72 protein-coding genes, 4 tRNA genes and 2 pseudogenes are annotated in these 80742 nt (G+C 60.7%); 19 read left to right on the top strand and 59 right to left on the bottom strand.

Features of this window, described 5'->3' with window-relative positions; genetic code table 11:
• Positions 1–136: 136 nt before the first annotated feature.
• The 12 genes from CFII68_RS08880 to CFII68_RS08935 all read right to left on the bottom strand — a co-directional run bounded on the left by CFII68_RS08880 (position 137) and on the right by CFII68_RS08935 (position 10407).
• A complete protein-coding gene (locus CFII68_RS08880; protein ID WP_018610192.1) occupies positions 137–1102 on the bottom strand; it encodes a type II secretion system F family protein in 966 nt (321 codons plus the stop codon).
• A 27-nt stretch (positions 1103–1129) separates the two neighbouring features.
• Positions 1130–2116, bottom strand: coding sequence for a type II secretion system F family protein (locus CFII68_RS08885; protein ID WP_018610190.1), 987 nt, complete (start codon positions 2114–2116; stop codon positions 1130–1132).
• Positions 2113–3555: a CpaF family protein gene (locus tag CFII68_RS08890; RefSeq protein ID WP_018610188.1), complete on the bottom strand. Its 1443-nt coding sequence runs from the start codon at positions 3553–3555 to the stop codon at positions 2113–2115. Before CFII68_RS08890 ends, CFII68_RS08885 begins: the two co-directional genes overlap by 4 nt.
• Before the next feature lie 3 nt (positions 3556–3558).
• A complete protein-coding gene (locus tag CFII68_RS08895) occupies positions 3559–4779 on the bottom strand; it encodes an AAA family ATPase (RefSeq protein WP_018610186.1) in 1221 nt (406 codons plus the stop codon).
• Positions 4773–5267, bottom strand: a complete 495-nt coding sequence (locus CFII68_RS08900; RefSeq protein WP_018610184.1) for a TadE/TadG family type IV pilus assembly protein — start codon at positions 5265–5267, stop codon at positions 4773–4775. Before CFII68_RS08900 ends, CFII68_RS08895 begins: the two co-directional genes overlap by 7 nt.
• Positions 5267–5746 carry a TadE/TadG family type IV pilus assembly protein gene (locus CFII68_RS08905; RefSeq protein ID WP_018610182.1) on the bottom strand — a complete coding sequence of 160 codons (480 nt, stop codon included), beginning with the start codon at positions 5744–5746 and terminating at the stop codon, positions 5267–5269. The genes CFII68_RS08900 and CFII68_RS08905 overlap by 1 nt, the downstream gene beginning before the upstream one ends.
• 8 nt (positions 5747–5754) lie before the next feature.
• Entirely contained in the window at positions 5755–7071 is a 1317-nt protein-coding gene (locus CFII68_RS08910; RefSeq protein WP_033062752.1) for a TadE/TadG family type IV pilus assembly protein, read from the bottom strand.
• A gap of 71 nt (positions 7072–7142) precedes the next feature.
• Positions 7143–7958, bottom strand: a complete 816-nt coding sequence (cpaB, locus tag CFII68_RS08915) for a Flp pilus assembly protein CpaB (RefSeq protein ID WP_033062751.1) — start codon at positions 7956–7958, stop codon at positions 7143–7145.
• Between the two features lie 15 nt (positions 7959–7973).
• Positions 7974–9302 (bottom strand): ATPase AAA, encoded by a 1329-nt coding sequence (locus tag CFII68_RS08920; protein WP_018610175.1) that lies wholly within the window; start codon positions 9300–9302, stop codon positions 7974–7976.
• A 2-nt stretch (positions 9303–9304) separates the two neighbouring features.
• On the bottom strand, positions 9305–9835 hold the full coding sequence (locus CFII68_RS08925; protein ID WP_014339542.1) for a prepilin peptidase: 531 nt from the start codon (positions 9833–9835) through the stop codon (positions 9305–9307).
• Positions 9836–9861: 26 nt separating this feature from the next.
• Positions 9862–10056 (bottom strand): Flp family type IVb pilin, encoded by a 195-nt coding sequence (locus tag CFII68_RS08930; protein ID WP_014339543.1) that lies wholly within the window; start codon positions 10054–10056, stop codon positions 9862–9864.
• A 156-nt stretch (positions 10057–10212) separates the two neighbouring features.
• A complete protein-coding gene (locus tag CFII68_RS08935) occupies positions 10213–10407 on the bottom strand; it encodes a Flp family type IVb pilin (RefSeq protein ID WP_008070254.1) in 195 nt (64 codons plus the stop codon).
• Positions 10408–10719: 312 nt separating this feature from the next.
• On the opposite strand from CFII68_RS08935, the gene CFII68_RS08940 reads away from it, so the two are divergent.
• Entirely contained in the window at positions 10720–11589 is an 870-nt protein-coding gene (locus CFII68_RS08940; protein ID WP_018610170.1) for a DNA-binding response regulator, read from the top strand.
• Between the two features lie 42 nt (positions 11590–11631).
• Here CFII68_RS08940 and CFII68_RS08945 read toward each other — a convergent pair whose 3' ends face one another.
• Positions 11632–12063 carry an Lrp/AsnC family transcriptional regulator gene (locus tag CFII68_RS08945; RefSeq protein WP_003204346.1) on the bottom strand — a complete coding sequence of 144 codons (432 nt, stop codon included), beginning with the start codon at positions 12061–12063 and terminating at the stop codon, positions 11632–11634.
• A 188-nt stretch (positions 12064–12251) separates the two neighbouring features.
• On the opposite strand from CFII68_RS08945, the gene CFII68_RS08950 reads away from it, so the two are divergent.
• The 4 genes from CFII68_RS08950 to CFII68_RS08965 all read left to right on the top strand — a co-directional run bounded on the left by CFII68_RS08950 (position 12252) and on the right by CFII68_RS08965 (position 17013).
• Positions 12252–12965, top strand: coding sequence for a YitT family protein (locus CFII68_RS08950; protein ID WP_018610167.1), 714 nt, complete (start codon positions 12252–12254; stop codon positions 12963–12965).
• Positions 12966–13067: 102 nt separating this feature from the next.
• Complete coding sequence (gene amrS, locus CFII68_RS08955; protein ID WP_033062749.1) at positions 13068–14552, top strand: AmmeMemoRadiSam system radical SAM enzyme; 1485 nt, start codon at positions 13068–13070, stop codon at positions 14550–14552.
• The gene (locus CFII68_RS08960) at positions 14549–15694 is read left to right on the top strand and encodes a PLP-dependent transferase (protein WP_033062748.1); all 1146 of its coding nucleotides are present in this window, start codon (positions 14549–14551) and stop codon (positions 15692–15694) included. The genes amrS and CFII68_RS08960 overlap by 4 nt, the downstream gene beginning before the upstream one ends.
• A 62-nt stretch (positions 15695–15756) precedes the next feature.
• Positions 15757–17013, top strand: a complete 1257-nt coding sequence (locus CFII68_RS08965) for a PLP-dependent aminotransferase family protein (protein ID WP_018610161.1) — start codon at positions 15757–15759, stop codon at positions 17011–17013.
• A 67-nt stretch (positions 17014–17080) separates the two neighbouring features.
• Here CFII68_RS08965 and CFII68_RS08970 read toward each other — a convergent pair whose 3' ends face one another.
• The 5 genes from CFII68_RS08970 to CFII68_RS08990 all read right to left on the bottom strand — a co-directional run bounded on the left by CFII68_RS08970 (position 17081) and on the right by CFII68_RS08990 (position 18399).
• Positions 17081–17713, bottom strand: a complete 633-nt coding sequence (locus CFII68_RS08970) for a LysE family translocator (RefSeq protein ID WP_018610160.1) — start codon at positions 17711–17713, stop codon at positions 17081–17083.
• Positions 17714–17985: 272 nt separating this feature from the next.
• Positions 17986–18061 (bottom strand) — tRNA-Gly (locus tag CFII68_RS08975).
• A gap of 3 nt (positions 18062–18064) precedes the next feature.
• A tRNA-Glu gene (locus CFII68_RS08980) sits at positions 18065–18140 on the bottom strand.
• A gap of 104 nt (positions 18141–18244) precedes the next feature.
• A tRNA-Gly gene (locus tag CFII68_RS08985) sits at positions 18245–18320 on the bottom strand.
• 3 nt (positions 18321–18323) lie between these two features.
• Positions 18324–18399 (bottom strand) — tRNA-Glu (locus CFII68_RS08990).
• A gap of 370 nt (positions 18400–18769) precedes the next feature.
• On the opposite strand from CFII68_RS08990, the gene CFII68_RS08995 reads away from it, so the two are divergent.
• Positions 18770–19528: a hypothetical protein gene (locus CFII68_RS08995; RefSeq protein ID WP_018610157.1), complete on the top strand. Its 759-nt coding sequence runs from the start codon at positions 18770–18772 to the stop codon at positions 19526–19528.
• A gap of 197 nt (positions 19529–19725) precedes the next feature.
• Here CFII68_RS08995 and CFII68_RS28280 read toward each other — a convergent pair whose 3' ends face one another.
• The 4 genes and pseudogenes from CFII68_RS28280 to CFII68_RS09010 all read right to left on the bottom strand — a co-directional run bounded on the left by CFII68_RS28280 (position 19726) and on the right by CFII68_RS09010 (position 24159).
• Positions 19726–20589 (bottom strand): methyl-accepting chemotaxis protein, encoded by an 864-nt coding sequence (locus tag CFII68_RS28280; RefSeq protein WP_371103551.1) that lies wholly within the window; start codon positions 20587–20589, stop codon positions 19726–19728.
• A pseudogene (locus CFII68_RS28275) lies at positions 20587–20811 on the bottom strand (HAMP domain-containing protein); the annotation flags it as partial. The pseudogene CFII68_RS28275 and the gene CFII68_RS28280, both read right to left, overlap by 3 nt.
• Before the next feature lie 992 nt (positions 20812–21803).
• Entirely contained in the window at positions 21804–23192 is a 1389-nt protein-coding gene (locus CFII68_RS09005) for a PLP-dependent aminotransferase family protein (RefSeq protein WP_018610153.1), read from the bottom strand.
• Between the two features lie 205 nt (positions 23193–23397).
• Positions 23398–24159: an SDR family oxidoreductase gene (locus CFII68_RS09010; RefSeq protein WP_018610151.1), complete on the bottom strand. Its 762-nt coding sequence runs from the start codon at positions 24157–24159 to the stop codon at positions 23398–23400.
• A gap of 226 nt (positions 24160–24385) precedes the next feature.
• On the opposite strand from CFII68_RS09010, the gene CFII68_RS09015 reads away from it, so the two are divergent.
• Positions 24386–25390 (top strand): NADP-dependent oxidoreductase, encoded by a 1005-nt coding sequence (locus CFII68_RS09015; RefSeq protein WP_018610149.1) that lies wholly within the window; start codon positions 24386–24388, stop codon positions 25388–25390.
• A gap of 157 nt (positions 25391–25547) precedes the next feature.
• On the opposite strand, the gene pyrF is transcribed toward CFII68_RS09015, so the two are convergent.
• Positions 25548–26246: an orotidine-5'-phosphate decarboxylase gene (pyrF, locus tag CFII68_RS09020; RefSeq protein ID WP_168188532.1), complete on the bottom strand. Its 699-nt coding sequence runs from the start codon at positions 26244–26246 to the stop codon at positions 25548–25550.
• A 289-nt stretch (positions 26247–26535) separates the two neighbouring features.
• Here pyrF and CFII68_RS09025 point away from each other — a divergent pair, with 289 nt between their 5' ends.
• The 3 genes from CFII68_RS09025 to xopAW all read left to right on the top strand — a co-directional run bounded on the left by CFII68_RS09025 (position 26536) and on the right by xopAW (position 29309).
• On the top strand, positions 26536–27294 hold the full coding sequence (locus CFII68_RS09025) for a response regulator (protein ID WP_018610143.1): 759 nt from the start codon (positions 26536–26538) through the stop codon (positions 27292–27294).
• On the top strand, positions 27294–28337 hold the full coding sequence (locus CFII68_RS09030; RefSeq protein ID WP_018610141.1) for a HAMP domain-containing sensor histidine kinase: 1044 nt from the start codon (positions 27294–27296) through the stop codon (positions 28335–28337). The genes CFII68_RS09025 and CFII68_RS09030 overlap by 1 nt, the downstream gene beginning before the upstream one ends.
• 234 nt (positions 28338–28571) lie before the next feature.
• Entirely contained in the window at positions 28572–29309 is a 738-nt protein-coding gene (xopAW, locus tag CFII68_RS09035) for an EF-hand domain-containing protein (protein WP_018610139.1), read from the top strand.
• A gap of 219 nt (positions 29310–29528) precedes the next feature.
• Here xopAW and CFII68_RS09040 read toward each other — a convergent pair whose 3' ends face one another.
• The 8 genes from CFII68_RS09040 to CFII68_RS09075 all read right to left on the bottom strand — a co-directional run bounded on the left by CFII68_RS09040 (position 29529) and on the right by CFII68_RS09075 (position 35845).
• The gene (locus CFII68_RS09040; RefSeq protein WP_018610138.1) at positions 29529–30566 is read right to left on the bottom strand and encodes an AI-2E family transporter; all 1038 of its coding nucleotides are present in this window, start codon (positions 30564–30566) and stop codon (positions 29529–29531) included.
• Between the two features lie 63 nt (positions 30567–30629).
• Positions 30630–31448, bottom strand: a complete 819-nt coding sequence (locus CFII68_RS09045) for a DUF4892 domain-containing protein (RefSeq protein WP_018610137.1) — start codon at positions 31446–31448, stop codon at positions 30630–30632.
• Between the two features lie 129 nt (positions 31449–31577).
• Complete coding sequence (locus CFII68_RS09050) at positions 31578–32429, bottom strand: alpha/beta hydrolase (protein WP_018610136.1); 852 nt, start codon at positions 32427–32429, stop codon at positions 31578–31580.
• Complete coding sequence (locus tag CFII68_RS09055) at positions 32426–33220, bottom strand: alpha/beta fold hydrolase (RefSeq protein WP_018610133.1); 795 nt, start codon at positions 33218–33220, stop codon at positions 32426–32428. Before CFII68_RS09055 ends, CFII68_RS09050 begins: the two co-directional genes overlap by 4 nt.
• A 276-nt stretch (positions 33221–33496) precedes the next feature.
• Positions 33497–33940 carry a hotdog fold thioesterase gene (locus tag CFII68_RS09060; RefSeq protein ID WP_018610131.1) on the bottom strand — a complete coding sequence of 148 codons (444 nt, stop codon included), beginning with the start codon at positions 33938–33940 and terminating at the stop codon, positions 33497–33499.
• 52 nt (positions 33941–33992) lie between these two features.
• On the bottom strand, positions 33993–34445 hold the full coding sequence (gene sixA, locus CFII68_RS09065; protein WP_018610129.1) for a phosphohistidine phosphatase SixA: 453 nt from the start codon (positions 34443–34445) through the stop codon (positions 33993–33995).
• A complete protein-coding gene (locus CFII68_RS09070; RefSeq protein ID WP_018610128.1) occupies positions 34442–34789 on the bottom strand; it encodes a DUF4389 domain-containing protein in 348 nt (115 codons plus the stop codon). Before CFII68_RS09070 ends, sixA begins: the two co-directional genes overlap by 4 nt.
• A gap of 30 nt (positions 34790–34819) precedes the next feature.
• Positions 34820–35845, bottom strand: coding sequence for an NAD(P)H-dependent glycerol-3-phosphate dehydrogenase (locus CFII68_RS09075; RefSeq protein WP_018610127.1), 1026 nt, complete (start codon positions 35843–35845; stop codon positions 34820–34822).
• 199 nt (positions 35846–36044) lie between these two features.
• On the opposite strand from CFII68_RS09075, the gene CFII68_RS09080 reads away from it, so the two are divergent.
• From CFII68_RS09080 to fabB, 5 genes are all read left to right on the top strand, one after another.
• Positions 36045–38168 carry a TonB-dependent siderophore receptor gene (locus tag CFII68_RS09080; RefSeq protein ID WP_033062746.1) on the top strand — a complete coding sequence of 708 codons (2124 nt, stop codon included), beginning with the start codon at positions 36045–36047 and terminating at the stop codon, positions 38166–38168.
• A complete protein-coding gene (locus tag CFII68_RS09085) occupies positions 38169–39101 on the top strand; it encodes an ABC transporter substrate-binding protein (protein WP_018610125.1) in 933 nt (310 codons plus the stop codon).
• Entirely contained in the window at positions 39098–41011 is a 1914-nt protein-coding gene (locus tag CFII68_RS09090; protein ID WP_018610124.1) for an ATP-binding protein, read from the top strand. Before CFII68_RS09085 ends, CFII68_RS09090 begins: the two co-directional genes overlap by 4 nt.
• 248 nt (positions 41012–41259) lie before the next feature.
• Positions 41260–41775: a 3-hydroxyacyl-[acyl-carrier-protein] dehydratase FabA gene (gene fabA / locus CFII68_RS09095; RefSeq protein ID WP_003204400.1), complete on the top strand. Its 516-nt coding sequence runs from the start codon at positions 41260–41262 to the stop codon at positions 41773–41775.
• Positions 41776–41786: 11 nt separating this feature from the next.
• Positions 41787–43007 carry a beta-ketoacyl-ACP synthase I gene (gene fabB, locus CFII68_RS09100; RefSeq protein ID WP_014339570.1) on the top strand — a complete coding sequence of 407 codons (1221 nt, stop codon included), beginning with the start codon at positions 41787–41789 and terminating at the stop codon, positions 43005–43007.
• Positions 43008–43199: 192 nt separating this feature from the next.
• On the opposite strand, the gene CFII68_RS09105 is transcribed toward fabB, so the two are convergent.
• Both CFII68_RS09105 and CFII68_RS09110 read right to left on the bottom strand, forming a co-directional pair.
• Positions 43200–43664, bottom strand: a complete 465-nt coding sequence (locus CFII68_RS09105; RefSeq protein WP_018610122.1) for a DUF3859 domain-containing protein — start codon at positions 43662–43664, stop codon at positions 43200–43202.
• A 136-nt stretch (positions 43665–43800) separates the two neighbouring features.
• Positions 43801–44817 (bottom strand): amidohydrolase family protein, encoded by a 1017-nt coding sequence (locus CFII68_RS09110; RefSeq protein ID WP_018610120.1) that lies wholly within the window; start codon positions 44815–44817, stop codon positions 43801–43803.
• Positions 44818–44943: 126 nt separating this feature from the next.
• Between CFII68_RS09110 and CFII68_RS09115 the strand changes: the two genes are divergently transcribed.
• Positions 44944–45804 carry a pirin family protein gene (locus CFII68_RS09115; protein WP_018610118.1) on the top strand — a complete coding sequence of 287 codons (861 nt, stop codon included), beginning with the start codon at positions 44944–44946 and terminating at the stop codon, positions 45802–45804.
• A gap of 162 nt (positions 45805–45966) precedes the next feature.
• Here CFII68_RS09115 and CFII68_RS09120 read toward each other — a convergent pair whose 3' ends face one another.
• A complete protein-coding gene (locus CFII68_RS09120) occupies positions 45967–46695 on the bottom strand; it encodes a dienelactone hydrolase family protein (protein ID WP_018610116.1) in 729 nt (242 codons plus the stop codon).
• A gap of 69 nt (positions 46696–46764) precedes the next feature.
• Entirely contained in the window at positions 46765–48669 is a 1905-nt protein-coding gene (gene htpG, locus CFII68_RS09125; protein WP_018610114.1) for a molecular chaperone HtpG, read from the bottom strand.
• 325 nt (positions 48670–48994) lie between these two features.
• Between htpG and CFII68_RS09130 the strand changes: the two genes are divergently transcribed.
• Positions 48995–49882 (top strand): DMT family transporter, encoded by an 888-nt coding sequence (locus CFII68_RS09130; protein WP_033062745.1) that lies wholly within the window; start codon positions 48995–48997, stop codon positions 49880–49882.
• Positions 49883–49887: 5 nt separating this feature from the next.
• On the opposite strand, the gene CFII68_RS09135 is transcribed toward CFII68_RS09130, so the two are convergent.
• On the bottom strand, positions 49888–50349 hold the full coding sequence (locus CFII68_RS09135) for a PaaI family thioesterase (protein ID WP_014339576.1): 462 nt from the start codon (positions 50347–50349) through the stop codon (positions 49888–49890).
• Positions 50346–50822 (bottom strand): PaaI family thioesterase, encoded by a 477-nt coding sequence (locus CFII68_RS09140; RefSeq protein WP_018610111.1) that lies wholly within the window; start codon positions 50820–50822, stop codon positions 50346–50348. Before CFII68_RS09140 ends, CFII68_RS09135 begins: the two co-directional genes overlap by 4 nt.
• Positions 50823–50979: 157 nt before the next feature.
• Here CFII68_RS09140 and CFII68_RS09145 point away from each other — a divergent pair, with 157 nt between their 5' ends.
• The gene (locus tag CFII68_RS09145) at positions 50980–51234 is read left to right on the top strand and encodes a hypothetical protein (protein ID WP_018610110.1); all 255 of its coding nucleotides are present in this window, start codon (positions 50980–50982) and stop codon (positions 51232–51234) included.
• Positions 51235–51307: 73 nt separating this feature from the next.
• On the opposite strand, the gene CFII68_RS09150 is transcribed toward CFII68_RS09145, so the two are convergent.
• The 11 genes from CFII68_RS09150 to sdhC form a co-directional block, all read right to left on the bottom strand.
• Complete coding sequence (locus CFII68_RS09150) at positions 51308–52045, bottom strand: DUF599 domain-containing protein (protein ID WP_018610109.1); 738 nt, start codon at positions 52043–52045, stop codon at positions 51308–51310.
• Between the two features lie 233 nt (positions 52046–52278).
• Complete coding sequence (gene brnQ, locus CFII68_RS09155; protein WP_018610108.1) at positions 52279–53592, bottom strand: branched-chain amino acid transport system II carrier protein; 1314 nt, start codon at positions 53590–53592, stop codon at positions 52279–52281.
• Between the two features lie 480 nt (positions 53593–54072).
• Complete coding sequence (sucD, locus tag CFII68_RS09160; RefSeq protein ID WP_003179236.1) at positions 54073–54957, bottom strand: succinate--CoA ligase subunit alpha; 885 nt, start codon at positions 54955–54957, stop codon at positions 54073–54075.
• Positions 54957–56123, bottom strand: a complete 1167-nt coding sequence (gene sucC, locus CFII68_RS09165; protein ID WP_007919879.1) for an ADP-forming succinate--CoA ligase subunit beta — start codon at positions 56121–56123, stop codon at positions 54957–54959. The genes sucD and sucC overlap by 1 nt, the downstream gene beginning before the upstream one ends.
• Before the next feature lie 196 nt (positions 56124–56319).
• Positions 56320–57756 carry a dihydrolipoyl dehydrogenase gene (lpdA, locus tag CFII68_RS09170; protein WP_018610102.1) on the bottom strand — a complete coding sequence of 479 codons (1437 nt, stop codon included), beginning with the start codon at positions 57754–57756 and terminating at the stop codon, positions 56320–56322.
• Positions 57757–57869: 113 nt separating this feature from the next.
• Positions 57870–59090, bottom strand: coding sequence for a 2-oxoglutarate dehydrogenase complex dihydrolipoyllysine-residue succinyltransferase (gene odhB / locus CFII68_RS09175; RefSeq protein ID WP_014339583.1), 1221 nt, complete (start codon positions 59088–59090; stop codon positions 57870–57872).
• A 44-nt stretch (positions 59091–59134) separates the two neighbouring features.
• A complete protein-coding gene (locus CFII68_RS09180) occupies positions 59135–61966 on the bottom strand; it encodes a 2-oxoglutarate dehydrogenase E1 component (protein ID WP_018610100.1) in 2832 nt (943 codons plus the stop codon).
• Positions 61967–62228: 262 nt separating this feature from the next.
• Complete coding sequence (locus CFII68_RS09185) at positions 62229–62933, bottom strand: succinate dehydrogenase iron-sulfur subunit (RefSeq protein WP_018610098.1); 705 nt, start codon at positions 62931–62933, stop codon at positions 62229–62231.
• A gap of 11 nt (positions 62934–62944) precedes the next feature.
• Complete coding sequence (gene sdhA / locus CFII68_RS09190; protein ID WP_014339586.1) at positions 62945–64717, bottom strand: succinate dehydrogenase flavoprotein subunit; 1773 nt, start codon at positions 64715–64717, stop codon at positions 62945–62947.
• Positions 64718–64720: 3 nt separating this feature from the next.
• On the bottom strand, positions 64721–65089 hold the full coding sequence (gene sdhD, locus CFII68_RS09195; protein ID WP_014339587.1) for a succinate dehydrogenase, hydrophobic membrane anchor protein: 369 nt from the start codon (positions 65087–65089) through the stop codon (positions 64721–64723).
• Positions 65083–65457: a succinate dehydrogenase, cytochrome b556 subunit gene (sdhC, locus tag CFII68_RS0126105; RefSeq protein WP_003179220.1), complete on the bottom strand. Its 375-nt coding sequence runs from the start codon at positions 65455–65457 to the stop codon at positions 65083–65085. Before sdhC ends, sdhD begins: the two co-directional genes overlap by 7 nt.
• A gap of 365 nt (positions 65458–65822) precedes the next feature.
• On the opposite strand from sdhC, the gene gltA reads away from it, so the two are divergent.
• Positions 65823–67112, top strand: a complete 1290-nt coding sequence (gltA, locus tag CFII68_RS09200) for a citrate synthase (RefSeq protein ID WP_014339589.1) — start codon at positions 65823–65825, stop codon at positions 67110–67112.
• Positions 67113–68174: 1062 nt separating this feature from the next.
• On the opposite strand, the gene CFII68_RS28270 is transcribed toward gltA, so the two are convergent.
• From CFII68_RS28270 to CFII68_RS09255, 11 genes and pseudogenes are all read right to left on the bottom strand, one after another.
• The gene (locus CFII68_RS28270) at positions 68175–68924 is read right to left on the bottom strand and encodes a methyl-accepting chemotaxis protein (RefSeq protein WP_371103550.1); all 750 of its coding nucleotides are present in this window, start codon (positions 68922–68924) and stop codon (positions 68175–68177) included.
• A gap of 108 nt (positions 68925–69032) precedes the next feature.
• A pseudogene (locus CFII68_RS28265) lies at positions 69033–69293 on the bottom strand (HAMP domain-containing protein); the annotation flags it as partial.
• A gap of 967 nt (positions 69294–70260) precedes the next feature.
• Complete coding sequence (locus tag CFII68_RS09215) at positions 70261–71553, bottom strand: adenylosuccinate synthase (RefSeq protein ID WP_003186407.1); 1293 nt, start codon at positions 71551–71553, stop codon at positions 70261–70263.
• 54 nt (positions 71554–71607) lie between these two features.
• Positions 71608–72795: an ATP phosphoribosyltransferase regulatory subunit gene (locus CFII68_RS09220; RefSeq protein WP_018610085.1), complete on the bottom strand. Its 1188-nt coding sequence runs from the start codon at positions 72793–72795 to the stop codon at positions 71608–71610.
• Between the two features lie 325 nt (positions 72796–73120).
• Positions 73121–73990 carry a protease modulator HflC gene (hflC, locus tag CFII68_RS09225; protein ID WP_018610083.1) on the bottom strand — a complete coding sequence of 290 codons (870 nt, stop codon included), beginning with the start codon at positions 73988–73990 and terminating at the stop codon, positions 73121–73123.
• Complete coding sequence (gene hflK, locus CFII68_RS09230; RefSeq protein ID WP_018610077.1) at positions 73990–75162, bottom strand: FtsH protease activity modulator HflK; 1173 nt, start codon at positions 75160–75162, stop codon at positions 73990–73992. The genes hflC and hflK overlap by 1 nt, the downstream gene beginning before the upstream one ends.
• Positions 75163–75247: 85 nt before the next feature.
• Entirely contained in the window at positions 75248–76549 is a 1302-nt protein-coding gene (gene hflX, locus CFII68_RS09235) for a ribosome rescue GTPase HflX (RefSeq protein WP_003197227.1), read from the bottom strand.
• A gap of 12 nt (positions 76550–76561) precedes the next feature.
• Positions 76562–76822, bottom strand: a complete 261-nt coding sequence (gene hfq, locus CFII68_RS09240) for an RNA chaperone Hfq (protein ID WP_003186419.1) — start codon at positions 76820–76822, stop codon at positions 76562–76564.
• Positions 76823–76913: 91 nt separating this feature from the next.
• On the bottom strand, positions 76914–77885 hold the full coding sequence (gene miaA, locus CFII68_RS09245) for a tRNA (adenosine(37)-N6)-dimethylallyltransferase MiaA (RefSeq protein ID WP_018610076.1): 972 nt from the start codon (positions 77883–77885) through the stop codon (positions 76914–76916).
• Positions 77885–79798: a DNA mismatch repair endonuclease MutL gene (gene mutL, locus CFII68_RS09250; RefSeq protein WP_018610075.1), complete on the bottom strand. Its 1914-nt coding sequence runs from the start codon at positions 79796–79798 to the stop codon at positions 77885–77887. The genes miaA and mutL overlap by 1 nt, the downstream gene beginning before the upstream one ends.
• The coding region (locus tag CFII68_RS09255; protein WP_018610074.1) for an N-acetylmuramoyl-L-alanine amidase at positions 79795–80742 on the bottom strand (948 nt) is incomplete at its 5' end. The genes mutL and CFII68_RS09255, both read right to left, overlap by 4 nt.

Genomic DNA, 80742 nt, shown 5'->3' with positions numbered 1-80742 from the left:
AGCAGCCGTTACCGCAGCAATGGATATGTACTCACTCAACAAAATCCAGGCCAACTGTCAGGCCGCCTTCGCGAGCAAGCTCGCTCCCACAATGGGACTGGGGGTGAACACAAGACTCATGAACACCCACACTGACCTACATATTCCCGAAAGCCCTGAACACACCGATCATGGCCGGACCAATGGCAACCAGGAAGAAGCTCGGCCACAGGCAGAAAATCAGCGGAAAGATCAGCTTGGTGCCAATCTTGGCGCCCATTTCTTCCGCAGCCTGGGTACGCCGGTCGCGAAACTCATCGGCGTAGATCCGCAGGGTATCGGCCACGCTGGTGCCGAATCGGATACTTTGCGCCAGCAGGCTGACCAGGCCCTGGATATCCTCCAGGCCAGTACGCACGGCCAGTTGCTTGAGGGCCTCGGTGCTGGTGATGCCCGCCCGGATCTGCGCATTGACCAGCGCCAGTTCCTCGGCCAGTTCGACCTGGCTGACCGACATCTCTTCAGCCACCCGTTCAATCGTCGTAGGCAGGGCCAGGCCCGACTCGACGCAAACCACCATCAGGTCCAGCGCATCCGGGAACGCGGCGCGCAGCCGGCCTTGGCGTGCCTGCTTGCGCTTGCCGACGTAGATCGCCGGCAGCAACCAACCGATGCCCGCCACGAGGGTCACCCCCAGCAAGCCGATAGCCACTGACACCTTGACCATCGGCAACAGCAACAACGCAACACCGACCAGCAACAGCGGCAGCATCAGGCGCACGGCCCAATACATCTGCACCGCCGAAGCAGAGCGGTAACCGGCGTGGGTGAGCAAGGTCTGGGTGGCCGACGCGTGGGCCTGGTCGGTCGAGGCAAAGCGCTGGCCGACCCGCTCCAGCAAGAGCTGCAGGTTACCGGGTGCCTCCTGCCCTGCGGTGTTGCCAGCGTAACCGCGCTTGATCAGCGCCAGGCGCCGCTGCACCGGATCCTGCAGGCCCAACATCAACAGCAGGAGCGCGACGGCCGCCAACACTGCACTGAGGCCAATCGCGGCGATGAACAACACGCGTGCCAGTTCTTCGTTGCCGGTAAACCGACTCAACAATCCGAGCAAAAAGTCCATGACTGATACCTCTCGGCGCGACAGCGCTTAAACCTGGATCCGGATGATCTTTCTTATCCAGAAAATCCCGATCAACATGGCGCAGAACGCGCCGATGATCAGCTTGTGCCCTATGGGGTCATTGATCAGCACCGGCATGTAGCTGGGGCTGGTGAGCACGATGGCGATCGCCAGCACGAACGGGATCGCCACCAGCACCCAGGCCGACATGCGCCCTTCGGCCGACAGCGTCCGAATCTTGCGCTGGAAACGAAAACGCCCACGAATCAAGCGGCTCAGGCGCTCCAGCACTTCGGTCAGGTTGCCGCCAGTCTCGCGGTGGATAAGGATCGAGGTCACCAGCATCATCACCGTCATGCTCGGCATGCGCTCCAGCAGGCCGAGCATGGCCCGGCGCACATCGTTGCCATAGTTGATGTCGGAAAACGTCATGCCGAATTCCTGGGCGACCGGCCCCTTGTGCTCTTCGGCGACCAGACGCAGGGTTTCGTTGAACGGATGGCCGGCGCGCAGGGCCCGGCACATGGCGTCCAGCGCATCCGGCAAACCCTCCTCGAACGCAGCGAAACGCTTGTTGCGGTCACGCAGGATTTTCAACACCGGCACCCAGGTCACCGCGAATGCCGCCAGCAGCGCCATCCACCAGACGGGCGAGACCATCAGCACCAAGGCACCCGCCGCCACCCCCAGGGCCAGACCGAGCAGCATGACCCGATAAGCCCGGTATTCATGCCCGGCCTGCTCGATCAGTTGGGTCAGGTTGGCCATGAATGGCAGCTGTTCCAGGCGCGCTTCCAGGGGGGACAGGCGCGTCAGGTATTTCTGCCGCAACACAGTCTGCATGTTGGGCAAGTGGTTGGCTTTCTCCAGTACATGCAGGCGCCCGCGAATGCGCTTGCGCATCCTGCCGGCCTCGCCGAACACCGGCACCACCACGCCCTGGGACAGCAGGAATACGGCGATGAACACCATGCCAAGGAACATCAGGATGAATTCACTGGGGATATTGCTCATGACGTCCGGCCCTCCATCCACTCAGGGCGAAACAGAGTCAGCGGCAGTTCGATGCCGCGCTTGGCCAGCACATCGCGGAAGGCCGGGATCATCCCGCTGGGCCGATAATCCCCAAGCACCTCGCCATGCTCGCCGATGCCCTGGCGCACGAAGGAGAAAATCTCGGTCATGGTGATGATGTCCCCTTCCATCCCGTTGATCTCTTGCATGCTCACCACGCGTCGCTTGCCGTCTTCTTGACGCTCCAGTTGGATCACCACATCGATGGCCGAGGCAATTTGTTGACGCATGGCCTTGATCGGAAAAGTCGCCCCGGTCATCGACACCATGTTCTCGACTCGCCCCAACGCATCCCGTGCGGTGTTGGCGTGAATGGTGGTCAGCGAACCGTCGTGGCCGGTGTTCATCGCCGTGAGCATGTCCATCGCCTCGGCGCCGCGCACCTCGCCAATGACAATGCGGTCCGGGCGCATCCGCAGGCTGTTGCGCACCAGTTCCCGCTGGCCCACCTCGCCGCGCCCCTCGATGTTCGAAGGCCGGGTTTCCAGGCGCACTACGTGGGGCTGTTGCAGTTGCAGCTCGGCAGAATCCTCGATGGTGACGATGCGTTCGTTGTGGGGAATGAAACTGGACAGCACATTGAGCATGGTGGTCTTGCCGCTGCCGGTGCCGCCGGAGATCAGCACGTTCAGGCGCCCGCGAACAATGGCCTTGAGCAACAAGGCAATGGCCGGGGTCATGGTGCCGACCTGGATCAGGCTGTCGGTGTTGAGCAGGTCCACGGCGAAGCGCCGGATCGACATGCTCGGACCGTCGATGGCCAGCGGTGGAATGATCGCGTTGACCCGCGAACCGTCCTTGAGCCGGGCGTCCACCAAGGGCGAGGACTCGTCGATACGCCGCCCCAGGCTGGACACGATGCGGTCGATGATGTTCAGCAAATGCTGGTCGTCGCGAAAACGCACGTCGGTGCGTTGCAACTTGCCGAAGCGTTCGACGTAGACCGAGGCAAAGCCGTTGACCAGGATGTCGGACACGCTATGGTCAGCCAACAACGGTTCCAGCGGCCCGAGACCGAGCACTTCATCGGTGATCTGCTTGATGATCAATTGCCGGCTGGCCGTACTCACCGGTGCCGAATGTTCCTCGAGCAGGCGCTGGCAGATATCGCGTATCTGCCGAGTGGCCTCGACGTGTTCGAGGGCATCGAGCAACGACAGGTCCATGACCTTGAGCAGTTGCTGGTAGATCTTCTCCCGCCATTCGGCCTCCACCGGCGTGACCTGGCTGCGGGTTTCGTAAAGCACGTCGGGGATGGCCTGCTCCCAGGCCATCAACGCGTCGGTCGGGTCCGGCAGGCCGTCCTCGGGCTGGGTGCCCGCTGAGGCGGCGGATTTGGCGGGCTGTTTGCGCAAGCGGTTACGAAAGTCGCTGATCATGGGTCATCCCCCGAAAAAACGGTTGAAGGCACGTTTAAGCAGGCCCTTGTCTGTGGCCATCTGGTGACCGACCAGGTCTTCGGTCAAATCGCGCAGGGCGGCGGTGATTGCCGCCTTCGGCGCATGCAGCCCCAACGGCACGCCAGTGTTCTGACTCTGGCTGACCAGGTTGAAGTCATTGGGCAATTTCAACAGGTTCGGGCAACGCAGGGCCTCGCCGATGTCCTTGAGGCTGACAGCGGCGTTTTTGTCATAGCGGTTGATCACGATCTGCAATTGATCCCCGCGCACGCCCAGGTCTTCGCGCAAGATCCGCACCAGGGCGCTGGCATCGCGCAGGTGGCTGACGCTCTGTTGCACCACCACGTACACCCGGTCCACCTGTTCCAGCACCGAGCCGGTGAGGTGATCGATCTGCCGCGGCAGGTCCACCACCACCCAGTCATAACTGGCGCGGGCCAGTTGCAACAGGGCGTCGAGCTGTTCGGGCTGGGCATCCTGGGGCAGGCACAACTCACCGGCCCGACCACCCAGCACATGCAGGGTCGGGCTGAAGTGGCTGCAAAAGCCCCGCAGCGCGACGCTGTCCATGTCGTCGACCTGTTGCAGTACTTCCAGATGACTGTGGGACTGCGCGACGTCCAGGTAATGGGTCACGCTGCCAAATTGCAGGTCCATGTCCAGCAGCAAGGTATTGCCTGCCCGGGCGCTGAGTTGCTGGGCCAGGTTGCACGCCACCAGGGTTCCGCCGGAGCCACCCTTGGCGCTGATCACCGCGATCAGCTTCCCTTCGTTGCCGCTGCCGAGGCGGACTTCCGTCACCAGGCGATTCAGGGCCGCCACCAATTCTGTATCGGCGATGGGCTCGGGCAGCACGTCCCGGGCGCCGGCCTGCATCGCCAGGCGCATGCCCTCCTGCTCACCCAAGGGACCACACACCAGCATTGGCGGACGTTCATGGGCCGGACGTTGCAGCAAGGCTGACAATTCTTCGCGCCACAGGTGGCTGACGCGTAGCAGCAACAGGTCGGGCATACGGTCCAGACCGTAGAGCGGGTCGACATGCCCGTTGCTGACCAGCCGCGTGCTGACCTCAAGGCCAGGCATGCGCTGGCAGACGCATTGCAGGTCGCGCAGGGACGTGGCATCGCGGCTGCTGATCAGTATCCGCAGCCCGGCTCTGCCAGTCGCGGTCGAAAGCGGAGTTTCCCTAGTGTTCAGCATGGTGTGATCTCCCCGGAATCGGAATGACGCCCAAGGCTTTCGCGTGGCAAGGTTGCCCTGAACGTGGGCAAGGTAATGGGCACGCCTAAGCCGGGAATGAACAGGTTGAAAACGAAGTTCTGCACGCTCAGCTGGACATAGCGGATGGCTCGAAAGCCGGTGGTGCCTGTGGTGTTGGCCGGGTTCGCCACCACGGCGCCATTGACGTCCAGGTAGGTCAGGGCCAGGTTAGACGTCGCCAGGTTGCTGATCAGTTGACTGGTGCCGGCGTCCGTCGCGGCGTTGAAGATGGCCCGGCGCAACACCACCGGGTCGCTGACATTGCACACCGCCGCCAGGCGCGCACCGCGCCGCGCGGCTTCATCCAGCGCGTTGACCGTGAAGTACAGCCGGCCCATTTCCACCACGCCGAACAGCAGGATGAACACCAGCAAGCCCACGAACGAGAACTCCACGATGTAGGTGCCGCGCATGTGTTTGTTATTCATCACAGCGCCCTCATGACGGTGGTTGCGACCAACTGGATGCCCAAGGGAATGGCATTGCCGAAAAATCCTGGAATCGAACCCGTGCAGTTGCCCGCACCAATCACCGGGCAGAAGGTGTAGGTAATCGTGACGCGCACATGATCGATGCCCTCGGCGGCGACCTGCACGTTAGCCGTGGTCAACCCTGACACCACGGCGGTGCCGGTAGCACTGGGCACGCCATACACGGCAACGTTTTTTGTCTGGGTCAGCAGCGTGTTGTTCAGCGTGATGCTGCCTAGGGTGGTGTTCCACGCCTGACTGGCGACGAAGCGGTCGGCATCGCGACTGGCCTGCAACAGCACGTTGTACTGGTAAAGCATGCGACCGAACTCGCCGAAGGCCAGCAGCAACAACAGCAGCAATGGCAACACCAGGGTGAATTCCACCAGCGCCACGCCTTGCTGGGCTTGCGCTGGTTTGAAATGAGAAAGTCCCATGACGCCTCCTACGAGTCAGTGCTCGGAGTGCCGCTGCCGTTGAGATAGGTTTTGTAGAGCTGGATGATCTGTGGGCCGGAGTCGGTGGACGGCGTCGGGCCAGGTACGTTGTCGCCCTCGCATTCCTGGACGAACTGGCCAAAGATGATCGACTCCGAACCACCGCCGTTCACCGGCTGCAGGACGAAATAGCAGCCGAACCCCAAGACCGGAATCGACGTCGAGCCGCTCAGCTTCCCGGCGCAATCGCCAATCACAATCTTCAGCATCCGGCGCTCGAAAACCCCGTTGCTTTCACAGCCGCTGGCGCCCCCCGCCACGCAGGCGGCGACCTGGGCCCGCCAGTCGTTATAGTCTTGTACCGCCTCGCCACCCGCCGAGAGATCGCCGTTGCTGGAGGTGATGAGCTGGCCTTTGTATTGCGCCTGGGAGAGCGAATCGTTGTAGGTGATCGCCGGGGTGCCTGAGGACGTGACCAGGTCCGGTGGATAGTCTGAAGAACTGACCGGGCCGTTGTAGATACCGAAGCGCGTATTCAAGCCTTGGGAAGTTGGACCCGCTTTATTACCTGGCGCGGTCTGGACGTTGTCGCCGACGCTGCGGCAGACCGAGCCACCTCCGGCCAGGTCCTCCCGGACCGTTTTGCCGCCTGAGCCGAAATCGAGCAATTGGAAGTTGCCCGGGCCGATGGGCGAGGTGTTCCCCGCCGCCGTCTTCAAGACTTCCAGGTCGCCAAATTGATACCCCCAGAAGTTGCCGGCGGCCGGGTTGTATTGAGTGGGATCGCCACAGACCATCAACGGCGCCAGGTCACAAGGAGAGGTGGGGCTGGGGCCGGCAGTGGCAATCGCCGCCACGCGCTTGTTGCCCAAGCCGACGCTGCCCATCGTTTGCACGAAGCTCCAGAAAAAACCGTTCAGTTGATAACTGGCCACCGACACCCGTACGTATTTGGCATCGGCAGGCCCGGGGTAGGAGAACGGACCGTAGACGCTGCTGGACAGCTCCACCACGGCCAACGCACCCGGGTTGCCGGCGACCGCAGTGGCCAGCTCGGTGTTGCCCAAGGCATTGGCATTTCTGTTGAGCGTGTCCAGGGCCGCCGCACGGGTGGTGCTGGCCATGTTGATGCCGCCACTCACCTGGCTCAGGGTCTTGGCACCGCCCAAGGCGGCGGCATCCACCGCATTTTGCAGGCGCGTCTTGTTCAGCAGCATGTGCCCGCCATCGAGGGCCAACGCCGCCATCATGGAGATCGCCACCAGGGCAATCACCATCAGTACACTCACCGCCCCTCCCTGGCGCCGGATATTGGCATTCATCATCGAGCCCTCATTTACAACGTTGAGGATCGGTATCGCCGCGGCCCGCAAGGGCCTGGCATGGAGGGTGTTACTCAGCGGACATTGATCACACTGCTTTCAACTCCGCGGATCAGCGTGATCGCCCCGCCTTGCGGCTTGGCACTGCGCTGCACCACAGGTTTTGGCACCGGGGCGGCCGCCATGGCGATGACTGGCGCCGGGGCTGGCGGTGCAACGGCCACGGCCTTTTTCTCCAGGTTCAACGGGTTGCGCAAGGCCAATTGCAGTTTGCCCTCGGTCTGCGCAGTGACCAGCGCTTCCGCTTCGGTGGCCGACATTTCCAGCGTCACCGCCCGCACCACCACCGGCTGGGTCTTGTCGGTGCCCGCCGTCTGGTCCACCGCCAGCACCCGCAGGTTTTCCAGGATGGTCCGGGAGGTCGCGCTGTTGCTGCCGGCGCTGGTGGTCTTGGTGGCCAAGACATCGACCCGGTTGCCCGGCAAGAGGAAGCCGCCCACGCCGACCACATCATCCACGCGTACCGATATGGCGCGTTTGTCCGGCGCAATCAGCGAAGCCAGGGTGCTGCCACCCAAGTGCTCGCTCAGCCGCGCACCCCGCACGATGTCGCCACGCAGGATGTCGAAGGTGGCGATCTTGCCCACGGCCTGTTCGCTGGCATCGAAGGCGTCGTCCGGGATCGTATCCATGGGCATGCGCACGGTCGTGACTTGCTGGGCCTCGACCATTTGCCCGAAGGGGATTTCCACCGTGGCGACCACCACGCTTCGCAAGTGGTCATCGGGGGTCGCGTTGAGTCGCGCGCTCAACCAGGAGTCGGCCATCCATGCGGCACCAAGGCCCATTACCAGGGAAACGCCTATCAGGGGAAGCGTACGAGAGCTCATGTCGGTATCTCCAGATCAAAGGAAGTCGAGCTGAACGAAGTAGTTGTGCCAGGCCCATTCCAGCTCTTGCGGCGACAGGGGCCCGGAACCGCCCAGGTAACGCTGGCGGTCAAGCGCCATGTTCAACAGGTCACGGGGATGGCAAGGCACCAGCGGCATGCCTTCGCCTGCATACAGCCGCTGCAACACATAACGCACCAGCAGCGGGTCATACGGGATGCCCAGGCGTTCGCACTCCTGCCGCCAGATTTGTTCGTATTCCTCAGGCTTGAGGTAGCCGAACTGCACTTTGTAGCCAATGCGCCGCAGGAAGGCCTCGTCGGCCAATTCGAGGGGATTGAGGTTGGTGGAAAACACCAGCACCAGGTCGAACGGCAGCTCGCAATGCCGGCCGCCGCCCAGGTTGATGAAGTCGCGCTTCTCCTCCATGGGCACGATCCAGCGATTGAGCAACTCGGCTGGAGCCATGCGCTGGCGCCCCATGTCATCAATGATGAACAGGCCGTTGCTGGCCTTGAGCTGCAACGCCGCCTGGTATTGCCGGGTGAAGGGGTCGTAGCGCACGTCCAGCTGTTCCATGCTCAGCTCACCGCCGGTGATGACGATCGGGCGTTTGCAGCACAGCAGCCGGCGGTCGATGCCTTCGTTGAGCATGAGGTTGTTCGATTGGCCGTTGTCATCCAGGCGCTGGTGCACCTGCGGGTCGTAGATCTCGATCACCGACTCGTTGATGACGATGGCATGGGGCACCCAGATCGCCTCGGCGAACAGCCGGATCAATCGGCTGCTGACGTAGGTTTTGCCCGTGCCCGCCGGGCCGTAGATCATGATTGCCCGCCCGGAATTCAGGGCGACGCCCAACTGGTCGAGCATGCCTTGGCTCAGTACCAGGCCGGCCAGGGCCTGGTGCATGTCCTTGGCGGTGATGCGACCATGGTGAATGGTCTGGATCTTGATCAGCGAGCGATAGGTGCTCACCGGGAATGGCGCTGCGCCGATGTAGCCGCTACGGGACAGGGCGTCACGCGCCGAACTGCGGCCGCGCTCGGTCAGGCCATAACGCAGCGTCTGTCCGCCCGATTGCCCCAACTGGCCCAGTACTTCGACGCGACCGTCCTTGCGCAGGAACGCCAGGACTTCTTCCAGCACCGCGCCGGTCAGGGCCAGGCGCTCTACCAGCCGCGTCATGTCCAGCACACCGGCGTCGTGCAGGTGCTTGCACACCAGCTCACCGAGAAAACTGTCGCTCAGGCCGGTGTCGCGAATGGTGCAGGGCTGTGGCGCCAGGCGTTGTACCGCTTCCCGTTCGCTGGGGTAGGCATCGCTATCGTTGATGACGTGCATGACTAGACTCCCCAGCCGCCGGCAACCAGTTGCCAGTAGACGCTGTTCAAAGTACCGATCAGGATCGCAATCGAATAAGGAAAGGGTTTGCCGGCCACTTCATCGGAAGTCGGCGCCAGATAGGACTGGGCTCGCACAATCAGCCAGTAGCGCCCCAGGGTCTGGAGCAGTTGGCCACGGGCCAGGACGATCAGGAAACCGCACACACCGCCGGCGATCAGGCTGAACAGCGCCGCCCACAGTGCGTAATGAAAAGGCAGGAAGCTGCCGACCATGGTCATCAGCTTGACATCACCGGCAGCCATGCCACCGACCGCATACATGGGCAGGAACAACCCGAAACAGATCAGCATGCCCAACAGGCTGTCGCCCAGGCCGCCGAGCCCACCGGTATAAACCTGGCCGGCCAACCCCAGGGCAAGGCCCAACAGGACCAGCGTGTTGGGGATGCGGTGGCGACGCAGATCGCTCACCACCGCCACACCCAGCAGTCCTACCAGCAGTACCGTCGACACCAGCAATTCCATGGACATGATGCGTCTCCCTAGTGTGGTTATTGTTAGCAGGCGACGTTGCCATTGGCGGCTTGGCACAGCGCCCGGATCTTGGTATCCACGACACCGCCCAGAAGGACGAATGCGGCGGCTACCAGCACCGTGATCAAGCCACCCGCCACCGCGTATTCCACAATGGTCAGGCCGTCTTCATCTTTGGCGAACTTGCTGATCGAAGTTCTTATTGTCTGGAAAGTCATTTCATGAACCTCACGCTGATAAGAAGTACTGCTAAAAACCTGGTGGGAGGGGACAGCGCAAAGTCCATTTGATTTATTCGTTGTACTCACTGCTAAAGAGTCGCAAGCGTTATTCCTTGAGAGTGACCGTGTCCCCTTCACTGCAAGTTACCGCTGTCAGCAGGCAACGTTGCCGTTGACCGCCTGGCACAGTGCACGGATCTTGGTATTCACGGCACCGCCCAGAAGAACGAAGGCTGCCGCCACCAATACGGTGATCAACCCACCGGCCACGGCGTATTCCACAATGGTCAGGCCGTCTTCATCTTTGGCGAACTTCAGTACCGAAGCTTTGATTGTTTGAAGAGTCATTTCGCACACCTCATCGGGATTGTTTTCTCAAGGGGCAGTGCATTGCGAACTGCCTGATGCAACCCTAGTCAGCAGGTGGTCATAGCCGTTAGGAGGATTTTGCACATCGCTAGGATTTTTTTGCGGGGATGGAAAAGGCGCCAGGGGGCGGGAAATCCATCCGTGCCGCAGCGCAAACGGGCGCTCGCCGGCGTTCCGTGACGGGGGTGGCGCTAAAAGATCGAATTTTTATAAGAAATTATTCGGCGAAGTGATGGCACAGTGACAATACTGCTAGCTAAAGGGCAGTAAGCACCTGTGAGTAGTCGTCCTATGACGTTCAATCCGACTGGAAAGCCAAAGCTGTTATGGTTCGATCTGACCCATGATCGGTCCACCAAGGAACTCGCCTCCCAGTTTCAGGACACGTGCGACTGCACGCTGGCAAAAAACGCCATGCTGCCCAGCGGGGAACAGGTCGACATGATCTGCATCCACTTCGATCGCCCGGACACACCAGGCTTGCGGCGCCTGCTGGAGATCAAGCGAACCGTTCCGACCATCCCCATCACCATGTTCACCGTGCAGCACTCCGAAGAACTGGCGGTGTGGGCCATGCGCTCCAGCGTCTGGGAATACATGGTGCTGCCCCTGACTACCGCCGAGAGAAAGCGCTACCTGACAGCCGTGGTGCAACTGTGCGAGCTGCGCCGCAATACCCATGGCCGGGGAAAGACCTCGCAGATCGACCACTCCCCGACCCTGCCGGACAGCATTCGCCTGACCTCCGGGCACCAGAAGCACCAGGCCCTCAGCCACATCATGCTGTACATCGACCAGCATTTTCGCGAAAGCATCGATCAGCGCGATCTGGCCAAGCGCTGCGGCATGACCACATTTCGCTTCAGCCGGGTGTTCAAGGAAGCCAATGGGCTCGGCTTCACCGACTACGTGCTGAACAAACGCATGAGCTTTGCCAAGGAACTGCTCGACAACAGCCAGATGCCCATCACCAGCATCGGTTATGAGGCTGGCTTCAAGGACCCGTCCTACTTCGCCCGCGCCTTCAAGCAATACGCCAGTTGCACCCCCAGTGAATACCGTCTCGCGTACCAGATGCGCAGCGCAAGTCCTGCACCGGCGCCTGCGGATGAGGCGGCTCTGGAAGCGATTGAAAACCTGGTGCACAGCCTTGAGGGGTGAGCGTGTTCAGCAAAGCACGTAGTCAGTGCGCAGCCCCCAGGCTCATGGGGCGAGTTTTCTTCTCTCGATAGGAATGGACAGGACAATGCTGGTACGCGTCTCTCCGTACGCGTTGATTTTCGCAATAATGTCTTCGATCTCAGCCATGGATCTGGCGTAGATCCGGATCAGGTAGGAGTCGTTTCCCGTGATGTGCAGGCACTCAACGACTTCGGGTATGTCGGTGAGCGTCGCGATCAGTTTGGATTTCGCCGGCTTGAGGGTGGTGATGCCGACGACAGCCGATATGCCGTACCCCAGTTTGGTGGGATCTAACTGAGCGCAATAGCCCTTGATGACCCCTGAGTCTTCAAGTTTGCGCAACCTGTCATTGGTGGCAGGAATAGAAAGACCCGCGTGCTTGGAAAGCTCTGTGATGGAAATGCGACCACAGTCCTGTACCTTACCCAGGATTTTGACGTCTATACGATCCATGTGCGTTTTCCCCGGTTAAAAGTATAAATTTTAATGAAAAGACCGCGTTTTTCATTAAAAAAAGCATGCACCAAAATAAAGCAGGACGCTAGTCTATTTCCAGCCTGAAAGCCTGAGGGCAATCAATAGCCCTGCTCTTTAGCGTGACGCACTCATAATAAAATATTCTCTCCAGGGATGGTATTCGCATGGAAGATGAAAAGATAAAGTGTGAAAAAAAGTCATACTCTTTCGCCCAGCACATTGGCACGCAAGTACTAAATCTTCGCCGTTTCAAGAAGGACCAGATCCTGATGTACTTGACGGGTGTCGGTTTCTTTTCGCTGGGTGCCAAGTGCTTCATCATCAGTCAACTGGGCACCGATCCATTAGACGTCTTGATCATTTCTATCGATAAAATACTTATGCTTGGCATGGGCATTTGTTCGGCTATCGTGTCCCTCTTCTTCCTGACATGGTGGATGCTCTGGAACAAAAAATACCCGCCGATAAGTCCCTTTATTACAACAACACTGACCGGTCTATTGATTGATCTCTGGTCATGGTTGGGGCTCGGAGAGTATTTGATCGCGAGAATGAATGAGTACACGTTATTGGCGACGGGGCTGATGTTATGTGCCTACTCCTCCGCGTTGATCATCATGAGCGGCATTGGAATCAGAATCATGGACCTCGTGGTCCTGACCATGGTCTCCAAGTGGGGCTGGTCATTCACCAAAGCCAAAATGATCATTGAAATCGGCATCTTTTCGAGCGGATGGCTTTTAGGCGGCCCGTTCGGCGTGGGAACGATTGCATTCCTGCTAGTGATCGGCCCGCTTATTCAACCCTTCATGAACATGAATGCCAAGCGCTTTTCTCTCAAGAACTATGGATTGATTCGCGCTTCATCCGCCTACTAATACCCATAAAAATAGCTGCCATCCATGGCAGCCGGATTGTTTCGCCTCGACTTTTTCAACCGTTGATATTGATAGCAACTTCCGTGATGAGGAGTGAGAAAGATGGACACTACAAAAAACAAAAACTGGACCTTGGAAAGCAGCCCGGCAAAACTGGAAGAAATACTTCCGGGGGGCGTCGTCAAGTGTCATCTCTCCCCGCGAAATTGTGTCATACAGGAGGGCAAGGTAGGTTTTTGCAAAGTGCGCGGAAACCGCGGCGGCAGACTCGTTACATTGAACTACGGCAAAGGCGTTCACAGCACGGAAGAAACGATAGAAACCGAAGCCGTTTTCCACTTTGCCCCTGGAGAGCGGATCCTGTCCCTGGGCAATATCGGCTGCATGCTCAACTGCGGTTATTGCCACAACTGGAAGACCTCGCAAGCCAAGTACGTCACCGACAAAGACGTTTACTACTACACCCCTGAACAAGTTGTGGAAACCGCACTCAAGCACGGAATACGCGTCATTTCCTGGACGTATAACGATCCGGTTGTCTGGCATGAATTCATTCTCGACACGGCAAAGCTGGCCAAGGAAGCGGGCCTGATCAACCTGTATAAATCGGCGTTCTTTATCAGTGAAGAAGCCATTGATGAATTATTGCCGGTCATCGATATTTTCTCGATTTCGCTGAAATCCATTTCCCCGGAATACTACCGCAAGGTCACGACAGGCTGGGTAGAGCCCGTCCTCGCCGGCATCAAGAAAGTCTATGACGCGGGCAAGTATGTTGAGGTCAGCACCTTGATGGTGACCGACATCAGCGACGACGAGGAAACGGCCCGGAAAATCAGCCAGTGGGTATTGGATGAGCTGGGCCCGAATGTGCCGCTGCACTTCGTCAGGTTCCACCCCGATTACAAAATGAGCAACAGCATCCGTACCCCTGTGGACCGCCTGCTGAAGGCTCGGGACGTTGCTCGGAGCATGGGCGTTGAGCATGTCTACCTGGGCAACGTGAATGACGTCGAGGGAACCAATACCAGCTGCAACAACTGTAACGCCCTGCTCGTCACCCGTTATGGCTTGAACGCTGAAATCATCGGACTGGACAGCAAAGGGTGCTGCTCTCAATGCGGGCACGACGCGCATTTCAAATTACTCGGCGAGCATCAGGCGAACATCGCTGTCGAGCTGCGCGAGGATGCGCTGACCGCTTACGAGAAACGCAAGTTCGAGTGGCACGGGGACATCGTGTCGCTGCACGCCCAAGTGCTCAATACCGAAGACTTCGAACAGACCGTCTACCTGCGACGCAATTATACGGACGGGCACAACAGCGATTGGAAATCACTGACGCTGCGGCCACATGAAAGCTATCGATTCATTATTGCCAAGGCACGCATCGATGAAACCGGTCCTGAGGTCTGGCTTCCCAACGGCGTGAACTCGAACCTTCATGAAGTATTCGACAGGGCTCACTTCCCGACAGAGTCGATTGAAGAGATTGGTATTTCGCAAAATGACATCACCCCGACCATTGGTTATGAGGGCAAGCAGAACATGTATGAACAGGTCATCAAACTGGTCAGCCAAGCATGAAAGTGTCTACGGAAATACTTCATATCAAGGTCGATGACCGGGACGCTCGCCCTTCGGTAACGCCCATTTATCAGTGCAGTGCTTTCAGTGCTGACTCTGCCTTCTTCTACTCAAGGAAGGCCAATCCCAATGTGACTGAACTGGAGCAGGTCGTCGCTTCCCTGGAGGGCTGCGAATATGCCCTGGCCTACAGCACCGGGATGAGCGCCATCTACATGGTGTTGGAACTGTTGAAACCGGGTGCTTCGCTGGTCATCAACAAATACATCTATGGCTGCTCTTATAAACTGTTCCAGCGGTATGCGGCACGCATTGGCGCAGACCTGACGATTCTGGATCTCACCACGGCAGACGGGTTGAAGGCATTGCCGGCGAACGTCGACATGGTCATTTTCGAAACACCGACCAATCCGTTCCTCAAAGACATTGATATTCATGCGGTCAGCCGGGCCGTCAAGCAAATCAACCCGCAGGCGCTGGTGGTCGTTGACAATACCTGGGCCACGCCGATATTCCAGAAGCCGTTGAATTTTGGCGCCGACATTTCCCTATACAGCGCAACCAAATACTTCTCTGGGCATAGCGATGTCATGGGCGGCCTGGTGCTGGTCAACAACGAGAAGATCTATAACCGCCTGCTTGAAGGCCGCTTTTATTCAGGCACGATATTAACCCCCAATAGCGCATGGCTGCTTCGCAGAAGCATGCAGACATTCAACCTGCGCATGGAGAAACACAGCCAGACGACATCCAGCATGCTCAACTATCTGCGCGAGCTGCCTTTTATTGAGCATGTCTATTACCCACGCGTGGATGGCAAACAACTGACCGGTTATGGCGGCATTGTGTTTGTTGATATTCGACCCGATCTGGTGCCCTTCTACAAAACGTTCACCAGCACGCTCAAATGGTTTGGCACGGGCACTGGAATGGCCTGCGTGACATCAATGGTTGCCCAGCCCTTCAGTGGCAGCCATGCCTCGATGACGGATCGGGAAAAAGCGGACATGGGCATCGAGAAAGGCCTGGTTCGATTGTGCTTTGGCCTGGAGGACCTGGAAGACCTCAAGGAGGACCTGCTGCAGGCATTCGAAGCCATGGAGAGCCAAGTCGATCAAGAACGCTCACTCGATCCTGCGTAGCGGGTGTTGATCATGAGCAACGGGCCTTCAATGGCTCGTTGCTTTTTTTATGGAGAAGCGAAGTGTCCAGCGCATTCAAAAACACGATATTCGACGACCCCATCCTGAACGTCATCCACCTACTAAACTCGATTGCCCAAGAAAACCCGGAGGCCATTTCACTGGCCTCCGGTCGACCCGATGATGAGCAGTGCGACCCTTTGCTCATCGACAGGGGCCTGGCCCGGTACAAGGATCACGTTGCCGGCACCGAACAGTCACTGGCGACGCTGCTTTGCCAATATGGAAAAACCTCTGGGATCATCAATGAAATAATCGCCAGCCATTTGCAGGTGGATGAAGCGATCAACGTATCCAACCCTGAAATCATTGTGGTGTGCATGGGTTTTCAAGAAGCCTGCACCTTGACGCTCCTGTCCATTTTTGACGGCGGTGGGGTTTTATTGGTACCTGACCCGGTGTTTTCCGGGATCACGGGTATCGCAAAATTGCTGGGGATAAAAATAGTCCCCGTCCCCATGACGGTCTTTCTTGATCCAATCGCCCTGCGCAGGCTCATCGAAGCACTGGAATCCAGAGGTGAAAGAATCAAGGCGCTTTATGCAATTGCGGACTTTAGCAATCCTACCGCCGACAGCCTTTCCCATGACGGCAGGAGAGCCATGCTCTCCCTGGCCGATGAAAAGAACTTTTTCATCCTCGAAGACACTGCCTACCGTTACTTCAGGTACGAAGGCGATGCCATTGCGTCCATGAAGTCCATCGACAGCCGTCGGGTGTTCTTGCTGGGCTCCTTTGCCAAATCGATTTTCCCAGGCTTGCGCATGGGCTATGTGGTCGCCCCAGAGGGCGCTGGGGTCATGTCCTTCAGCGGCCGATTGTGCAAGGCCAAAAGCCTGATCACGGTGAATACCCCAGCCCTGTGCCAAGCGGTTGTCGCAGGCTTGCTGATCAAGCACGACTACTCGTTGAAAGGGCTGAACCAACCCAGGGTGCTGTCTTACACAAAGAAAAGAAATCACATGCTTGAATGCCTTGAGCGCGAATTCCCATTCAAGGTCGGCGCCCAAAGAGCAGTCAGCTGGAATCACCCGGCAGGCGGCTTCTTCATCAATGTGCAGCTGCCTTTCGTCTTTGGATATTCTGAAATGCGCGAATGCGCCAGGCTGTTCAAGGTGATTGTATTTCCCACCAGCTTGTTTTCGCTGATGAATGAGGCCACCACCCAGGTCAGGCTGTCGTTCAGCAATGCAACCACCTCGCAAATCACCCAGGCGATAGGCCGTTTCAGGGCGTACGTCGAGTTCAGGCTGCAATAAAACGTCTGCATGCATTGCAGGGGGATACCACGGCTTATGCCTCGCTCAGCGAGGCGTAAGCTCCGGGTCAAGTTGCCGTGGCCAGCATGACGCCAGTGGCGACCTGGTAGGCCCCCAGGATGGTGATGGTTGCCCCTGAAAAGTAGTTGATCAGCCTTAGCTTTGATTCGGCAATCCGCGCCTTGAAAATGGAGGAGAACCCACTCAACCCCAGCCACCAGGCAGCCGAGCCCAGGAAGATACCGGTCACCATCGGCAGCAAGGCGTGCTGGCCGCCTTGGTCACTGGCCATACCATCACTCAACGCGGCAAATATCGCGATAAACGACAAGATGGTCATGGGGTTGGACAGGGTCAGGAACAGCGTCGTGGAGTAGGCTTTGAACATATTGGCCCGCTCGCCCGCCATGGCCGTCGAGCCGCCCTTCGATCGTATTGTCTGATAGCCAATGTAGGCGAGGAACAACCCACCAAAAATACACAACCAGGGTTTAAAGCTGATGAGCGTCGCAATGATGGCCGTGACACCCAGGGCACCGATGAATCCATAGATCGAATCGGCTGTGGCCGCGCCCAATCCCGTCGCGAAACCGGCTCTCCACCCAAGCATCAGACTTCGCTGTATGCACAACAGTCCAATGGGTCCTACAGGGGCTGCAATGCACAGTCCAATGACCATCGATTTAACGAAAATCAGCATAAATGCATCTCCAGAAGGGGTACTGGAAGGTTAGGAGAAGTGCATTTCTTTAGGAATGAACTATTAATCTTCCTAAGCGTTTTCCCTTAAGTTTTGCAGGAAGTATTCTCCACTCCCCTTCAATATTAAGGAAAATCGTCGCCAGCCCCCTCATACAAGGCAAATCGCTGGTTAAAGGCCCTTGAGCGCCGGATACATAACCTTGGGCATTGAGATGGCTTTTTTACGCGCATAAAAAAACGCCGCTCAAATGAGCGGCGTTTTTTTGAATTTGGAGCGGGAAACGAGACTCGAACTCGCGACCCCGACCTTGGCAAGGTCGTGCTCTACCAACTGAGCTATTCCCGCAAATGGCGTCCCCTAGGGGACTCGAACCCCTGTTACCGCCGTGAAAGGGCGGTGTCCTAGGCCACTAGACGAAGGGGACACACTGCCCGGAACACATGGTGTGTGTTCCAGTGCCCAGATCCGCCTCCGAAGAGTGGGTTCTGGTTTCACTCAGCCCTGCCCGAAAGCAACGCTGTTTAAAATTGGAGCGGGAAACGAGACTCGAACTCGCGACCCCGACCTTGGCAAGGTCGTGCTCTACCAACTGAGCTATTCCCGCAAATGGCGTCCCCTAGGGGACTCGAACCCCTGTTACCGCCGTGAAAGGGCGGTGTCCTAGGCCACTAGACGAAGGGGACACACGTACAACATTCACTGCTTATAGCGTTTGGCTGAGTGCTTTACGCTGTAAGTGGCGCGCATTCTATGGATGGATTGAAGGGTCGTCAACCCCCAGATATAAATTTATTTAAATCAATGACTTCGCCCGGTTTGGGAGCGATCCGGACATTTTGCCCGCTCGGTCTCTGACGCCTATATTCTGTCACCCGCCGAGACGCTATAGTCGCGCCCGGCAAATGATGGCAATGTGCACTCACCCGGTTATGCTCCTATAAACAGCACGACGCCCGTCTAATCGCGTCGCTCGGGCCTATGCGCTTAAAAGCCAAGCCACTACACTCATGACATGCGTACCACAATAAAGAGGTCTTACCGGTGACACCACTCATGATCACCCTGCTCGTCGTAGCCGGGATCGCCCTGTTGATCGCCATTGGCTACATGAACCACGTGGTGGAAAACAACAAGCTGGAAAAGGCCCGCACCAAGGTAGAACTCAACGACCGCATGCGTCGCTGTGGCGAGCTCACCGAAACCTTCCCCGGGCAGTTGATGACCCCTGCCCTGAAGTTGTTGATGACGCGCCTTGAGATGAACGTCTGTCAGCGCCTGCTGAACCTGGAGAAAACCAATCCTGCGGTCAAGGCACGCCTGGACGAATTGAGCGCACTGGCCGCCCAAGGTGAATCGATCCCGGTGAACAATCCACCGGCACCGATCCTGACCGAAGCCAAGGCCAAGGACGTACGTTTTCTGCTCGAGGCCTTGCACGGCCAGATCACCCGCGCTGCCCAGGACGGTTTCCTGCCGTCTAACGAAGCCAAGCGCTGGATTCGCGAAGTGCGGCACATCCTGGTACTGCTGCACATCGAGTTCTTCAACAACCTCGGCCAGCAAGCCCTGCAGCAAGAACAACCCGGGCAGGCCCGCCTGGCCTTCGAGCGCGGCGTGCAGTACCTGCGCAAGCAACAGGAACCCCAGGTCTACGCCGAACAACTGGCCTACCTGGAGAAACTCCTGGCCCGCGCCAATGCCCAGGTCCTGGCCAGCACCCAGCCGGTCGAAGGCGAGGTCAACCAGTTGACCGAAGGGCTGAAGGACGCCGAAGTCAACGACGAGTGGAAGAAGAAGAAGGTTTACGACTGAGGATTCTTTGTCGGATACACCGCCTCGCTGGGCTGTACCCTGTAGGAGCTGCCGAAGGCTGCGATCTTTTGATTTTCGACTCAAGCGCCAGCGCAAAGATCGCAGCCTCCTCGTTGCACTCGTCAGCGCCTACAGCCCAGCGGGGCGGTGCGACGTTTCGCTAAATCCCCTCGCCACAAGGGTTTGCGTCGTCTTCGTCACAACTTGAAATGCCCCACCATCCCTTTCAGCTCAACCCCCAACTGCGCCAGCTCAATGCTGGAAGCGGCATTGCCGCGCATCGCCAGGGACGATTGATCGGCGCTGGCGCGAATGCTGGTGACGCTGCGATTGATCTCCTCGGCCACTGAACTCTGCTGCTCGGCCGCCGCCGCGATCTGTTGGTTCATCTGCTGGATCAGCGATACCGCCGCCGCAATACTGCCCAAGGCGCTTTCGGTCTGCAGTGCATCGCTGACCGCCATCTTCACCAACTCGCCGCTGCTCTGGATTTGCTGCACGGAAGCCTGGGCCGCTGAACGCAAGGCGCTCACCAGTCGCTCGATCTCCTCGGTGGACTGTTGCGTGCGCCTGGCCAACGCCCGCACCTCATCGGCCACGACCGCAAAGCCCCTGCCCTGCTCACCGGCCCGGGCTGCCTCGATAGCGGCATTGAGCGCCAACAGGTTGGTTTGCTCGGCCACGCTCTTGATCACACTCAGCACCGTGCCGATGTTCTGGATCTCGGCGCTGAGGCTTTCGATGCTGGAACTGGCCGACGTGGCCGAATCGGCCAGTTGCTCGATGCGCACCATGCTCTGACGCACCACCTGTTGGCCGCTTTCGACCTTGTCGTCGGCAGTCTGGGCCGCTTGTGCGGCTTCTTCGGCGTTGCGTGCCACATCATGCACGGTGGCCGTCATCTGGTTCATCGCCGTGGCGACCTGCTCGGTTTCTTCTTTCTGGCTGCTGACTTCCAGGTTGGTCTGTTCAGTCACGGCCGACAGCGATTGGGCCGAATTGGCCAATTGCTCGATACCGGCCTGCAAGCCGCTGACGATACTGCTCAGCCCCGCGCCCATCTGTTGCATCGCCTGCATCAACTGACCAATTTCGTCCCGGCGCGTCACCTCGACCGTAGCGCTCAAGTCGCCCGCCGCAATCTGCTGGGCCACGCGAATGACACTGCGCAGCGGCGTCACGATCAGCCGGGTTATGACCCATGCCGCGATCAATCCCACCAACAACGCCAAGGCCGACGAACCGATGATCAGCAGCGAATTCTTCTTCAGTTCGGTCTGCATGGCATGGTCTTCGGCACTGAAGGCCTGGTCAACCCGCGCCACCACTTGATCGGCCCGCTCGTGCAGTTGCTGGTAGACGACTTTTTCCTTCGCCAGCAGGCCGGTGTATTCGGCCAATTGTTCATTGAACCCGGCAATATGCCCGGCCACCTCATTCAGCACGGTCTGGTAACCCGGGTCCTTGACGGTGGTCTTGAGCACGTCGGCCTGTTTCATCGCCTGCTCGGCCTGTTCGATGTTGCCTTCTCCGGCACCTTCAACATTGCCTTTGCGGCTCTGGTCCAGGCGGACCCGCGCTTCGTTCATCGCCTGCAACATCAACCGCGAGACTTCGCTGACCTGGTTGGCCTGCTCGATGAACTCGGCCCCCTCCTTGCCTTCGGTGTCTTTCAAGGTATAGGCGCCGTCATCCGCCAGCCCGGCCTGCAACACGTCCAGGTTATTGGCGACACTGGACACCGACCAACTGGCCATTTCCAGCGCCAGGTCCTTGCTCTGGCTCAACCCGACAAATTCGTCGAACGCCTTGCGATACGCGGCCAGCGCCTGCTCCACGTCGTTCATCACCGGCACGTTGGCAGCCGACTGCACCTTGAGTTCGTTCGCCTGGGCCACCAGCCCATCGACGCCCTGGCGCAAAGCATCGGCCGTTTTGGGATCGGAGCGCGAAGCGTACTCCTGCTCCAGCAGCCGGACCTTGAGCAATCCGCTGTTGAGGGCCGACATCTGTTTCAGGCCATCGAAGCGATAGCTGATGGTCTGCAGGGACCAGACACCGATGGCAGCGACCACGGCGGTCAGCAGCAGCACCAGGACAAATCCGATACCCAGTTTCTTTGCCATACCCAGGTTGGCAAAACGTCCTTGCACGGCCGAAATCATTGCGCTCAGTCCTCTGCCAGTGTGTGTTGATTGCAGATTCGCAACGAGACGCCCTGCAACACAAGATGCTGGCGTCGGAATAATGGCAAAAAGCTACAGTCGCGTCGTTTTCAGGACACTCGAGGTCGATCCAGAGCCGCGGCCCGGAAGAACGCCAGCGCCCTGGGGTCACGGGCATAGGCCACATTGATCCGTAGCCAGTCGCTGTCGGCGCCCGAAGGGCTGAACGCGGTACGCGAAGACAACAGCACGCCGAACCGCCTGGCCAGACGCTGTACTCCAGCGTAGTCACACAATGGCGGTCTTGCCCAGATGAACAGCCCCCCTGCCGGTTTGCCAAAGACCTCCCAATCGGCATCCTCCAGTACCTGCAACAACGCCGCCATATCGGCGCCCAGACGCTGCCGCTGGCGCTGTACCAGCTTGCGATAGGCGCCATTGGCCAGGAGGCAGGCAAGGACCGACTCACAGAACCGCGAGCCACCCATGCTGGTAATGCCCTTGACCTCACTCAGGCGCGCGATGATGGACGGCCCGGCCACCACGAAACCGACGCGCAACGAACTGCTCAGGGTTTTCGAGAAGCTGCCCACGTAGACCACCTCGGGATCCAGTGCCGCCAGCCGGGTCCGTGCCGAGCTCTGGAAATCGCCATAGGCATCGTCTTCGATCACCCGTACGCCGTGTTCCTTCGTCAATTGCAGCAGCCGTTGAGCAACGGCCGGAGCCAGGCTGCTGCCGGTCGGGTTATGGCAGGCGCTGTTGACGAACAGCGCAGTGGGCCGGTGCCTCGCCAGCAGGTCTTGCAGCGCGTCGACGTCCGGACCGCGCGGGGTCCTGGGCAGTTCGATCATGTCGATGTTGTGCAACCTGAGCAGGTCGAACAGGCTTGAATAACCGGGACTCTCCACCACCACGCAGGAACCCGGCGGCAACAGGGTCCGTACGATCAGGTCCAGCCCATGGGTCGCCCCGGTGGTGGTCAGGATCAGGTCTTTACCGGCCTCGATATTGAATTGCTTCAGGCGCCTGGACAGTTGCTCACGCAGGGCGGGCAACCCCAACGGCGTGCTGTAGTTGAACAATCCCGCCATGTCGGTGCGGGTGACCTGACGGATCGCATAGCCCAGGTCATCGCTTTCACGCCAGCTCTCGGGCAGCCCGCCACACCCCAGTTTCAACTCCCATTGCGGGCTGTCGCCCCCTTCAGCGAGCGTGTCCTGCTGTCGATTCTGATCGGTGGGCTCGGGCCCGGGCGGAGGGGGTGGGGCGACAAAAAAGCTGGAGCCATGGCGGGACGCCAACAGGCCTTGGGCGACCAGGCGTTCACACGCCTCATTGACGCTGGACTGGCTGAGCAGGTTCTCCCGCGCCAGTTGGCGGACGGACGGCAGCCGAGTCCCCGGTTGCACCGCATCCTGTCGGATCCAGCCGGTCAGCGCGTCGACGATTTGCTGCACGACAGGCACCAGGGCCTGTCGGTCGATTCTCAACTCCATGAGTAACCAAACTCCTAAGCGTTTGTTTTATTTCCGGAAACAGTTAAGCACAGGCCGCTAGGAGACGATGTACGCCAACGCCGCCAAAACCGCCGATTCTCACCCTTTGAAACACAATGAGGGGCCGTTCCGAGGCTTTTTCGGCCCCACACGAAAAAGCCCGCAACCAGTGCGGGCTTCGTCCTACAAGCTGAGGGGCATGTCCTCAGAACGCTGTGACGCCGCCGTCCACCGCCAGGGAATGGCCCGTGGTGAAGGCCGCGCCATCGCTGCACAAATACAGCACAGCGCTGGCGATTTCCTCGACTTTGCCGATACGCCCCACCGGGTGCATGGCATTGGCGAACTCGCCTTTTTTCGGGTCCGCCTCATAGGCACGACGGAACATGTCGGTGTCGATCACCGCTGGACAGACCGCGTTCACGCGGATTTTCTTCTTGGCGTATTCGATGGCGGCCGATTTGGTCAGGCCGATCACCGCATGCTTGGACGCCGCATAGATGCTCATCTTCGGCGCGGCGCCCAGGCCAGCCACCGAGGCCGTGTTGACGATCGCGCCGCCGCCCTGGGCCAGCAGCAATGGCAACTGGTACTTCATGCACAACCAGACGCCCTTCACATTGACGCCCATGATCGCGTCGAACTCGTCGAGGGTACCGTCGGCCAACTTGCCCTTCTCGATCTCGATCCCGGCGTTGTTGAAGGCGTAGTCAAGACGCCCGTAGGTCTTGATCACTTCGTCCATCAACTGCTGCACATCGCTTTCCAACGTCACGTTGCAACGCACGAACACCGCTTCGCCGCCCGAATCACGAATCGATTGCACCGTGCCCTCGCCGCCCGCCACGTCGAGGTCGGCCACCACCACTTTCAGGCCCTCTGCCGCGAACGCCAAGGCAGTGGCCCGGCCGATGCCAGCGGCAGCGCCGGTAACCACGGCGACCTGTCCGGAAAACGTCATGCTCATTGTCTGTTCCTCGAAGAATGCGGGAGATGACGCCAGTCTAGTCACAGGTCCCGGGGACGCGGCAGCACTATCCAATTGCCGTTTGAGCATTCATGGGCGCCAGTGATAAAGCCACTGGGCGAACTATCACTGTGTTGGATCGAACTGCATTCGCTATGTCAGCAAACCTTGCGACAAGCGCTTCGAAGGTCTATCAACAAGACTTCATTCATCTTGAGTGCCCGTCATGACTGCCCAGACCAATCGCCAGTTCCTGCTCGCCAAACGCCCGGTAGGCGCCGCGACCCGCGAGACTTTCACCTATCAGCAAGTACCGGTGGGCGAGCCAGCAGCCGGCCAGATCCTGGTGAAGAACGAATACCTGTCCCTGGACCCGGCCATGCGCGGCTGGATGAACGAGGGCAAGTCCTATATCCCACCCGTCGGCATCGGCGAAGTGATGCGGGCATTGGGTGTCGGCCAAGTGATTGCCTCGAACAACCCGGGGTTCACGGTCGGGGACTACGTAAACGGTGCGTTGGGGGTGCAGGATTATTTCCTCGGCGAGCCAAGAGGTTTCTACAAGGTCGACCCGAAACTGGCACCGTTGCCCCGCTACTTGTCCGCACTCGGCATGACGGGCATGACGGCCTATTTCGCCCTGCTGGACGTCGGCGCACCCAAGGCGGGCGAGACGGTGGTGCTGTCAGGTGCCGCCGGTGCAGTGGGCAGCATCGCCGGGCAGATCGCCAAGATCAAAGGCTGTCGCGTGGTGGGCATTGCCGGCGGGGCCGACAAATGCAAATTCCTGGTCGATGAACTGGGCTTCGACGGCGCCATCGACTACAAGAACGAAGACGTCCACGCCGGCCTCAAGCGCGAATGCCCCAAGGGCGTTGATGTGTATTTCGACAACGTCGGGGGCGACATCCTCGATGCTGTGCTCAGCCGCTTGAACCTCAAGGCCCGCGTGGTGATCTGCGGCGCCATCAGCCAGTACAACAATAAAGAAGCGGTAAAGGGTCCTGCCAACTACCTGTCGCTGCTGGTCAATCGGGCGCGCATGGAAGGCTTCGTGGTCATGGACTACGCCGCGCAGTTCGCCGCCGCTGGGCAGGAAATGGCCGGCTGGATGGCCAAGGGGCAGCTCAAGAGCAAGGAAGACATTGTCGAAGGACTGGAGACATTCCCCGAGACACTGACCAAATTGTTCAGTGGGGAGAACTTCGGGAAGCTAGTGCTCAAGGTCTGATACACATCAGCTGTGGGAGCTGACCCTCAAGGCCAGACACAAAACAACTGTGGGAGCGGGCTTGCTCGCGAAGGCGGAGTGTCAGGCACCATTTATGCCTGCAGACCCACCGCATTCGCGAGCAAGCCCGCTCCCACAAGGGGTTATCAATGTTTGCTCAGGCCAGTTCGGCCACGACCGCCGCCAGCGCCTTGGCCGGATCGGCGGCCTGGCTGATCGGGCGGCCGATCACCAGGTAATCGGAACCGGCATCCAGCGCCTGGCGCGGGGTCAGGATGCGACGCTGGTCGTCCTGGGCGCTGCCCGCCGGACGAATCCCCGGGGTCACCAATTGCAGCGACGGGTGGGCCGCTTTCAGGGCGCCGGCTTCCAGCGCCGAACAGACCAGACCGTCCAGGCCGGCCTTTTGCGCCAGCGCCGCCAACCGCAGCACCTGCACTTGGGGCTCGATGTCCAGGCCGATCCCGGCCAGGTCCTCGCGCTCCATGCTGGTCAACACGGTCACGCCGATCAGCAACGGTTTCGGGCCGTTACGCTGATCCAGCACTTCACGGCAGGCCGCCATCATGCGCAGGCCACCGGAGCAATGCACGTTGACCATCCACACGCCCATCTCCGCGGCAGCCTTGACGGCCATGGCGGTGGTGTTGGGGATATCGTGGAATTTCAGGTCCAGGAATACTTCAAAACCCTTGTCACGCAGGGTCCCGACAATTTCCGAAGCGCAACTGGTGAACAGTTCCTTGCCGACTTTGACCCGGCAAAGCGTGGGGTCCAACTGGTCGGCCAGCTTCAGGGCGGCGTCACGGGTGGGGAAATCCAGGGCGACGATAATGGGCGTCTGGCAGGCGGACATGAGCGGGCTCTCAGGCAAGTCGAAATCGGCGCGCATTGTAGCGGAACGAGCGCCCGTGCGGGACCCGATGATCGGTAAATCTCATCGTCCCTGTGCAGCATGGACGATACCGGTCTTTGTGTCGAAGCCGATACACTCATGACATGCGTACAACACGTCGACACGCTACCGTCCGCCACCGCACCCCGCCCTTTCAGCGCTTCACGCCCCGCGGCACGACGCCTATGCTGAAGCCTTACCCTCGCCGCCTTCTTTGCGGTTGGCAGCCTACCTGGCAGATGATGCATCCATGCAGAACACCCCTGTTGCAAATTCTGACGATCAAAAAGTCCCCGACGATGACAAGCGCTGGAGCACCCGCGCACTGATCGTCGATGACGACGTGCCGATCCGCGAGCTGCTGATTGATTACCTGGCCCGTTTCAGCATACGGGCCAGCGGCGTGACCGACGGCGCGGCCATGCGCCAGGCGATGCAGGCCGAGCACTTCGACGTGGTCGTGCTCGACCTGATGCTGCCGGGTGAAGATGGCTTGCAGTTGTGCCGCTGGCTGCGCGCCGAATCGGACATCCCGATCCTGATGCTCACCGCCCGCTGCGAGCCCACCGACCGCATCATCGGCCTGGAGCTGGGCGCCGATGACTACATGGCCAAGCCGTTCGAACCCAGGGAATTGGTGGCGCGTATCCAGACCATTCTGCGCCGGGTGCGCGACGACCGCAGCGAGCAGCGGGCCAATATCCGTTTCGACAACTGGCGGCTCAACAGCGTGCTGCGCCAACTGATCTCGGCCGACGGGCTGGTGGTGCCGCTGTCCAATGCCGAGTTCCGCCTGTTGTGGGTCTTCATCGAACGGCCACGCCGGGTGCTCAGCCGCGAACAACTGCTGGACGCGGCTCGCGGGCGCTCCATCGAGGCCTTCGACCGCAGCATCGACCTGCTTGTATCACGCCTGCGCCAGAAGCTGGGCGACGACCCCAAGGCCCCGCAACTGATCAAGACCGTGCGCGGTGAGGGCTATTTGTTCGACGCGCGAGACATCGGTTGATGCAACTGCGCCTCGACTCCCTATTCGGTCGCCTGTTTGGCGTGCTGCTGCTGGCGATTGTCCTGGCGCACCTGTTGGCGTTTGCCTGGTTTTCTCACTACGACAGGCCGCCTCCCGGGCCTGCGCCGGAATTTTCCCGACAAGCCGAAGGCCCCCCGCGCTTCGGTCCGCCCCCCAACCGCCCTCCGCGGCCCTGGTTCGGCGGCCCGGTGGTGCCACTGACCTTTCAGTTCGTGTTCCTGATTATCGCAGCCTGGTACGGCGCCAAGCTCCTGACCCGACCGATCCAGCGCTTGAGCGATGCGGCCGAGCGCCTGAGCGAAAACCTCGACAGCCCGCCGCTGGATGAAAACGGCCCCCGTGAAGCGCGGCAGGCGGCCCATACGTTCAACCTGATGCAGAAGCGGATCCGCGAGCAGGTGCAGCAGCGTTCGCGCATGCTAGGCGCAGTGTCCCATGACCTGCGCACGCCGCTTTCGCGGCTCAAGCTGCGCCTGGAGCAGATTGATGACATCAAGCTGCAAGGCCAGATGCGTCAGGATCTGGACGACATGATCGGCATGCTCGACGCCACCCTCACCTACTTGCACGAACAGCGCACCAGTGAAGCGCTGCAATGGATGGACGTGCAGGCCTTGGTGGAGTCGTTGAGCGAAAACGCCCAGGACCAGGGTGCCGATGTGCAGGTCAGCGGTACCTGCGCGCCGCTGCAGGTGCAACCGATGGCGCTGCGTTCGTGCCTCAACAACCTCATCGACAATGCCCTGCGCTACGCCGGCCATGCCTTGATTAGCCTGGAAGACCAACACAAGCAGGTGCTGATTCGAGTCATCGACCATGGTCCCGGTATTGCAGCGGACAAACGCGAGGCGGTGTTCGAGCCGTTCTTTCGCCTGGAAGGCTCGCGCAACCGCAACTCCGGCGGCGTCGGCCTGGGCATGACCATCGCCCGGGAAGCCAGCGAACGCCTGGGCGGGCAATTGACCCTGGAAGAGACACCGGGGGGTGGGTTGACGGCGGTGATCAGCCTGCCTCGCACCTGAACCCCACCGATTTCCCTTGTGGGAGCGGGCTTGCTCGCGAATGCGGTATGTCATCCAACCTTGTATCGACTGAACCACCGCATTCGCGAGCAAGCCCGCTCCCACACTCGAAACTGCGCCGGGACCAAGTTTGTACACCCGCCGGTACAAACTCCACACACCCACGACAACTGCCCCGCCGAGGCTGCATAAGCCGGTGCACCCACCGGCTATCCCAGCCCAAGGAGAGCGCCCATGATTGGTAGCGTCAGCAGTTACTCGACCTATACCAGCACCAGCAGTACCACCACCAGCAGTGCCCGCAGCCAGCAGTTTCAAAAGGAACTGCTGAGCAAGCTCGACAGCGACGGCGACGGCTCGGTCAACCAGGAAGAGTTGAGCAGCGCCCTGTCGCAAAAAAGCGACGATGGCATCCTGGTCAGCCTGAGCGACAACTTTAGCGACCTGGACAGTGACGACAGTGGTGACCTGAGCAGCGAGGAAATGGCCGCGATGGCACCGCCGCCTCCGCCGCCTCCGCCGCCACGGGACCAGGCGCCGAATACCGAACTGGCCGATGCGCTGCTCAGCGCCCTGGACGCCGACGGTGACGGCGTGGTCAACAGCGATGAGTTGAGCAACGGCCTGGCCAGCACTGGCAGCGATGCCGACAGCCAGCAAGTGTTCTCGGCGCTGGACAAGAATGAAGACGGCACCGTCAGCCTTGACGAACTCGCCGCCAGCCTCGCACCACCGCCACCGCCGCAACAGGCCTCCAGTGAAGAGCTGTTCAGCCAGCTCGATGCCGATGGCGACGCCACCGTCACCGCCAGCGAACTGAGCAGCGCCTTGCAGGCCAGCGACAGCAGCGCCACGAACACCGACCAGGCCAACGTCAGCGAAGCGTTGAACAGAATGATCGCCAACCTCAGCCGGCAATACTCGCTGGATAACGTCGCCACCGTGGGGAAACACCTGAACGTGGCGACCTGATTCACCGGTAAGCCTGGCCTTTCAGAGCCAGGCTTACCTGCCTGGATCGACGCTCACTTTGTGGCGAGGGGATTTATCCCCGCTGGGTTGCGCAGCAGCCCTAAAATCAGACGACCCGGAGTGTCAGGCTGACCGAGCCGGCAGTTTTTGGGGTCGCTTCGCAACCCAGCGGGGATAAATCCCCTCGCCACAAAGGTTTGTGCTTGCCTCAGGGGTGGGTTACCGCGCCTGGCTTTTGCTCCAGTCCGTCAACAGGCTGTACGCCACCGCCAACAGGGTCGGGCCGATGAACAGGCCGATGAAACCGAAAGCGATCAACCCGCCGAACACCCCCAGCAGCACGATGACCAAGGGCAGGTTTCCGCCACGGCTGATCAGATAGGGCTTGAGCACATTGTCCACGCCACTGATGATGAACGTGCCCCAGATGCCAAGAAACACCGCCATCCCGTACTCCCCCTTCCACGCCAGCCACGCCGTGGCGGGGATCCACACCAAGGGTGGCCCCATGGGGATCAGGCTGAGCAGGAATGTGACGATGCCCAGCACCAGCGCCCCCGGCACCCCGGCGATCAGGAAACCGATCAGCGCCAGCACGGCCTGGGCCGCCGCGGTGCCAATCACGCCGTTGACCACTCGTTGCACGGTACCGGCCACCAGTTCGATGTAGTAACCGGCACGGTCGCCGATCAGACGCTCCAGCAACCCGTGGACGAACACCGCCAGGCGCGGGCCGTCGCGATAGAAAAAGAACACGAACACGATGCTCAGGGTCAGCTCGAGTATGCCACCGCCAATCTGCGCACTGCGCGCCAACAGCCAGTTGCCGACTTGCCCCAGGTAGGGCCTGATGGACACCATCATTGCCGCACCCTGCTGGTCGATGCTGTTCCAGATGCCGACCAGCCGCCCGCCCACCAGCGGCACGCCGGCCAGCCAGTCGGGGGCTTGCGGCAAGCCGTCAACCTGCACATCCTTGATGAACGCCGTGGCATCGCGTACATGGTCGGCCAGGTTGAACCCCAGCCACACCAGCGGCACCGCCACCAGCAGCATCCAGCCCATCGTCAGCAATGCCGCCGCCAGGGATTCGCGGCCATTGACCCAACGGGTCAGCAGGCGCATCAGCGGCCAACTGGCGAAAGCCAGCACTGCCCCCCAGAACAGCGCCGACCAGAACGGCGCCATGACCCAGAGGCTTGCGCCGAACAACACCAGGAGCAGGATCTGCACCAACAGCCGATCGTTATTGAGCATGTAGGGTCTCGAAAAAATGAACAGGACCGGGGCAACGGTGTGAACCCGCTGCCCCGAGACAGCTTAGCGCAGCAGCTCCAGGTGCAATCCCGGCGCCTCGCCGCTGGCGGCCTCCATGCGCGCCGCCCGGACGCCCTGGCCCGCCAGCGCCTCAAGCCAGTCCTCGGCCCGGGGCCCGGCGATACTCACCCGCAGGCCCGTGTCCAGGTTCAGCGCCCGGGACAATAGACGCAACCAGCTGTCCTCTGGCTCGCCGGCAAGACGCGGCAAATCCAGGACCCCGGTGTCCTTGAGCTGGCGCAACAGCGTGGCCGATGTCGGCAGCAAGTCCCCCAGCGGTGCGTTCGCCTCGAACTGCTCGACATGCAGGTAGGCCTTGCGATTGCCGCGGGTGATGGCATACAGCGCAACCAGTGTGTTGTCCGCAGGTGGCGCCAGGCGCAGCAACAGGAAGGCCTGGCCGTTGTCGGCGCCATAGAGCTTGGCATTGCCGAAGACCTCGTTGGCCCACAGGCTGCTTTCGCCGCAATCGCGGGCCTGGCACCAGAACAACAGCTCGGCGCCCTGTTTCTGCAGCGCTTCGCGCGCCGCGGTGAAGGCCTGGGTGGCGGAATGTTCCGGCGGCAGTTCGTAGGTGACCGACGTGACATTCCCACGGGCATCGACCTGGCCGTCGAAGCGCAGTTGGCCGCTGATCTTGCGGATCGAGCCCATGGGGTAGACGCGTTCCAGGTCGCTGGTTTGCCGGTAATCGACAATCTGCGCGTCGGGCATGCGCGGCACACGCTCCAGATCGCGACTGCCCGCTACATCGACGGCGAACGACGCCAGGCTGAAGCAGGCCAGCACCAGCAGGACGAGTGAGTGAACGGATAATTTCATCGGATCGGCTTGGCCTTGGAAGCTTGGACGCAACGGGCGCCGTCGATGCACCGCGAGGCTGGCAAACAGAGGTCTGTCATGGTTGTCTCCCTTTCAACCCGCCCAGCCTCGACAGTTGCCCGACACAAGTCAAGGAGCGGTGAAGAACCGATTGAAACAGTCTGCTACAAGCGCGGCGCCGACCTCATCGTTCAGGTGTAGATGATGGCCGCCGGGCAACTGCTCATGACTGAAGGGTAGACGCTCCAGCAACTCCGGGTGCTGAGCCAGCATGCCGTCGGCTGCCACCACCAGATGCGCCGGACAAGCGACCCGCGCCACGAACGCCATGGCCTGTTCATCGGTCAGGCGCAAAGGCGATGGCAGGGTCAGGCGGTTATCGGTGCGCCAGGTATAGCCCCCGGGCACCGGCATCAGGCCGCGCTGGGCCAACAATTCGGCGGCCTCGCGGCTGACCGCCACCAGCCCTTTCATCCGCGCTTCGATGGCCCGCTCGAGGGTTTTGTAGACCGGCTTGCGTTTTTGCTGCAGATCCAACTGGGCTTGCAGGGCCATGCCCATGCGTTCGGCCGCGTTATCGCCTTTGGCTGTAGGAGGAATCACCCCGTCGATCAAACCCAGGTGCGTCACCCGCTCCGGCAGAGAGCCGGCCAGCACCAGCGACACAATGGCGCCCATGGAATGCCCCAACAAGGCAAAACGCTTCAAGCCCAGTTGTTCGGCGACTTGCAGCACATCGTGGGCGTAGTCCCAGAGGGCATAACCGGCACCGGGCGGCCGATGCCCGGAGTGACCGTGGCCAGCCATGTCCAGGGCAATCACCCGCAGGCCCTCGAGCCTGGGCGCCAGGCGGGCGAAGCTGTTGGCGTTGTCCAGCCAACCGTGCAGGGCAATCACCGGCAGTCCGTCTTCCGGCCCGAACAGGTGGGCCGCCAGTTCGATGTGCGGCAGGCTCAGGCGGACCTCCTCGACCCCACTCATGCGCTGCGCCCTTCCCAACGCTGGAACAGGTTCTTGAGCAGGTTGGCGGTGTCTTGTGGACGTTCGAGGGGGAACATGTGGCCACCGGGCATACTCAGGGATTCGCCATGGAGCATACGCCCCACTGATCGGGTGTGATGACGCATCACCACGCGACTCTGCCGGCCGCGCACCACGGCCAGCGGCACCTTGAGCTTACGGGGCCGGCCGGGGCTGGTGTGCGGCACCCCACGGTAGATGCTGATTTCAGTGGCCGGGTCGAAGCGCAGCCGCAGCCGGTCGCCGACTTGTTGCAGGCCGTGTTGCAGGTAGGCGTCGAAGCAATCCGGATCAAAAGCGCGGAACAGGGTCTTGCCAGCAAAATACTGCCGGGCCGATTCCAGGTCAGCGAACTCTTCACGCCGCCCCAGGGTGCGGCCCGCCGGCGTCAGGCGGTCGATGAAGCCCAGGCGCTTGGCGGCCAGGATCACCCACTGGTCGGTACGGGTCAGCAGCGGCGAATCGAGCATGACCACGCCACGATACAGCTCGGGGCAGCGCAACGCCGCGTGCAGGTGCAGCACGCCGCCCAGTGAGTGACCGACGCCCCACACTGGCGCCGGTTGCTGCTCCAGGTGATGGATCAGTTCGTCCACCAGGTTGTGCCAGTTATCGTCCACCGGGAAACGCGGGTCATGGCCGTGCAACTCCAAGTGCGCGACCTGGTACTGCGGCGCCAGCGCGGCGAACAGCTTGCCGTAGGTGGCCGAGGGAAAACCGTTGGCGTGGGCGAAGAAAATCTGTTGCGACATGACAGCCGATCCATTGGGGGAACTGGGGCAGATTGTCCGCAGAACCCGACGGCACGGCAATGACCGTAACTGACAGGAATGATGACAGTCGGGCTTGGGCTATGGGTTTATGAAACTGTGAGCACATACCCTCCATGTGGTTAGGAGATTTGTGGGAGCAAGGCTTGCCCGCGATGGTGGCGATGCGGTCTTTCAGAAATCGAGTCGCCTGTATCGCGGGCAAGCCTTGCTCCCACAGAGAATCCCCTCGCCACAGGGGCCGGGGTCAACCCCATCTCAACGCGCCGGCGGCTGCTCGCCCAGCGGTACCACGGCCATGGTCAGGCGCGACACGCAGTTGACCTTGCCCTCATCATTGACCAGGCGGATGTCCCAGACCTGGGTGGTACGGCCCAGGTGAACCATCCGGGCCGTGGCGGTTACCCGTCCGCTGCGCACGCCGCGCAGGTGGTTGGCGTTGATCTCCAGACCCACGCAATAGAACTTGCTGGCATCGACGCAGAGATAGGCGGCCATGGACCCGACCGTTTCGGCCAGCACCACCGAAGCACCGCCATGCAGCAGGCCGAACGGCTGGTGGGTGCGATGATCGACCACCATGCTGGCGGTCAGGGATTGGTCGTCGAAAGACTCGAAACGAATGTCCAGCACTTCGCTGATGGTGTTTCTACCGGCGGCGTTCAGTTGCTCGATGTTGGGGGTGGTACGCCACAGACTCATCGTTGCCCTTCCTGTGTGATTATTGTTTTGCCCAGTCCTGCAACCGACCGGTTCAGGGATGCCTGATCCCTTTGAGCTTCAGCGCCCCGGCCAGCGGCATGTCGCCTTCCAGCTCGGCCAGGCCGGCGGTTTGCACTTGCTCGGGGTGTTGCAGGTGGCCGTGCTGCAGAAAGCCCAGCAGGCTGCCCACCAACGGGTTATGGCTGACCAGCAGCACGTTGTCCTGATCCTCGAGGCGTTCCAGGACTTTTTGCGGCCGGGTTTCTGGCGTGAGCCAGTCAACTGTTCTCAACTCCGGCTCGAAACCCAGCGCTTCGCGCACCAGTTGCGCGGTCTGCTGGGCCCGCAGGTAGGGGCTGACGTAAATGGCGGTCAGGGGCTGGCCGATCAACTGCGCGGCACTGCGCAACACTTCTTCGCGACCGTGAGCCGTCAGGGCCCGCTCCGGATCGGGACGGGCACCGTACGGCTCGGCCTCACCATGACGCAACACCCACAATTTCATAGCTTCGGCTCCTCGTCCCGGACAGGATGCGCGGCCGGCGCCACGGCGTGAGGCGCCTCACCTTCCGGCGTGCGCGGGGTCGGCCAATCGGCGAACGGCCAGGGTTTCTGGTCGCTGTGGAAGGTGCCGAAACGGCCGATCTGGGCCAGGAACTGGCTCAGGCTGTCGCCGAAATTCATCAGGCTGGCACTGGGAGCGCCGTAGATCAGCCGATAGATCAACTGCACCAGCACCACGGCGCCGAGGATGAATTGCGCCACCTGCCAGACCAGCAGATAAATCACCATCCACAGCACACGCAGCAGAATGGATTCGTATTGGGGTTGCCCTTGCGGATCGTTCATGGGTCGCTCCTGCTTGCGGTCAATAGCGGTTCAGTTGAAACCGCTGGTGGAAATGAAATCGACGTCGGTCTTCGGTTCGCCACGCATCAACAGCTCGATCACCTGCTCAAGCGTGCGCCCTTCGAACAGGATCGCATGCAGCCCGGCGACCAGCGGCATGTACACCCCGGCCTCCTGGGACTTGGCCTTGAGCACCTTGAGGGTATTGACCCCTTCGGCCACTTCACCCAGGCGCGACACGGCCTCCTCAAGGCTCAAGCCTTGGCCGAGGGCAAAACCGACCTGATAGTTGCGGCTCTTGGGTGAGGAACAGGTGACGATCAGGTCACCCACGCCGGCCAACCCCAGGAAGGTCATCGGATTGGCGCCCTGGCTGACGGCAAAGCGGGTCATTTCCGCCAGCGCGCGAGTGATCAACATACTCTTGGTGTTCTCGCCCATGCCCAGCGCCACCGCCATGCCGGCGATGATGGCATAGACGTTCTTCAGCGCCCCGCCCAGCTCCACACCAAAACGGTCGGCACTGGCGTAGACCCGAAAGGTGCGGCCATGCAGCGCCGCCTGGACCCGTTGGCACAGTTCCTCATCTTCACTGGCGACCACGGTGGCGGTCAGCGCGTGCTCGGCGATTTCCCGCGCCAGGTTCGGCCCGGAGATCACACCGATCCGAGCCTTGGGCGCGATTTCTTCGAGAATCTCGCTCATCAGCTTGAAGGTCTGGGCTTCGATGCCCTTGGTCAGGCTCACCAACAGCTTGCCGCTCAAGCGCTCGGCGTAGGGTGCCAGCACCGAACGCAAGGCGCTGGACGGCAAGGCAACGAAGAACAGGTCGCTGCCCTCCAGGGTTGCCTGCAAGTCAGTCACCGGTTCCACTTCCGGGCGGATCTTGATGCCCTTGAGGTAACGCGGGTTCTCGCGGTTGACCCGGATGGCCTCGGCCTGCTCCGGGTCACGCATCCACTGGCGCACCGGGTGACCATTCTCGGCCAGCAGGTTAGCCACGGCGGTACCGAAACTCCCGCCTCCCAGGACCGCAATCGGGCGCTGTTCAGTCATATGCAATCCGTTCTTCCATACCAAGTGGCAATGCGGGGCATTATACGGAGCGGCCAGAGCGCGACCAGCCCCGGCAACAATTACCACCAGCTGTAGCAAGCTGACCATCAATTCCTAGGAAAATGCTGTCAACGCAAATGGAAAAGTCGCTCAGCTCGGTTAACATGCCCGCCATCCACCCCTTCTCAAAGGCTGTGCCGTGTCCATTGGCCCTTCCCGTCCAGGCTCGTCCCTGCTATTGGCACTGATCATCAGTCCGCCATTGCTGGGCGACGATCTGTTCGTGGACAGCCAGTCCATGCCCCAGGTGCTGACGGCCACGCGCCTCAAGCAATCACCAGCGGCAGTGCCAGGCAGCATGACCGTGCTCGACAGCGAGTTGATCAAGGCCAGCGGCGCCCGCGATATCAGCGAACTGCTGCGCCTGGTGCCGGGCATGATGGTTGGCAACATCAGCGGCAACCAGGCCGCTGTGAACTACCACGGCACCAACGCCAGCGAAGCCCGCCGCATGCAAGTGCTGATCGACGGCCGCTCGGTGTACCGCGCCGGCCTGGCCACGGTGGACTGGAGCGATATTCCGGTGGCCATGGAAGACATCGAGCGGATCGAGGTCTTTCGCGGCCCCAACACCGTCAGCTACGGCGCCAATGCGCTGATGGCGGTGGTCAACATCATCACCCGCGCCCCGGCCGACAGCCACGGCACCCGGCTGAAAATCACCCGTGGCCAGCGCGGCATCAGCGACTGGTACGCCAGCCAGGGCAGCGGCTGGGAAGGCGGCGACCTGCGGCTGTCGTTGTCCGGCCAGGAAGACGATGGCTTTGACAGCGACCGCAACGGCGCCGATTACCGCGACAGCCGCCGCCTGAACCGCGTCAACCTGTCCGTCAGCCAGACGTTGAACGAGCAGCAGAGCATCGACTGGCAATTGAATGCCAAGGACGGGACCAATCAGCGGCCCTACACCTACCACCCGGTGTTCGCCGGGATTACCGCCGCCGGCGACAACTCTGACGTCATCGCCAAGGACTATGCCGGTTCGCTGCGCTGGAACCTGGACCTGGACCCCAACCACAGTCTTTATGTACAGGGCTCGATCCAGCACTGGGATCGCCAGCAGACCTGGCGCGCCTGCGACGCCGAGGTGTCCTTCAGCCCGCAATTGACCGATCTGTGGCAGCTCAACCCCTACTATGCCGAGAGGCTGGCACGCAATATCCCCAGCTACGTCAGCAGCGGCGCGCCAGCCGGCACGCCACAGGAACAGGCGCTGGCCAATCAGGTGCTCGACCAGTGGCGCAACGGCGCCTCGCAAACCCTGTGCGGCGACATCGACCAGAGCGCCCGGGAATCGCGCTACGACCTGGAGATCCAGGACACCCTGAGCCTGTCCGACAGCCTGCGACTGGTCACCGGCGCCAACTATCGTTATGACCGGGCTGACTCGCAGACATACTTCAACGGCACCCTGGACGACACCACCTGGCGCCTGTTCGGCCAGCTCGAATGGCGGGCCACCGAACATTGGTTGCTGCAGGGCGGCGCGATGTTCGAAGACACCCACCTGACCGGCAGTTCGCTGACCCCGCGGGTCGCGGTCAACTACCTGATCACCCCGCGCCACGGCCTGCGGGCGGTGTACTCCGAAGCCGTGCGTTCCCCGGACATGTTCGAGAACAACGTCAACTGGAGCTATCAGGTCACCAACGTGCAACCCGCCGCCTTCGGCCAGAGCAGTGCCCGTTATTTCGTCCGGACACGCGGCCCGGGCAACCTGGAACAAGAGCACATGCGCTCCCGGGAACTGGGCTACAACGGTTATTTCGTGGACCTGGGGCTGGCGGTCGACGTGAAACTGTTCCATGACGAAATCACCGGCATGATCAGCGAACCGTTGCGCAACAATCAGTACATCGCCAGCAACAGCAACGAATCGCAATTCTCCGGGGCCGAAACCCAATTCGACTGGCGTGTGACCAGCGCCGACCGCTTGCGCCTGACCTATGCCTATGTCGACGCCCTGGCCAGCAACCCCCTCGACGAACAACTGACCGCCCGCAACAGCGGTTCGGCCGGCTGGCTACGGGACTGGGGCCAAGGCTGGAACAGTGCGTTGTTCTATTACGCCGCCGACGCCCTCAATGGCTATCGCTACGAACGGGTCGACACCCGTCTCGCCCGGCGCATTGCGCTGGGCAAGGCCAGCCTGGAACTGGCGGGCGTCCTGCAGCAGCGCCTGGACAACCAGCCCACCACCTTTATCGACAACCGCTACGACTCCCGCCATGTCGTGTATTTCAGCGCGGAGTTGTCTTTCTAGATGTCCCGACGCCCACCCCGCAAGACGCCATTTCATGGCCGCCTGACGCTAGCCTTATGCCTGGTGTTTGCCGGTTGGCTGGCGACCATCGAGGCTCGGGCCGCCGAGGTCCTGTTGACCGGTGCCGAGGACAGCCCCGGCGTGCAATCTTTCACCCAGGCCCTGAAAACCCTGCGCCCCGAAGACAGCGTGCGGTTTACCCCGCTGGCCAACCTGCCGGCGCCGGACAAGTTGCCAGGCAATGTCCGCCTGGTCCTGCTTGACCTGCCCAGCCTCGACTGGCGCCTGCAAGACGCCCGGGGGCCGGCCACCCTGGTGCTGCGCATCAGCCGCCAGCAAGCCCACGATCGCCTGGGCGAAGCAACGCCTGCGCACCTGAGCCTGCTGTGGAGCGATCCGCCGATGGCGCGGCAATTGCGGCTGATCCGCACCATCCTGCCGCAAGTGCGACGGGTCGGCGTGCTTTACGACACCCACAGTGAATTCCTGCTCAAGGACATTCAACAGGCCGCGGCACCGCTGGGCCTGGCCATCGTCAGCGAACGCTGGGACGACACCAACGACAGCCGTCCCCTGCAAAACCTGCTGGGCCAGAGCGACGTACTGCTGGGTCTCGATGACCCCGACTTGTACAACCCCAAGACCGTGAAGAACCTGTTGCTCAGCAGCTACGCCCGGCAACGCGCCCTGATCGGGCCCAGCGCCGCGTTCGTCAAGGCCGGTAGCTTGGCCAGCACCTATAGCGACCAACAAGACTGGCTGGCGATTCTCGACGAGCTGCTGGACCGCCCCGCCACGACCTGGCCGCGCACGCTGTATCCGGACCGTTTCAAGGTCCTGGGCAACCGGCAGGTCTCCCGCTCACTGGGGATCGAACCGATTGACGCCGAATCCGTCGCGGCAATGTTGGCCGAAGGAGAACACCGCCCATGACCTTGCGTCGCCGTTGGGACATCAACACCCGTACCCAGCTCATCGCCCTCGGCCCGGCGTTGCTGCTGACCGTGCTGCTGATCAGCTTCTTTACCTTCGTACGGATCCAGGACCTGCGCCAGGAACTCAATCACACCGGGCAGCTGATCGCCAACCAACTGGCCCCCGCCACGGAATACGGGGTGATTTCCGGCAACAATGAAGTGCTGGAAAGCCTGCTCACCGCCACCCTGGCGACCCCGCACGTGCGCTTCCTGGAGGTCCAGGACAGCACCGACAAGGTCCTGGTGTACGTCGAACAACCCGAGCAAACCCGCAGCCGTGCCCAGCAGATCGAAGTCTTCCAGGCCCCGGTGCGCCTGCAGCGCATTGCCCTGAACAATGACTTCCTGCAAGGCAACACCACCTCCGGCGAAGCGGCCGGCGAAGATTACCTGGGCCGCGTGATCGTCGGCATGTCCAGCGACGCCTTCAGTCAGCGGCAGCAGGAAATCCTGTTCAAGGCCGCGATCCTGGCGCTGTTCGCCCTGCTGTTCACCTTCCTGGTGGCGCGCCGGCTGGCGACCAACCTGTCCCGGCCGATCCGCGACATCGGCAACGCGGTCAAGGCCATCCAGCAAGGCGACTACAGCACCCCGCTGCCCATCGTCGATGATGCCGAACTGGGGGCCTTGTCGCGGCACATCAACAACCTGGCCGGCGGTTTGGAACAAGCCAGCCGCGAACAGCACCAGGCCATGGCGCAGTTGATCAAGACCCGCGAAGAAGCGGAAAAAGCCAACAGCGCCAAGTCCGAATTCCTGGCAATGATGAGTCATGAACTGCGCACGCCCATGAACGGCGTGCTGGGCATGCTGCAGTTGCTGGAAACCACCCGCATGACCGACGAGCAGCACGAGTACACGGCGCTGGCGTCGGAATCCACCGAACACCTGCTGAAGGTCATCAACGACATCCTCGACTTCTCGCGCATCGAACGCTCGGCCCTGGAACTGGAGCACATCCCGTTCAACCTGGCCGAGCTGGTGGGCAGTTGCGCGCAGTCGTTCCAGCACAGCGCCGCGCAGCGCAAGCTGGGCCTGGACCTGCTGGTCCCGGACGACATGCAGGCCTTGCAGGTCCAGGGCGATCCGACGCGGATACGGCAGATCCTGGTGAACCTGATCGGCAACGCACTGAAGTTCACCGAGCAAGGCCGTGTCACCGTGCAATGCCAGTGGCAAGCCCTGGACCACGAACTGCTGTGGTTCACCTGCACGGTGCGCGACAGTGGCATCGGAATCCCGGCCGAGAGCCTGGAGCGCATGTTCGACGCCTTCCAGCAAGCCGACAATTCGATCTCCCGGCGCTACGGCGGCACTGGCCTGGGCCTGCCGATCGCCCGTACCCTGGCCGAGCGCATGGGCGGAACACTGCGGGCCCAGAGCGAGGAAGGCCAGGGCTCAGTGTTCACCCTTGAGATCCCGCTGGCCCTGTCGCGCCAGACGCCAGCGACCCTGGCGCCGCGCCTGTCTATCGGCAGCGGCAGCGGCAGCGGCGATGGCGGAGGCCGCAACGTATTGCTGGTGGAAGACAATCCGGTCAACCAGACGGTGGTCGAAGCCATGCTGCGCAGCCTGGGCTTCACCGTCAGCATCGCCACCGATGGCGCCCAAGCGGTACGCAGCGCCGAAAGCCTGATTTTCGAAGCGATCCTCATGGATTGCCGTTTGCCCATCATCGATGGCTACGAAGCCACGCGGCAGATTCGCCAGTTGCCGGGCTGCGGCGAGGTGCCGATCATCGCCCTGACGGCCAACGCCTTGCAGGGTGACCGCGAAGCCTGCCTCGCGGCGGGCATGAACGATTACCTGGCCAAGCCGTTCAAAAGGAACGACCTGCAGCAGATTCTGCAGCGCTGGGTGAATTAGAACAGGTCACTGGACCATCTGTGACTGGCGTGAAAGGCGAAAGTGCGGCAGTCTTAGGCACCCGAACAAGTCTCGATTGGGGCTTGAATAAAAATTTCAGTGCACAGGTGTACATTCATTTCCCGTGTGCTGTGACTTTCACTACAACGCAATAGTCTATGAGTAGGCTGTCGACTCGAGGCATGAACGCTTCGGTCGGCCGGGAAGATTTGCCCCACCCTGCCGCATGGGACTATTGAGGAGCTCGCATGACCAAACAAAACGCCTTTACCCGGGAAGATCTGCTGCGCTGCAGTCGCGGTGAGCTGTTCGGCCCAGGTAACGCGCAACTGCCCGCCCCGAACATGCTGATGGTGGATCGCATCACCCATATCAGCGAAGAGGGTGGCAAGTACGGCAAAGGTGAATTGGTCGCCGAGCTGGATATCACTCCGGACCTGTGGTTCTTCGCCTGCCACTTCGAAGGTGATCCGGTCATGCCGGGCTGCCTGGGCCTGGACGCCATGTGGCAACTGGTCGGTTTCTTCCTCGGCTGGCAAGGCCTGCCGGGTCGCGGTCGCGCCCTGGGCTCGGGCGAAGTGAAGTTCTTTGGTCAGGTCCTGCCGACCGCCAAGAAAATCACCTATAACATTCATATCAAGCGTGTCCTCAAGGGCAAGCTGAACATGGCCATTGCCGATGGTTCGGTCGCCGTGGATGGTCGCGAGATCTACACCGCCGAAGGCCTCCGGGTTGGCGTTTTCACCTCCACTGACAACTTCTAAGGGTTATCCGCATGCGCCGCGTCGTTATCACTGGTCTGGGCATCGTTTCGTGCCTGGGCAATGACAAAGAGACCGTCTCCGCTAACCTGCGTGCAAGTCGCCCTGGCATCCGGTTCAATCCGGAATATGCCGAAATGGGTCTGCGTAGCCAGGTTTCCGGCTCCATTGACCTTCCCCTCGAAGAGCTGATCGATCGCAAGATCTACCGTTTCGTCGGCCATGCGGCGGCTTACGCCTACCTGGCCATGAAGGACGCCATCGCTGACTCCGGGCTGACCGAAGAGCAGGTTTCCAACCCGCGCACCGGCCTGATCGCCGGCTCCGGTGGCGCCTCCACCTTGAACCAGATGGAAGCGCTGGACATCCTGCGCGAAAAAGGCGTCAAGCGCGTTGGCCCGTACCGCGTCACGCGGACCATGGGCAGCACCGTTTCCGCCTGCCTGGCCACGCCGTTCAAGATCAAGGGTTTGAACTACTCGATCTCCTCCGCTTGCGCCACCAGTGCCCACTGCATTGGTAATGCGGTCGAGCAGATCCAGATGGGCAAACAAGACATCGTGTTCGCCGGTGGCGGCGAAGAAGAACATTGGAGCCAGTCGTTCCTGTTCGACGCGATGGGCGCCCTGTCCAGCAAGCGCAACGACACCCCGGACAAGGCTTCCCGCGCCTACGATGCAGACCGTGACGGCTTCGTCATCGCTGGCGGCGGCGGCATGGTGGTGGTCGAGGAGCTGGAACACGCCCTGGCCCGTGGCGCCAAGATCTACGCGGAAATCGTCGGCTACGGCGCCACTTCCGACGGCTACGACATGGTCGCACCCAGCGGTGAAGGCGCCGTGCGTTGCATGCAGATGGCCATGTCCACCGTTGACGCACCGATCGACTACCTGAACACCCACGGCACCTCGACTCCGGTCGGCGACGTCGCGGAAATGAAAGGTGTGCGCGAAGTGTTCGGCGACAAGGCCCCGGCCATCAGCTCCACCAAGAGCCTGTCGGGTCACTCCCTGGGCGCCGCCGGCGTTCACGAAGCGATCTACTGCATGCTGATGATGGAAGGCAATTTCATGGCCGGTTCCGCCAACATCGACGAACTGGATCCGGAAGTGGCCGACCTGCCAATCCTGACCAAGACTCGCGAAAACGCCACCATCAATACCGTGATGAGCAACAGCTTCGGCTTCGGCGGCACCAACGCCACCCTGGTCATGCAGCGCTGGCAGGGCAAGTAAGCCCCGCCGCTACGCCACACACAAAAACGCCCCGACTGGTTCGGGGCGTTTTTTTGCCTGGCAAATATGCCTGAGTTCATTGTGGGAGCGGGCTTGCTCGCGAATGCGGTGGGTCAGCTAGCAAATGTGCCGTCTGACCCACCGCATTCGCGAGCAAGCCCGCTCCCACATGATATCTAAAGTGGGTGGAATTCAGCGCACGACAAACCGCTGCTGCGTCAGCAGCCGATCACCCTGGAACACCATGAACCGCCATTCCCCCGGCACCACTTCGTGGCTTTCGGTGAATTCGTAGGCCATGACATCCTGAGGCGCGCCGGGCACCAGCTTCTGGATGACCTCGAACTTATCGTGGCGCACGCCATCGGGGGTGCGGATGCCGGGGGTGAAATACAACAGGGTCAACGGCTGGTCGTCCGCGACCTTGCCAGCCAACTGATAGCGCATGCCGAACTTGGTGCCCAGCTTCGCCGGCACGCTCTCGGTCTGGCGGATCTGCTCGTTGCTGCGCCGCAGGACCCGCTCTCCCGATTGCAGCTCGGCTTGCGGCCCTTCGAAGACGCCGTATTCCACCGGGCCTTCGACACGGACTTCGGCCTGTGCCAGGCCGCAGGTCAACAACAGCGCGACCAGTGCGCTTGAACGGGTGAGGTGCATAGTGCGCTCCTTGATTGAGATGAGCGCGAGGGTATGACGCGGGAGTGACAGGCTGATGACAAAGCAATGTTGGTCTGTGGGAGCAAAGCTTGCTCGCGATGCAGGCACCTCGTTTCCCCGGAAGCCGGCGTCGTCTTCATCGCGGGCAAGCCTTGCTCCCACACAACACCGCCAGAAAGTTATCCCGCGCCACCTTCCGCGCCACGTCTTGCGGCAAGGCATCGAGAAACGGATCGAAGCTGCGCAGCTCCTTGCCCAACTTGTTGAACCGCCCGACGACATCCGACCCCACCATGAAGCGCTCAGGAAAGCGCTCCACCAGCTTTACCCACTCATCCCGGGGCTTACCCGCCTCGTCCAGCAAGTACGGCGTGAGCACGCTCCAGGACAGGTCTATGTACAGATTGGGGTAAGCCTCGAGCATGCGGGTCAGGGTCGGCAACAGAAAATCCAAGCGGGTCTGGTGGCGATGGATTTCCATGCTGGTACCGGCGTGGGCCCAGATGAAGCGCGTGTGCGGGTGATTGCGCAACGGCTCCTCGATTTCTGCCAGGTACAGCGGATTTTTCTCACGCTTGGAAGTGATGTTGGAATGCAGCATCACCGGCAGGTCGTTCTCGGCCGCCAGGTGATAGATCCGCGTCATGGCTTCGTTGTTGGCCCGAGGGGTGTCGCCCGAGGTCAGCGCCGTCAGGTCGTCATGGCGGGTGAAGACTTCGCCGATGCCTTGCCACAACCCCGGGTAGAGATCGAGCATGCGCTGGATGTGGGCGGCGGAGTTCTTGTCGTTGGGGTTGAAGCCCGACAGGAATGGATGGAAGTGCCGGCGTTGTTCGTCGGTCAGCTTGCTCACCGCTGCAGCGACAATCACGTCGGTGGCGCTGTACCAATAGGCATCCGCGTCGTCACCGGCGTAATAGCGCGGACGCTTGGGTTCGTCCTCATGCCATTTCTTGGCCACCGGCACACCGGAAATCATCACATGTTCAATGCGATTGTCCGCCATTGCCTGGAGCAGCTTGGGCATGCCGGCGGTTTCCTGAAAGAAATCGACGTAATGCAGGTGCGCATCGCTGTAGGCATATTCGCGGGCCACGGCGCCGCTACTCGAAACGACCAGCAACCAGGCGAAGATCAAACGGGTCAAGGGCACGGGCAGTCTCCAAAAGCCATGAACACCGTAGACCCCAACCGTCCCGCTCGGGTTCAAGGCGCATCTGCCGCGCCTGCCGGCGGCGGGTTATGCTTCGTGCAACCGTTGTTCAACCTGGAAGACAACATGACCACTCCCCTGACCATTCGCCCCCGCGCCGAAGATGTCGAAGGCCAGCCGATTCTTCGCCCGCTGCCGTCCGCCAAATGCCGCAGCGTCGGGCCTTTCGTGTTCTTCGATCACATGCTGCAAACCACCTACCCGGCCGGCAGAGGCATGAACATCCGCCAGCATCCGCATATCGGCCTGTCCACCCTCACTTACCTGTTCGAAGGAAAACTCCAGCACAAGGACAGCCTGGGTTCCGACCAGGTAGTGAACGCCGGGGATGTCAGCTGGATGACTGCCGGCAGCGCCATCGCCCATGTCGAGCGCACCCCTGAGTCATTGCTGGGCAGCGCTTTTGTCATGCACGGGTTACAAGTCTGGCTGGCCTCACCCCAGTCCCACGAACAGGGCCCGGGGCACTACAGTCATCACCCGGCACACAGCCTGCCGGTCAGCGAGAACCTGGGGGTCAGCATCCGCATGATCGCCGGGTCAGGCTTTTGCCTGGAATCGCCGGTGCCGGTGCTGTCGCCGACGCTTTATGCCGAGTTGAACCTGCAAACTGCAACGACCTTGCTGATTCCCACCGAGCATGCGGAGCGGGCCCTGTATGTGTTGAGCGGCGAGGCGTTGCTGGACGGCGAACCGGTGCAGGCTCACTCCTTGGTGATATTGCCGACAGGGGAAGAAATGACGCTGTTTGCCGACAGTGACTGCCATGCCGTGCTGTTCGGCGGTGCGCCCCTGGACGGGCCGCGACGGATCAACTGGAACTTCGTCTCCAGCGACCCGGCCCGGATCGATGAAGCTCGCCGGCGCTGGGCGGCCGGGGACTGGCCGACGGTGCCGGGGGAAAGCGAGCGGATCGAGTTGCCCTGATTTCAGGGTTGCCTGACAGGGCCCCTTCGCGAGCAAGCCCGCTCCCACAGTGGAATTATGTCGTTCACAGCTATTGTGTTCGCCAGAGATCAAATGTGGGAGCGGGCTTGCTCGCGAAGAGGCCAGCCCAGACACCAAAAACACTCAGCCTAAGAACCAACCTCAGCCCTTGAACACTTCATCCAACAGGTTATGCATCGACCTGAACGCTCGCCCGGCCACCTTGGCGTCGTACATCATCTTGCCCGGCACATTGGCCTGCGGGTCGGTGAACGAATGCACCGCACCGCCGTAGCTCAGCAGTTGCCAATCCACCCCGGCGGCGTTCATTTCAGCTTCGAAGGCCGGTAGCTGCTCTTTCGGCACCAGCGGGTCGGAGGCGCCATGCATGACCAACACCGCGCCCTTGATGTTCTGCGCATCGGCCGGGTTCGGTGTATCCAGGGTGCCGTGGAAGGAAATCGCCGCCTTCAGCGGTGCGCCGCTGCGGGCCAGCTCCAGGGCGCAGCAGCCACCGAAGCAAAAGCCGAACGTGGCCAGCCTGGAAGCGTCGACCTGCGCTTCGCCCTGGCTCTGCAGTTGCTCGAGCGCCGCCTGCATGCGCTTGCGCAACAACGCCCGGTCGTTCTTGAGGGGCATCATCGCCGCTCCCGCCTCATCGGCATTGCTCGGGCGGACCGCCTGCCCGTACAGGTCGGCGATCAACACCACATAACCGTTGGCCGCCACCGATCTGGCGATGTCCTCGGCCCCCGCCCCTACGCCCATCCAATTCGGCGCCATCAGCAAACCCGGGCGCGAGCCCTGTTGGCTGACGTCGAAGGCCAGGCGGCCTTCATAACTTTGACCATCGATCTGATAGACCAGCGAACGAACCGTAACCTGACTCATGACGGACTCCTCTTGAACGGAACACCAGAAAAGAAAAAACCCGCCGAAGCGGGTTTTTCCTGCACTTGCTTAAGCTGACAGTTCAACCAGCAGCTTGTTCAGGCGACGCACATACGCCGCCGGGTCCTTCAGGCTGTCGCCCGCCGCCAGGGCCGCTTGGTCGAACAGGATGTGCGACAGATCGCCGAAACGCTCTTCGCTCTGCTCGTTGTCGAGTTTTTCCACCAGCGGGTGGGCCGGGTTGAATTCGAAGATCGGCTTGGAGTCCGGGACTTTCTGGCCGCTGGCTTCGAGGATCTGGCGCATTTGCAGGCCCAGGTCCTGCTCACCGATGGCCAGGATCGCCGGGGAATCGGTCAGGCGGTGCGAGACACGCACTTCGCTGACAGCATCGCCCAGGGCCGTCTTGATCCGCTCGACCAGGCCTTCCTTGCTCTTGGCGACTTCTTCGGCGGCTTTCTTGTCTTCTTCCGAATCCAGGTTGCCGAGGTCCAGGTCACCACGGGCCACGTCGACAAAGCTCTTGCCGTCGAACTCGCTGAGGTAGCTCATCAGCCACTCGTCGATGCGGTCGGTCAACAGCAGCACTTCGATGCCTTTCTTGCGGAAGACTTCCAGGTGCGGGCTGTTCTTGACCTGTGCATAAGTTTCACCGGTCAGGTAGTAGATCTTGTCCTGGCCTTCCTTGGTACGGGCCAGGTAATCGGCCAAGCCAACGATCTGCTCGCCATCGTCACCCTGGGTCGACGCAAAGCGCAGCAGGCCGGCGATCTTCTCTTTGTTGGCGAAGTCCTCGGCCGGACCTTCTTTCATGACCTGGCCGAAGTTTTTCCAGAAGCCCTTGTACTGCTCGGGCTCGTTCTTCGCCAGTTTTTCCAGCATGTCCAGCACGCGCTTGGTCAGTGCCGACTTCATGGAATCGATGATCGGATCTTTCTGCAGGATTTCCCGCGAAACGTTCAGCGACAAATCGTTGGAATCCACCACGCCCTTGATGAAGCGCAGGTACAGCGGCAGGAACGATTCGGCCTGGTCCATCACGAACACGCGCTGCACGTACAGCTTCAGGCCGCGTGGCGCTTCGCGCTGGTACAAATCGAAAGGTGCACGGGCCGGCACGTACAGCAACGAGCTGTACTCCAGCTTGCCTTCGACCTTGTTATGGCTCCAGCTCAGCGGGTTCTCGAAGTCGTGGGCGATGTGCTTGTAGAACTCCTGGTATTCCTCGTCTTTCACCTCGGTGCGCGGACGGGTCCACAAGGCACTGGCGCGGTTGACGGTTTCCCATTCCACTTCAGGCTTTTCTTCGCCTTCGGCAGCGGTGACTTCCTTCGGCAGCTCGATCGGCAGCGCGATATGGTCGGAGTACTTCTTGATGATGTTGCGCAAGCGCCAGCCATCGGCGAACTCGTCTTCGCCGGACTTGAGGTGCAGCACAATGCGGGTGCCGCGATCAGCCTTGTCGACGGTGGCGACTTCAAACTCGCCCTCGCCCTTGGACGACCAGTGCACGCCTTCGCTCGCAGCGAGGCCGGCACGGCGGCTGAACACTTCGACCTGGTCGGCAACGATGAACGCGGAATAGAAACCGACGCCGAACTGACCGATCAGGTGGGAATCTTTCTTCTGGTCGCCCGACAGGTTCTTCATGAAGTCGGCGGTGCCGGACTTGGCGATGGTGCCCAGGTGCGTGATCACCTCTTCGCGGCTCATGCCAATGCCGTTGTCTTCGAGGGTGACGGTTTTCGCGTCCTTGTCGAAGCTCACACGGATTTTCAGCTCAGCGCCGCCTTCCAGCAATTCAGGCTTGGAAAGGGCTTCGAAACGTAATTTGTCGACAGCATCAGAGGCGTTCGAAATCAACTCGCGAAGGAAAATTTCCTTATTGGAATACAGCGAGTGAATCATCAGGTGCAGCAGTTGCTTTACCTCGGTCTGGAAGCCCAGGGTTTCCTTTTGAGTTTCCACGCTCATGGTCATCAAACTCCAAGTGGATGGTGGTGTCCGCCTCGCTGAGATTGGCGGCGGGATGTCCTCAAGGTGGGGGCAACGCTGGTGATTTCAAGGGCGACCCGGTTTTGACGGCTCCTGGATCTTGAAATGGGCGCGGACGATGGCGATGGATTGGGCCTCGACGTCTTGTCAGGTGGTGATCGCAACGTTGGCCACCCGCCTCTGGCACCTGGCCGGGTACTGATGGAAATGTGTTGCGAAGAAATTGCCTGAGCCACGGATAATCGCTGCTTTAATACCCGACGGCGGTTCACGAAGAACAATGGCCGAGTAAAAAGGAGCGTCAATGCATCAGGTAAAGCTGCCATTAGGTGGAGCATTATGGATGGCAGCAAGCCTGCTTTCATTCATAGGCATGGCCGTCGCGGCCCGAGAGCTTTCCACGTTCATGTCGATCTTCGAGATCCTGTTTTTCAGGTCCTTGGTCGGACTGATCATTATTTTTCCGGTTATTTACCAACAGCGCGCCAAGCTCAAACAAGCCCGTGACCTGGGTCTACAGATTGGCAGGAACGCAGTTCACTTCGCCGGACAATATGCCTGGACCATTGGCGTGGCATCGCTTCCGTTGGTTAAGGTCTTTGCCCTGGAGTTCACCACCCCGATATGGGTTTCCCTCCTGGCGTTTTTATTCTTGAAGGAAAAACTCTCCACCGCCAGGGTACTCGCCGCCATCGGCGGTTTCCTGGGCGTCCTGGTCATTCTAAGGCCCGGCCTTGATAGCATTGAACCCGCCGCGTTTATCGTTCTTCTGGCCGCCATGGGCTACGCAACATCCATCATCATGGTGAAAAAACTGACGTTGACCAGCAGTCCCGCCATCATCGTGATCTGGATGGTGCTTCTACAATTGCCCTTGGGCCTTGGTCTGTCCCTGGCACAATGGCGTACCCCTACGCTCGCCTGCATCCCCTGGATCCTGCTGTTGGGCATAACGGGTTTAAGTGCACACTTCGCCATGGCCAAGGCACTGAGCGTCATGGAAGCCTCCATTGCCATCCCGATTGATTTTTTCAGGGTGCCACTCATTGCCGTCGTTGGTTTTTTTCTCTACAGCGAGCCTCTCGAAATCTGGGTATTGGTCGGCGCAGTGATTATCTTCGCCTCAAACTATCTGCCCTTCCGGGTCGAACAAAGGAACATGCCATCGTCAACTTCACCGAGCTCCGAGTGATCAGCTCAAGGGCGATCCGGTTTTGACGGCTCCTGGATCTTGAAATGTGCCCGGGCAGTGGCGATGGGTTCGGCCTCGACGTCTTGCCAGGCGGTGATCGCGACGTTGGCGACCCGCCGGCCCTGGCGCCAGACCTGGCATTTGGCGTAGGTGTCGCGAAACTGTCCGGTGCGCAGGTAATCCAGGGAGAAATCGATGATTTTCGGTATGCCCGGCGTGCCGGTGGCGATCAACAGATGCACGGCAGCGGCCAGTTCCATGAAACCGGCGATGACGCCGCCATGGATGGCCGGCAGTAAAGGGTTACCAATGTTGTCTTTGTTGGCCGGCAGGCGAAACACCAAGTCGTCGCCCTGGCGCGTGCATTCGACGCCGATGAGTTGCGCATAGGGAATCGAGGCGAGCAGCAGCGCGTAGTCGCCCTGCTCACAGGCGCGGCGCAGTTGTTCCTGAGTGGTATCGGTCATGGCTGGCCCACGGCGGTCATCGGGCTGGCCTTCCCCATGCCCCTGGCATGCTGGCCCAGGCGCATGAAGGTGCCCACCACATGCGCAATGGGTTTCTCGGGGTCGTCCTGATAGGCGAAACCCCGGCTGAAGATCACGTCCGGGGTGACCCGATAGCATTGCGCGAAGCCGTAGACATCCTTGTGGGGCTCGGCGGCGTGCATGTAGTCGATACGCAGGTCGAGGGTGGGACAGACTTCGAATTGCGGCAGCACACATAAGGTCGACATGCCGCACGCGGTGTCCATCAATGAGGTCAACGCCCCGCCATGGATGATGCCTGTCAGGGGATTGCCGACGATTTGCGGGCTGAACGGCAGGATGACCGTCAGCCCGTCACGGCTGGCGCTGTGCAGCTTCAAGCCCAGCACCTGGCAATGCCTGAGTGCGGATAAAAAGCGTGTCGCACGCTCAAAAACGGGGTCTTCGGCCATTTGATTAACGCTCCAGTGAGTGACGAGACCTGACGACAGGCGCGATCCACAAAGTTCCGTTGCAGTGCAAAGTTATATATCTGTTATGCAACAGGAACTTAATCCGAGGGGTGGCGTTCAAAAGGCCAGTAGTTATTTCCATAAGGAGAAACACCCCATGCGTAAGACTTTTGCTATTGCCTTGATGTTGGCCGCTTCCCTCGGTCTCGCTGCCTGCGATAAAAAATCCGAGGACAAAGCTCAAGATGCCCAACAACACGCTGAGCAAGCTCAGCAAGACATGAACAAAGCACAGGATAAAGTGAACGACGCGGCGAAAGAAAACGCCGAAGCCGCCAAAGCTCAGTCTGAATCGAACAGCGCCGCTCAGCAGGAACAAGCCCCTGCTCCTGCCGCGCCTAAAACCAACTGATACGGTTTTAGCGGCAAAAGAAAACCCGCCTGGTGCGGGTTTTCTTTTGCCTGCGATTTGGCGGCGTCGCCTGTCAGGCCGCTTCCTTGCCCACCTCGGACACTGGCGCTTCGGTGGGGGTATAGACCATCACATCCAGCACATCGGAGTGAAACTCGCGCTGGTACAACACAAACACCACGCCGGCACTCATCAACATGAATAACCAGGGGCTGACGAACCACGCCAACATGGTCATGCCGAAGTAATAGGCACGCAGGCCGAAGTTGAACTGGTTGGCGGCCATGGAGATCACTCGCGCCGCTCTTAGTGCAAAGGCCTTGCGCTCTTGCTCCGACACATGGCGCTCGCCGATCATCGGGGCCGAGCCAATCAGGACCGCCGCGAAGTTGTACTGGCGCATGCACCAACTGAACGTGAAGAACGCATACACGAACACCAGTGCCAGGCACAGCAACTTGACCTCCGCCATGCCCTGGGAAGCCTGCTGCACCATGGGGATGTCCGCCAGCAACGACACCGCCCGATCGGACGCCCCGAGTACTGTCAGGATACCGGCCAGGATGATCAGTGTGCTGGAGGCGAAAAAGGATGCGTTGCGCTCCAGGTTGCCGATCACGCTGGCATCGGCGATACGGTTCTCACGCAGCAGCATGCGGCGCATCCAGTCTTCGCGGTACAGGTGCATCACGCTGGCCAGGCAGGCCGTATCGCGCGCCTTCCAGGTGGCATAACGGGTGTAGCCCGCCCAGCAGATGATGAACCAGGCGGCGGCAAGCAGATGGATCAGGTTGGCTTGGATGAATGACATTCGATTTCCTGTGACGAAACAAAATCTGTGGCAATAGTATCAGCGAACCCTGTGGGAGCGAGCCTGCTCGCGATAGCGGTATAACGTTCACTTCGATGTCGGCAGCTCCAACGCTATCGCGAGCAGGCTCGCTCCCACAGTCCACGGAAAAAGACACTGCACTCAAAAAAAATGCCCCGTATCGATTGATACGGGGCATTTCGGGTTTTACCAGTGGACCTGTCGATCGCCGCTTAAGCCAACGCTTCGCTGCGTTTGCCCAGCAGGCGATCGCACACCACCGCGACCGCCAGGGTCATCACCGAAGGCACCAGCCAGGCCAGGCCTTGCTCGCTCAGCGGCAGATGGGCCAATTGCGTCGGCATCCAGTCCGCCAGGCCGGCGCCCTTGAGCGCATCGATCAGGCCAAACAGGAATGACACCAGCATCACCGGGCCAACGATGCGCCCCTGCTCGTGCCAGAAGTCCTTGCAGAAGCTCAGGGCCACCAGGGCGATGCACGGTGGGTAGATCGCGGTGAGGACCGGAATCGAGAAGGCGATCAGCTTGGTCAGGCCCAGGTTGGACACCAGCAGCGAAAAGGCCGCCAGGATCACGACCAGGGTCTTGTAGGACAGCGGCAGTACGCGGCTGAAGTACTCGGCGCAGGCGCAGGTCAGGCCGACAGCAGTCACCAGGCACGCCAGGGAGATCAGCACCGCCAGGAAACCGCTGCCCAGGCTGCCGAAGGTGTGTTGCACGTAGGCATGCAGCACAGCCGCGCCGTTGGTCGCGCCCATGGCCACTTCATGGCTGCCCGAACCCAGGCGGAACAGGCTGACGTAGACCAGCGCCAGGCCCACCCCGGCAATCAGCCCGGCGATGATCGCATAGCGGGTGATCAAGGCCGGCGACTCGACGCCCCGGGAACGGATCGCGTTGACGATGACAATGCCGAACACCAAGGCGCCCAGGGTATCCATGGTCAGGTAGCCATTGATGAACCCTTGGGAGAACGGTGCCGCGATGTACTCGGGGGTGGCCACGCCGATATCACCCGTGGGCAAGACAAACGCCGCGATGCCGAGCACGGCCAGGGCGATGATCTTCAGTGGCGCGAGGAAGCGTCCGACGGTGTCCAGCAGGCGGCCCGGGTAGAGCGAGATGAAAAACACCAGCAGGAAATACGCTGCGCTGTAGAGGAACAGCGCCAGCGGGCTTTCACCGGTCAACGGCGCCAAGCCGACTTCGAACGAAACGGTGGCGGTACGCGGCGTGGCGAACAACGGGCCGACGGCCAGGTAGCACACCGCCGCCAGCAAGCCGCCGGCGACCTTGCCGATGGGGCTGCTCAAGGCGTCCATCGCCCCGCCCACCTTGGCCAGTGCAACGACCGTGATGACCGGCAGCCCGACCGCCGTGATCAAAAAGCCCAGCGCCGCCATCCAGACATGAGGCCCGGACTGCAAACCGACGATAGGCGGGAAGATGATGTTGCCGGCCCCGACGAACAGGGCAAATGTCATGAAACCGAGCGCCAGGATGTCCTGGCCTTTCAACACTTTCATTAAGGAAACCACACTACTGAATCGGAATTTAGAGAGGGATTTCCCTTATGGGTGAGGGAAATGCTGCCGATCCGTATGGGACCGACCCGTTTAGCGCGGCGCTTCCTTGTGGGCAGCGGTCGCAAAAATGGCTGCTAGCCTAACGAATTTAGCGAGAGAACGCACTGTTAAGGGGCGAACTATCCGATGCACGACGTTCGTGTGTCGCGTTTACGTATCTATTTTCCTGCGAAGCCCCTGTGGCAAGGGCCTTTATCTGTGGAGCAAGGCTTTGTGGGAGCAAGGCTTGCCCGCGATGGCGTCAGCGTGAACTTGACAGATAGAACTGGGTCGCCTGCATCGCGGGCAAGCCTTGCTCCCACAAAGCCTTGCTCCCACAGAGTGGACTGCACCCCAAAAACCTTGCCCCTACGGCCCCAGAAACGACAAAGGCCACCCGAAGGTGGCCTTTGTTGCTGGAACAAAAAAGTCAGCCGAAGCTTACTTCTTCATTTCCCAGCCAGTCAGCTCGGCCAGGGCCTTGCCGATGTCTGCCAGCGAACGCACGGTTTTCACGCCTGCGTCTTGCAGAGCAGCGAATTTCTCGTCTGCAGTGCCTTTGCCGCCAGAGATGATTGCGCCAGCATGGCCCATGCGCTTGCCCGGAGGAGCAGTCACACCAGCGATGTAGGAAACAACCGGCTTGGTCACGTTGGCCTTGATGTAGGCAGCCGCTTCTTCTTCAGCCGAACCGCCGATCTCACCGATCATGACGATCGCTTCGGTCTTCGGGTCTTCCTGGAACAGCTTCAGGATGTCGATGAAGTTCGAGCCTGGGATCGGGTCACCGCCGATGCCGACGCAAGTCGACTGACCGAAACCGGCGTCAGTGGTCTGCTTCACAGCTTCGTAGGTCAGGGTGCCGGAACGGGAAACGATACCGACCTTGCCTGGCAAGTGAATGTGACCTGGCATGATGCCGATCTTGCATTCGCCTGGAGTGATCACGCCTGGGCAGTTAGGGCCGATCAGGGTGATACCCAGCTCGTCGCACTTGACCTTGGCTTCCAGCATGTCGATGGTCGGGATGCCTTCGGTGATGCAGACGATCAGCTTGATGCCGCCGAACGCTGCTTCAAGGATGGAGTCCTTGCAGAAAGGAGCTGGAACGTAGATCACGCTGGCGGTGGCGCCAGTGGCGGCTACAGCGTCTTTCACGGTGTTGAACACTGGCAGGCCCAGGTGCTCGGTGCCGCCCTTGCCCGGTGTTACGCCGCCAACCATCTTGGTGCCGTATTCGATGGCTTGCTGGGTGTGGAAACTACCTTGCGAACCGGTAATACCCTGGCAGATAACCTTGGTGTCTTTATTGATCAGGACGCTCATTATTTGCCCTCCGCAGCTTTGACAACTTGTTGAGCAGCGTCGGTCAGGCTGGTAGCAGCGATGATGTTCAAACCGCTTTCTGCCAGTACTTTAGCGCCCAGCTCAGCGTTGTTGCCTTCAAGGCGAACAACAACCGGGATTTTCACGCCAACTTCTTTCACGGCGCCGATGATGCCTTCGGCAATCATGTCGCAGCGAACGATGCCGCCGAAGATGTTGACCAGTACTGCAGCGACGTTGGTGTCGGACAGGATGATCTTGAACGCTTCGGTTACGCGTTCCTTGGTAGCACCACCGCCCACGTCGAGGAAGTTGGCTGGCTTGCCGCCATGCAGGTTGACGATGTCCATGGTACCCATGGCCAGGCCAGCACCGTTGACCATGCAGCCGATGTTACCTTCCAGGGCTACGTAGTTCAGTTCGAACTTGGCAGCGTGCGCTTCGCGCGGATCGTCTTGCGACGGATCGTGGAAAGTCTTCAGCTTAGGCTGACGGTACATGGCGTTGGCGTCGATGTTGATCTTGGCATCGAGGCAGTGCAGGTCGCCGTCGGCCTTGATCACCAGCGGGTTCACTTCCAGCAGCGCCAGGTCGTGATCCTTGAACAGCTTGGCCAGACCTACGAAGATCTTGGCGAACTGAGCAACTTGCTTGCCTTCCAGGCCCAGCTGGAATGCCAGCTCGCGACCCTGGAATGGCTGTGCGCCAACCAGTGGATCGATGGTGGCCTTGAGGATTTTCTCAGGGGTATCGTGAGCGATTTTCTCGATGTCCACGCCACCTTCGGTGGAAGCCATGAACACGATGCGGCGGCTCGAACGGTCAACGACAGCGCCCAGGTACAGCTCTTTAGCGATATCAGTGCACGATTCAACCAGGATCTTGGTCACTGGCTGACCGTTGGCGTCAGTCTGGTAAGTCACCAGACGCTTGCCCAGCCACTGCTGTGCGAAGGCTTTGGCGTCTTCTTTGCTGCGAACCAGCTTGACGCCGCCCGCTTTACCGCGACCACCGGCGTGAACCTGGGCTTTGACAACCCATTCGCTGCCGCCGATTTTGTCGCAAGCTTCTGCTGCCGCTTCCGGGGTGTCTACCGCGTAACCGGTGGATACTGGCAGGCCGTACTCAGCGAACAGCTGCTTACCCTGATACTCGTGAAGATTCATGCTTATTACCGTCTTCGTTAGGTACTGCGCATTCGGTGCTGCACCGTTCTGGTGCCGCACCACCTGTGACTGCTGCTTGCGTAGCGTTCCAGTTAACCGGTTCGGCTACGCAAGGCTGCGTCCAGCGGATATTCCGCGGTGAGTCTTGCTCGCAAGGCTCACGACGGGCCATACCGCCGTGGTTTCTTATTGTCTATTAACGCTTCTTGCGGTTGGCCACGTGGATGGCGCCGCCATTTACGGCCAGGGCCGCTTCGTGCAAGGCTTCGGACAGGGTCGGATGGGAGAAGACCATCATGCCCAGATCCTCAGCGCTGGTGCCGAATTCCATGCCGATCGCGCCTTGCTGTACCAGCTCGGCAGCGCTTGGGCCAATGACGTGAACGCCCAATACGCGATCCGTCTTGGCATCGGCGATGACTTTCACGAAACCACCGGTATCGTTGGCTGCCATGGCACGGCCACTGGCTGCAAACGGGAAGGTGCCGACGTTAACTTCAACGCCTTCGGCTTTCAAGGCCTGCTCGGTCTTGCCAACCCATGCGATTTCCGGGTGGGTGTAGATAACCGAAGGGATCAGGTCGTAGTTCATCTGGGCTTTGTGGCCCTTGATGCGCTCGACAACCATGATGCCTTCTTCGGATGCCTTGTGTGCCAGCATCATGCCGCGAACCACGTCACCGATGGCGAAGACGCCCGGAACTGCGGTTGCGCACTGGTCGTCGACGGCAATGAAGCCGCGCTCGTCGATTTCCACGCCGCTGTCGGCAGCCAACAGGTCGGTAGTCACAGGACGACGGCCGACCGCGACGATCAGCTTGTCGAAGGTGATGGTCTGTTCGCCGTTGGTGTCGGTGTAGGTCACCACGACTTCTTCGCCGTTGACCTTCGAACCGGTGACGCGAGCGCCCAGCTTGATGTCCAGGCCCTGTTTGGTCAGGGTTTTCAGCGCTTCCTTGGAAACCGCAGCGTCAGCGGCCATCAGGAAGGTGTCGAGGGCTTCCAGTACGGTCACTTGCGCACCCAGGCGCGACCATACCGAACCCAGCTCGAGGCCGATCACGCCAGCGCCGATCACGCCCAGGCGTTTTGGCACGGTCTGGAATTCCAGGGCACCGGTGGAGTCGACGATCACGTTCTGGTCGACCGGAGCCGGTGGAATGTCGATCGGACGCGAGCCTGGCGCCAGGATGACGTTCTCGGCTTCGATCACTTCAACCGAACCGTCTGGCTTGGTCACTTCGACTTTCTTGCCCATCAGCAACTTGCCGTGGCCTTCGATGGAGGTCACGCCGTTGGCCTTGAACAGGGTGGCGACACCGCTGGTCAGGTTCTTGACGATGCCAGCCTTGCGGCCAACCATCGCGGCGACGTCCATTTTCACTTCACCGGTAGAGATACCGTGAACGTTGAAGCTTTCTTTCGCTTCCTTGTATTTCCAGGAGCTGTCCAGCAGCGCCTTGGAAGGAATGCAACCGACGTTCAGGCAAGTACCGCCGAGGGCCAGCTTGCCCTCCTTGTCGGTGTATTTCTCGATGCAGGCAGTGGTAAGGCCCAGTTGCGCAGCCTTGATGGCCGCTACGTAGCCGCCAGGGCCCGCACCAATCACTACCACGTCGAATTTCTGAGTCATGAGTCATTCCTTTTCGAATCAAACCGGACGATCACTTGTGATGACCGTCGAGGGACGAAACCGGTTGTTTCAGCAAGAGGCCGGTCAAAACAGACCGGCCCTCGCGGCGAAAATCAGATATCCAGCAGCAGACGAGCCGGATCTTCAAGCAGGTTCTTGATGGTTACCAGGAACGTCACGGCTTCTTTGCCGTCGATCAGGCGGTGATCGTAGGACAGTGCCAGGTACATCATCGGACGAATCACGACCTGACCATTGATCGCCATAGGACGCTGCAGAATGTTGTGCATGCCCAGGATAGCCGCTTGTGGCGGGTTGACGATCGGGGTCGACATCATCGAACCGAATGTACCACCGTTGGTGATGGTGAACGTACCGCCGGTCATCTCTTCGATGGACAGCTTGCCGTCACGGGCCTTCTTGCCGAAGGTGGCGATGCCGCCTTCGATTTCGGCCAGGCTCATCAGTTCGGCGTTACGCAGTACCGGAACCACCAGGCCACGGTCGCTGGAAACAGCAACACCGATGTCGGCGTAGCCGTGGTAGACGATGTCGGAACCGTCGATCGACGCGTTGACGGCCGGGAAGCGTTTCAGCGCTTCGGTGGCAGCCTTGACGAAGAACGACATGAAGCCCAGGCGTACGCCGTTGTGGGACTTCTCGAACAGATCCTTGTACTTCGAACGCAGGGCCATGACTTCGGTCATGTCGACTTCGTTGAAAGTGGTCAGCATCGCCATGTTCGACTGGGCTTCTACCAGACGCTTGGCCACGGTAGCGCGAACGCGGGTCATCGGAACGCGTTTTTCAACGCGGTCACCGGCAGCGAACACCGGAGCGGCAGCAGCAGGTGCGGCAGGCTTGGCTGGCGCGGCGGCTGGAGCGGCTTTCTTGGCGGCAACGGCTGCAACCACGTCTTCCTTGGTCACGCGACCACCCTTGCCGGTGCCGGCAACGGAAGCGATGTTGATGCCATTCTCTTCAGCCAGCTTGCGAGCAGCAGGGGCAGCGACTGGATCGTCTTCGCCACCAGCGGCTGGAGCAGCAGCCTGGGCGGCAGCCGGTGCAGCGGCTGCTGGAGCGGCGGCAGCAGCGCCGCCCTCTTCGATCGAGCCCAGGACCTGGTTCGACAGAACGGTAGCGCCTTCCTCGGCAATGATTGCGCCCAGCACGCCGTCAGCTTCGGCCAATACTTCCAGCACGACCTTGTCGGTCTCGATGTCGACGATCAGGTCGTCACGCTTGACGGCCTCGCCTGGTTTCTTGTGCCAGGTGGCAACGGTGCCATCGGCAACCGATTCCGGGAATGACGGGGCTTTGATTTCGATAGCCATTATCTGTGGGTCCTTAAAATTCGGTTTCAGTCAGCGCGAAGGCGTTAAACAGTGAAGGCATCTTGCAGCAGTTTTTCCTGCTGCTCGGCGTGCATCGACGCATAACCACACGCAGGTGCAGCAGAAGCATCACGGCCGGCATATTCCAGGCCCAGGGCCTTGTTATGGTTGCCGATGCTGCGACGCAGGTGATGCTGGCTGCTGTACCACGCGCCTTGGTTCATCGGCTCTTCCTGACACCACACCACATGGGTGAGGTTGGTGTAAGGCGCGATGGCCTCCATCAGGTCTTCTTCCGGGAACGGGTAAAGCTGCTCGATACGCACGATGGCGATGTCTTCGCGGCCTTCGGCACGACGTTTTTCCAGCAGGTCGTAGTAGACCTTGCCGCTGCACATGACCAGGCGAGTGACCTTCGCCGCGTCCAGGGTGTCGATTTCCGAAATAACGGTCTGGAACGAGCCTTCGGCCAGATCCTCGAGCGTGGAGATCGCCAGTTTGTGACGCAGCAGCGACTTCGGTGTCAGCACGATCAGCGGCTTGCGCAGCGGACGGATGACCTGACGACGCAGCAGGTGGTAGATCTGTGCTGGCGTGGTCGGTACGCAAACCTGGACGTTGTGCTCGGCACACAGTTGCAGGTAACGCTCCAGACGTGCCGAAGAGTGCTCCGGCCCCTGCCCTTCATAACCGTGTGGCAACAGCATGGTCAGACCGCAGAGACGGCCCCACTTGTGCTCGCCGCTGGTGATGAACTGGTCGACAACCACCTGGGCACCGTTGGCGAAGTCGCCGAACTGGGCTTCCCAGATCACCAACGCCTCAGGCGTGGTGGTCGAGTAACCGTATTCGAACGCCAGCACGGCTTCTTCGGACAGGAACGAATCGTACAGGTCGAAACGTGGCTGGCCCTTGTACAGGTTTTGCAGCGGGACGTAGGTACCCGCGTCTTTCTGGTTGTGCAAGACAGCGTGACGGTGCGAGAACGTACCGCGACCGATGTCCTGACCCGTCATGCGAATCGGGTGGCCTTCGAACGCCAGGGTCGCGTACGCCATGGTTTCGGCGTAACCCCAGTTGATCGGCAGGCCGCCGGCTTGCATCTTCTGCCGGTCTTCGTAGATTTTCGCGACCTGGCGCTGAACCACGAAGCCTTCCGGAATTTCCAGCAGCTTGGCGGACAGTTCCTGCAAGGTTTTCAGATCGAAGCGAGTGTCGTGACGCGCGGTCCAGGCGTGGCCCAGATACGGACGCCAGTCCACGAACAACTCTTTGTTCGGCTCTTTGACCAGGCTTTTTACCACGTGCAGACCGTTGTCCAGCGCGTTGCGGTATTCATCGACTTTCGCCTGAACACGCTCAACGTCCAGCACACCGCTCTGGGTCAGATGATCGGCATACAGCTCACGGGTGGTGCGCTGTTTGGTGATCTGCTGATACATGATTGGCTGGGTGCCGCTTGGCTCGTCGGCCTCGTTGTGGCCGCGACGACGGTAGCAGACCAGGTCGATCACCACGTCACGCTTGAACTGCATGCGGTAGTCGATGGCCAGCTGGGTCACGAACAACACGGCTTCCGGATCATCACCATTCACATGGAGGATCGGCGCCTGGATCATCTTCGCAACGTCGGTCGCATACTCGGTGGAGCGCGAGTCCAGCGGATTGCTGATGGTGAAACCGACCTGGTTGTTGATCACGATGTGCACGGTGCCGCCGGTCTTGAAACCGCGGGTCTGCGACATCTGGAAGGTTTCCATGACCACGCCTTGACCGGCGAATGCCGCGTCACCGTGGATGGAGATCGGCAGTACCTTCTCGCCGGTAGGGTCGTTACGACGATCCTGACGGGCGCGGACCGAACCTTCGACCACTGGAGAAACGATTTCCAGGTGAGACGGGTTGAACGCCATGGCCAGGTGCACTTCGCCACCTGCAGTCATCACGTTGGACGAGAAGCCCTGGTGGTATTTCACGTCACCGGAACCCAGCTCGACCTTCTTCTTGCCTTCGAACTCGTCGAACAGCTCGCGCGGGTTCTTGCCGAAGGTGTTGACCAGCACGTTCAGGCGACCACGGTGGGCCATGCCGATCACGATTTCCTTGGTGCCGTAGGAACCGGAACGCTGGATCAACTCGTCGAGCATCGGAATCAGGCTCTCGCCGCCTTCCAGACCGAAACGCTTGGTACCCGGGTATTTGGTCCCGAGGTATTTTTCGAGGCCTTCGCCGGCGGTGACGCGCTCAAGCAGGTGGCTCTTGATGTCGACAGAGTACGTCGGACGGCCGCGCACGCTTTCCAGACGCTGCTGGAACCACTGGCGCTGCTCGGAATCGGTGATATGCGTAAACTCAGCGCCGATGGTGCGGCAATATGTCTGCTGCAACGCTTCGTGAATTTCGCGTAGGCTCGCTTCCTCTTTGCCGATGAACAGGTCGCCGGCACGGAAGGTCGTATCAAGATCGGCATTGGTCAAGCCGTAGTGAGTGATCGACAGGTCTGCAGGTGCAGGACGCTGCCACAGCCCCAGCGGGTCAAGCTGGGCTGACTGGTGGCCACGCATCCGGTAGGCCTGGATCAGTCGCAGCACTTCAACTTGCTTCTTCTCGTGTTCACTGCTCACGCTGCCGGCAGACACCGGTTGAGCGCGGCGCTGGTTCTTTGCCAGCAACACGAAATGATCGCGAATCGTCGAGTGCGAAACATCAGTGGCAGAGTTACCGTCAGCCGGCAACTTCTGAAAGTAGGTGCGCCATTCTTCTGGCACAGCGTTAGGGTCGTGCAGGTAGAGCTCGTAAAGCTCTTCCACATAGGCAGCGTTACCACCGGAAAGGTGGGCACTGTTCCACATGCGCTGCATCACGCTTTCTTGCATGCTTGGTCACCCTCGATTAGGGGAACACCATCGGCGAAAACACCGAGCAAACTTGCAGAAGTCCGAGTGCAGCGACTAAAACAAGCCACTTAGGATCACGCTGATAGTCCGGGTACCAGCCCGGATGCCCCTGCTTGTCTCATTTCTTCAAAATAAGAACCGCCGCTTTGTAAGCGGCTGTTCTGGTTATAGCCTCAGCGCGGGTTGAAGCCCGCGCCTGGCCTTCTACGGGTAAAGCGGTCCTACGGGTACAGCAGCTGAATCACACGCCGCTCTGCAGCAGCATGTTACGTACGTGACCGATGGCCTTAGTCGGGTTCAGGCCTTTCGGGCAGACGTTGACGCAGTTCATGATCCCGCGGCAGCGGAATACGCTGAACGGGTCATCCAGTGCAGCCAGACGCTCGGACGTCTTGGTGTCACGGCTGTCTGCCAGGAAGCGGTACGCTTGCAGCAGGGCGGCCGGACCCAGGAACTTGTCCGGGTTCCACCAGAAGGATGGGCACGAGGTCGAGCAGCAAGCGCACAGGATGCACTCGTACAGACCGTCGAGCTTCTCACGCTCTTCTGGGGACTGCAGACGCTCGATGGCCGGAGCCGGCGTGTCGTTCTGCAGGTATGGCTTCACCTTCTCGTATTGCTTGTAGAAGATGCTCATATCGACGACCAAGTCACGGATAACCGGCAAACCTGGCAACGGACGAACGATCAGCTTGTTGCCCTTGACCACCGCAGACAGCGGCGTGATGCAGGCCAGGCCGTTCTTGCCGTTGATATTCATGCCGTCGGAGCCGCAAACGCCCTCACGGCAAGAGCGACGATAGGAGAAACCCTCGTCCTGCTCTTTGATCAGGGCCAGCACGTCCAGCACCATCAGGTCTTTACCACCGGTATCGACCTGGAAATCCTGCATGAACGGCGCAGCGTCCTGATCAGGGTTGTAGCGATAAACACTGACTTGCAACATGGCGGCCACCCTTAATAAGTCCGAATCTTAGGTTCAAAAGTCGGAACAGTCTTCGGCGAGAAGTTCACAGCACGCTTGGTCACGCGCTTGTCACCCGGGAAGTAAAGGGTGTGGCACAGCCAGTTTTCGTCGTCACGATCTTCGAAGTCTTCACGGGCGTGAGCGCCGCGGGACTCTTTACGTACTTCGGCAGCAATGGCGGTAGCTTCAGCCACTTCCAGCAGGTTCTGCAATTCCAGCGCTTCGATACGGGCAGTGTTGAACGCCTGCGACTTATCGTTGATCTTCACGTTGGCGATTCGTTCACGCAATTGCGCCAGCTGGGCAATACCCTTCTGCATGTATTCGCCGGTACGGAATACACCGAAGTAGTTCTGCATGCAGTTTTGCAATTCGCGACGCAGGGTCGCCACGTCTTCGCCTTCGGTACGCTCGTTCAGAGCGGACAGACGCGCCAGGGCGGCTTCGATGTTGGCGTCGGTGGCATCGTCGTATTCGATACCGTCGGACAGGGCTTTTTCCAGGTGCAGGCCAGCAGCGCGACCGAAGACCACCAGGTCGAGCAACGAGTTGCCGCCCAGGCGGTTGGCACCGTGGACCGATACGCAGGCCACTTCACCCACTGCGAACAGGCCAGGGATGATTTCGTCCACGCCTTCGGCGTTCTGGGTGATTGCCTGGCCATGAATGTTGGTGGCAACGCCGCCCATCATATAGTGGCAGGTTGGAACTACTGGAACTGGCGCAACGACCGGGTCGACGTGAGCGAAGGTCTTGGACAGCTCGCAGATGCCTGGCAGGCGGCTGTGCAGCACTTCCTCGCCCAGGTGGTCGAGCTTGAGCATCACGTGGTCGCCATTCGGGCCACAGCCGTTACCGGCGATGATCTCTTTAACCATCGAACGGGCAACCACGTCACGACCGGCAAGGTCCTTGGCGTTCGGAGCATAACGCTCCATGAAACGCTCGCCGTGCTTGTTGATCAGGTAACCGCCTTCACCGCGGCAACCTTCGGTGACCAGTACACCGGCGCCGGCGATGCCGGTTGGGTGGAACTGCCACATTTCGATGTCTTGCACCGGTACGCCTGCACGCAGGGCCATGCCGACGCCGTCACCGGTGTTGATCAGGGCATTGGTGGTGGAGGCATAGATACGACCTGCACCGCCGGTCGCCAGTACGGTGGCCTTGGCGCGGATGTAGGTGGTTTCGCCGGTTTCGATGCAGATCGCGATCACGCCGACAAAAGCGCCATCCTGGTTCTTCACCAGATCGACAGCGTAGTACTCGTTCAGGAACACGGTACCGGCTTTCAGGTTGCCCTGGTAAAGGGTGTGCAACAGTGCGTGACCGGTACGGTCGGACGCTGCGCAAGTACGTGCAGCCTGACCGCCCTTGCCGTAGTCCTTGGACTGGCCACCGAACGGACGCTGGTAGATACGACCTTGCTCGGTACGCGAGAAAGGCATGCCCATGTGGTCCAGCTCGTAAACGGCAGCCGGGCCTTCCTGACACATGTATTCGATAGCGTCCTGGTCACCGATATAGTCGGAACCCTTGACGGTATCGTACATGTGCCAGCGCCAGTCGTCGTTCGGGTCGGCCGAAGCGATGGCGCAGGTGATGCCGCCCTGGGCGGAAACAGTGTGCGAACGGGTCGGGAAGACCTTGGTGATCACGGCAGTCTTGTGACCGCCCTGTGCCAGTTGCAGCGCCGCGCGCATGCCGGCACCGCCACCACCAATGATGATGGCGTCGAAAGAAATCGTTGGAATGTTAGCCATGGATCAGATACCCCAGAGAATCTGCACACCCCAGACGAAGTAAGCGAACATCGCAACGCCGCATACTGCCTGGAAGAGGAAACGTACGGCAGTCGCCGACTTGCCGAACGCCATTGGCGTCAGGTAGTCGGTCGCGATGGTCCACATGCCGACCCAGGCGTGAGCGCCCAGTGCGACAAGTGCCAGCAGACTGAAGATGCGCATCCAGTTGTTTGCGAACAGTTCATGCCATTGGGCGTAGCCAATGCCAGGGTTTGCCACGACATATCCGATCAGGAAAATGAAGTAAGCCGCGAGAACGACCGCAGACACACGCTGGGCCATCCAGTCGTAGAGGCCCGAACGCGAAAGGTTCGTGACGTTGGTTACCATATCCAGACTCCTGCCAGAACGATCAGCACCGCAGACACGGCGATAATGATTTTCGAGCCCAGCTTGCCGCCTTCCAGCGTCTCACCGATGCCCATGTCCATGATCAAATGGCGCACACCGGCAACCAAGTGATACAGCAAGGCGGACAGGATGCCCCAAATCACTAGCTTGGCTAGCGGACTGGTCAGACACGCTTTCACCTGACCGAAGCCTTCTTCCGAATCGAGCGACTTGTCCAATGCATAAAGCATGATGGCCAGGCTGACGAAGAGGATGACACCGGAAATACGGTGAAGAATGGACGTGTAAGCAGTGACTGGGAGTTTGATGGTCCTTAGGTCTAGGTTTACAGGTCGTTGGCTTTTCACGGCTTTTTTTTCACACTGAAGAGCCCCTAACAATCAGGGCAAAGTTGTTGGGGCGCGCACTGGTCAGGTACTCACCACCCAGGGAGTGACGACCCCCAAGAAAGCAGGCCCAAAAGCCCCTGGCGGTCGGTGGCCGAGTATAGACAGTTAGGCTACTAATGACAACGCGTTCACCTTCCCCTAATAGCGCATTGCACATATGGCGTAAAAGGCGTAAACGGCAGGCAATTTCGCGGAAAAAGTCCGGTTAAAGCCTTCTGGAGCAAGACTTTAGGCAAATTGACTTTCGGATTTATCTCACTATAGTGGTGCGGGCCCTGCGTGGGGGGTCTGTCTGATGATTTCAAGCATTAATAGGAGGCCACATGGCTGACAAAAAAGCGCAGTTGATCATCGAGGGCGCAGCCCCCGTCGAGCTGCCCATTTTAACCGGCACCGTTGGTCCCGATGTAATCGACGTACGGGGCCTGACGGCCACGGGCCGTTTCACCTTTGACCCAGGTTTCATGTCGACCGCCTCGTGCGAGTCGAAGATCACCTACATCGACGGCGACAACGGCATCCTGCTGCACCGCGGCTACCCGATCGAGCAACTGGCTGAAAAATCGGACTACCTGGAAACCTGCTACCTGCTGCTCAATGGCGAGCTGCCAACCGCAGAGCAAAAGGCCCAGTTCGTCAGCACCGTGAAGAACCACACCATGGTTCACGAGCAGTTGAAGACCTTCTTCAACGGCTTCCGTCGCGATGCCCACCCGATGGCCGTCATGTGCGGCGTTGTCGGCGCCCTCTCGGCCTTCTACCACGACTCCCTGGACATCAATAACCCCCAGCATCGCGAAATCTCCGCGATCCGCCTGGTGGCGAAGATGCCGACCCTGGCAGCCATGGTCTACAAGTACTCCATGGGCCAGCCCATGATGTACCCGCGCAACGACCTGACCTATGCAGAGAACTTCCTGCATATGATGTTCAACACCCCGTGCGAGATCAAACCGATCAGCCCGGTGCTCGCCAAGGCCATGGACCGGATCTTCATCCTCCATGCCGACCACGAGCAGAACGCCTCCACGTCCACCGTGCGCCTGGCCGGCTCCTCGGGTGCCAACCCGTTCGCCTGTATCGCCGCCGGTATCGCCGCGCTCTGGGGCCCTGCCCACGGCGGTGCCAACGAAGCGGTACTGACCATGCTCGATGAAATCGGCGATGTCTCCAACATCGACAAGTTCATCGCCAAGGCCAAGGACAAGAACGATCCGTTCAAGCTGATGGGCTTCGGTCACCGGGTCTACAAGAACCGCGACCCGCGCGCCACCGTCATGAAGCAGACCTGCGACGAAGTGCTCAAGGAACTGGGGATCACAAACGATCCGCAACTCGAACTGGCCATGCGCCTGGAAGAGATCGCCCTGACCGACCCATACTTCATCGAGCGCTCGCTGTACCCGAACGTCGACTTCTACTCGGGGATCATCCTCAAGGCGATCGGCATTCCAACCAGCATGTTCACCGTGATCTTCGCCCTGGCGCGGACCGTCGGCTGGATTTCCCACTGGAAGGAAATGCTCTCCAGCCCGTACAAGATCGGCCGTCCGCGCCAGCTGTACACCGGCTACGAGTCGCGTGACATTACTCAGCTGGAAGACCGCAAGTAAGGCCTGCCTTGCCATAGGTTCCACGCTGCACTGAAACAGCCCCTGCTTCTTATATAAGAGCAGGGGCTGTTTTGTTTAGGCCCTCTTTGATATCTGCGGCGACTGGTCCGACACCTTCGCGAGCGAGCTCGCTCCCACATTGGACCCTGTGTATGACGCAAATCCCCTGTGGGAGCGTAATGTTGTTCACTTAAGGAAACGGCGCTTTTCCGAGGGAGCGCCGTTTCCTTTGGGGTTGGGTTGGGTTGAGTTGGATTGGGTACATATCCGTTGCTGCGGTAACGGCTGCTTAGGGTTCCGCCCTGACGGCGGCTCACTTTTGAGAAGCGCAAAAGTAAGCAAAACGCTCTTGCCCCACCACTTGGCACCTCGCCTAGGCTCGGTGTGCCCTCACTCCGGCATTGCTCCGTGGGCCGCCGCGAAGGGCCATCCATGGCCCAGCGCGGCTATCCCGGCATCCATGCCGGGATGCCCACTCCACAATGCCTGCGTTCGGCCATCGTGGTTAACGGGGCGCCCCAGATCAAGATCAGAAGCGAGGCGGCCTGACAGCCGACCTGTCTCTGGCGGCTGTGCTTCAATCCAACTGTATGGGAGCGAGTCTGCTCGCGAAGGCGATGGCACATGCGTTGAAGATGCTGACTGCTCCGACCTCTTCGCGAGCAAGCCCGCTCCCACAGGGGAAACGCGGTCCCACCAAGAACCAGGTCGGCTGTTAGGCCGCCTCGCGGCGGACGTTGATCTCGGGAGCCCCGTTAACCACGATGGCCGAACGCAGGCATTGCGCAGTGGGCATCCCGGCATGGATGCCGGGATAGCCGCGCTGGGCCATGGATGGCCCTTCGCGGCGGGCCCACGGAGCAATGCCGGAGTGAGGGCATGCCGAGCCTAGGCGAGGCACCGAGTGGTGGGGCAAAAGCGTTTTGCTTACTTTTGCGCTTCTCAAAAGTGAGCCGCCGTCAGGGCGGAACCCTAAGCGGCCGTTACCGCAGCAATGGATATGTACTCAATCAGACCGCCATCGCGAGCAAGCTCGCTCCCACAGAGGTACCCGTCACCCGATCAGGCCCGGAACTGCCCCAGACTCGCCTTCAACTGCGCCGCCAACCCATCCAGGACCTTGCCGCTGGCCGTGGTCTCGACCACAGCCTGGGCCGCCTTCTCGGCCTGGGCATGGATGGTTTCCACCCGCCCACGCACTGCTTGCGCGCCCTGGGCCTGATGGGCCGCCGCCTGGGTCGCCAGGCCAATGGCCGCATGCACCTGCTCGACAGACGCCTGAACCGACTGCTGCAACCGCGCACTGTCTCGCAGCACCAACAAGCCCTCACTGGCCTGGCGCCCGGCCTGGCCGATAGCGGCCACGGCCTCGCGAGCGCCCTGCTGCAAGGCCACGATGTGCGCCTGGATATCGCCCGTTGAGCTTTGGGTCTTGCTCGCCAACGCCCGCACCTCATCCGCCACCACGGCAAACCCGCGCCCGGTTTCCCCGGCACGTGCCGCCTCGATGGCCGCGTTCAAGGCCAGCAAGTTGGTCTGCTCGGCGATGCCGTGGATCACCGTCAGCACCACTTCGATCTGCTCGCTCTGCTGCGCCAGCCTCTCGATCACTTTCGCCCCAGTGTCTACCTGCCCGGCCAACGCCTCGATCAAGCTGCCGACCTTGGCCGAAGTGCGGGTGTTTTCATCGGTGGCCTGGCGGATCTCCACCACCTGCTGCAAGGCCGCCTGCATCGCCTGGCTTTCCGATTGAGCTTCATCCGCCATTTGCGACAGCGCCCGCAGACTCTCGGCCACTTCATCACGCTGCATCCCGGCCGCCGCATCGGCACCGGAGTTGCGCAAGGTCATCGCACCGATTTCCACACCGGTACGCTGGGCCACATCGCCCGCCTCGCGCACGATGGGTTGCAACTTATCCACAAAGCGATTGACCGCTGACGCCATGTCGCCGATTTCGTCCTTGCTGTTGATTTGCACGCGCTTGGTCAGATCACCCTCGCCTGCCGCCAGGTCGTTCATGGCCGCGATCAGCAACTTCAAGCGATTGACCACCCGACGCCCCAGCACCACGGCCAGCAGGGCCAGCACACCAAAGCCCACCAGCGCCAGCCCCAGGCCGATGCGCCAGCGCAAGGTGCCTGCCGCTTCCTGCACGGTGCTGGCGGTGTTGGTCTGCATCTGTGTGGCGGTGGCCTGGGCCGACTCCAGACGACCGCGCATGGCCGTGGCGCTGTCGGCCGCCGCCCCCTTGAGGCTGTCACCGACCAACTGGTCGCTGCTGGCGATCAAGGCCGAGAAGCGCTGGTCCAACGCTTTCAGGTCGGCTTCAACGGAAGCCGTGGAAACGCCCATCAACACTTTGCCAATCTCTACGCCGTTGGGGCTGATCGAGGCTTCGAGGTAATACACCGACGGGTCGCTCTTCGCCGCATCCAGCACTTTGTCCAACGCCCGCTCGCCCTTGCCTTTTTCCAGCAGCGCCTTGTTGATCGGGTTTTCCCGGTTCAGGTAGCGGGTCAGGTGCTCACCATTGGCGTCATCATAGATAACGAACAGCACATTGGGATTGCGCTGGGCCCGGCGGGCGAATTCGGAAAGGGTCGGTATGTCGCTGTCCCACATGGCGCGGGGCGCGACCGAGGCCAGGAGTTGCGCCATATCGTTGGCGGAGTCCTTGAGCGATTGCTCGAGTGTCGTGCGCAACTGCGCCTGTTCGTCCTTCAGGCGCGTCGACAACCCGACGGTGAGGCGCTGACGAGTGCTGGCAGACAAACTGTCCAGGCTTGAGGTGACCTCGCGCCCAGCCTGCTCAAGCTCGCCAGACAATTTCTGACTATCAACCCCCAGCCGAGCCCCTAGCTCGGCCTCCAGCGCGGTGACCGTGCTTCGAGTCAGCGCGACGGCCACGAGCACTTGCACCAAAAGGGCGATACCCAGGGTAACGAACACAGGCCGCAACAGACGGCTTTGTAACAGTGAGAGAACGGCCGACACAGGGGAATCCCTCTACTAAACGCCATTAAATTGATGGCACTTCAAAGAAGTACTTATTATTAACGATGCATAGCAAAGGTCGTGCCGTTCGACCGGCAGAGACGACAAAGGCCCCAAACAAGGGGCCTTTGTGTTTTACATCAACGACTTATCAGGCAAACGGGTGACGCAGAACGATGGTTTCGTTGCGGTCCGGCCCCGTCGAAATAATGTCGATCGGCGCACCGACCAACTCTTCGACGCGCTTGATGTAGTTGCGAGCCGCCACTGGCAGCTCTTCCAGGGTCTTGGCACCCACGGTCGATTCGGTCCAGCCTGGCATCTGCTCGTACACCGGCTCCAGGCCGATGTAGCTGTCGGCGTCGGTCGGTGCGTCGATGACGGCGCCGTCCTGATTTTTGTAGCCCACGCAGATGTTGATGGTTTCCAGGCCGTCCAGCACGTCCAGCTTGGTCAGGCACAGGCCCGAGATGCTGTTGACGTCGATGGCGCGACGCAGGATGACGGCATCGAACCAGCCACAACGACGGGCACGGCCGGTGGTAGCACCGAACTCGTGGCCACGCTTGGCCAGGAAGGCGCCGACGTCGTCGAACAGCTCAGTCGGGAATGGACCCGAACCCACGCGAGTGGTGTAGGCCTTGGTGATACCCAGGATGTAGTCCAGGTACATCGGACCGAAACCCGAACCGGTGGCGATGCCGCCGGCGGTGGTGTTGGAGCTGGTGACGTACGGGTAGGTGCCGTGGTCGATGTCCAGCAGCGAACCCTGGGCACCTTCGAACATGATGTCCTTGCCTGCGCGACGCAGCTCGTGCAGCTCGGCAGTGACGTCGAGCATCATCGGCTTGAGCAGCTCGGCGTACTCCATGCACTCGTCCAGGGTTTTCTGGAAGTCGATGGCCGGTTCTTTGTAGTAATTGACCAGGACGAAGTTGTGGTAGTCCAGCAACTCGCCCAGCTTGGCGGCGAAACGCTCACGGTGGAACAGGTCACCGATGCGCAGGCCACGACGAGCCACCTTGTCTTCGTAGGCCGGGCCGATGCCGCGACCGGTGGTGCCGATCTTCAGCTCGCCACGGGCCTTTTCACGGGCCTGGTCCAGCGCGACGTGATAGGACAGGATCAGCGGGCAGGACGGGCTGATACGCAGGCGCTCGCGCACCGGTACGCCTTTTTCTTCCAGCTTGATGATTTCCCGCAGCAAGGCGTCGGGAGCAACCACCACACCGTTGCCGATCAGGCACTGTACGCCTTCGCGCAGCACGCCCGACGGAATCAGGTGCAGGACGGTTTTTTCACCGTCGATCACCAAGGTGTGACCTGCGTTGTGGCCACCCTGGTAGCGCACTACGGCGGCAGCATGTTCGGTCAGCAGATCAACGATCTTGCCTTTGCCCTCATCACCCCACTGGGTGCCCAGGACTACGACATTCTTACCCATAACACTTGTCCTCATTCGCGCAAACTTGGTGCCGGCCGCAGCCGGCAGGAAAACTCAAGAAGCCAGCGGCAATACTTGCCAAAGCCCGTTCTGCTGAATCAATTGCCGGTCGCAGTCCGCTTCACGGGCGGCGGCCAAAGGTTGCCCAGGCAAGGCCTGGACGACACGCTGACCCTCACTGCGCAACTGGCAGACTGCTTGCCAGAGTGCCGCATCCGTACTGTCAGGCATCCAGATACCGCCAGACGGTAGCTCGACTTCAGCACGCCCCAGGGTCACCAGGGTTTTCAAATCGGTAGAGAAACCGGTCGCCGGACGGGCACGACCAAAGTCGGCACCGATGTCGTCATAACGGCCGCCCTGGGCGATGGATTGACCCACGCCCGGTACGAACACAGCGAACACGACGCCCGTGTGGTAGTGATAGCCGCGCAACTCACCCAAGTCGAAATACAGCGGCAACTCAGGGAAGCGCACCGACAGACGCTCGGCAATCGCCAACAAGTCGTCCAGCGCCGCCAACACAGGCGCCGGCGCGCGGGCCAGACGCTCACGGGCAGCGGCCAATACTTCACGTCCGCCACACAGGTCCACCAGCGCCCGCAGCATGCCCGACAGATCGGCCGGCAGGCCCTCGGTCAGGCTGATGACCTCGTCGATAGCCTTGCGTTGCAGGGCATCGAACAGCTGTTGCTCCACTTCGCCGGACAAACCGGCCGCACGGGCCAGGCCGCGATAGATGCCAACATGCCCCAGGTCCATATGGACATCCGGCACGTCAGCCAGTTGCAGCATGGCCAACATCAGGCTGATGACTTCTACGTCGCTGCTCGGGCTGGCATCGCCATACAACTCGGCGCCCAGCTGGATCGGGCTGCGCGAAGACGACAAGGCACGCGGCTGGGCATGCAGCACACTGCCGGCGTAGCACAGGCGGCTCGGACCTTCACGGCGCAGGGTGTGGGCATCGATGCGCGCCACTTGCGGCGTGATGTCGGCCCGAAAGCCCATCTGCCGCCCCGACTGCGGGTCGATAACCTTGAAGGTGCGCAGGTCCAGGTCCTGGCCCGCGCCGGTGAGCAGGGATTCCAGGTACTCGATATGCGGGGTGACGACGAACTCGTAACCCCAACTCTGGAACAGATCCAACACCTGACGACGCGCTACTTCGATACGCGCAGCTTCCGGTGGCAGTACTTCTTCGATGCCATCTGGCAGCAGCCAGCGGTCTACCGTTGCCATTACGCCATTCCCCTATGGTCCGGGCGGCCAGCTTTCGGGCTGGCCTTGAGTGAAGCAGAAAATGCCTGCGCCAGGCGCGCATCCTGGGCAAAAAACGCGCAAGAGCGACGTGACGAATGGCCCACAATCGGCCTCGCCCGGCACTTCCCTCGAAAAACCTGTCGGGTCGTTCAACCCGACGCCTGCACCTATAAACCGCAATCGAACGTGCAGACGCAAAAAAGCCGGGAATTTCCCGGCTGCCGCATCATACACACGTTTTCCCAAAGGATCACCCCGCCCGACGCTTTAGCCGCCGGGCGGAGTGTCTCAGGTCAACGTCGCATCAAGGCTTGGACTTTTCCAGGTAGTGGAAGAAGTCGCTGCTTGGGTCCAGGACCAGGACGTCGGATTTGTTCGCGAAGCTTTCACGGTAGGCACGCAGGCTACGGTAGAACGCGTAGAACTCCTGATCCTGACCGTAGGCCTTGGAGTAGATCGAAGCGGCCTGGGCATCACCATCACCACGGACCTCTTCCGATTCACGATAGGCTTCGGCCAGCAGCACGCGGCGTTGGCGATCGGCGTCGGCACGGATGCCTTCGGCCAGCTCGTTACCCTTGGCGCGGTGCTCGCGGGCTTCACGCTCACGCTCGGTGCTCATGCGCTCGAACACGCTGCGGTTCACTTCCTTCGGCAGGTCGATGGCCTTGACCCGGACATCGACCACTTCGATACCCAGCTCTTTTTCCGCCATCGCATTCAGCGAACGGGTGATGTCGGCCATGAGCGCATCACGCTCACCGGAAACCACTTCATGCAGCGTGCGCTTACCGAACTGGTCACGCAGGCCCGATTCCAGACGACGGGACAGACGCTCGTCGGCGATCTGCTTCAGACCAGAGGTCGCGGTGTAGAAGCGCTCGGCATCCTTCACACGCCACTTGGCATAGGCATCCACCATCACGGCTTTCTTTTCCAGCGTCAGGAAGCGTTGCGTCGGCGCATCCAGCGTCATCAGGCGAGCGTCGAACTTGCGCACCTTGTTGACGTACGGCACCTTCACATGCAGCCCTGGCTGGACATCAGCCTGGACCACGCGACCGAATTGCAGCAACACCGCACGCTCGGTCTGAGCCACGATGTAGAAGCAGTTCCAGGCAGCGATCGCCACGACGACACCGACAATAAGGGCGATCAGCGATTTATTGCTCATCAGCGACTCTCCCTGGTACGTGCTTGCTGTTGTTGCAGGTCCGCCGCCGCACGGGTGCCGGCCTCATTGCTGGCCGCCGCCGAGCTGGTCGGTGGCGTGCTGGTGTTGCGACCGCTCTCGACCATCTTGTCCAGCGGCAGGTACAGCAGATTGCTCTGGCCGTTCTTGTTGCCGGTCACGAGGACCTTGCTGGTGTTGCTGAAGACTTCCTGCATGGTGTCCAGGTACAGACGTTGGCGGGTCACTTCAGGGGCCTTGCGATACTCGGCCACCAGCTTGGTGAAACGATCAGCCTCACCCTTGGCACGGGAGACCACTTCATCACGGTAACCGTTGGCATCCTCGATGATGCGCTGGGCCTGACCACGGGCTTCCGGCACGACGCCGTTGGCATAGGTTTCGGCCTGGTTGCGCGAACGCTGCTCGTCTTCACGGGCACGGATCACGTCGTCGAAGGCTTCCTGGACCTCACGCGGGGCTGCCGCGCTCTGGACGTTGACCTGGGTGACGGTGATACCGGTGCGATAGGTATCGAGGAACCGCTGCAGGCGCTCCTTGATTTCGCTGGCCATCAGTTCACGACCTTCAGTCAGCACCTGGTCCATGGCGGTGGAACCCACCACATGGCGCAAGGCACTTTCGGTCGCGTGCTGCAGGCTGATTTCCGGCTGGTCGACGTTCAGCACGAAGTCCTGCAGGTTGGTGATCTTGTATTGCACGGTCAGCGGCACTTCGACGATGTTCTCGTCTTCGGTCAGCATCTGGCCCTGCTTGGTGTACGCCCGCTCACGCGTGACGTTCTCCATGTACTTCTGGTCGATCGGCGGGAAATAGATGTTCAAGCCCGGGCCAACCGTCTCGTAGTACTTGCCGAAGCGCAGCACCACGGCCTGCTCCTGCTCGTCCACGACATAGACCGCGCTGTACAGCCAGACAGCCGCCAGCACGACCAGACCGATGCCGAGCAGGCCAAAACCGCCGCCCTTGCCCGGACGACCGCCACCCTCGTCACCGCGTTTTTTACCACCACCGAACAAACCGTTCAGGCTTTCCTGCAGCTTTCGGAAGGCCTCGTCGAGATCCGGCGGCCCCTTGCGGTCGCCGTTGTTACGACGTTTGCCACCCCAAGGATCCTGATTATTCGAGTTGCCACCCGGCTCATTCCAAGCCATAGCGCTCTCCATCTGATAAAGCAAAGACGCACCCACGGCGCGCCGACCAATGCTACAGAATGCCTGACACAGCTTTCTCAGGCTTTTATTGCAAAGTGTGTTGCTCGATGAATTCCATCGGTTGCAGCCCTTCGCGACTGACCAGCCGATTGAGCTCCGCCCGAGGCAGGCGAACAGCCAGCAGGCAGACGCCTTCGTCGTCGTGTTCTTCTTTTTGCACGGCCCCCAACTCAAAGAACTGGGCTCGCAGCCGGGCGAAACGTTGCGGCAACTTCAGGGTGCCGACAAACAGATCGTTGCCCAACAGCTCGGCCACGGCCTGCTTGAGCAGGTCCAGGCCGGTGCCATCACGGGCCGACAGCCAGACCCTTTGCGGCTTGCCGTCGGCATCGCGCTGGATCTGCGGCTCCACGCCTTCGAGCAAATCGAGTTTGTTGTATACCTCGAGGATCGGCAAGTCCTGGGCTCCGATCTCGCCCAGCACCACCATCACCTGCTCGATCTGCAGCATCCGGTCCGGCTCGGCGGCATCGATCACGTGCAGCAGCAGGTCGGAGTTGCTCGACTCTTCGAGCGTAGCCCGAAAAGCCTCGACCAGCTTGTGCGGCAAATGACGAATGAAGCCCACGGTGTCGGCCAGCACGATCGGCCCGAGGTCGTCCAGGTCGAGCCGGCGCAGGGTCGGGTCGAGCGTGGCAAACAACTGGTCGGCGGCGTAGACGTCGGATTGGGTGACGTTATTGAACAGGGTCGATTTGCCGGCGTTGGTATAACCCACCAGTGAAACCGTCGGGATATCTGCCCGTTTGCGGCCGCGTCGCGACTGCTCGCGCTGGCTGCGGACCTTTTCCAGCCGCCCCTTGATCTGGCGCAGGCGCACCCGCAACAGGCGCCGGTCGGTTTCCAGCTGGGTTTCACCCGGGCCGCGCAGGCCAATACCGCCTTTTTGCCGCTCAAGGTGAGTCCAGCCGCGAACCAGGCGCGTACTCATGTGTTCAAGCTGGGCCAGTTCGACCTGGAGCTTGCCTTCATGGGTGCGGGCACGTTGGGCGAAAATATCGAGGATCAGCCCCGTACGGTCGATCACGCGACACTCGAAGACACGTTCGAGGTTACGCTCCTGACTGGGCGTGAGGATGTGATTGAAAATCACCAGATCGACCTGTTCGGCCTTGACCAGGTCGCGCAACTCCTCGACCTTGCCACTGCCGATCAGGAACTTGGCGGTTGGCCGATGACGCGGCACGTTGAAAAACGCGACGGTCTCGGCGCCGGCCGAAAGTGCCAATTCCTGAAACTCCTGCGGATCTTCGCGCGCCTCAGGGTCCTGTCCATCCAAGTGAACGAGAATGGCCCGTTCACCACCACCGTGGCGCTCAAAGAACAAAGGAGGCTCCTATCAGGCGTTACCCGGTTCAGCGTCACCGCCTTCGGATTCGGTTGCACTAGGCAGACGAATTGGACGAACTGGCACGACTGTCGAGATCGCGTGCTTGTAGACCATTTGGCTGACGGTGTTTTTCAGAAGGATGACGAACTGGTCGAAAGACTCGATCGTGCCTTGCAGTTTGATCCCGTTGACCAGATAGATGGACACCCCAACTTTCTCTTTACGTAAAGTGTTCAAGTAAGGGTCTTGTAGCGAATGCCCTTTTGACATGTGCCGCACTCCTTTAAGGATCAATAATAAAAATCGGAATCAGATGGCTTGGGCCGTCACACCCCCAAGGATAGACGGCAATTGCAAGGACTCAGCTCAATATGGAGATGGTCCCAAGGTATTTCAAGGCGCGTGGCAGATTGTCGCAATCGAGACTGTCGAGCCAATGCAAGTCAGTCCAGCTGCGCAGCCAGGTGAACTGGCGTTTCGCCAATTGGCGCGTGGCTATGATCCCACGCTCCTGCATCTCGGCTGACGTCAGCTTGCCGTCCAGGTAATCCCAGACTTGTCGATAACCTACCGCACGTATAGACGGCAACCCGGCATGCAGGTCACTTCGCTCACGCAGGGCTACGACCTCGTCTATGAACCCCTGTTCCAACATTAATGTGAATCTTTGTTCAATTCGCCGATGCAGCACTTGCCGGTTCGCCGGAGCGATGGCCAGATTCGCGACAGTATAGGGCAATTGTTGCAGTCCCGAAGCGGCTGCTTCAGTACTTTGCGCAGATTGTCGCTGGCGCAGGGCGGTCATGCTCTGGCCGCTGACCCGATAAACCTCCAGGGCCCGACTGAGTCGCTGCGGGTCATTGGGGTGAATACGCGCCGCCGATTCCGGATCGATGATCGCCAATTGCTCGTGCAGGGCTTGCCAGCCAAGGCGCGCGGCCTCTTCTTCGATCTGCGCGCGCACCTCGGGATCGGCCGCCGGCATGTCCGCCAGCCCGTCGACCAAAGCCTTGTAATACAGCATCGTGCCGCCCACCAGCAGCGGGATCTTGCCCCGCGCCGTGATCTCGGCCATGGCCTGGAGCGCGTCACGACGGAAATCGGCCGCCGAATAAGCCTCGGCCGGGTCGAGGATGTCGATCAGGCGATGGGGAAATTCGGCCAGCAGTTCTTTCGACGGCTTGGCGGTGCCGATGTCCATGCCCCGGTAGACCAGGGCCGAATCGACGCTGATCAACTCGCAGGGCAGGACTTTGGTCAATTCGATGGCCAGGTCGGTCTTGCCGGCAGCGGTCGGTCCCATCAGGAAAATCGCGGGGGGTAACTGGCTCATCAACGACCGCGCAGGAACAGTTTGTCCAGGTCGTCCAGACCCAGTTGGGTCCAGGTCGGCCGGCCATGGTTGCATTGGCCGCTGCGTTCGGTGTTTTCCATGTCCCGCAGCAGGCCGTTCATTTCCGGCAGGGCCAGGCGCCGGTTGGCGCGGATTGCGCCGTGGCAGGCCATGGTGCCGAGCAGTTCGTTCAGGTGCGCCTGGATGCGGTCGCTGGTGCCGTACTCCATCAAGTCCGCCAGCACGTCGCTGACCAGGCGATTGGCCTCGGCCTGTTTCAACAGGGCCGGGATCTGGCGGATCGCCAGGGTTTCCGGGCCCAGGCGCTGCAATTCGAAGCCCAGGCGCTGGAACCAGGCCACATGTTCTTCGGCGCAATCGGCTTCGCGCTGGCTGACGGCCAGGGACTCGGGCACCAACAACGGCTGGCCGCTCAAGCCTTCGCTGGCCATGGCGATTTTCAGCCGCTCGTACATGATCCGCTCATGGGCGGCGTGCATGTCCACCAGGACCAGGCCCTGGGCATTTTCCGAGAGGATATAAATGCCTTTGAGTTGCGCCAGGGCATAGCCCAGCGGCGGGATATCGCCCTGGCCGTCGGGCATCGCCGCCGCTCCGGCTTCCGGCAAGGGTTTGAAGAACTCGCGATAGGCCGCCTGGGCCTCGCCTGCCGGCACGTTGGATTGCGGGCGCGGGCTGTATTGATATTGATAGCCGCTGCCGGCACCGCTGCCGGCCGTGTTGTAGCTCGGCTGAGGCTGGGGCTGCTCCAGCAGGGCATTGGCCGCCAGGCGCATTTCACCCTGAGGCCCGAATTCGCCAGCGTCCAACCCCGTTGGCCGGACCATGCCGCCCACCGCCGCCGGTGCCGCCAGTTGATCTTCCGGACGCACATCGCCCAAGGCACGGTGCAAGGTGCCGTAGAGGAAATCGTGGACCATGCGCCCGTCGCGGAAACGCACCTCATGCTTGGTCGGGTGCACGTTGACGTCGACCACGGCCGGATCGACTTCGAAAAACAGCACGAAGGTCGGATGCCGGCCATTGAACAGCACATCGCGATACGCCTGGCGCACCGCGTGGGCCACCAGTTTGTCGCGCACTGCACGACCGTTCACGTAGAAATACTGCAAGTCCGCCTGGCTGCGGGAAAACGTCGGCAAGCCGACCCAACCCCACAGGTGCAGGCCATTGCGCTCCACCTCGATGGGCAAGGCCTGCTCCAGGAAACCCGCGCCGCACACCGCGCCGACACGCCGGGCGCGGGCCGCATCATCGTGGGCCTCGTGCAGGCTGAGGATGGTCTTGCCGTTGTGGCGCAAATGGAAGGCCACGTCAAAACGCGCCAGGGCCAGGCGCTTGATGACTTCTTGCAGGTGATCGAATTCAGTCTTCTCGGCCTTGAGAAACTTGCGCCGGGCCGGGGTATTGAAGAACAAGTCGCGCACTTCCACCGAGGTGCCCACCGGATGGGCCGCGGGCTGCACGCGAGAGGCCATGTCCCGGCCCTCGGTCTCGACCTGCCAGGCCTGCTCGGCGTCGCGAGTGCGGGAGGTGAGGGTCAGGCGCGACACCGAACTGATGGACGCCAGCGCTTCGCCCCGAAACCCCAGGCTCATGACCCGCTCGAGGTCTTCCAGGTCGCGGATCTTGCTGGTGGCGTGACGTGCCAGGGCCAGCGGCAGGTCGTCGGAAGAAATACCGCCACCGTCATCGCGCACCCGCAGCAGCTTGACGCCGCCCTGCTCGACATCCACATCGATGCGCTTGGCTCCGGAATCAAGGCTGTTTTCCAGCAACTCCTTGATGACCGACGCCGGGCGCTCGACCACTTCACCGGCGGCGATCTGGTTCGCCAGCCGGGGGCTGAGCAGTTCGATGCGAGCGTTGCTGCCGATCACTTCGTCACTCATTGCTGGACCGCCACGTCATTGCCGGGAATGGTCAGGGTCTGGCCGATCTTGAGCTCATCGCTCTTGAGGTTGTTGGCGCTGCGCAAGGTCGCGGGGGACACCTGGTAACGCACGGCGATCATCGCCAGGGTTTCGCCGGGATTGACCCGATGGTCCCTTGGCCCCTGGGCGATCTTGCCGGAGTCGCGCAGCCAGGCAATGTAGGTGCCTGGCGGTGGGTTCTGCTGGAAGAACTGCCGCACGCCACTGCTGATGGAACGGGCCAGGGCCTGCTGATGACTGGAGGACGACAGCTTGGACGCCTCGTTGGCGTTGGAGATGAAGCCGGTTTCCACCAGGATCGACGGGATATCCGGCGATTTGAGCACCATGAACCCGGCCTGCTCGACGCGCTGCTTGTGCAGCGGCGTGACGCGACCGATGTTGCTCAGGACTTTCTGGCCGACGTTCAGGCTGGAGGTCAACGAGGCGGTCATCGACAAATCGAGCAATACGCCAGCGAGCATCCGGTCCTTGTCATCAAGGCTGACGTTGCCGGCACCGCCGATCAGGTCGGAACGGTTTTCACTGTCGGCCAGCCAACGGGCGGTCTCGGACGTGGCACCGCGGTCGGACAGGGCAAACACCGAGGCCCCGAACGCCGCCGCCGAAGGCGCGGCGTCGGCATGGATAGAGACGAACAGGTCGGCGCCTTTCTTGCGGGCGATTTCGGTACGTCCGCGCAAGGGGATGAAGTAGTCGCCGGTACGGGTCAGTTCGGCGCGAAAGCCTTTCATGCCGTTGACCTGGCGCTGCAATTCACGGGCGATGGACAGCACCACGTCTTTTTCACGCTGCCCGCGCGAGCCCGAGGCGCCCGGGTCTTCACCGCCGTGACCGGCGTCGATCACCACGATGATGTCGCGCTTGCCGGCCGGGGCCGGTGGCAGCTTGAGGGCCGGCTC

Source organism: Pseudomonas sp. CFII68 (assembly GCF_000416195.1).
Taxonomy (GTDB): Bacteria; Pseudomonadota; Gammaproteobacteria; order Pseudomonadales; family Pseudomonadaceae; genus Aquipseudomonas; species Aquipseudomonas kilonensis.
Note: the sequence above shows the minus strand (reverse complement) of the source record. Positions and strands in the feature narration are given on the sequence as shown.

What these genes read in the sequence shown, in the direction of transcription:
- lpdA (WP_018610102.1), bottom strand. Translation starts at nt 57,756, where the DNA reads ATGACTCAGAAATTCGACGTGGTAGTGATTGGTGCGGGCCCTGGCGGC.
- fabA (WP_003204400.1), top strand. Translation starts at nt 41,260, where the DNA reads ATGACCAAACAAAACGCCTTTACCCGGGAAGATCTGCTGCGCTGCAGT.
- CFII68_RS09105 (WP_018610122.1), bottom strand. Translation starts at nt 43,664, where the DNA reads ATGCACCTCACCCGTTCAAGCGCACTGGTCGCGCTGTTGTTGACCTGC.
- brnQ (WP_018610108.1), bottom strand. Translation starts at nt 53,592, where the DNA reads ATGAAAGTGTTGAAAGGCCAGGACATCCTGGCGCTCGGTTTCATGACA.
- gltA (WP_014339589.1), top strand. Translation starts at nt 65,823, where the DNA reads ATGGCTGACAAAAAAGCGCAGTTGATCATCGAGGGCGCAGCCCCCGTC.
- amrS (WP_033062749.1), top strand. Translation starts at nt 13,068, where the DNA reads ATGGACACTACAAAAAACAAAAACTGGACCTTGGAAAGCAGCCCGGCA.
- CFII68_RS09040 (WP_018610138.1), bottom strand. Translation starts at nt 30,566, where the DNA reads ATGCTCAATAACGATCGGCTGTTGGTGCAGATCCTGCTCCTGGTGTTG.
- hfq (WP_003186419.1), bottom strand. Translation starts at nt 76,822, where the DNA reads ATGTCAAAAGGGCATTCGCTACAAGACCCTTACTTGAACACTTTACGT.
- CFII68_RS09115 (WP_018610118.1), top strand. Translation starts at nt 44,944, where the DNA reads ATGACCACTCCCCTGACCATTCGCCCCCGCGCCGAAGATGTCGAAGGC.
- xopAW (WP_018610139.1), top strand. Translation starts at nt 28,572, where the DNA reads ATGATTGGTAGCGTCAGCAGTTACTCGACCTATACCAGCACCAGCAGT.
- CFII68_RS08925 (WP_014339542.1), bottom strand. Translation starts at nt 9,835, where the DNA reads ATGTCCATGGAATTGCTGGTGTCGACGGTACTGCTGGTAGGACTGCTG.
- CFII68_RS08960 (WP_033062748.1), top strand. Translation starts at nt 14,549, where the DNA reads ATGAAAGTGTCTACGGAAATACTTCATATCAAGGTCGATGACCGGGAC.
- CFII68_RS08900 (WP_018610184.1), bottom strand. Translation starts at nt 5,267, where the DNA reads ATGAATAACAAACACATGCGCGGCACCTACATCGTGGAGTTCTCGTTC.
- cpaB (WP_033062751.1), bottom strand. Translation starts at nt 7,958, where the DNA reads ATGAGCTCTCGTACGCTTCCCCTGATAGGCGTTTCCCTGGTAATGGGC.
- CFII68_RS08995 (WP_018610157.1), top strand. Translation starts at nt 18,770, where the DNA reads ATGATCACCCTGCTCGTCGTAGCCGGGATCGCCCTGTTGATCGCCATT.
- sdhD (WP_014339587.1), bottom strand. Translation starts at nt 65,089, where the DNA reads ATGGTAACCAACGTCACGAACCTTTCGCGTTCGGGCCTCTACGACTGG.
- CFII68_RS09180 (WP_018610100.1), bottom strand. Translation starts at nt 61,966, where the DNA reads ATGCAAGAAAGCGTGATGCAGCGCATGTGGAACAGTGCCCACCTTTCC.
- CFII68_RS09010 (WP_018610151.1), bottom strand. Translation starts at nt 24,159, where the DNA reads ATGAGCATGACGTTTTCCGGACAGGTCGCCGTGGTTACCGGCGCTGCC.
- pyrF (WP_168188532.1), bottom strand. Translation starts at nt 26,246, where the DNA reads ATGTCCGCCTGCCAGACGCCCATTATCGTCGCCCTGGATTTCCCCACC.
- CFII68_RS09055 (WP_018610133.1), bottom strand. Translation starts at nt 33,220, where the DNA reads ATGTCGCAACAGATTTTCTTCGCCCACGCCAACGGTTTTCCCTCGGCC.
- CFII68_RS08950 (WP_018610167.1), top strand. Translation starts at nt 12,252, where the DNA reads ATGGAAGATGAAAAGATAAAGTGTGAAAAAAAGTCATACTCTTTCGCC.
- CFII68_RS08905 (WP_018610182.1), bottom strand. Translation starts at nt 5,746, where the DNA reads ATGGGACTTTCTCATTTCAAACCAGCGCAAGCCCAGCAAGGCGTGGCG.
- CFII68_RS09050 (WP_018610136.1), bottom strand. Translation starts at nt 32,429, where the DNA reads ATGAGTGGGGTCGAGGAGGTCCGCCTGAGCCTGCCGCACATCGAACTG.
- CFII68_RS09075 (WP_018610127.1), bottom strand. Translation starts at nt 35,845, where the DNA reads ATGACTGAACAGCGCCCGATTGCGGTCCTGGGAGGCGGGAGTTTCGGT.
- fabB (WP_014339570.1), top strand. Translation starts at nt 41,787, where the DNA reads ATGCGCCGCGTCGTTATCACTGGTCTGGGCATCGTTTCGTGCCTGGGC.
- CFII68_RS09135 (WP_014339576.1), bottom strand. Translation starts at nt 50,349, where the DNA reads ATGACCGATACCACTCAGGAACAACTGCGCCGCGCCTGTGAGCAGGGC.
- CFII68_RS09070 (WP_018610128.1), bottom strand. Translation starts at nt 34,789, where the DNA reads ATGAACGATCCGCAAGGGCAACCCCAATACGAATCCATTCTGCTGCGT.
- CFII68_RS08940 (WP_018610170.1), top strand. Translation starts at nt 10,720, where the DNA reads ATGACGTTCAATCCGACTGGAAAGCCAAAGCTGTTATGGTTCGATCTG.
- miaA (WP_018610076.1), bottom strand. Translation starts at nt 77,885, where the DNA reads ATGAGCCAGTTACCCCCCGCGATTTTCCTGATGGGACCGACCGCTGCC.
- sdhA (WP_014339586.1), bottom strand. Translation starts at nt 64,717, where the DNA reads ATGGCTAACATTCCAACGATTTCTTTCGACGCCATCATCATTGGTGGT.
- CFII68_RS09140 (WP_018610111.1), bottom strand. Translation starts at nt 50,822, where the DNA reads ATGGCCGAAGACCCCGTTTTTGAGCGTGCGACACGCTTTTTATCCGCA.
- CFII68_RS09005 (WP_018610153.1), bottom strand. Translation starts at nt 23,192, where the DNA reads ATGGAGTTGAGAATCGACCGACAGGCCCTGGTGCCTGTCGTGCAGCAA.
- CFII68_RS08895 (WP_018610186.1), bottom strand. Translation starts at nt 4,779, where the DNA reads ATGCTGAACACTAGGGAAACTCCGCTTTCGACCGCGACTGGCAGAGCC.
- sixA (WP_018610129.1), bottom strand. Translation starts at nt 34,445, where the DNA reads ATGAAATTGTGGGTGTTGCGTCATGGTGAGGCCGAGCCGTACGGTGCC.
- CFII68_RS09220 (WP_018610085.1), bottom strand. Translation starts at nt 72,795, where the DNA reads ATGGCAACGGTAGACCGCTGGCTGCTGCCAGATGGCATCGAAGAAGTA.
- htpG (WP_018610114.1), bottom strand. Translation starts at nt 48,669, where the DNA reads ATGAGCGTGGAAACTCAAAAGGAAACCCTGGGCTTCCAGACCGAGGTA.
- hflK (WP_018610077.1), bottom strand. Translation starts at nt 75,162, where the DNA reads ATGGCTTGGAATGAGCCGGGTGGCAACTCGAATAATCAGGATCCTTGG.
- CFII68_RS08970 (WP_018610160.1), bottom strand. Translation starts at nt 17,713, where the DNA reads ATGCTGATTTTCGTTAAATCGATGGTCATTGGACTGTGCATTGCAGCC.
- CFII68_RS09130 (WP_033062745.1), top strand. Translation starts at nt 48,995, where the DNA reads ATGCATCAGGTAAAGCTGCCATTAGGTGGAGCATTATGGATGGCAGCA.
- hflC (WP_018610083.1), bottom strand. Translation starts at nt 73,990, where the DNA reads ATGAGCAATAAATCGCTGATCGCCCTTATTGTCGGTGTCGTCGTGGCG.
- CFII68_RS09085 (WP_018610125.1), top strand. Translation starts at nt 38,169, where the DNA reads ATGTCCCGACGCCCACCCCGCAAGACGCCATTTCATGGCCGCCTGACG.
- CFII68_RS08930 (WP_014339543.1), bottom strand. Translation starts at nt 10,056, where the DNA reads ATGACTTTCCAGACAATAAGAACTTCGATCAGCAAGTTCGCCAAAGAT.
- CFII68_RS09215 (WP_003186407.1), bottom strand. Translation starts at nt 71,553, where the DNA reads ATGGGTAAGAATGTCGTAGTCCTGGGCACCCAGTGGGGTGATGAGGGC.
- CFII68_RS08945 (WP_003204346.1), bottom strand. Translation starts at nt 12,063, where the DNA reads ATGGATCGTATAGACGTCAAAATCCTGGGTAAGGTACAGGACTGTGGT.
- CFII68_RS09025 (WP_018610143.1), top strand. Translation starts at nt 26,536, where the DNA reads ATGCAGAACACCCCTGTTGCAAATTCTGACGATCAAAAAGTCCCCGAC.
- CFII68_RS09015 (WP_018610149.1), top strand. Translation starts at nt 24,386, where the DNA reads ATGACTGCCCAGACCAATCGCCAGTTCCTGCTCGCCAAACGCCCGGTA.
- CFII68_RS08920 (WP_018610175.1), bottom strand. Translation starts at nt 9,302, where the DNA reads ATGCACGTCATCAACGATAGCGATGCCTACCCCAGCGAACGGGAAGCG.
- CFII68_RS09150 (WP_018610109.1), bottom strand. Translation starts at nt 52,045, where the DNA reads ATGTCATTCATCCAAGCCAACCTGATCCATCTGCTTGCCGCCGCCTGG.
- CFII68_RS08890 (WP_018610188.1), bottom strand. Translation starts at nt 3,555, where the DNA reads ATGATCAGCGACTTTCGTAACCGCTTGCGCAAACAGCCCGCCAAATCC.
- CFII68_RS09045 (WP_018610137.1), bottom strand. Translation starts at nt 31,448, where the DNA reads ATGAAATTATCCGTTCACTCACTCGTCCTGCTGGTGCTGGCCTGCTTC.
- CFII68_RS09060 (WP_018610131.1), bottom strand. Translation starts at nt 33,940, where the DNA reads ATGAGTCTGTGGCGTACCACCCCCAACATCGAGCAACTGAACGCCGCC.
- CFII68_RS28270 (WP_371103550.1), bottom strand. Translation starts at nt 68,924, where the DNA reads ATGCAGCGTGATGAAGTGGCCGAGAGTCTGCGGGCGCTGTCGCAAATG.
- mutL (WP_018610075.1), bottom strand. Translation starts at nt 79,798, where the DNA reads ATGAGTGACGAAGTGATCGGCAGCAACGCTCGCATCGAACTGCTCAGC.
- CFII68_RS09145 (WP_018610110.1), top strand. Translation starts at nt 50,980, where the DNA reads ATGCGTAAGACTTTTGCTATTGCCTTGATGTTGGCCGCTTCCCTCGGT.
- CFII68_RS08935 (WP_008070254.1), bottom strand. Translation starts at nt 10,407, where the DNA reads ATGACTCTTCAAACAATCAAAGCTTCGGTACTGAAGTTCGCCAAAGAT.
- CFII68_RS08885 (WP_018610190.1), bottom strand. Translation starts at nt 2,116, where the DNA reads ATGAGCAATATCCCCAGTGAATTCATCCTGATGTTCCTTGGCATGGTG.
- odhB (WP_014339583.1), bottom strand. Translation starts at nt 59,090, where the DNA reads ATGGCTATCGAAATCAAAGCCCCGTCATTCCCGGAATCGGTTGCCGAT.
- sucD (WP_003179236.1), bottom strand. Translation starts at nt 54,957, where the DNA reads ATGAGCGTCCTGATCAATAAAGACACCAAGGTTATCTGCCAGGGTATT.
- CFII68_RS28280 (WP_371103551.1), bottom strand. Translation starts at nt 20,589, where the DNA reads ATGGGCGCGGGGCTGAGCAGTATCGTCAGCGGCTTGCAGGCCGGTATC.
- CFII68_RS09185 (WP_018610098.1), bottom strand. Translation starts at nt 62,933, where the DNA reads ATGTTGCAAGTCAGTGTTTATCGCTACAACCCTGATCAGGACGCTGCG.
- CFII68_RS08880 (WP_018610192.1), bottom strand. Translation starts at nt 1,102, where the DNA reads ATGGACTTTTTGCTCGGATTGTTGAGTCGGTTTACCGGCAACGAAGAA.
- CFII68_RS09090 (WP_018610124.1), top strand. Translation starts at nt 39,098, where the DNA reads ATGACCTTGCGTCGCCGTTGGGACATCAACACCCGTACCCAGCTCATC.
- CFII68_RS08910 (WP_033062752.1), bottom strand. Translation starts at nt 7,071, where the DNA reads ATGATGAATGCCAATATCCGGCGCCAGGGAGGGGCGGTGAGTGTACTG.
- CFII68_RS09120 (WP_018610116.1), bottom strand. Translation starts at nt 46,695, where the DNA reads ATGAGTCAGGTTACGGTTCGTTCGCTGGTCTATCAGATCGATGGTCAA.
- CFII68_RS09030 (WP_018610141.1), top strand. Translation starts at nt 27,294, where the DNA reads ATGCAACTGCGCCTCGACTCCCTATTCGGTCGCCTGTTTGGCGTGCTG.
- sucC (WP_007919879.1), bottom strand. Translation starts at nt 56,123, where the DNA reads ATGAATCTTCACGAGTATCAGGGTAAGCAGCTGTTCGCTGAGTACGGC.